The sequence below is a fragment of the Anaerobacillus sp. CMMVII genome (genome assembly GCF_025377685.1).
In the GTDB taxonomy this organism is placed as follows: Bacteria; Bacillota; Bacilli; order Bacillales; family Anaerobacillaceae; genus Anaerobacillus.
Genome location: NZ_JACEHK010000001.1, coordinates 689546 through 773720 on the forward strand (window position 1 = coordinate 689546; position 84175 = coordinate 773720).

Consider the following 84175-nt stretch of genomic DNA (forward strand, 5'->3'; position numbering starts at 1 on the left):
GAAAACATGATGGTCTTCCTTAACAAGGCTTTCGACTAACTTGGAACCAATTAATCCCGTTCCACCACATATCACGATATTCATGGAGCACCTCCAGTTATTAGATCCTTATATAAATCATTATGCAGAAAGACACTGGAAAAAGCCACTAACCTACACTTAGAAAGGAAGTGAATTATGCCTACGATCTCAAAGATTACGGTTCAAAAGAAAAATAAAGAGCGCTACAACATTTTCCTTGATGAGGAGTATGCCTTTAGTGTTGATGAAGCAATTTTAGTTACATATCATTTAAGAAAAGGGTTAGAAGTTACGAAAGAATTTCTAACAGAAATCATATCTGAAGATCATATTCGTAAAGGTTATCAATCCGCGATAAACTACTTATCATATCGAATTCGCTCTGTGAAAGAGGTTAAAGATTATTTATCGAAAAAGGAGTTAGAACCCGAGGTTATAACGAGGATCGTTGAGAAATTAACGAAAGAAAACTATTTAGACGACCAGGAGTTTGCGCGTGCTTACGTGCAATCAAGACTAAACCTTACTTTAAAGGGCCCAGAGCTAGTAAGACGTGAGCTAGTGGAAAAGGGAATTTCCGAAGCGGATATGATGTTAGGTATGCAATTGTATACGTATGATTTGCAGTTAGAAAAGGCAGTTCTATTTTTGCAAAAAAAGTACCCAGCGAAGTTAAGGATTTCTCGGAACGAACAAGATCGAAAACTGTATATGCTCTTGATCTCAAAGGGGTTTTCTCAGGAAGTGATCCAACAAGCCTTCAAGATTGTTCATGAAGAAGTAGAGGCTGACAACGATGAAGAGTGGGAAGCGCTACTATATCAAGGTGAAAAAGCTTATAAAAAATTTCACAAAGAGAGCGGCTGGGAACAAAAACAGAAAGTTAAACAATACTTATACCGAAAGGGCTTTTCGGTCGATTCGATTGACAAGTTTATTGAGTATTATGAAGAGGAAAGGGAAAAATGAGGGATAGTAATCTATTCCTCTAGTACAAGTATCATTTAAGACATTGTGATGTAAAGGAAGGAAACATTAAATGCTCACATCTTTAGTTGCGTTAACCCCCATTATCGCTGTATTACTTTTTTTAGTTGTTCTCAGAATGCCTGCTGTGAAGGCAATGCCAATTAGCCTTTTAGCAACGGCGCTGCTAGCTATTTTGTATTGGAAAGTACCCTTCGTCCAAGTCTTGGCGGCATCACTTGAAGGGATTGTCATCGGGGTATCTATACTATACATTGTTTTTGGGGCGATCCTACTCTTGAATACCTTAAAGCTAAGTGGAGCGATCGATACAATTCGTAACAGTTTTCTAGGGATTACTCCGGATCGGCGTGTTCAATTAATCATTATTGCTTGGCTATTTGGTGCTTTTATCGAAGGGGCGGCCGGATTTGGAACCCCAGCAGCGATTGCTGCACCACTCTTAGTTGCCTTAGGTTTTCCACCCTTAGCAGCAGTGGTCCTAGCCTTAATAGCGGATAGCAGTCCAGTTTCATTTGGGGCTGTAGGTACTCCAATCATTGTTGGGGTTAATCAGGGCCTGCAGGAAGGCTCGGTTATTGCGCCAGTTGTCCAGTCATACTTAGGCGATTTGGCGATGCTTGATTACATGAATGTTTTAGCGGCTCAAGTCATGACTGTTGATGTATTTGTGGGAACGTTTCTGCCACTGATCTTAGTACTGTTGTTAACGAAGTTTTTTGGAGAGCGTCGATCGTTTAGAGAAGGGCTTAAAGTTTGGAAATTTGCGATCTTTGCTGGTCTAGCATTTACTCTTCCAGCGTTACTTGTTGCTACATTTTTAGGGCCTGAATTTCCGTCAATTTTTGGTGGCTTAATTGGACTTATTCTGGTGGTTCCTGCTGCCAAAAAAGGTTTTCTATTACCTGATGAAAGCTGGGATTTTCCGAAAAAAGCTGATTGGCTACAAAGTTGGATGGGCCAAGAGTTTGCAAGCGAGGCAGGATACATTAAAGAAAAGGGTATGAAGAAAGAGCTTCCCCTTATTGTTGCATGGGTTCCTTATTTATTAGTAGGTATGTTCCTTGTCCTAACAAGACTTGAAGTGTTGCCATTTAAGCAATGGCTATTAAGTTTTACCATAGCATGGAATAACATTCTTGGAACGGATATTGGAACTTCATTGCAACCACTCTATCTTCCGGGGACAGTATTTGTCCTTGTCGTATTAATTACGTTTTTTGTCCATAAAATGCAAAGTTCACAATTGGCAAAATCCTTCAAAATGTCAGCTGAAGCAATCGTTGGTAGTGCAATTGCCTTATTTACAGCTGTTCCAATGGTGAGGATTTTTATCAACTCCGGATTAAATGATGCTAACCTGCAGAGTATGCCAATTGAGTTAGCCAATACTGCTTCTTCTTTAATGGGCGGGACATGGCCGTTAGTTGCTCCGCTAATTGGGGCCCTTGGATCATTTATTTCTGGTAGCGCGACGTTTAGTAATATGATGTTTTCATTGTTTCAATTTAGTGTCGCAGATCAAATTGGAGTTGACCCAACCATTGTATTAAGTATGCAAGTACTTGGAGCAAATGCAGGAAATATGATTTGTGTACTAAACGTAGTTGCTGCAGCTTCAGTTGTTGGCTTGTTAGGGAAAGAAGGAGTAATCATAAGAATGACACTTGGACCGATGTTGTATTATTCGCTTTTTTCAGGATTAATTGGTCTAATCTATGCTTATATTTTCTAAACCAAAATTGCGCACAGAACTGTGCGTTTTTTCGTTTTATTCAGCATAGAACGGTTAAATTAGATATAATAGATTAAATTGAATAAATGGAGGAGCAACTATGGAAAAACGTTATAGTCAATTTTCAGAGCACGAACTTCGGCAGGAAATTACGCACTTAAATGATAAAGCAAAGAAAGCTGAGCAAATGGGGATGGTTAACGAACTTGCTGTCTATGAACGAAAGATTGTCATGGCAAAATCGTATCTATTAAATCCAGACGACTTTCAGCCAGGAGAGTCATATGAACTTAATGATGGCGAAGGGACTATTTTCAAGATTTCTTATATGAATGGAATTTTTGCCTGGGGCCATCGTCAGGGCAATGAAAATAGGGAAGAAGAAGCATTTCCGATTGCTTTATTAGTAAATAAAATGAACTAAAAAAAGCTGCCCAAATGGACAACCTAAGAAGGTTACCGTTAGGCAGCATCTAACTTGTACCCTACGCTCTTTTGCGTGTTTGAACTTGAAGAACGTAGTTGTGAAGGCTAAGTTCAGTCTCACCATTTACTTGCGCATACGCATGTTTTGGATTTGCACGTGGAGATTGGAACGGATCTTGATAATTAGCACGGTGGTCTCTAGTGAATTTTTTCAAGATAAGCACCTCCTAGTTTTATCCAAACAAAAACTGGTTTCTTACTTAAATTATTTTCGCTTTTGATTAGAGTTCATCATTCGTTCCTGAGGATGATCACTAATTGTGCCATTAGCACGCTTAGAAGAATATTCTGCTTTTGCGCGTGGCTCGCCGTCGAAAGACATTCTGTTAGGAAACCCTTTTTCTTTGTTACGCATCGGTGAAAACCTCCTTATTAACGGTACAGATTTAGTATGAGTTTTAAATGGAGATTTATAAGAAGAAATAAATGTAATCAAAAGGAGAGCTAAATTTATGGAAGAAATATTTGAGCGTCTTACAAAAGTTTCGATGGAAAAAAATAACGAGCTAAATTATGATTTAGCTCGCAGTTGGATTGAAGCACTTTGGGAAGACTTTGAAGCTACAAGGGCAAAAGCAGGTAGAGATTACGAAGGACAAAAGGTAACAGAGATGTTCGTCACTCAGTTTATTCAAAATTATGGCGAAAGACTTCATGAATTCGCCTCAAGAAATGAAAAGTTTAAGCACTTACTTAAATAGTTTTGAGGTAGGAGTTTTGAGTTAAGAGTTGTGAATGAACCCCTTCGTAGCTTTACTCAATAACTCAAAACTCAACACTCAAAACTACAAATTATTCCGTTGCAAACTGAAGTTTCTTCCTTAGTGTTTCTTCACTGTAAATCCAGCCAGTGTATGAACTGAGGATATTTAAGTTATCATCTAGCTTAACGATTGCGACAAAGGGGTAATGCCCTTTACTGCGATAGCGAAGATCAACAAATCGAACCTCATGATGATCCTCCTCATACACAACTTCCCAACGATAAGATGGAGAAAAGGACAAAAATGCTGCTAAGTTATCATCCTTTAGTGCGGCATTAATGATTGGATCATTAGGGATTGGTTCAAAAGGATAGCTTTCAAAGTAATTCAAATGATCATCAATTGCCTGTGCAACATACATCATTTTCGGCGTTCGGATCACCACATGCCACCTTTTCCAATTGTACGATGGTGAGATAAAGACGTGTGATGCATCTGGATGTTCTTGTTTTGCTTTCTTATAGATTTGATTTCGAGCGTAAAAGCGCCACAAATAATAAAAGATCAGGATGCCATATAATCCTAAAAACGTATACCCTTGATGAGTACCTATTTGCCAAAGGATGATTGCAGCAATATGACTAAGGAAGATGAATGGATCCAGGATATAAATGACTCCTAAAGCAATCCATTTCTTTTTGATTGGATAGAGAGCTTGGGTTCCATAGGCATTAAAGATATCTACAAACACATGTAAAAATACAGCTAGAAATGTCCAGAGCCATAGATGCAAGATATTTACCCCAGGAAAAAATAGGACTAATGCAGTTGTAATAAGAATTGGCCAAAGAAGGACTGCGGGTATTGAATGAGTAATTCCACGATGATTTCGAATATATTTTGCATTATTCTTTAGTTTTAGTATTGTATCAAAATCGGGTGCTTGGGAGCCAATAAGGGCACCTAACATGACTGTTTGTGCCAGTAGTGGGTCATTTGCTACGACAGGGTCTAACGTTGCAATGGAACCTATCGCGATTCCCATAACAACGTGTGTACCAGTATCCAAAAGTATCAGCACCTCCATAACTATATTTTCGAAAGGAGTTTCATCCTTTCGCTTTTCTATTATATATATTAGTTTTACCCGAAATTATATAGATTAAAAAGGAGTTTTGCAATATGAATACATCTTCGTTGCAAATTTTTATCGAATATAAAGTAAAAGAGGCTAAAGTGGAAAAGTACGAAGAAATAATGAAGGAGATTCTCAATAAACTGCCAGAATTTAGTGCGGAAAGAATTGAATGGTTTGTCGCAGCGGATCAAGCATTTCTTTATGTAGAGATGTTTCAAGTGCCAACGTTAGCACACTATCATGCACTAAAAAAGTTACGAAAATCCTCAGACCACCCTATTTTTAGTCAATTAGAAGCTTATATTGAAGGTGGTTTAGAAAAACTAAACTGTTGGGCATTTAAAACACAACCGGTTGAAGATTAAAGGAGAATTCCATGCAACTAGAACAACAAGCATCAGTGAGACAATTCCAAGAAGATTTACTAACATGGTTTAAAGGAAATCAACGTGATTTGCCTTGGCGACTAGATCAAGACCCTTACAAGGTATGGGTTTCAGAAATTATGCTACAACAAACAAGGGTAGAAACAGTGATTCCCTTTTTTAACCGCTTTTTAGATAAATTCCCGACAATAGAAGCACTCGCTACAGCAGAAGAGGGTGAGGTTCTAAAGGCGTGGGAGGGATTAGGGTATTATTCCCGTGCAAGAAATCTCCAAGCAGCGGTTAGAGAAGTACATGAACAATATAATGGTGTTGTGCCTGACTCAAAGACGGAAATTTCCAAGCTCAAGGGTGTTGGGCCATATACTTCAGGTGCTATATTAAGTATTGCTTATGGAAAACCAGAACCTGCTGTTGATGGAAATGTTATGAGAGTTATTTCTAGAATTTTTGCGAGTTATGACGATATTAGCAAACAGAAGACAAGAGTAAAATTTGAAGGGATTATTTCAACATTAATTAGTGTTGATGATCCATCTTCGTTTAATCAAGGCCTCATGGAATTAGGCGCTTTAATTTGTACTCCGACGTCACCTTCATGTTCAATATGCCCGGTTCAAAAGCATTGCCTAGCATTCGAAGAACATATTCAACATGAGTTACCGGTAAAGGCTAAGAAAAAGAAGCCAAAAGAAAAGAAACTTGTTTGTGCTTTTATAAAAAATGTGGCTGGAGAAGTTCTCATTCATCAACGGGCATCACAAGGTTTACTAGCCAACTTGTGGGAATTTCCTAATGTCGAACTTACGAGTGATGCAAAAATGGAAGAACAGCTAGCAGAATTCTTACGTAATGACTTCGACCTTCAAACGACGATCGGTGAGCAAATATATCATGTTGAACATGTATTCTCTCACTTAAAATGGGATGTAACCATCTTTGAAGTGGAGCTATTAAGTCAGGGAATAACAAAAAATGAGCGAGCAGAGTGGGTATCTGCGAAAGAAATTCAATCATATCCGTTTCCAGTATCACATCAGAAAATAATGAAGCATTGCTTACAGTTATAGCTGAAAAGGGGAATAATAAAAAATGGATTTACAATTAAAAGGTAAAGTAGTCTTAGTAACAGGTGGATCAAAAGGAATTGGTAAGGCAATTGCCAAGGCTTTTAAAGAAGAGGGAGCCATAGTTGCAATCGCTGCTAGGTCGAAGGGTGACCTAGAAAAGGCTTTGTTTGACTATAGGTTAGATGCGAGCTACGAAGCAGATTTAACAACGAATGAAGGTCGCGAAGAAGTTTTTAATAGTGTTATCAACGATTTTGGTACGATTGATATTTTAGTTAACAATGTCGGTGGAAGTAACGGATCGACGACAATGGAAACGGAAATGTCTCTATTTGAAGAAGCCATGAACTTAAATTATTTCTCTGCTGTTCATTTTAGCAAGTTAGCAGTGCCAGTGATGCAGGATAACGGTGAAGGGGCGATTATCAATATCTCCTCTGTATTTGGAAGAGAATCAGGTGGAAAGCCAACCTACAATGGTGCAAAAGCCGCGATGATTTCTTTTACAAAGTCTTTAGCAGATGAGGTCAACAAAGACGGAATTAGAGTAAATGGAGTAGCCCCTGGTTCAATTCTTCATCCAACAGGCAATTGGCAACGGCGCCTCGAGGAAAATCCAGAAAAAATCAACGCCTTTGTCGAACAAGAAATTCCAGCAGGACGATTTGGAACCGTTGAAGAAATTGCGAATGTTGTGGTATTTTTAGCATCCGAAAAAGCCTCTTGGGTCGTAGGAGCCACCCTAAATGTAGATGGCGGTCAATCAAGGTCGAACTTCTAGTTAAGAGTGTTGAGTTTTGAGTTATTTCTGGAATTGACTTCGAAGCATTTTAGCATTCAACTCAAAACTCAAAACTCAAAACTTAAAAATATTTCGTTTCTCGAATGAAAATCGGTGAAATAATTCCTTTTTTGCTTTATAATTGATGTACAAACAAAGGGAGGTCGTTAGATTGATACAATTTGATGCTCTACATAATCCATATCCGTCTCAAAGAATGACTACATATGCTCAAAATGGAATGGTGGCTACATCCCAGCCTCTTGCTGCTCAAGCAGGCTTAGATATTTTAAAACAAGGTGGGAATGCCATTGATGCGGCAATTGCCACGGCAGCTTGTTTAACAGTTGTCGAACCAACGTCTAATGGTATTGGCGGTGACGCCTTTGCACTTGTCTGGACAAAGGGAAAATTGCATGGGTTAAATTCAAGTGGTCCATCCCCTCAAACTATTTCAATTGAAAAAGTAAAAGAAAGAGGTTATGAGGAAATCCCTAAATTCGGTTGGATTCCGGTTACAGTCCCTGGTGTACCGGCAGCTTGGGTTGAATTATCGGAAAAGTTTGGTAAACTTCCACTCGCTGAAGTGTTGAAGCCAGCAATTGACTATGCGGAAAAAGGCTATCCATTGTCACCAATCTTAAGCTATTATTGGAACCAAGCCTATCAAGGCTATAAGAGCAATTTACAAGGTGATGAATTTAACCATTGGTTTGAAACGTTTGCTCCAAATGGCGAAGCGCCTAAAGCAGGCGATATTTGGAAGTCAGAAGGCCACGCAAATACTTTGAGATTAATTGCAGAAACAAAAGGTGCAGCTTTTTATCAAGGGGAAATTGCTGATAAAATTGATGAGTTCTCAAAAAAATATAATGGCTTTTTAACAAAAGAGGATTTAGCGGCATTTAAACCAGAGTGGGTAGATCCAATTAACGTCTCTTATCGTGGATATGATGTTTGGGAGATTCCTCCGAATGGTCAAGGTTTAGTTGCGTTGCTTGCACTAAACATCGCTAAAGAATTTGAATTTACTGATCGCGATACGGCAACAACTTTCCACCGTCAAATCGAAGCAATGAAATTAGCTTTCAGCGATGGGTTGAAATATATTACAGAAGCAGACAAGATGAGTGTTGCTACTATTGATTTATTATCAGATGAGTATGCTGCCTCAAGACGCGAACTCATTACGGATAAAGCTTTAATGCCGACTGCTGGCGAACCGCCAAAGGGAGGAACTGTTTACTTAGCAACAGCCGATAATGAAGGCAATATGGTTTCCTTTATCCAAAGTAATTATATGGGCTTTGGCTCTGGACTAGTTGTTCCAGGCACAGGTATTGCTCTACAAAATCGTGGTCATAATTTTACATTAGATGAAACACATGATAACCGTCTTGAACCAGGAAAACGAACGTTGCATACGATTATCCCAGGTTTTTTAACTAAGGGGGATCAACCGGTAGGACCATTTGGTGTGATGGGTGGATTTATGCAGCCACAAGGTCATATGCAAGTTGTGATGAACGCGATTGATTTTAAGCTTAATCCACAAGCTGCTCTTGATGCACCACGCTGGCAATGGATGAAGGATAAAACAGTGTTACTTGAACATACAGTGCCTAATCATATAGCTCAAAGCTTAGCAAGAATGGGCCACAAAATTGAAGTTGCTCATAATTCAGGTGCCTTTGGTCGTGGACAAATTATTTGGCGTGATCCAAACACTGGAGTTCTTGCAGGGGGAACCGAATCAAGAACAGATGGTGCCATTGCTGCTTGGTAATTATAAAGACGATCTTTCACCCTCGAATACAAGGAGAAGAGGAGAAAAAATGAAGCAATATCAGCTTTTTATGGCATTTTTTCGAGTAGGAATGTTGGGTTACGGTGGTGGCCCAGCATCAATTCCTTTAGTTCACAAAGAAGTTGTAGAGAAATATAAGTGGATTGATGGAGATGAATTTGGTGATATTTTAGCGATCGGTAACGCCTTACCTGGACCGATCGCGACAAAAATGGCCGGTTATATCGGCTATCGCGTTGGTGGCTATTTAGGAATGGTAAATGCAATTGTAGCAAGTATCGTTCCAACCATTATTTTAATGATTGTTATTTTAACCTCTCTTTCTTCATTAAGGGAGCAAACATGGGTTCAAGGAATGACAAAAGCGGTAGTCCCAGTTGTAGGTGTAATGATGGCCGTGCTTACGTGGGATTTCTTTGCGAAATCAAAGCAGGGATTAGGTTGGGCTAAAAGTTCTATTTTACTGTTAGTCAGTGTTGTAATCATTGGTTTTTTAGGGTTGCATCCCGCATTTATTATTGGTGCATTGCTGCTGTTTGCATTAACCAGACCATCGAAAAAGAAGCAAGAAGGTGAACAGAGTTGATGATTTTTTGGGAGATTTTCTTGGCGTTCTTTATCCCTGGGATAATTGGGTACGGAGGTGGTCCAGCCTCTATTCCATTAATTGAGTACGAGGTTGTTCACCGTTATGGTTGGCTTACGGTTGCAGAATTTGGCGAGGTTTTAGCTTTAGGTAATGCGATGCCTGGTCCTATTGCAACGAAAATGGCAGGATATATAGGTTATGAACAAGGTGGTATCTTAGGAGCTGTTGTTGGAGTTTTCGCTACGGTTGCCCCTTCTTTAATCTTGATGATTGCGTTATTAAGTTTATTGATGAAATTTAAGGATTCACCAAAAGTTAAGGCAATGACAAGCTTAGTGCGTCCTACAATTGCAGTTTTATTAGGGTTAATGGCGTATCGCTTTTTTGATACCTCATACACGCAATTAGGGCTACTACAAACAGGTGCAATAGTTGCAATTTCCTATGTTCTCTTAGAACGATTAAAGGTTCATCCCGCTTATGTAATCGGTGGAGCGTTGCTCTATGGTGGAATTTTCTTAGGATAAAATAGAAATGTCAGTCTCTTATTTGGAAGACTGACATTTTTTTTTTTGGAAGAGTACGTTTAATGAATGCTCGCTATCACCAAAATGCTTTACCTAGGGATATTTTTCTATCATTCAGCTGGATCCATTTTCAACTTGGCCTAGGTTCGGAATGCTTTTCTATTAATCCCTTCCGAACTTAGCCTCGGTTTAGAATACTTAAAGTGATAACTATGCAAATCGATAATAAATAAGCAAAATGGTAGCTAAGACGAATATAAAGTTTAAAAAGATAAAAACGATTTGATCGATTTTTCGTGTATGCATTTGGACAGGTGGGTTATAAAAACTGGTATTTTCTATAATGAAAATAATCAGTATGATATGAACCATGAAATGCCCAATGACTTCTAGTAAACCAAACAACATCGTCGTTGAAATGAAGATAAGCGTTAAAACCAAAGCTAACAAACGGTTAAGGACGCCGACGACGAGAAGATACCCAACAACAAATTCAATAAAGGCGCTAAGTAGCACAAATGTCGCTGGATCGAAACCGAATGTAGGGACTGCATGATTTAAAATAATGTCAACACTCATTTCTTGATATACCCACTTCTCGACTGCTACCCAGCATAAGGAAAGCCCTGTTCCTAGATACAAAGCTGGCATTCCTAATCGTTCCCATTTCGTTTTTTGTAACAATAACGCAAAAGCAATGGCTAAATAAAAGGCATAATCAATAATGTGAAATAAGCCTATCTGGGATAGGGAATGAAAAAACAATACAAAGATGCCGATTGCCCCGATTTTTGTGGCTAAATGGTGAGGGATTAAAAGCATGACAACTACAAAGATCCCTACTGCTAAAGAAAACCCAGTAAGATGAATTTCAGGCGCCAAGATAGAATCCCAGAATAGTTGGAGAATAATTGCTATTGCAGTTCCGTATTTAAGGATTAAACCTGTATATGGCTCCAATCTAGCCAACTTTCGATCCACGGCTTTTACAAACTTTAACTGCATTAGATAGGGAATAATTTGTGGTAATACAGCAAGAAGTGCAGCAATAGCAATGGTTAGTAAAAAAAAGTCCCAAGTTAAAATACTCTCTATCGGTTCCCTTACTTGCTCGGCTTCTGTAAACCATTTAACGTGTAACCCTCTCATGATATTTCATTCCTTTCATAATTACCCTTCTAGAAAAGAGTATGTCCGAAAAGAGCCTTTTTAATTTAGAAAGGCAGTCACTTGGTGCAAGCGACTGCCTTTCTTTATAATTATTAAAGTGGTGTAATTACGATGCTGCCATTGTATTGACTAGCCTCAACTGCTTCATGTGCTTTAGCCGCTTCAGCAAACGGAAAAGTTTTACCAACGAGCGCCGTAAGTTTTTTTTCTGAGAATAGCCGGCTAATCTCATTTCCAGCTTCAATTTGATGTTGTTTTGGGACTGTAAATAATAATATGCCTAATAAAGATACATTCTTAAAGTTTAGCAAGCGCCATGGAAGTTCTGGTGTATTGTTTTTTGGTGAGCCAACAGCAATGATTCGACCGCCATTGGTAATCATTTGCAAGTCCTGCTCGATGTTATCACTTAAGGAAACATCAAGAATGACGTCAACACCTGCGCCTTTTGTCAGTTCTTTTACTTTCGCAGCGACGTTTTCTTCTTTATAGATAATGACTTCGTCTGCTCCAGCTGCTTTAGCAAGTGCAGCTTTTTCAGCGTTTCCAGCAGTGGCAATAGTATAGGCACCAATTGAGCGTGCTAACTGAATGGCAGCATGACCAACTGCTCCAGCGCCACCGTAGATGAGGACATTGTCCGACTTTTCCAATTTAGCTCTATGAAATAGGGCAAGGTGCGCTGTCATAAATGCCATTGCTAACGCTGCACCTTCAACATCAGACAAATGGTCTGCTAGTGGGAAAACTTGATCTTCATTTGCAGCAACAAATTGTGCTGCAGTTCCTTTTATACCTGAAGCCCACACTCGATCGCCGACCTTCCACTTAGTGACACTAGAACCTATTTCTACGATTGTTCCTCCAAGGTCAAAATGTGGAATTTGCGGGAATGATTCAACAGGACGTATTCCTGAGCGGAAATATGTATCAACTGGATTAATGCCACTCGCTCCAACCTCAATTAAAATTTGATGATCTTGAATAGTTGGTTTATCTAATTCAACAACCTTTAAAACATCAGGACTCCCTTGTTCGTTGTACACAACAGCTTTCATTTAAACGACTCCTCCTCATTTCATCTTATTACACAGTATACTATGTTATCTTAGTGAAAATCTCTAAAGAGATTATTATTTAGTATTAATTTCCTCAACGATTCGTACTGATTCGACTAGGAGATCAATAATTTGTGAAAAATCAGATAGGTGATCTTCATTAATTTTTCTATCAAAATACAACGAAATTTTTGAGAAGTAATCTGGTGCTTCGTTGTTTTTCCAGTCAAAATATAGTTGTAAATGAATACTAGGACGGTTTTCCCATAAAAACTCTAATCTTTGCTTAATCATAGCAGGTGTACTTGATATATTGTTAATTGGTCCTTGTATTATTAGCAGTAATTTACATCCGTGTTGCCCGGTTTTTCTAAGATTTCACCGTATAAATCAGCAGAATCAGCCTCTAACTTTATTGTAGCTGTGCATTGTTTGGCAGTACTTGTTACGCTTTGAAAAGTGATCGAAAAATGACGTGACATCGTGGCTAGATCAACAAAGTCTTCTCTATTTAAGATCGATATTTCTCCGCCTAGATCGAGGTCGTATATTTCGCCTTCAACAACGACTTTTAGATTGTCAAATATGGTAGGGTCAAACATCGGTTAAACTCCTTTATAGGTTTCTTTCTTCATTATAAAAAAGGTTAAGCGGAAAACCTAACCTTTTTTTACATTGCAATTTTATTATGAGTGATTGACCGAACGTTTGTCACGTTCGGTACCCCGACCTTACTCGTAATGAACTCTCGAACCATGCTCGTAGCTTGCTTCCTCATGGTTCATTCCGCCTCTAGACATAATTTCTTTCACAATCTCTCTGTGGATTGTAACTCCTTCTGAATTGAGATAAGGGGTTACTTGCTGGAGATTGTGGTGAAAATAAGCTAATTCTTGGCTTGTCCAGTCTTGCTTTGACATCATTGATAATTCAGTCATATCTCGGCCAACATACATGAGAGTGCCCTCCTAAGGTAAAGATGAGTTTAATCATCCCTGTTAGTCTTTGTAGTCTCATTGCGAAGTATTCGGTATAATGTTTACAATACATATTTTGTAGGAGGATTAGAATGGAAAGAAAAGTTGCTTTAGTTACGGGGAGTAGTCGAGGAATTGGCAAGGAAATAGCGCTTCGGTTAGCGGGGAAAGGCTATGATTTAGTTATTAATTATGCAAGAAATAAAAATGCAGCAATGGAAACCGCTAAAGAGCTAGAGGCATTAGGAAGTAAGGTATTAGTTGTTAAGGCTAATGTCGGTAAAAAGGAAAAAATACAGGAATTGTTTGCTCAAATTGATGAGCAATTCGGGCGATTAGATGTATTTGTTAATAATGCGGCATCAGGGGTTTTAAAACCACTAATGGAATTAGAGGAAACTCATTGGGATTGGACCATGGATATTAATAGTAAGGCTCTCTTATTTTGTGCCCAAGAAGCAGCCAAGCGCATGGAAAAAACAGGTGGAGGGAAAATTGTCTCTTTAAGCTCATTAGGTTCTATTCGTTATATTGAAAATTACACGCTTGTTGGTGTGTCAAAAGCGGCTCTAGAAGCATTGACTCGCTATTTAGCGGTTGACTTGGCTCCTAAGAATATTGTAGTCAATGCAGTTTCAGGTGGTGCTGTTGATACAGATGCCCTTAGCCATTTTCCAAATCGTGAAGAAATTTTAGAAAGTGCTGCAAAGCGGAATCCAGCTGGGAGAATTGTTACACCAGATGACTTAACAAACGCAGTGATGTTCTTATTATCTGAGGATGCTTCAATGATTTGTGGTCAAACCATTATTGTCGATGGTGGGATCTCTTTGTTAGTTTAACAGTAGATTTTATCCAACAAATATAAAAATTTTGTTCGGATAAAAACACCTCCCGTGGAGATATTAATTCTTGTGGAGGTGATACAAATGAAACAACAAAACCAAGCATCTAAAACAAATGCACAAAAGGTAAGACAACAAAACCAAGCATCTGCTCAAGGTTTTAATCAAGAATTTGCTAGCGAAACTGACGCTCAGGAAGTTCGTCAACAAAACCAAGCATCTGCTCAAAAGAAAAACCAACAACAATAATATAACGAAGAAGCACTCCTTTATTCGAAGGAGTGTTTTTTCGTTATATTAACGTATCTGTCTTCCATTAATCTACAAAAGTTCCTATCCTACAACAATACTAGTCAAAGGAAGTCTCCTTCAGGAAACGAACTTGTATATAACAGTATATATAAAGGGGGGAGCGCCTTGGAAAGCAATGATTTTGACAAGCTTGTCCAAATCCAAGCGGAATTAGTCGATCAGATTCTGACTGTTGAAAATGAGATTACCCAATATCAACGACTAGAAAGAGATATGATTACCAAAAGAGAGAGGGAGCTTTATAAAAGTATGTTAGGTTGTAAGGATGAGCAGGTAGAGACTGAATTCGCCATCCATTATATTCAAGTAAAGTTACAACAAAAAAAATCGTTACATGATCATCTAACGAAAGCTTTTCAACATCGCTCCCAAGAATTTATCAATTTAGACAGCAGCCCCTTACTTCAAGGAGTTAACGAGTAAGTGGGGCGGAGGTCACTTAAATCATCCTTTGATAATCAGAAGAATCACTCAAGTTTTTGCGGAAATTGACCGATTTTACCCGAAAATTATGATATTTTTTGCAACCATCCTAAAAAAGGGTGGTTGTTTCGTTTCAAATTAGCTTTTAAAGCTGTATAATAAAAGTGATAGTAAAAACAGTTGCTTAGTAAGGAAGTATAGGACAGTTTTCTAATATTCAACGAAGGGAGGAGATCATCGATGTTTTTTAACAAAAAGCCTAAAAAAGAGAAAGAGGAGGTAAAGATCATTCAAGTAACTATTGAACAGGTGAGACAAGCAGTTAATGAATATGCGGACGGACTAGCTAAAGGTATCTCGCTTCGTTCTATTGTATTAGATGATCACTCCATTGATTTTGATCAACTGAAAGGAATTTTGAAGGGATTACCTGATCGGCCTTTTTATATGTCAAAAGAAACCTTTGAAATATTTGAAACAGCTGAACTTCCTGAGCAGATTGACAATGTTCAAAAAGCGGTAGATCAATATATTCAAGAAAATGGTGAAGAGCCAATTATACCGGGAAATCCTTATAGGAGAATTAGCTATTATTTAATAGGGCATTATTTGTCTATTGAACCAACAGTGGAGTTGTACCTTGATAGGAACGATAAGATGGTTACTCACCGACGCCCAGAATAATCATGAAAGGAGCAGGGTATGAGTTTCCCAAAGACAGGAAGCAGCATTCAAGTACAAAGCTATAAGCATAACGGTACGATACATCGAATTTGGGAAGAGACCATTGTGTTAAAAGGAACATCAAACGTTGTAATTGGTGGGAATGATCGCATCCTAGTTAAGGAAGCCGATGGCAGACATTGGCGAACGCGAGAACCAGCAATATGTTATTTTGATTCTGAAAAGTGGTTTAATACAATTGGGATGATTCGTTCAGATGGTATCTATTATTATTGTAACCTTGGGACACCTTTTACATGGGATAAGGAAGCGTTAAAATATATCGATTATGACTTAGATATAAAGGTGTTTCCAGATATGACATATGTTATTTTAGATGAAGATGAATATGAAGAGCACAGTAAGTTGATGAAATATCCACCTGAGTTAGACGATATTATTAAGGCGAGCATGACAGAGTTAATCAGTTGGATTACGCAGCGCAAGGGACCTTTTGATCCTCATTTTGTGGAAATGTGGTACGAAAGATTTCTACAGCATCGGGATTAAAGTGAAAATTTATAGAGTGTATTTACTTAACCTCGACTATCTATGTCGAGGTTAAGTAAATTAAGGACAGACTTTGGGATTTACGTATTGACTTGAACCATCAACTTAATACGTAAATTCCAAATTATCTTGGGAGATGATCATTTTTGGGGAGTATTAAACGGTATTTACGTTTTGTTAGACCATATACAAAAGAAATCGTTGGGACAGTTTTAATCGGGATGGTTAAATTCGGGATCCCACTATTCATGCCCTTAATTCTAAAGTATGTTATTGACGATATTATAGAGGGAAGCCAAGTAACGAACGCTGAAAAAATTTCAGAGTTAGTTTGGCTTATGGGAATTGTCCTGCTTGTTTTTCTTATTCTTCGACCTCCAGTTGAGTATTATCGCCAATACTTTGCACAGTGGACAAGTAGTAAAATTTTATACGACATTCGTGATCAGTTATTTACACATATTCAAAAATTAAGCCTTAAATTTTATTCGAATCGGAAATCCGGGGAAATTATCTCAAGAGTCATCCATGATGTTGAACAAACGAAAAACTTTATTATCACTGGTTTAATGAACGTTTGGTTGGATATGTTTACGATCGTTATTGCAATTACGATTATGTTTACGATGAATGCGGAGTTAACAATTGTTGCAATTCTTTTACTGCCCCTTTATGGTTTTTCAATCAAATATTTTTATAGCCGTTTACGATCCCTAACAAAGGTAAGATCCCAATCATTAGCAGAGGTACAAGGTCATCTGCACGAGAGATTACAAGGAATGACAGTCATTCGTAGTTTTGCGTTAGAGGACTATGAACAAAATCAGTTTGATAAACGAAACTCGAATTTTCTAGCAAAAGCAATTGATCATACAAAATGGAATGCGAAAACATTTGCAGTTGTGAATACAATTACCGATATTGCTCCTATATTAGTGATTGGATATGCTGGCTTTCTTGTCATTAACGGCGATTTAACAAAAGGATCAATGGTCGCATTCGTCATGTATATGGAAAGACTTTATAATCCTTTAAGACGTTTGGTCAATTCGTCAACAACATTGACACAGGCAGTTGCATCGATGGACCGTGTCTTTGAATTTATGGATGAAAAATATGATATTGTTGACTCTAAAGATGCGAAAGAACTAAAGAACGTGAAAGGTAATATTACCTTTGATAATGTGAGCTTTGCCTATGATGAAGATAAACAACCTGTATTAAATAAGATTAACTTATCAATACGCCAAGGAGAAACGATTGCTTTTGTAGGCATGAGTGGAGGCGGTAAAAGTACATTAGTTAGTTTACTGCCGAGATTTTATGATGTTACCGATGGAAGAATTCTACTTGATGGAGAAGATATTAGGAAGTTTAAAGTACGTTCATTGAGAGACCAAATTGGAATGGTTTTACAAGATAACATTATCTTTAGTGACTCAATCAAGTTTAATATACTAATGGGAAACCCTAATGCATCTGATGAAGAAGTGATTGCTGCTGCAAGAGCCGCTGACGCTCATGATTTTATCATGGGGTTACCAGAAGGATATGACACGGAGATTGGTGAGAGAGGTGTAAAGCTTTCAGGTGGTCAGAAGCAGCGTATAGCCATTGCTCGTGTTTTCTTAAAAAGTCCCAAGCTTTTAATTTTTGATGAGGCTACATCGTCTTTAGATACCGAAAGCGAACATTGGATTCAAGTAGCCCTAGAGCGCCTAGCAAAAAATCGAACAACATTTATCGTTGCCCACCGCCTATCTACAGTGACAAACGCTGACCGTATTGTTGTCTTAGAAAATGGTACAATCGTTGAAATCGGCACACATGAGGAACTTATCAATAAAAAGGGTTCTTACTGGAGGTTGTTTGAGGTACAGCAGTGATTAATTTAATGTAGAATGTGTGGGAAATTTAATTATTCACCAAAAATGAGGTCCTTATTGGGCCTCATTTTTGGTGAATAAGATCATCTTAAAATAAAGCTTAAATTTTCAGCGTGCCGGTTAGAAGAGGAAATGTAGTCTGAAGGGTAGGTTCCTTCTTCTAAGCCTAATCCGTTCCGAACGTGCCCTTCCAAAAAGTCAAGTTCCGCAAGCCCACCCCTCATTCCGGTACAACCACAATCCAAAATACACAAAACTCTGCACTAAAAAAGCTACGGCAAAATCCCGTAGCTTTTCTTATGCTTCTCTTTCCTTTATATTCACTTTGTTCTCTTTTTTATGGTACTTGAAAAAGCTATCAACCAATTTGTCCAAGTATTCCAATTGGTCGCTGTATTCAACAATTTGGGCAATGACAGGGAAGAGGTGAAGCCATTCATCAGAGTCAATTTCCTTCTTTTTATAGAAATGGACGAATAACTCTGTTAACTTCTGTTTTCCAAGACAAACTTCTTGAATACTTTCTTCAGTTGTATGGCCTTTTACTTTCCCTACATATTTCAATAGGATACGTTCATGATAATTTGTTAGGTAATCAAGACGTTCTTTAATTAGTTCCTGAAGTTCTTCAGGCATGTGATGCAATTCGTTTTCACGCCGATTCAATGATTTTAGGATCACTAATGCCTTATTAGAGGTTGCGAGCATTTGACGAAAGAGAACGACCTTTCTTGCCTTAGCGTATTGGCGCTTTTTAAAATAGTTTCGTTCTTCCTTGTATAGAAGGAACAAATTATTAATTTTCACCATTGATTCTTTTAGTCTAGATAAATCTTTCTTTAACATCTTTTGCTTTGCATCGTTTCGTGTTAATAGTCTAATCCATTTAATGATATTCTCTGTACTGTCATTTATTTTATGGTACAACTGAGTTTCATGCTTAGGTGGAATAAACAATAAATTAACGATAAACGCTGAAAATACACCAACCATAATTAGGAAAAAACGGGTAGATGCAAAAGCGATAAAATCATCTGTTGGGGTTTCCATGATGATAATAACTGTGACTACTGCTAATGGAATAATTGTTTCCATTTTTAATTGAATGTTGATAGCAATAACAATAATCACGACGACCCCGACGACAAAAGGATGGTGGCCAAAGGTTAAGACGAAAACGATTGCTAAAATGGCACTAATAATATTGGCTTGAATTTGTTCTAAAATTGTTTGAAAGCTCTTTTGAATAGATGGCTGGATGGCAAATGTCGCTGCTAAGGCTGCGAACATTGGCGGTTGTAAACCCAACGCAAGTGCTACATAAAGAGAGAGGGTAATGGATAATCCGGTTTTAAAAATCCGGGCTCCAAGCTTCATAACGTCAATAATTCCTTTCGTAGATGAATTTCTATTAGTTAGATAGAGGCTAATTCAATGAATATGACAAGCTTATTTCTTTTATACTTATAATTTGACCTGAATTTGACTCATTGAAACGTAATATACCCTTTTTTATAGAAACAATCAAGATACAAAAAACCTGAAAGTGTAATTGGTTTCGCTTTCATTCGCTAAGTTCACTATTTTTTTAAGAATAGCAGTTTTCGCAAAGTTTGTTGCTTTCGTAAAAATCCCAAAAGCCGGATTTTTACACCAAATACTAAGGTTTCACTACTTATTTAGTGAGTAGTGCTCTTTTCTTACTAAATTTATAAGGTGATATTTCCAGCTAAGCGATTTTTCCAATTATTTTAGGTTAAAAAGCAACAAGTTTTTTTGTGCGACGAGTAACCGCAGGAGCAATGTTTTAGAAAAGAGCCTTAAGAATTGAAAAAAATCAGGTAATCCACTGAGGAAAACCTGATCTATGTTCATAGATAAGAAAAAAAGTATATGCGTTTTTAGTAGTTGATGTCTAGCTCCAGCGCCCAGCCCCTCGAGGTCAAATAACCTTCGAGAATAAAAGTGAAAGTGCACACTTTTTTCTCGAAGAACATTTGCTTGTCGCTGCTCCTGCGGTTACTCGTCGCAAACAAACCATCTGCTCCTGCGGTTACTCGTCGCAAAGCAGAGAGGTAACCCGAGGAAGTTCCTTGGCTACCCAGGGCGATTGCGCTTTGTTCTTTATTCAGTTGAAACTGAAGGATCTGCTTGTTCTTTGGTTGGAATTACTTGAAGGAAATGGTCTTCAGGATCGGCGAGAAGCATGGCGATTAGCTCGGCTTCCTCTGTTTGCCCATTTTCTTTAAGGACATCTCTGTACTGGGTTAAAAGCTCTGTTAAATCATCAATGCCTTTATTTGATAGTTGTTGAATTGATACATTTGCTCCCTTAGCAATTCGTTTTTGCAAGGTAGTTTTTGTTAAGCCTACTTCTGGTTGGTGACGTAGGTAGACAACTCCACCAGTCATCCCTGCACAAATCCAAGGTCCTGGATCACCTAGAACAACCCCACGGCCATTTGTCATATATTCAAAAGCAAAGCCTTTGATGTTCGCGTGTGTACCCATGTTCGCAAAGTAATCAGTTCGTAGCGGTTTCATCACGCGACCACCGATGATAAGATCTGCACCTGAGAGTCGAATGCCTGCTCGGGCATCTGCATTTCCTTGAATGATGAAGAGACCTTTTTGAGCACCATAAGCAGCTCCTTTACCGACTGAACCGTTATAATACCTGCCATCAGAACCTTCTGATTTTAAGATCGCAAACGATCCACCAAAGCTTGTTTTTCCTACGCCATCTTGGGCGCCACCGTGGACATTAATGGCAACTCCAGTACTATTGTAGGCACCAAGTCCATTTCCAGGGATGGAGCCGTCCCTAAAGTTTAGTGTTACTTCTGGCAGATTTTTATAGGAGCCATCAAGCTTTCCGCGAACGCGGTGACACGAAACCCGACTTCCAAGTACACGTTGTTCTGCTGTCACTCTAGTAAACTCTCTAGAGTGTAAAAGTTCTTCGACATTGTTATCTAAGTACTCAGCTCCTACAGCAACCGCTAAACGTCCTTCTTCAATTTGCTTTTGAGCCTCATATTGAGAAATGTCAGTAACAGCTAGCGTTTCTAACATGCTAGATAAATTCATAAGTTCTTTGCCGCGAGTTTGTTCAAGTAAATCGGAACGTCCAACAAGATCTTGAGTTCTTTTCGCTCCAAGGGCAGCTGTTAGAACTTGCAATTCCTTACCAAAGGCAGTAAATAAGTTGGTTAAGCCTTGCACGGCTAGATCAAATTGACGTGGGACGAAACGACGTAGTCCATGCTCTTTGGCCTGTGCCTCAGTCTCAATTTGCGTAGCAATACCAACATGACAAGTGTCTAGATGACAACCGCGGCAAGTTGTACAACCAACAGCAATCATCGCAAGTGTACCAAAACCAACGCGGTTTGCTCCTAATAAGATAACCTTCATAACGTCAAGCGCACTGCGCATGCCGCCGTCAGCCCATAGTTCAACAGAATTTCGTAACCCAGCCTCAATCAGAGCGTTGTGAGCAGCTTTGACACCAATTTCAATTGGTAAGCCAACGTGTTGAAGAGCATGAACACGAGCAGCCCCCGTTCCACCATCAAAACCACTTAATGTAATGTAATCAGCTCCGGCTTTCGCAATCCCGACGGCAATCGTTCCGATGTTTGGAACAATTGGTACTTTTACAGCAACCTTAGCCTGATCATTGGCCGTTTTGAATTCAGTAATAATTTGTGCTAAATCTTCAATTGAATAGATATCATGATTGTTCGATGGCGAGATTAAATCTGAACCAGTTGTCGCATTACGAGCAGCAGCTACTTTAGCGGTTACTTTTGAGCCTGGTAAGTGTCCACCTTCACCTGGTTTCGCCCCTTGACCAATCTTCAATTCTATTAAATTAGTAGAATTTAATAGTTCTACATTCACCCCAAAACGACCGGAGGCAACTTGTTGACCTCTTGTGTTCGGGTATTTTCCTAACATATCTTTAATTTCTCCACCTTCACCATTAAACGAAATCATATTTAAGCGTTCAGCCGCTTCAGCATAGGCTCTAAAAGCAATTTCATTTTGTGAACCAAAGGACATTGATGAAATCATAAACGGAAGACTATGTGTTTTAACGCCAATATCGACTTCTTCAGGGTTCAATGGTTTTTCAGAACGGATTAAGTCTGTTAAGTGGCGAATTGAAATTGGATTTTTTAACTCTTGTTCTTCTAATTTATTTTTATAGTCTTCGTATGAAGCAGCCCCACTTGAAAGATCACCGATCGACTTCCAAATCCGTGGGAAAAAGTGAAATAGTTTCCCTGGTTTCGCGTTTTCTTTATTAAAATCATCAAAGCGAGCCAGACTATCAGCCTTCATTGCCTCAAAGTTATAAGTTACTTCAGTTGAACCTAGGAAATTGACGATGTTTAAGACATCAGAGACTTCCTTATTTAAACCAATTGCCGAAAATAAACGACCATAGCCACGAAGTTCATGGATCCCAAGAGTAGAGATAACCTTTTCTAGACCTTTATTTAAAGCTGTAAAGAGCTTAACAGCTGATGCATCACTTTGTTCTACGACTGTCGCAAACATCAGGTAAGGGTTCACAACATCTGCGCCTAACCCAAACAATACAGCGATATCGTGGAGAGATCGAATGCTCCCGGAGCGAACGACAAGTGAACAGCAACGACGCAATTGTTGCTCTGTTAAACCTTGATCTATGGCTGAGACTGCTAAGTGAGGGTCTAACCATAATTGGTCACCATTATGAGCTTTTTCATCATCAAGTACTAGGAGGGCAGCTCCATTTTCAATTGCAGAGGTAGCCTCATTGACAAGGCGAGCTAGTGCATCATGGATTGTCTCCTCTTTTGAGAAAGAAAGGGCTAGGTAATAGGTTTGCCCTTGTTCTTAAAGGCCTCGAGAACTTGTTCATAAGAAGGGTGTTGCTCTTCAGTTGCTAATAATTCACCAGGTGAACCTTCAACGAGTAGTGGCGAAGCAAGTTCAACGACATGAAAATCAGTATTATGAAAAGGTGATGGACGCTTTCCAACAACCACTCTCGTTGAGAAATGTTCCATTTCACGATCACGGTCAATTGCTGGGTTCGTTACAACTGCAACACTTTCTTTAATAAAGTCGGCTAGATTTTTTCGACCTTGATCAAGGGCAGCTAACGGAGCATCATGCCCTAATGAGCGAATTGGCTCTACACCTTTTTCGGCCATTTGCTCAACCATTTGAATATGTTCGCGATCCCATCCAAAAGCAGCGTAATAATTGTTTGATACTTTCACTTTCATTTTGTGTGGGGTCTTAACTTTTTCTACGGTTGTTGTCAGACGGGTACGACTTCCCGCAACATTTAAACGTTTCTTCATGCGCTCATAAACTTCTTCTTGGACTTCGTCATGATAGAAGACCTGAATAGTATCGTCCGCTTTCCATTTCAAGCCTACTTTTTCACCAGGAGCAAGAGGTTTTGGTTCTGAAACAAACTCGCTTGACGAAAGGATTCCTTGTTCAGATGAAAAATAATAAGAACTTTCATTCTCAATCATCCAAAGAGGACGTAAGCCTAATGAGTCAAGGGAGAATGCTGCTTCATCACCGAAGCGAGAGATGATCCCAGCAGGACCTTGAGCGAAATGCCCCCAAGCTTCACGAATGTAACTATATAAATCTTGTAAATGTTCAGGAAACGCTTTAATTTCATTAATAATTGGTGGAAACATAATTTCAAGAGCTTCAAATAAAGAGTAGTTTTGCTTAGAAATGAAAAAATCAAGGGTACGACTTAAATCTTGTGAGTCACTTGCGCCATCGACAAGAGGAACACCAAGCATTGCTGCTTCATCACGAAGCCTTGCAATCGTATTTATTTCACCATTATGGCCAATGACACTAAAGGGTTGAACACGGAAAAAGTTAGATAAAGTATTGGTTGAGTAGCGGTTATGACCTAAAGTCATTGTCGAAGCTACTAAAGGATTAGCTAAATCTTGATAAAATTTAGGAAGGATATCTCCAGCACCTAGTACTTTATATACGGCATGGTACTGACTAAGGGATGCGACATGAACATTTACGTTTTTCTCAATCTCAATAACCAAATCAAATAGATTACTAGAAAGATTTGCAATCGGCTCCGTGGGAATTAGTGCGACCTGCCAAAAGCACGGCTCTTCACGACGTCCCATAGGACCTAATGCATCTGAGTTTGTCACCTGGTCGGATTCATAGAGGATCTCAAAGTTAGCTTCTGAAAAATGACCTTGAATCGTTTCTTTTGCTTTTTCAACGTCTATATCCTTTTTAATAAAGAAATGACCAACAACGAAACTCGAGTTATCAACTAGTTCCGCCTTATCTTGGAGTTTCTCTTTCCAAAGGGCACGCGGAATATCAATGTGGATCCCCACACCATCACCTTCATCATTAATAAACCCAGCACGGTGGTTCATTTTTACCAGGGCATCAATACAGTCATCGATATTCTTTTTCGTCGGGATACGTTTCTTTTCAATGGCGGAAACAATTCCACAGCTATCATGTTCTTCGTTTTTAAAACCTGTAAAGTTTTCAGGACTCCATTTCATTTTCATCTCTTTGGTCAGAACTACTGACCTTCACCTCCCAGTAAAAAATATACATCCTTGCTGTTTCTAAGTTAATGAATAACATAATTCATTATTTTCATTTGCAACTACGATAAAATTCACTAAATCGTAGATAAAATTGGTAATCAATGCTTTTTCGGCATTAATTTCATCACAATTGATCGAAAAAACGTCATAATTATAAAACAAGTATACAACGAGTTATCGAATAAATCAAATAATTCATTCATCTTATTGGATATAGTATTCAACGATTTGATGTAAAATCATGTCAGAAGAACGCAATAAATGCAAGCGTTTTCAATTGTTTACTAAAACAACCCCGAAGAATATTAATTCTTCAGGGTTGGTATTTTTGTATAATTATTCACTTTTTAAAGCTTTAAATGCATTTTCTACAGCCTTTAATGTATAGGTAATATCTTCTTCCGTATGTTCTGTAGTTAAGAACCATGCTTCGTATTTTGAAGGAGCGAGATTTATCCCTTCATTAATGATGTGTTTGAAGAACTTCGCAAACATTTTCCCATCGGTTTGTTCGGCCATTTCATAATTAGTAATTTTCTCCGTAGTAAAATAGATCGTTAAGGCACCCTTTAAGCGATTAATCGTAATAGGAACTTGATATGTTTTAGCTAGTGCGGCAATTCCGACTTCTAATTTTCACCTAACTGATCTAATTTCTCATAAACCCCAGGCTTTTGCAGAACTTCAAGACATGCAATTCCTGCGCTAATTGACGCTGGGTTACCAGCCATTGTTCCTGCTTGGTAAGCAGGCCCTAAAGGTGCTACTTGTTCCATAATTTCTTTTTTTCCACCGTAAGCTCCAATTGGTAGGCCACCACCAATGATCTTTCCGAGTGCGGTGATGTCTGGCTCAACTCCTAATAAGTTTTGAGCTCCACCGTACATGAAACGAAACGCAGTGATCACTTCATCATAAATGACAAGAGCTCCAGCTTTATGGGTAAGTTCATTTACCTGCTCTAAAAAGCCTGGATGTGGTTCAACGATTCCGAAGTTACCGACAATTGGTTCAACTAAGACGGCGGCGATTTCATTGCCCCACTTTTGAAGTGCTTGGTCATAGGCTTCAATGTCGTTAAAAGGCACCGTAATGACTTCCTTAGCAATACTTTTGGGAACACCAGCAGAATCTGGGGTTCCAAGAGTTGAAGGTCCTGAACCAGCGGCTACTAATACGAGGTCAGAATGGCCATGGTAACAGCCAGCAAATTTGATAATCTTATCACGACCAGTATAAGCTCGGGCAACTCGGATGGTTGTCATGACAGCTTCAGTTCCTGAATTTACAAAGCGTACCTTTTCCATAGAAGGTATTGCTTCTTTTAACATTTTTGCAAACGTAATCTCAAGACTAGTAGGAGTCCCGTATAAAACACCGTTTTCAGCAGCTGTGGTAATTGCCTCTGTAATATGTGGGTGAGCATGTCCAGTAATAATTGGCCCATAAGCAGCTAAATAGTCAATATACTTATTGCCATCCACGTCCCAAAAGTAAGCACCTTTCGCTTTTTCCATAAAAATTGGCGTACCGCCGCCAATTCCTTTATACGAACGAGAGGGACTATTTACACCCCCAACAATATGTAATTGCGCTTCCTTATATAATAGATCCGATTGTGTCCGTTCCATTTCAAATATCCTCCCTAACTTTACAAAAGATAAGTGTATTGTAGCACTTTTGAGTGTAGAGTGTAGAGTTTAAAGTGTAGAGTTATTGAAAGAAAGTGCTTCGAAGCGCTCCCCTCACAAACTCTCGACTCTACACTCTACACTCTAAACTAGCTTCAAAGCTAATCTACCCCGCCAATCATAAACTCATGGATCAACTGCTTTTTCTCCTCTAATTCATGGTCTGGGATGATTTCGTACCAAAGGCCATCGAGGTGCTGGCCTTCACCGGTGATCGACAAAGTTTTAATGTTTTCAGAAGAAAAATCGGAGTAGTGTCGACCATACGTGATAATTTGTTGCAAAGACAAGGTTGTGTCAACGGTTTTAAATAGTGATCTAAGTAAGGAAAAAGACTCTTTAAAGGAGCGAGTCTTTAATAGTTCATTTGTTAATTTTGTTAATAGTTGTCGCTGGCGCTCGGTTCTTTTATAGTCGCTATCATGATTTCCGTCTAAACTTTTTCGAAAGCGTACATAGAAAAGAGCCTCTTTGCCTGATAGGGTCTGTAACCCTTCTTCAATCACAAATTCGTTATGGGCCATGCGGCGGTCTACATCTATTTCAATTCCACCAATTAAATCAATCATCTTCTCGAAATTTGCATAGTCGATAGAAGCAGTTTCATTGATTTCAAAGTTGAGCCAATTTGAAACGGTTTGTCTCGTTAACTCTGGTCCGCCTAATTGAAAGGAACGATTTAATTTGTGGCTACCGTGTCCCGGAATATCGATATAGGTGTCTCTAGGGATCGACATTAGCATCAATTCCTTCGTGGTCGGTTGAACTAAAGCAAGCATAATTGAATCGGAACGACCGTACGTTTCATCTTTTGCTCGATCGACGCCAAATAGAAGAATGGAAAGTGGCTTAGGTGTCTTTTTTATTGTAAAAGGCTTTGTTTCACTTCTAGTTGAAGTGTTAGTACCTTCTTTTTCGTATGCTTGAATTTTTTCAGTTGGTTCAAGATGTTTGGAGTCTTGTTTTGTGAAATCAACCGTATGAAGAGCCGAATAACCGGCCAAAAATCCAACAAATAAAATGGTAAAAATGATAACCTTTCTAATTGTGAACACCTCTCTGAAAGCATAATTAGTAGTTAGCTTTCCCACAATTAATCGTGTTACACTTGCTGGAAAAGATCGTTAGAGGTAAACTATATAGGCTGAAATTATGAGAGGGAATGATCAGAAATGAATGTAATCGAGGTTCAAAATTTACGAAAAGAATTTAAATCGTATTCTAGTCGCTCTGGTTTATCAGGGGCGTTTCGTGATTTACTAACGAGAAATTATAAAGTGCTTGCAGCGGTTGATGATATTTCCCTAACGATCAAGCAAGGTGAAATGGTCGGCTACATTGGTGAAAATGGCGCTGGAAAGTCTACAACGATTAAAATGTTAACGGGAATCCTTACGCCAACTGCTGGATCAGTTATTGTCAATGGAATGGACCCACATAGGCAGCGTGAAGAATTTGTGCGGACGATTGGGGTTGTATTTGGTCAACGTTCTCAGCTCTGGTGGGATATTGCTGTTCAAGAATCGTTTCGTTTATTAAAAAAAGTGTACCGTGTTTCTGATGAAGATTATAAAAATCACATGGGGCACGTAATCGAAACGTTAGATATCGGTCCATTGTTAGACAAGCCAGTTCGGAAGCTGTCATTAGGTCAACGGATGCGTTGTGAATTAGCTGCCGCTTTAATACATAATCCGCCATTGTTATTTTTGGATGAACCGACAATTGGATTAGACGTGTTAGTTAAGTTAAAAATCAGGAAATTTCTTAAGGAAATAAACGAAACATATAAAACGACGATTTTGCTGACGACTCATGATCTAACAGATATCGAGGCGCTTTGCGAACGAGTTGTGTTATTAGATGAAGGAAAAATTGTCTATGATGGAAGGCTTGATCAACTACAGGCGAATGCTGTAGAAGGGAAGCAAGTTGAATTTCAATTTTTGTCAGAGGTAGCGGACCTTCCTAGAGATATTCGTGTTCATTGGGAACAAAAAGATGCTACCACTTGGCTTGCTAAAGTTGATGGAAATGAAAGAGCTGTGTCAGAATTAATTAGTGCAGTCGTCCAAAGAAACTTAATAAAAAACGTAAGAATTAATGAAATTTCAACAGAAGAAATTATTCGAAAAATATATGAAGAAGGAATGGCTACTTCATGAGTCAATACTTTGAGATGATCCGCGTGCGCTTTTTAATGATGCTGGCGTATCGGACGAATTATTATAGTGGAATTTTAATCTATAGTATTAATATTGCAGCATATTATTTTTTATGGACGGCTATCTACGGTGGAAAAGAAGATATTCAAGGGTTGTCTGTCATTCAAATGACAACGTATATCGCCGTTGCCTGGATGGCGAGAGCGTTTTATTTTAATAATATTGATCGAGAAATCGCCAATGAAATTAAAGATGGGAAAGTTGCCATCGAAATGATTCGTCCCTATAACTACCTAGGCATGAAGACAATGCAAGGTCTTGGTGAAGGTGTATTCCGGTTGTTGTTTTTTTCGATACCGGGCATGGTGATTGTGATGTTTTTATTTCCGATCAGCTTTTCGGCGAATATCGCAACTTGGGGTTTCTTTTTTATCTCATTAGTATTTAGTTTTATCATCAATACACAGATAAACTTGCTAACTGGCATTATGACATTTTTCTTATTTAATAATTCAGGGTTAATTAGGGCGAAAAGAGTGGTTATTGATCTTTTTTCAGGATTATTGCTACCAATCTCTTTTTATCCTTTATGGGCCCAGTCAATTATGACGTACTTACCATTTCAAGCGATTAGTTATATCCCGAGTATGATTTTTACAGAGGGGTTTGTTGGAAGTGCCATTTATACGGCGGTTGCTTTACAAGCATTTTGGGCATTGATCTTGTTAATACCGATCCAATTATTATGGATATTGGCAAGAAAACAATTAATCGTACAGGGGGGCTAAGGATGTTTTATATTTCAATTTTCTTTCAGTACGCCTCGCAGTATTTGAAAACAAGGCTTGCCTACCGTGCAGATACGGTAGTAGAAATATTTTCAGATTTATTGTTTCAAGCGGTAAACCTGGTGTTTATCTTAGTAGTTTTTGGGCACACCACATTACTAAGTGGTTGGAGCCGTGAAGAAATTATTTTTATCTATGGTTTCTTCCTCGTGCCGTACGCGTTATTTTCTGCTTTCTTTAATATCTGGGATTTTAATGATCGTTATATTGTTAAAGGAGAGATGGATCGTGTTTTAACTCGTCCGATCCATAGTCTTTTTCAGATTATTATGGAACGGATGGAACTTGAATCGCTTTTTGGTGTAATTACTGGTTTAGCGATCATGTATTATGCTGGGATCAATTTAGGAATTACGTTAGCTTGGTATGATCTGTTTATTTTTATTGCGATGGTTATCGGTGGGGCTTTTATTTATGCGGGGATTTTCATCTCGCTTGCAAGCATCGGATTTTGGTCAGATAGTAGAACAGATATTATGCCGATGATGTACAATATCGGAAACTACGGACGCTATCCAGTGGATATCTATCATCGTGTAATTCGGTATATTTTAACATGGATTTTACCATTCGCCTTTGTAGGGGTTTATCCTGCAGCTTATTTCCTGAATAGGGAAGAGTGGTATTCGTATGCTTTTTTAACACCGGTCATGGGCGTCGTCTTCTTATCAATCGCCGTGATCCTCTGGAATACAGGTGTAAAAAAATATCGTGGCGCTGGTAACTAACCTTTGCATGTCCTAAAAAGAGCTACTTCTTCATACAATTTGGAGAGGTGGTTTTTTTATGGGTGATATACTACTTTTTCTAGTGATGATTGTCGCTGTAGTTGGGATTATCATGAGTGTGTTACTTTTATTAAAAAGTAGGCCAATTTTTCATGGGAAGCAACTTTCCATTCGTAACTTTTTTATCTTGTTGCTAGTTTATGTGACAGTTGCAGTAGGGTTTGGATGTATTTACATTTCGCTAGAATTACTGAATGTGAAAGTTTTGACTGAAGGGAATTATGAGGTTGGTGGTTCCTTTTTTCATCTCCTTGAGGATGCGATGTATTTTAGTTCGGTAACGATTTTATCGGTAGGGTATGGAGATATTACGCCTTTAGGAATCGGCCGCTGGATTGCTATGCTTGAGGCATTTTTTGGTTATTTGCTACCAACGGCTTTTGTAGTTTCTACTGTTTTTCATTTTAAGGAGAAAGTAAAGGCAAACTAGTTGTACAAATGGATAAGATTGGTTACCCTTAGTAAGTGTAGAGTTTAAAGTGTATAGTGTAGAGTTGCTACGGGCAACGCTTCGTAGCAATTCATTACTTAACTGATGGAGGGGTAATTGATGACGGTAGAGGTTGGGCAGTTGGCGCCAGATTTTTCATGTGAGGCAAGCAATGGTAAAGAGGTTAAGCTTTCTGATTTTCGAGGGAAGAACGTGGTCTTATATTTCTATCCGAAAGATATGACACCTGGGTGTACGACCCAAGCGTGTGATTTTCGTGATCAGCATAAAAACTTTGAAGAGGTGAACGCGGTTGTTTTGGGAGTTAGTCCGGATCCGTTAGACCGCCACGATAAGTTTATTGAAAAACACGGTCTTCCATTTTTGTTGCTGGCGGATATTGATCATCAGTTAGCTGAGGCGTACGACGTTTGGAAACTAAAGAAAAACTTCGGAAAAGAATATATGGGAATCGAGCGTTCAACGTTCATCATTGATGCTGAAGGAACGATTGTGAAAGAATGGCGTAAAGTGAAGGTTAAAGACCATGTTATCGAGGCGTTAGAGTTCATTAAAGAAAATCTTTAATAAGAGTGAATTTCATAATTACTTTAATCAAGCTATATCAAACTATATGTAGTTGCGAATGGTTTTACGCAACTACATATAGAACTTAATAGCCAAAATAATGAATTATGATATTCATTAAAATATTTTTTTTATCAAGACGTCTGTCTATACGCTTTCGATAATTAGGAATATAGATACATTATGAAAGATGTTTTACTACCTACTCAAACAATTTTTGCGAGAATGAACTTATTCTCGCCTTTTTTTTATCTAAGGGGGGATTATCCATGAAGATCGTTTCATCAGCAAAGCTAAAAACATTCATAAAGGAACGTTTAATCAGAAATTTTCCAGAACAAGAATTTTATTTTTTAAAGATATTCATGAATCGATGTCTGAGTTAGTAAATGCAGACGTTTTAATTACATATGGAGAAGATTTGAATGATGAAATAATAAATAAATCAACAAATTTAAAATGGATTATGGTCATTTCGGCTGGATTAGATCGTATGCCATTTCCATCAATCAAGGAAAAAGGGATTTTGGTGACGAATGCGAAAGGCATTCACAAAATTCCAATGGCTGAGTATACAATGGCAATGATCCTTCAAGTGGCAAGGCAAGCAAAACTACTAATTAAAAATGAAGAAAAGCATCTATGGGATCGAACAGTTTCAATGACTGAACTACATGGTAAAACTCTTGGTGTTCTCGGTGCGGGGGCGATAGGTACTCAAATAGCAAAGTATGCCCAAGTCTTTCAGATGAAAACGATCGGTTTAAACCGTAGTGGGAAAAGGGTTGAAATGTTTGATGAGATGGTGACAATGAAAACGATCAACGACCTATTAGAAAAAAGTGATTTTATTGTTTCAGTCTTACCAAGTACTCCTGAAACTGATGGATTACTAAATAAAGCGATATTTGATCAAATGAAGGAAAATGTGATTTTCATTAATATTGGTAGAGGTAAAAATGTAAATGAGCAAGATTTAATTGCGGCATTAAACTCTGGGAAAATTGCCCATGCGGTATTGGATGTCTTTGAGTACGAACCTCTACCAAAGGATCATCCGTTTTGGGATATGGAAAACGTTACGGTGACCCCACACTTATCTGGGATATCAGCTCAATATCAACCTAGAGCGATGGAGATTTTTGAAAAAAACCTAGAGTTGTTTCTAAAAGGTAGTAACGAATATATAAATCAAGTCGATCTAGAAAAAGGATATTAAATGGAAAAATACAGTTATATGGATTTTTCATTATGATGGTGTTGTTAACATTGACAGTAAATGTTAGTATATACTATACTATTTATAAACATTATAAAGTGAGAATCTATATTTAAGGAGAGGTGTTGTTATATGACCCATCGTCTGCAAGAAGCACTTGACTCTTTAAAAAGTACGAAAGTTCGTATGACACCTCAACGTCATGCCATATTAGAGTATTTGATTAATTCTTTTACTCACCCTACAGCGGATGAAATCTATAAAGCGCTGGAAGGGAAGTTCCCTAATATGAGTGTAGCTACTGTGTACAACAACTTACGTGTTTTTAAAGATGTTGGTCTAGTCAGAGAATTGACGTACGGTGATTCATCAAGTAGGTTCGACAGTGTTACAACTGATCACTATCATGTAATCTGTGAAAATTGTGAAAAAATTGTAGATTTTCATTATCCAGGGTTGGATGAAGTAGAAACATTAGCTGAACATGTGACGGGCTTTAAGGTTAGTAATCATCGCATGGAGATTTACGGTACTTGTACAGAATGTTCGAAAAAAGAACAACATTAATAAGAAAAGCGCAAGCGGCCTGTTAAACCCCGACTAGCAAATGTTCTTCCAACCAAAAGTGGCTTTTTCACTTTTGTTTGGAAGGTTATTTGACCTCGAGGGGTTGGGCGATTGCGCTAGACATCAAGTACAAAAACAGTTTACTTTCCTATATAAAAAAGAAGTGCCTCATTTAGTTGAGAGCACTTCTTTTTTATACTATTTTTCACGATTGTATTTTAAATTGAATTCTTTTCCTTCGAGGTTCTTATCAAGAGTAAGTGGTTCGTCACAGTACATGCAAGCATCAACTCGACCAAGCATTTTTGTTGATTTTCCACAACTAGGGCAAACAACTTGTACTGTTTTTGTGGATATCATGCCGACCCAAAAATAGATGATTGTACTAATGATGATAGAAAGGAACCCTAGGACCATAAAGATAGTCATTAATAAAGGAGAGGTTTGAAAGAAAATGCCTCCATACATAATGATAATCCCAATAAAGACAAGGGAAAGTGCAATCGTTCGAAATTTATTTATTTTGCTACTGTATTTAAATGCCACACCTATGACCTCCGATAAACATGTGTTTTATACATTTATAAAGTATAGCACAAACAATTGTGATACTGGAAATGATAAATAGTTGAGTTAATAGAAATCTTCAAATCACAATTTTACACGAATTTTATTTGTGTGGTTAGAGGGTTTGAGTTGAATTTTGTCGAACAATTAATTTGTAAGAAAGGTTGCTAAGGAGGAATATTTGTGGAGCAAATAATGAAAGTCTTAACAGAACGAGAACTAATAGATGAACATACACTAGGTATGTTAGTAGTCGATAAAGAGTTTCACAATGATAGTAACCTAGAGCTTGATATTTTGTTGATTAAAATTACAAGTCAGGTAGAAGTGCAGGAGAAGTTAATGCACTTTACAATAGGGAATAAATCAGTTGAGTTCCAAGTTGTTAATGAACCCCAAATCTCTCTAAGTTTAATAAATGGGCAAAACCGTCGTCTCGTAGATTGGATAATGAACGGCACAATTCTCGAGGAGTCGGATTGTTTTATAACCGAACTTAGAAGAAGCATTGAAGAATTTCCAATCTGTAATAGGAAATACAAAATTGCAGTTGAATTTTCTAAGCTAATAAATAGATACTCCCAAGGAAAGCAATTATTTAATAATGGTCATTATTTAGATGCATTTAATTCGATTCTTCACTCCCTGCATCATTTAGCTAGAATTTCAGTGATTGAACATGGAATTTATCCAGAAGTTACTGTATGGCAACAAGTAAAACAATTAGAACCGGAGATTTATAAACTATATGAAGAAATGGTTACCGGTGAGGAAAGTATAAAGAAAAGAATAGAATTGATTCTACTGGCCAATAATTTTGCGATCACATCAAAAACAAAATTAGGTGCTAGCCATTTAATAGAAGTAATGAAGGGGAAAAATGAAGCTTGGAGTATTGATGGTTTATTAAATCATCATGAATTAAAGGAATATGGCGCCGATTTAGTGGGTCTAATAGAATATTTAGTTCAAAAGGGAATTGTAGATATAGTTAAGGTAGAAACAGGTGTTGAAGATGTTTACTTGCGTTATTACTTTGTAAAATAACTTTTTAGTCGAAAGGGATTGACTTTGTTGATGAAAGTGATATAATAAATTTTGTCGCTAAAAACGACGTCGCCCTTTCAAAGTTCATATCTCGAAAAAACATTTTCCGCGTTATTGACTTTGAAATCGATAAATGTTATATTAATAAAGTCGCTGATTTAAGTGACTGACAAACAAGTATTAAAAACTTGTTGACGGGTTGAAATTATATTGATATAATAAAAACCTGTCGCTGAAACGACATATCGTTCTTTGAAAACTGAACACACAGCCAAGCGAATTAAAGAGATAGTAAATATCTCGTCAATGTAATAAATTTTTTGAGCTATATCAAACACTTTTATGGAGAGTTTGATCCTGGCTCAGGACGAACGCTGGCGGCGTGCCTAATACATGCAAGTCGAGCGGACAATTGAGAGCTTGCTCTCAATTGTTAGCGGCGGACGGGTGAGTAACACGTGGGCAACCTGCCCTGTAGACTGGGATAACTTCGGGAAACCGAAGCTAATACCGGATAATCTTTTGAGTCACATGGCTCGAAAGTAAAAGTTGGGTTTACCTAACACTACAGGATGGGCCCGCGGCGCATTAGCTAGTTGGTAAGGTAATGGCTTACCAAGGCGACGATGCGTAGCCGACCTGAGAGGGTGATCGGCCACACTGGGACTGAGACACGGCCCAGACTCCTACGGGAGGCAGCAGTAGGGAATCTTCCGCAATGGACGAAAGTCTGACGGAGCAACGCCGCGTGAACGATGAAGGCCTTCGGGTCGTAAAGTTCTGTTGTTAGGGAAGAACAAGTACCGTTCAAATAGGGCGGTACCTTGACGGTACCTAACCAGAAAGCCACGGCTAACTACGTGCCAGCAGCCGCGGTAATACGTAGGTGGCAAGCGTTGTCCGGAATTATTGGGCGTAAAGCGCGCGCAGGCGGTCTCTTAAGTCTGATGTGAAAGCCCACGGCTCAACCGTGGAGGGTCATTGGAAACTGGGAAACTTGAGTGCAGAAGAGGAGAGTGGAATTCCATGTGTAGCGGTGAAATGCGTAGATATATGGAGGAACACCAGTGGCGAAGGCGACTCTCTGGTCTGTAACTGACGCTGAGGCGCGAAAGCGTGGGGAGCAAACAGGATTAGATACCCTGGTAGTCCACGCCGTAAACGATGAGTGCTAGGTGTTAGGGGTTTCGATGCCCTTAGTGCCGAAGTTAACACATTAAGCACTCCGCCTGGGGAGTACGACCGCAAGGTTGAAACTCAAAGGAATTGACGGGGGCCCGCACAAGCAGTGGAGCATGTGGTTTAATTCGAAGCAACGCGAAGAACCTTACCAGGTCTTGACATCCTTTGACAACCCTAGAGATAGGGCTTTCCCCTTCGGGGGACAAAGTGACAGGTGGTGCATGGTTGTCGTCAGCTCGTGTCGTGAGATGTTGGGTTAAGTCCCGCAACGAGCGCAACCCTTGATCTTAGTTGCCAGCATTCAGTTGGGCACTCTAAGGTGACTGCCGGTGACAAACCGGAGGAAGGTGGGGATGACGTCAAATCATCATGCCCCTTATGACCTGGGCTACACACGTGCTACAATGGATGGTACAAAGGGCAGCAAAACCGCGAGGTTGAGCCAATCCCATAAAGCCATTCTCAGTTCGGATTGTAGGCTGCAACTCGCCTACATGAAGCCGGAATTGCTAGTAATCGCGGATCAGCATGCCGCGGTGAATACGTTCCCGGGCCTTGTACACACCGCCCGTCACACCACGAGAGTTTGTAACACCCGAAGTCGGTGGGGTAACCTTTATGGAGCCAGCCGCCTAAGGTGGGACAGATGATTGGGGTGAAGTCGTAACAAGGTAGCCGTATCGGAAGGTGCGGCTGGATCACCTCCTTTCTATGGAGTTAAAACTCTAGTCGATGCTTTTCTTAGGAAAAGTACGCTGACGCTGTGTTTCAGTTTTGAGAGAATGATCTCTCAACTAAATAGTTTAGAGTGTATAGTTTAAAGTTTTGAGTTGTGAAAGCAATTCGTAATGAAGCTTTAAATAAGTTACTACTTTAAACCGGAGGCAATTTAGAAGCAAGAAGTTCGAGGAAGCGAACGAGACAATCACCGGAGTGTACATAGACGTACATGAGGATGATTGACGAGTGAAGCTGACGAAGAAATTCGCCGCTTATCAATTGCCGACTTGTTCCTTGAAAACTAGATAACAACTAACACATTTAAGTTTTACCGGAAAGTTTGTAAAAACTTTATGAGTAAACTTGAGTAGTCAAGAATTCAATTCGACGTAAAATCCTTTTAACAGGTAATTTTTCGAAAGAAGCAAGAAGATCGAGGAGCCGATTGAGTCAATCGCCGGAGTGTACATAAACCGTACATGAGGATGATTGAGGAATGAAGGCGACGAAGATATTCGCCGCTTATTGCGAAAAATTTAGGTTAAGTTAGAAAGGGCGCACGGTGGATGCCTTGGCACTAGGAGCCGAAGAAGGACGTGACGAACAACGATATGCCTCGGGGAGCTGTAAGTAAGCTTTGATCCGGGGATTTCCGAATGGGGGAACCCACCATCCGTAATGGGATGGTACCCATAGCTGAATACATAGGCTATGAGGAGGCAGACCTGGGGAACTGAAACATCTAAGTACCCAGAGGAAGAGAAAGAAATTATCGATTTCCTGAGTAGCGGCGAGCGAAACGGAAACAGCCCAAACCAAGGGGCTTGCCCCTTGGGGTTGTAGGACACTCTACACGGAGTTACAAAGAAACGAAGTAGACGAAGCGATCTGGAAAGGTCCGCGAAACAAGGTAACAGCCCTGTAATCGAAACTTCGTTTCCTCCAGAGTGTATCCTGAGTACGGCGGGACACGTGAAACCCCGTCGGAATCCGGGAGGACCATCTCCCAAGGCTAAATACTTCCTAGTGACCGATAGTGAACCAGTACCGTGAGGGAAAGGTGAAAAGCACCCCGGGAGGGGAGTGAAAGAGATCCTGAAACCGTGTGCCTACAAGTAGTTGGAGCCCATTTACGGGTGACAGCGTGCCTTTTGTAGAATGAACCGGCGAGTTACGATTACGTGCAAGGTTAAGCTGAAGAGGCGGAGCCGCAGCGAAAGCGAGTCTGAATAGGGCGAATGAGTACGTGGTCGTAGACCCGAAACCGTGTGATCTACCCATGTCCAGGGTGAAGTTCAGGTAACACTGAATGGAGGCCCGAACCCACGCACGTTGAAAAGTGCGGGGATGAGGTGTGGGTAGGGGTGAAATGCCAATCGAACTCGGAGATAGCTGGTTCTCCCCGAAATAGCTTTAGGGCTAGCCTCGAGGGAAGAGTATTGGAGGTAGAGCACTGATTGGACTAGGGGTCCCCACAGGATTACCGAATTCAGTCAAACTCCGAATGCCAAATACTTATCCTCGGGAGTCAGACTGCGAGTGCTAAGATCCGTAGTCAAGAGGGAAACAGCCCAGACCATCAGCTAAGGTCCCAAAGTATACGTTAAGTGGAGAAGGATGTGGAGTTGCCCAGACAACCAGGATGTTGGCTTAGAAGCAGCCACCATTTAAAGAGTGCGTAATAGCTCACTGGTCGAGTGACTCTGCGCCGAAAATGTACCGGGGCTAAACGTATCACCGAAGCTATGGATTGCGCACCTGGTGCGCAGTGGTAGGGGAGCGTTCTAAGTGCAGCGAAGTCAGACCGGAAGGACTGGTGGAGCGCTTAGAAGTGAGAATGCCGGTATGAGTAGCGAAAAGAGGGGTGAGAATCCCCTCCGTCGAAAGCCCAAGGTTTCCTGAGGAAGGCTCGTCCGCTCAGGGTAAGTCGGGACCTAAGCCGAGGCTGAAAAGCGTAGGCGATGGACAACAGGTTGAAATTCCTGTACCACCTCCTCACCGTTTGAGCAATGGGGGGACGCAGAAAGGTAGGGTAAGCGCACTGATGGATATGTGCGTCCAAGCAGTTAGGCTGAGAAGTAGGCAAATCCGCTTCTCGCGAAGGCTGAGCTGTGATGGCGAGCGAAATTTAAGTAGCGAAGTTCCTGATCCTACACTGCCAAGAAAAGCCTCTAGCGAGGTGAGAGGTGCCCGTACCGCAAACCGACACAGGTAGGCGAGAAGAGAATTCTAAGACGCTCGGGAGAACTCTCGTTAAGGAACTCGGCAAAATGACCCCGTAACTTCGGGAGAAGGGGTGCTCTGATAGGGTGTTAAAGCCCGAGAGAGCCGCAGTGAATAGATCCAAGCGACTGTTTAGCAAAAACACAGGTCTCTGCGAAGCCGCAAGGCGAAGTATAGGGGCTGACACCTGCCCGGTGCTGGAAGGTTAAGAGGAGGGGTTATCCGTAAGGAGAAGCTCTGAATTGAAGCCCCAGTAAACGGCGGCCGTAACTATAACGGTCCTAAGGTAGCGAAATTCCTTGTCGGGTAAGTTCCGACCCGCACGAATGGTGTAACGATTTGGATACTGTCTCAACGAGAGACCCGGTGAAATTATATTACCTGTGAAGATGCAGGTTACCCGCGACAGGACGGAAAGACCCCATGGAGCTTTACTGTAGCTTGATATTGGATTTTGGTACAATTTGTACAGGATAGGTAGGAGCCTGAGAACCCGGAGCGCCAGCTTCGGTGGAGGCGTCGGTGGGATACTACCCTGATTGTATTGAAATTCTAACCTAGGACCGTGATCCGGTTCGGGGACAGTGTCAGGTGGGCAGTTTGACTGGGGCGGTCGCCTCCTAAACAGTAACGGAGGCGCCCAAAGGTTCCCTCAGAATGGTTGGAAATCATTCGTAGAGTGCAAAGGCAAAAGGGAGCTTGACTGCGAGACCTACAAGTCGAGCAGGGACGAAAGTCGGGCTTAGTGATCCGGTGGTTCCGCATGGAAGGGCCATCGCTCAACGGATAAAAGCTACCCTGGGGATAACAGGCTTATCTCCCCCAAGAGTCCACATCGACGGGGAGGTTTGGCACCTCGATGTCGGCTCATCGCATCCTGGGGCTGAAGTAGGTCCCAAGGGTTGGGCTGTTCGCCCATTAAAGCGGTACGCGAGCTGGGTTCAGAACGTCGTGAGACAGTTCGGTCCCTATCCGTCGCGGGCGTAGGAAATTTGAGAGGAGCTGTCCTTAGTACGAGAGGACCGGGATGGACACACCGCTGGTGTACCAGTTGTTCCGCCAGGAGCATAGCTGGGTAGCTACGTGTGGAAGGGATAAGTGCTGAAAGCATCTAAGCATGAAGCCCCCCTCGAGATGAGATTTCCCTTGGAGTTAATCCAGTAAGACCCCTTAAAGATGATGAGGTTGATAGGTCTCGGGTGGAAGCACGGTGACGTGTGGAGCTGAGAGATACTAATCGGTCGAGGACTTATCCTAAAAATAAGAATTGAATTTTACTCAAGTCTTAAATGTGTGTTATCTAGTTTTGAAGGAATGAACTTTCTTCATATAATCTAGTAGCGATAGCGAAGAGGTCACACTCGTTCCCATGCCGAACACGACCGTTAAGCTCTTCAGCGCCGATGGTAGTTGGGGGTTTCCCCCTGTGAGAGTAGGACGTTGCTAGATTATACCTTATTTATTTTAAATAGTTAGTTATTCTTATTCCTGCGTCTGCGTCTTCTAGAATTGCTCTGAAGTAAGCTTCCTCGACGCAAAGCAGCGTGAAGTATACTCATCGAAGTATCACATGATGTGATTGAGGTCAGTCGCTTCCCTGTGAGAGTAGGACGTTGCTAGGTTATTATAATATTTTTCCACAGTAGCTCAGTGGTAGAGCAATCGGCTGTTAACCGATCGGTCGTAGGTTCGAGTCCTACCTGTGGAGCCATTTACGGAGAGCTGTCCGAGTGGCCGAAGGAGCACGATTGGAAATCGTGTAGGCGGCGTAAAACCGTCTCGAGGGTTCAAATCCCTCGCTCTCCGCCATAGCTCACTTTATCTGGCCCGTTGGTCAAGCGGTTAAGACACCGCCCTTTCACGGCGGTAACACGGGTTCGAATCCCGTACGGGTCACCATTTTACTTTTAAAACAATCAATACTTCGGAGGATTAGCTCAGCTGGGAGAGCACCTGCCTTACAAGCAGGGGGTCGGCGGTTCGAACCCGTCATCCTCCACCATTATATTATCGCGGGATGGAGCAGTCTGGCAGCTCGTCGGGCTCATAACCCGAAGGTCGGAGGTTCAAATCCTCCTCCCGCAACCAATCAACTTCTTGAATATGCACCTCTGCAAGATTTGCGACGAGCAAACGAAGTGGCGCAGGAGCGCAGTACCAGGTAATTTTAATAAATGATTACTTAATTCAAGATATTTCATATGGACCCGTGGTGTAGCGGTTAACATGCCTGCCTGTCACGCAGGAGATCGCCGGTTCGATCCCGGTCGGGTCCGCCATTTTTTTTGGCTCGGTAGCTCAGTCGGTAGAGCAGAGGACTGAAAATCCTCGTGTCGGCGGTTCGATTCCGTCCCGAGCCACCATTTTTTTGCCGGCCTAGCTCAATTGGTAGAGCAACTGACTTGTAATCAGTAGGTTGGGGGTTCAAGTCCTCTGGCCGGCACCAGTTTTTACTTGAAGATGAAATAATGAATTTCAATTCACGTATTGACGAATATAAGAATAATATGTAATATTAGTCTTATCTAATATGGAGGGGTAGCGAAGTGGCTAAACGCGGCGGACTGTAAATCCGCTCCTTTGGGTTCGGCGGTTCGAATCCGTCCCCCTCCACCATTGAAACATCTAGGGGCATAGTTTAACGGTAGAACAGAGGTCTCCAAAACCTCCAGTGTGGGTTCGATTCCTACTGCCCCTGCCATATTATAGTATTTTGGCGGTCGTGGCGAAGTGGTGAACGCACCGGATTGTGGCTCCGGCATTCGAGGGTTCGATTCCCTTCGATCGCCCCATTTAAAATAAAGTTGATGGGCTATAGCCAAGCGGTAAGGCAACGGACTTTGACTCCGTCATTCTCTGGTTCGAATCCAGATAGCCCAGCCATTTTTTCTTGCGGAAGTAGTTCAGTGGTAGAACACCACCTTGCCAAGGTGGGGGTCGCGAGTTCGAACCTCGTCTTCCGCTCCAACTTCATATCGAGGCGGCATAGCCAAGTGGTAAGGCACGGGTCTGCAAAACCCTTATCCCCCGGTTCGAATCCGGGTGCCGCCTCCAAGTTCTCATGTAAGTCTTTTTAGTTTTGCCGGGGTGGTGGAATTGGCAGACACACAGGACTTAAAATCCTGCGGTAGGTGACTATCGTGCCGGTTCAAGTCCGGCCCTCGGTACCAAACCAGCTACATTGAATCTGCTTCACTGCAGGTTTGCGACGAGCAAACGGAGTGGCGCAGGAGCACATTTCAATTAGTTTGCACTAACTTTTTTTATAGCTTTAACACACTTCACTGTGTGTTTTTTATTGCAACATGCCGGTGTGGCGGAATTGGCAGACGCGCACGACTCAAAATCGTGTTCCTCACGGAGTACCAGTTCGACCCTGGTCACCGGTACCATTACATTAGTTTAATTTAAATAAAGCTTACAGACTCAGAACTGTTGTTAAATCAACGTTTCTGAGTCTTTTTTGTGAAAATGAAAACCCTAGGCTCGGCCTAGGGTTCCAAAAAGCTTCCAGCGAGGTATTAAAAAAACTCCACCGTGGTGCTAAAATATATTTGGTTCGCCAACCAATATATCAAGCAAACGGGGGAGTTTTATGTCAAAAGACATTAACAGTTTAGCACATACAAAATGGAATTGTAAGTATCACATTGTATTTGCACCAAAGTATAGAAGACAAGTAATATACGGAAAATTAAAGAAAGATATAGGAGAAATATTAAGAACATTATGCGAAAGAAAAGGAGTTGAAATAATCGAAGCAACCGCATGTAAGGATCATGTACATATGCTAGTAAGTATTCCACCCAAAATAAGTGTGTCCTCATTTGTTGGGTATTTAAAAGGAAAAAGTAGTTTGATGATCTTTGATAGGCACGCAAATTTGAAGTATAGATATGGAAATCGGAAATTTTGGTGTACTGGCTTTTATGTAGATACGGTAGGAAGAAATAAGAAAGTCATTTAAGAATACATTAAAAATCAAATACAAGATGATATAGTCGCAGAACAGTTAAGTTTATTAGAGTACGTTGATCCATTTACAGGAGAAGAAGTGAACAAAGGAAAGAAGAGGATAAAATAGGCCTTTGAGGTCTGGCCAGTAGAAGTAGTACAAATGGCGAACCGTTCAGTAGCCCTTTAGGGCCTGGTCAGTAACAAAGGCTTTCAGCCGCAGAACAAACCACCCGTTGTCACGGGTGGTTTTGATTTGAGAGTAGGATAGAAACGACATGAAATGAATGCCTTATAATAAATGTTGGGGTTAACATGATATACTGAATGGTTTTTAATTAAAGGGTGCCCTATAGCGTCATAATTGACAGACTTTGGGACACCTTTTTAATTTTGATTAGAATTAATTGATTTGCCGTCTTATATACACCCTAGCAATCTGGAACGTCCTACATAGCATAATAATGCAGAGAGCATCTGCAAGTCCCTATAGGAAAGGGGGGGAAGAGATATGTCTTACGCTCAACATGGTAGAACAGATTTCACGTTAATCCTAGTGTTGTTTATCCTATTAGTGATTATTGGCGCAGCTTGGTACTACTAGGGATAAGAAGAATAGCTCGTAAGAAAGGCGTTAAAACTGACAAGGTTTTAACGCCTTTCTTTGACAGAAACGACAAGACAGCTGGCGTAATTTTTGCTAGAAAGAAATGGCTAGCTCATGTTGCATTAATCTTATATTAAAGACTTTCGGTGTTTATTCTAGGGTATCCTGGTTTCATTTCTGCAGCTGCACTAGCGTTATCATTATGTCGATTGTCTTCGTTTTGATCTAATTGAGTGTAATGTTCTATGTCTTTAGAAGTTTCCTTTTTGTTAGCCATCGTATCACCTCCTACCGATACTATGTCCAATTTTTACCTTTAACATAAAAGTTCGTTTTAGTGTTACGCAGCTTTTTTTACTTCGTAAATCGACAAAATATATACTTAGAATTATCTAAGTAAACGATGTATTTTGGGAAAAAAGGGGTCAGACCCCTTTTTTTCGTGGCATTTAATTGAATAACAATTTCATAATAAACTGGATATTTATGTTAATATGTATATAGATTGTGTAAGATTTTCCTTAAGTTAATATTCATAAATTAAACCTATACACTAAAAGGATTTTATAGGGAAGCGGTAGAACCATGCATAAGAGGGAGAGGGGGATAACATGGAAAAATCATTTCACATGCTGCCGTTTTTAGGTGCTTGTTTTATTTATCTCATATTTTTGTTTTTTTATTTGTTTGGCTTTCTCACTGGTTCTACCTTAGTATTCTTATTGCTTTTGCTATCGCTATTTAACGTGGTGTTTATTTTTATTTCAATGAAAATCCGATCTTTACGTCGTGCGTTTATCCTATCTGCTTATTCCAGCCTATTGCTATTTCTCTATGAGCTTCCAACATTTATTTTAGATGAAAAAGAGTCTATTGTTGTTTTCTATCAACCGTCAGAAGAAATTGTGGCGAGTTCAGGTATCCATGTCTTGGGGATTGGAAGTGTTGAGTTAGAAAAGGGAAGCAAGATTCAATTTTTTGATGAATCGGATTTGTATGAGGTCATAGTCGCAACCAACTATCTTCGCTATCGAAGTAAAAACAGTGAGGTTTTTGAATTTTTACGATTGAGGGTAAATCCACTAGAGGATATGAGAAGTAGTGTGAGACTTTACTTGAGAGATAAAACCACAGAAGTCGATGCATTTTTAAACAAAGAGGATATTAATGGAAGCAGTGCAGGCTTAGCGTTGGTGCTTTCTTCCATTGCAGAAGAGCCAGAATGGAATAACAAACTATCTATTGGAGTAACAGGTGCGATTAACAAGAACGGTAAAGTGAAAAAAGTAGGGCTCATCAAAGAAAAAATCCAATCTGCTACTCGAGACGGTCATACTCATGTCATTGTTCCTTACGGGAACCTAAAAGAAGCTTTGAAAGCAAAAGAAGATCTAAACTTACCAATAGAGGTTCTAGGTGTAAAAAGTGTTGAGGAAGCATTAGAGATCATAAATATATTGAATACAAACCAAACTAGAATCTTAACTTCCATTCAATAAACAAAATTTGCTGGGCGAAGTCCGCCACTCCAAATACAGTGTAGTTCGCTACCGATGAAGTCTTACATTGTATAGAAAGGAACGAGAGAATAAGCCGTTGCTGCCGTTGTGGTGCTAACGGGCAAGGCCAGTTCAAAGTGTGTTTACAAAATTTCTACCCGTCATTAAACAGGTTTTAGCTAGAAGTATTTTGTTAAAATTAGGGGGACTTCTTATGAGCAGAAAATTACTTGGAATGTTCATTTTGGCAACTGTTTTAGTTCTAATAGTAGGAGGATGTGCATCCTCTAATAAAATTCCGGTATTAAAAGGCGGCTATCAAAGTGAAAATATAAATGGATATTTTGTTCAAATCTCATTTCAACCAGATAATAATAGTTTTATTAAATACATTAATAACAGAGAAGTAGATAGAGGAACCTACGAAAAATTAGCAAATGGTGTATATAAGATTAATGGGGATATGCGAGGATTTGAGATTACATTAAGTGAAGATAATTCCTTTGATATTATCGTAAAAAAACTTAATGATGGTAAACCAATTACTATTAAAAATGTTGATAAAACTCCCGTATACTTTTTAACAGAATATGATGATTTAGAGGAATATAAATCTTTATTAGAAGAATAGGTACAAAGGTATGAAGAGGAATTGGAACATATCCCTGCTAACGATAAGCTTTACTGGAACATTAGCAGTAAAGCTTTTTTGAGGTATTGAGCAGTTTACTTGAACAAGCGTGTGATTTAATTAGTAACGAAAAACGAAACTTTAAAAACAATTTGAACGTATCAGATATAAAAGGAGTGGATTATATGTTTCGAATTTTATTTATTTTTACACTAATTTTAACAGTAGGTTGTCAGGCAAATAATGATAGTTCTTCAAGCACTCCAGCAGAAGCATTAGAACGACTAAATTTGAATGAAGGTTATGCTGAAGTAAAGGAAATTTATGAAACAATAGAAATTGACGAAGGTAGAGTTATTAGTGTCTATAAAGGAATGATGAATAACATAGAGGATATATTCGTGGCAAATATTGAAAAAATGGATGGGAAATGGTTAGTAACCGATGCTACAAATATTGGTATGCCTACTGCTGATAAACTTAACCAAAGTTCAGGGACTGAAAAATTCGAAGCAGGGTACACGGATGAAAAGTCAAAATTAAACGAGGAAATTAAAATAATTCAATTGAGTGATAGTAACTATAAGATTTGGATTGAAGTGAATTAATATCTTTATTTAGATCCTTATATTTCCGACTCCTGAGCAGATAAGTAGAAGAAGAGGAAGTTAATATTTTTACTAACAAAGCAGAAAGTTGATATAAAGGTTGGAATTAATAGTAAGGAATTGGCTGGTGAATAACTTTATTAAGAATAAGTTCGCTATGGGTAGGAGATTAATTGCGAGATTTTCACCACGATACAATAAAAGCACTTAAATGATCGAAGAGGAGAGTGAAAAAATGGTCAGGATGTCAGATCTTTCAGAAGAAGAGCTGCTAGTTAAGGAAGATGATTGGTGGGAAAGGGAGGATGAAACGAACCTCAATTGGGTGATTGAAGGAGAAGATATATTTAAAAATCTTTCAAGGATCAACCCAAGAGAAGTCCGTTATAAAGAAACTCTGGCTTATTTACTGATGATCCAGGGAGAGGATCTAAAGCTTCGTCAACATTCTTACAAGAAGGCGACCATGAGATTTAAGCAACTGGTAAAAATCGACCCTGAAAATGCAAGAGCGTATTATCGTTTAGGTTTTCTGTATTTTTATCAGGAAGAATGGGCGAAGTCAGTCGATTCTTTTCAGCAGTCTCTCCGTTGTTATCCTAGACAAAACCGCAATCAACTCGAGAAGGAACAACAGGTCAAAGCCCATTACTACATATTAAAAGCGACACAAATTATCTCAAAAGAGTTCCTTAAAAAAGTAGAACGAATTCCCGCTAAAGACTTGAAGTTATTTGGGGAAATCCATTACTTATTAAAAGAGCTGAAAGCAACCGAGCAACAAGAAGAAAAGACGTATCAAATGATTGTCAATGGAACTGAATACAGTGAAATTAGTGAACGGGAATACGAGGAACTTTCTGATCCCTTTAAAAATAAAAAGTACTTTATTTTAAATCAGCGAAGTATGAATGATGTGACGCTGTCCTTAAATGGTCAGGAAATATCGATTCCAGCGACACAAGTACCTTTACTTGAGTTTTTAATGCGACATCCTGAAGGTGTTCGTCATGATGAAATCATTGAGAGAAGATACCGACAATCGAGAGATCCTCATGCTGCGTTAAGGCGAGGTATTAAAAGGTTAAGAGATAGGTTAGAACGATTGCAGCCGCTTGAAGACTTAATTAAAACGATTGACGGCGGATACCGCTGGAACTCTTTATATGAGTTTCGCATGTTTAAACATACTAGAGATGTAAGTACTGATTTGCTTCTGGATTAATCCAGGGGCTTTTTTTGTTGTGACCGGGGTGTCACAGCTCTTCCTGTAAACTTTAGGTATCGGATAACGAGAAGATGGTGTTGATGCTAAAAGTGAAATTAGTAAATGTTTCTCGGCAACTACGGGAGTCGATCATGATGTGACATCCGTGTCACGGCGACTTCAGTATACTCTAGTAAGAAAGAGATAAGGAGAATGATAAGAATGGAAAATAGAAACCACGTATTCGTTTACGGAACTTTACGACAACATGAAGCAAATCATCGATTACTTAAAGAAGTGAGGTGCGTAAGTCGGCAATGTTGGACCAATGGAATTCTCTATGACACAGGCTACGGATATCCGGCAATGGTTCCGAGTCCACGTGAAAGAGTTTATGGTGAACTGTATGAAGTGACTGACGAACAGCTTAAGCGACTGGATGAATTAGAAGGATATCAAGGAGTTAGGAAAGACAATCACTATGACCGGATCATGCAGGTCGTCTACTCAGATTTCGCGACAAGCGAAGCGTATGTCTATGTATATTCCCCTCCACATAGGAGTGAATTCAACGAAATTAGGTTTGGGGATTGGAAGGTTTATCGGTATTTAGAGCAGGATGAACTACTCTACTTCGCCTACGGGTCATGTATGGATGATGAAAGGTTTCAGGATGCAGGCGTGAAACAGCAGTTTGAGAGGGTCATAGGATGTGGAGTTGCTGAAAACTATTCTCTCGCCTATACCAGAAAATCTCATGATGGCGGTAGAGCAGACCTCATTGAATCAATCGAGCATGTGGAAGGAAAGGTCTATCAGATTACGAGCGAAACGTTACCGTACTTGTTCCGAAGAGAAGGTGTCACGGCAAACATTTATCGTCCTGCTTTTTTAGATGTAACGATTAACCATAAATCCTACAGGAATGTATTGACGTTTTTAGTTGTTGATAAAGAGGAAGAAGTGGCCCCGCCATCGCACTATGCAGCAGAAATTTTACGAGGCGCCAAAGGGTTTGTAAGTGACTGCTACTATCAAAAATTGTCCAATGATTTGAATGTAAAATTTAAAACAAAACATGACTAGGAGGGGTTTGAATGGGTACATTTACAGCACAACTACTTGTTGGTTCAGCACATCCATATGAAGGAGGGATTTATGGCATTACTCACACCCTTCAATTATCGGAAAACGGAAGGCCGGCATGGATCTTAAACTCAACAAATGATGCAAAGAAAGCCAAGATCATGTGGATACCGACTCTCGAACATATGCTAGAGGATGCACTGTTAATGATTGGGTTGTACGTGTGGAAGGATGAAGCATTGTGCAAGATGAAAGAACGATATTTTACGAACCAACAGAAAAACTATATCCAGCTTTACGATGATATCGACCCCAAGTATTTAGAGGAAATGCGTGCTCGTTGCCGTGACATCTCAAGCACATCAAAAATCATGATTTCGGTATTTGAAGGCTCGACGATCGAAACGCAACTACCTGTGATTCGTGCCTACGATTATGATTTTGAAGTTTGTCTATCAGTCTTTCAGAAGGCCTATAACGTCTGGAGTGGAGAGCGCGAGGAACGTGGTCTGTTAAAGCCATCATGAGAAATGATGGCCTCCTTCTCAGTTTTTTTCATAGTGGTTTGAATAACAAAAAGGGAGATGATACGAATGAAAACGTGGAATCGATTATTAATTCGTCATGGGTGGATGTTGGCAGAAGAGGAAAGAAACATCTTTGACTGTAAAAATGAAACTGAATTGAACCTGCAATTTTTATGGGATTGTCTGGAGAAGGCGCATATCCCGTTTACGATCAAAGATGAAAAGTTAATCCTTCTTGAGGAAATAGACAGCGAAGATAGCTGGATCGAAGCTCTTCAATTTCCAAGTCGGGGAAGGGGAGAAGGCTTATGGTTTCGACCTGGTCAAGATGCGCCAAAGGTTCGTGAACTCGACTTATATATTAGTGGAGTTGTGCGCCAGTTAAATCGCCTCGGGTTTTATACAATGGGCTCATGTGACGGACATGGCAGAAGAGCGGCACATGTGTTGCTTACGAAAGACTGTAACATCGAAATGCTACAAGAACTATTGCTCGCAGGTGGCATGGAACGTGTTCACATCATCGAACGTCGCAATCATGTCCAATTACAGTTACGTTGTAGTGAACATGAACTACTTGAGGTAGCGGAAAAATGGAGCCAGGTAGAAGAAAGCTGGCTAGGAGCAGGTGTTGAATCTATCAAAGAAGAATTATTCTATCGCCAACTTGAACAATTGCTAATGATACCTGGAGCGAGTGGAAATGAAGGAAGAGTAAGAGAATATGTGATTGATAGACTTTCTCCTTACATGGACCATCTGACTGTCGACAACAAAGGAAATGTTTTAGCAGAAAAAACATATCGAAATGGCCACGGCCCAACGATTTTGCTAAATGCTCACCTTGACACGGTGTATGAACTAGAAGAAGGAAGAAAAATTATCAAGAATGGAACGGTCTGGTCGAGCAGTAAAGGAATTTTGGGTGCCGATGACCGCGCGGGGGTTGCGGTTGTACTTCACTTGGTGGAACATCTTTATCATTCCGATTTTAGCGGGAAAGTGAAGGTTATTTTTACAGTTGAAGAGGAATGTGGTTTAGTCGGTGCGAGCACGGTAGACGACTATTTCCTTTGGGGAACTGATGGTGCGATTGTTGTAGACCGCCGTGGCAATGGCGATATTGTAACATCTTGCGGAAGCTTCCTCCCGTTTTGCCATCAAGACTATGGTACTTTTTTTGAAAAGGTGGCAGAAGAAGAAGGACTAAGTGGTTGGGCGACAACAATGGGTGGAAGCAGTGATACGAGAATTTGGGCAGGCCATGGCATTCAAAGCGTAAACCTATCAGCCGGTTATTGGAATGAACATACCGATGAAGAAATGCTGGATGTCGCAGCATGCTATCAGACAGCCAAACTGTTAAAAGCAGTTTTCAAAAGAGGCAATGAATTAAAAACGATCATTAGAAAAATAAAAAGGCAACAACCCGCTGTTAGGAACGGTAGAAAAGCTCAATAAGAAATGAGGGGTGCATCCGCACTCCTTTATTTTTTTAATGGGTGTTGTACACAATCTTTGTGTGGCTCAATTTTCATGTGATCTAAACAGAGTGTATAATTAATATACAAAATTTAAAATTGAATACTGGATTTGTTTGGAGGGATTATTTTGCCAGAAGAAAAAAGTTTAAGGGTCTGTGAAAAAGGACATAAGTACTATAAAAGTAGTGAGTGTCCAAGTTGCCCTACTTGTGATAAAGAGAATGAGCCTAAAAGCGGGTTCCTTTCTAAACTCAGTTCACCTGCAAGAAATGCATTGATTCACGAAGGGATTGACACTCTGCAAGAACTATCGAAGTATACTGAAAAAGAAATATTAAAAATTCATGGGATTGGACCTGCTTCCTTACCTACGATGAGAACTTCATTAGAAGAAGAAGGATTATCCTTTAAAGAAAAATAGTCACTGGATTATAGGATCTTCTGTACCATAAATTTTATTTTAGGAGGTAACAACATGGAAGCTTTTGCTGAATTTTTGGCGGGGATTAATGACCCGTTCCAACGAGAACGAACGGAAGAAGTATTTACTTGGATAATAAATAAGTATCCAAATTTAAACACCGAAATTAAATGGAAACAACCGATGTTTACGGATCATGGTACATTTATTATTGGTTTTAGTGTATCTAAAAAGCATTTAGCTGTCGCCCCTGAAAGTGTAACAATTACTCATGTAGAGGATGATATTGTGAAGGCTGGATATGACTACACAAAAGAGCTTATACGTATCCCTTGGAATGGTTCAGTTGATTACTCACTACTTGAGAAAATGATTGAGTTTAATATTTGGGACAAGGCAAATTGTTCTACCTTTTGGCGGAAATAGAAAAAAATGCTGGATCCTGGCGCGCACTAAGAAAACCATATTTACAGTGTTAGTGTTATTTGGTGAGGTAAGGACTTTTATAACTTGTAAAAGGAGTGTTTTCATTATGGTTGGAGTAGAAATTGATATGGTCGTGAAAGATAGCTTAAAAGCATTGGAATTATACGAAACTATATTTGAAATTGAGCGTGTCGAGGTTTCAAACTTTCCTCTTGGTGAAAATGAGGTAGTTTTTACCCTGTTCGGTGTACAGTTTCATCTATTAGATGAAAACCCAGAATTTCATTTAATAGCACCAAAACCTGATGACCCTAAGACTAATTGGGTTAATGTTACGGTCCCAGACATTAAAAAGACCTATGCAAAGGCGATGGAGTTAGGTTGTACAGAGGTGCAACCGGTGACTGAGATTTCTGACTACGGTGTCTCAAACGCCATATTTACGGACCCCTTTGGTTATATATGGATGTTGCACCAAGTACATAAAGAGGTTAGTCATGAAGAGCGTCTACAGCTTTGGGAGGAAAAAAGGAAGAATTAACAATAGAAGCGTGGGTAGAAGCGTGGGGACGGTTCTATTGCTTCCAAATCAGTTACAAATCATGAAATGGAAGACCCGTCCCCATGCCTCAAATTAAGGAAGAATGTTTCCGGCAGAACGATAGATGCTATACCATTCTTCACGGGTGAGGCGGACATCGCTTGCTTTTATACAGTCTATTAATCGGGCTTCATTCATCGTTCCGATGACAGGCTGCATGTTCGCAGGGTGGCGCAGTAGCCAAGCAATAGCAATTGTTGTATTGGATACTCCATATTTTGCAGCAACCTCATCAATTTTTTTGTTCAATTCCGGGAACTTTTCGTTTCCGAGGAATACACCTTCAAAAAAGCCATACTGGAACGGTGACCAAGGCTGGATGGTAATATCCTTTAACCTACAGTAATCAAGCACACTGCCATCGCGATTTACTGCAGCTTCATTTTCCATATTGACATTGATTCCACTGGAGATCATCGTTGTGTTTGTAATACTTAATTGAAGCTGGTTAGCAACGATCGGTTGTTTCATGTATTTGCTTAAAAGCTCCATCTGCATCGGATTTTGATTGGAAACTCCGAAATGTCTTACTTTACCTGAGCTTTCGAGAATATCGAAGGCTTCTGCAACCTCTTCAGGTTCCATTAGTGCGTCCGGACGATGAAGAAGGAATACATCCAAATAATCTGTTTTCAGACGCTTTAGGATTTTGTCAACGGAGTTTAAAATATGTTCCTTGGAAAAATCGAACGTGCCTACATCTGGTCGAATACCGCATTTAGACTGGAGAATTAACTTTTCCCGGACATCATCATTCATGTGAACAGCGTCAGCAAATATTTCCTCACATTCACCTGCACCATAAAGATCAGCGTGATCAAAAAAGTTTGCACCATTCTCTAATGCAGTCTGTACAAAACTTTCGGCCTCTTTTTTATCGAGCGAATTAATACGCATACAACCTACTGCAACAACAGGTACTTCTAATTCACTAGCTCCAAGCTTAATTGTTCTCATCCTTGTTGTCTCCTTTAGAAAAATAGTTGGTCTTTTTACTATGTAAATAATGGGCTAAAACTAATGCAATTATACCAATATTTAGAGTGGATGTCTTTCTTTCAAGGTGCCTGACCCCACTAGTTTAAAGCGTTAATGTATTGGGGGTCAGACCCACTAGCATTGCATGACTTGAAAAACCTCTCAAATTTTCAAATATTAGTATTTACAGACATAAAAAAAACTCCTATTGTAGAAGATGAGTCCTTGTTTCGTTCCCTAAAACAAAACAAGTCTACTACAAAGGAGTTCCTAATGAATAATAAAAGTATAGGACGGGAAATGCTCATTTGTCAATGCTTATCACTACTGCCAACTGAGGATTTTGATTGCCCCTTGATAGATTACGGAAACTATAAGCTTTCTACAAAATCTTTATTGAGAATTTTCGTATCAGCACAGTTAGATAAATGGAGTTCATATGCCCATATGGAAGAAAAGTTAAGAGCTTACCCAAAATTGTGTAAGGAATTAGATATTAAGGATATTAGCGGATCTCAGCTAAGCCGACGTATTAATGATCTGCCGACAGAATGGGTTCAAAAAATATTCGCCAAAGTGGTTCAAAAAATTAAACAATTAACTGACACATGCAAAGGGCTACCAAGTGGTATTGGGAAATTGAGCATTGTTGATTCAACTGAAATCAAGTTACCTGAACGTTTATGCGATTGGGCATAAATATCGAAAGATTATAACGCAGTCAAAATGCACACTAGGCTATCTGTTGTTTCTCCAAACGTGGCTTTTCCAGACAAAATCCTGCCTTCGACAGGTACAGTAAGTGACTCTGAAAGTTCTGATGCGCTAATTGAAGAAAATGATACCACCTATGTAATGGATCGAGCTTATCCATCAAAAAAGAACTTAATGGACTGGCAGAAAAGAGAGATTTCCTTTGTCGTTCGTATAAAAAAGAATCTTAGATTATATACATTACAGGAATTTAAGCCAACTCATCCGTCTGTCATTCATGATGCAAAAGTTTTATATGGTTTATCTGAAATACCGATAAGGTATATTGAATTTTTAGATGAGAAAGGTAGGTCTTATAGGATTTTAACAACAAGATTTGATCTAACAGACCTACAAGTAATGGAAATTTACCGTAATCGTTGGATTATCGAATTATTCTTTAAGTGGATTAAACAGCATCTGAAACTAACAAAAATCTGGAGTACGAAACCACAAGGTATTTGGAATCAGATGTTTCTTGCTCTAATCGCATTTGGATTATCTCTAATTATAAAGCTTCAGTCTGGATCAACAAAAACGCCATGGGAATTCTTTCGCCTTTTACAAACCTTCCTTTTTCACACAGTCAGTTCTTTTTATAAAGAGCTGCATCGAAAAAAGAAAAGAAAGTCAAAAGGAAGACAAAAAGTACCTATTCCATTACCGAAGGTTATGCCCAGCTTTGGAACAGTCGCCATGGTTAAAGAAAAAATAAAGAATTAATATTATATGTAAAAAAAAGGGAACGAGGTCAATTTAATACCCCATTCTCCTTTTTTCATTTCGTCCTAAAAACATATTGTTAAAATTTATCATTTATTCAATTAATATACTATCATGCAACGCTAGTGGGTCAGACCCCCAATAGTTTAAAGCGTTAGTGTACTGGGGGTCAGACCCCTTAAATAGACCCCTTAAATAAGACTTAAATAATAGTAGGGGGATATTATTGGGAATTCTGAATAATTCACCGTGCATTTTGTCAATAAATATATCAGTAATATAAATATTAAAAGGGAAGTGAAAAAGGTGATTAATGTATTAGGTCAAGTTATGTTATATGTTAATAATCAGGATGAAGCCGTACAGTTTTGGACTGAAAAATTAGGGTTTAGTGTAATTGCAGAGGAAGATATTGGGGGAGGAATGAGATGGATTGAAATTGCTCCTACAAAGGTTACAGAAACAAGTATTATTCTACATAACAAGGAATTTGTTGCGAAAATGTCACCTGAATTACATCTGGGTACACCTTCTTTAATGTTTTTTTCAGAAAATCTTGATCAATTATATAGTGAACTTTCAAACAAAAAGATTTCTGTTGGAGACATTGTAGAGATGCCTCAAGGCAGAATATTTAATTTTCCAGATAATGAAAACAATTATTTTGCAGTAATGGAAAAAAAGTGAATATCTAATTATTTTTGAGAGCGATGCTCGAATATGGGTATCACCTTTTGCTTGGAAGATAAGAAATACTTTGACAACAGAAAAAATATTAATTCACGATCTATGACGAAAATCATGAATCAAGAAACTTCGGAAAATAAACAATTAAAGAACCCTGGAGCGCTAATCGCTCTAAGGTTTCTACAAAATATGACAAAACCCGGGAAGTGACAGGCACCGAATCAATAGGAAGGCGGTCAGAATATAGAAACTCTGGTGACCTTAGTCACAAGGCGCTGCCGGTATTTTCTATATAATATAGGAAAAACAAAGGTGGGTGAAAATATTGGAGAATAACTTTAATTCGCTATATACCGAAATCGGTGGTCAAGAAACAATTGATAAGCTTGTAGATGCTTTTTATCCGCGTGTTTATGCTGATGACGAGTTAAGGCCACTATTTAAGGGAGACATTGATGAGATCAAAAGAAAGCAGCGGATGTTTTTACCGCAATTTTTAGGAGGTCCTGCGCTCTACAGTCAGGAATTTGGACCACCTGCTATGAGAGAACGTCATTTGCCTTTTGAAGTAACACCGAAAAGAGCTCAGTGCTGGTTGAATTGTATGAAAGAGGCATTTAAAGAAGTTGGTCTGTATAATACTCCAGCTGGTACGGCTTTCTACGCCCGTTTAACACAGGTTGCTCAAATAATGGTCAATAGTCCGGATACAAGGAAATCATTCCCTGAAAAATAGCTACCACACATTTATAACTTGAGTAAAATTCAATCGTATAGTTTTGGGTTATGAGTGTTGAGTTTTGAGTTGTGTGAGTAACTCGAAGCAGTAAAATAAATTTGTGATTCCTAACTCCAATAAGTATTAAGTTCCTTGCAAATAGCAAGGAACTTTTTCCGATTCTTCCGAAAGCAAGATCCTAACCTTATTGAAACGAGGAGAGTCCGTTATTGGCAAGCTTCGTGATTAAGATAGCCATCTCTTTCGGTGATTCTTTTAATCCGTTCTTCAACCACTCTTGAACGACATGTATACTACCGTTCGTGGTATATAAGCTTAAGTATTCGGGATTGTAGGGGATCGTATTACTTTCAACTGATAAGTATTTTAATAGATGCGTTTGGGCTAACATCATTACTTTTTTCTGAAACGTTGGATCACCATGTTCACCGAACAGGGTTTGAGAGCTTTCGCGATTTTCCGAAAAATACTCTAACAACTTTTCTATCATCTCAAGCGTCTCTTCGTTTTTTGTGTAGTTATAAGAAGAGAGGGTATGGTTCATATCTTCGATAAGTTCATCCTCAATTTGGTAAAGAAAATCATATAAATCAGTGTAATGAGAATAAAAAGTAGAACGATTGATATCAGCACTTTCGCATACTTCTTTGATTGTAATTCTAGTAAATGGTTTTTCTTGCATTAGCTTAATTAAGCTTTCTTTCAATACTTGTCGAGTATATTTTTTACGTCTATCTAATTTTGAACTCATCAACATTTTTCTCCTTATTGTTACTTAGACAACAAATTAACCGATGGTGTTGTTTAAGTGGCATATGATAATCAACTGTCTGTTGAATAGTAAACATAGTGTTATTATAATTAGTGATTAGTTACTATTCAAGGAGTGGTTTTGATGACAGATATTGCTTCACAAATTATTAAATACAAAAAAACAATTGTTATTGTTTTTATGATAATTACAGTGATCAGTGCCATTGCACAATTTTTTGTTTCGGTTAACTACAATATGAGCGATTATATGCCGGAACAAACCCCATCGACACTAGCGGTCAAGATCATGGAAGACGAGTTCAATCGTCCTCTTCCTAACGCCGATGTCATGATAACTGATGTGTCAGTGCAAGAAGCACTTCTTTACAAAAAGTTACTAGAAGAAATAGATGGTGTGTCAGATGTAGTCTGGCTCGACCAAGTGGTTGATTTAAAAATACCATTACAAATGTTAGAAAAAAATTTAGTAGAGTCTTACTACAAAGAAAACAAAGCATTGTTCTCTTTGCATATACGTGAAGGCGATGAAGTAGCGATTACGGATGCCATTTATGAGCTGATTGGTGAGGGAAATGCAATAGCTGGAGTAGCTGTCGATACTGCAGTTTCTCAGAAAATGGCAGGTAGTGAAGCGTTGAATGCAGCTTTACTGTTAGTTCCGATCATCATTATCATTCTTGTTCTATCGACAACTTCGTGGATCGAACCGGTGTTTTTCCTAACGGCTATTGGTGTGTCGGTCCTGATAAATTTAGGCACGAATATCTTTATTGGCGAAATTTCCTTTGTTACTCAATCCGTTAGTCCAATTTTACAACTAGCTGTTTCCTTAGACTATGCGGTCTTTCTTCTCCATAGTTTTTCCGATTATCGAAAACAAACGGAAAACCCTGAAGAGGCGATGCGGCTCGCCATTAGAAAATCCTTCCCGGCGATAACAGCGAGTGCTGCGACTACGTTCTTTGGTTTTATGGCACTAACGTTCATGCAGTTTGAAATCGGAGCAGATTTAGGTATAAACCTTGTTAAAGGTATCGTCTTGAGTTTTATAAGTGTCATGGTGTTTTTACCAGCTTTAACGGTTTGGTTTTATAAGTGGATCGATAAAACAGAACATCGACCATTGTTACCTAGTGTCAAGTCGATAGGTAAGGGAGTTATGAAGGTACGAGTATTAAGCTTGCTTGTCGTTTTTCTGATCGTTGTACCCACTTACTTAGCGCAAAAAGAAACAACATTTATCTACGGGATTGGTGAACAGCCAGAAACAACCCGTTTAGGAGGCGATATGGCTGCCATTGATGAGGTTTTTGGAAAATCAACTCCAATTGTGCTGCTAGTTCCAAAAGGCGATGTGGCAAGAGAAGTAAATCTTGAACAAGAATTAGAAAAAGTTGATTATGTAACAAGTATTATTTCCTATAATCAAGCTGTCGGTTCTGCCATTCCACCAGAATACTTGAGCGCAACTATAACGGAACAGTTCCATTCAGAGAATTACAGTCAAATTATCCTCTATACAGAGACTGCTTCAGAAGGAGATGCTGCATTCGGTGTCGTAGAAACGGTCCTAGAGATAGCCGAATCCTATTATGGTGATGAAGTGTGGGCACTTGGGGAAAGTGTAGCTTTGTACGATATGAAAACAACCATACTAAAGGATAATACCATGGTGAATGCCTTAACGATCATTATGATTGCCATCGTTCTAATGTTCACTTTCAAATCGATTTCATTACCTGTTATTTTGTTACTGACAATACAAGCATCTGTATGGATCAATCTTTCTGTTCCATATTTTACAGATACTCCTTTAGTTTTTATCGGCTATTTGGTTGTGGGTACGGTTCAGCTTGCAGCAACGGTAGATTATGCAATCCTCTTTACAGAGAATTATTTGGAAAATCGAAAAGAGATGTCTGCGAAACAATCTATTGTGAACACGTTAAATGAAAAGACGTTTTCAATCTCGATATCTGCTGCCATTTTGTCGAGTGTCGGCTTTATCTTATGGATGACCTCTAGTAATCCAATCGTTTCATTGATCGGTTTACTTCTTGGTAGAGGGGCTTTGCTAGCATTCCTAATGGTTCTCTTTTTCCTACCAGCCGCACTGCTTCTTTTCGACAAGATTATTGGTAAAACAACGTTAAAAGCAAGATTTTTCAAGGAGGGCAATTCTTAATGAAAAAGAGTATAACGTTAGTGTTTCTGGCTATGCTTCTTGTATTTCCTTATCCTATCGGTAAGGCGGATCGAAATGTGGGAAGTAACCAATCCACTGTAGAAGCCAATTCAGTGGGGGAAGTAGCTTCAAAGGATGAGGTTGTCTACGGTACCTTAAGTGCTACTGGTGACCTGAACGAAATATATGTTGTTAACATGTTGGATGTTACGAAGCCTGGTGTAGTCATTGACCATGGGGATTATTCAAGCGTAACAAATTTAACAAACCTCTTAGAAATGGAGCAAGTAGCTGGTACGGTACAATTCCAAGCTTCTCCAGGATGGTTTTTCTATCAAGGAAATATGGAATTGGCGGAATTACCATGGGATGTGAACATTTCATACATGCTCGATGGGAAAGAAATTTCTCCAGAGGATTTGCCTGGGAAAGAGGGACACTTACACATTACAATTAAGACATCAAAAAATGAAAATGTGGACCCTTTGTTTTATGAAAATTATACGATGCAAATATCCCTGACGTTGGATACAGATATCATCAGTAACATCCAAGCACCTGATGCGACAATGGTAAACGTGGGGAAAAAGCGCCAGGTAAACTATACGTTAATGCCTGAAGCTGAAGGTGATATAAGTCTTCTTGCCGATGTAGTCGACTTTGAGATGGAGGGGATTGATTTTTTCGCGATCCCATTGTCGATGGCCTTTGATGACCTTGAAATCGACACTTCAGAAATGCGAACATTAAGTGATGCTATTGGAGAACTTAATTCCGGTGTTTCTGATTTAAAAACAGGTGTTTCTGAATTGAATGATGGTGTTCAAAGGTTAAATACAGGTTCTATTGAATATAAATCAGGAATGATGGAACTTAAAGATTCGTCCTCAAAAATAACTAACGCTTCAGGAACAATTGGAGAAGCTCTTACCGTTATTTCTCGTGAGCTTAGTGGTTCTTCAGAGATGGATTTAAGCGGATTGGCTCAGTTACCTGAGGGGTTGACATTAATAGCTGGTGGCCTTGGAGAAGTAGCAAATGGATTAACCCTTTTAAACGAAAACTTTACTATGGCTTATTCTGCTTTGGATGACTCAATGAAGAACATCCCAGCTCCAGCTGTAACAGAAGAAGAAATTCAGGAATTATATGTGAGTGGAGCCAACCATAAAACGATCGATTATTTATTGGAAGTCTATGCTGCTGCTCAAACTGCCAAAGGAACCTATGATCAAGTGAAAGAAGCCTTTACGGCTGTTGAGACTGCTTTAGCAGGAGCGAGTGGAGCTGTTTATGATATAAGCAATCAATTAACTTATATTGCAGGAGAGCTTTCGGGGGCGTTTGAAGCAATGGAAGGTCTGGACGCATTGAATGAATTACAGGAAGGAATTGCTTTGCTTGCTGGCAATTATGCGGAGTTTCATTCAGGTCTAGTTTCCTATACAGAGGGGGTCTCAATGCTTGCAGACGCGTATAATGAGATCGATTCAGGATTTAACAAAGTTGCAAAAGGCACCTCTGAATTAGTAAGTGGTGTAGGTGAGCTTCAGGCTGGAACAAAAGAATTAGCTGATGCTACAAATGATCTCCCTGATAAGATGCAAGAAGAGATTGATGCGATCATGGACGAATTCGACAAATCTGATTTTGAGGCGATCTCGTTTGTATCACCGAAAAATACAAATGTTAACCTTGTTCAATTTATTCTCAAAACGGAAGCAATTGAGCTAGTAGACGATGCAACGGTAGCTGAAGAGGAAGAAGAAAAACCAGGCTTTTGGCAGCGTTTGTTGGATTTGTTTTTCTAGACTAGCTAAGCGTTGCCTTCCAGTTTTTAAAATAGTGGTTTACTTCAAAAGTGCAAAACCATAAATCTCATAGTTAAATTCAAAGTAAAAGGCTTAGAGAAAATTTATTCTCTAAGCCTTTTAATTAAGCTCTAATGTTAAAGGGTCTATGTTAATTATTGCTTTTATTTGCTGTAATAAATCCAGTCCAATAATACCATCTAAATCAAAACCGTAATTCATAGCTCCAACTTCTAACGAGAAATCTTTATTTCTGCTTGTCCAATTTTAATTAAATCTACTTGTTTAGAAAATACAAATTCAGAGCCACCAATACCACTAATACGATAAATCATATCGTTTTCTTCGGCAATTACTCCTACCGTTTCAGCTAAATCTGTCGATATAATAGTACTCCCTGAACCCGTGTCAATTAAAACACGTTTAAGCCATAATGGCTTTCCTCTATACATTAATTCCATATCTACGAGTAACAGCCCATCTTCAATAATCAATTTCTTCATTACCGCCTCACACCTACCCAATTTTTCTCAATGATATTGGGGCTCTTACGATTAGTATGAAGTACATATAATTCACGGTTAGGATTTTTACGATGAAGTTCTTGATAAACTTTCATCGCATCGGGCGAGTTAGAAAACTTTTTCAAAGGTGTAACTTCTTCTAAAATACGTTCACTATTTTCATTTGTATATGCCTGAACAGCCTCAATCAATATCCATTGTTCTGGAAATGCTTGGCGGATTTCCTCCCATTTCATTTAAGACACCTCCTAGATATTTTAAATTTATTTTATCATGTAACTAATGTTTATTTATAGTATTGTTGCAATGAACTATTTCAACAAAGATGGCTATAGTCGAACAAGGAAACAAGCGTATTAGATTATTGGAGTGTTACTTTAATAATTTCTTTCGGAATTTAAGTACACTGTATATTAAATAAATAAGCAGCCCTAAGACTAATAAAACTCTAATTAAATAATTTTCGGAAATGGAACTTACCAGAACGATCGTAAATAGAAAAATACCAATAACCGATGCGAATCTAGTATAACCAATTGCAAGTTTAGAAAACTCAGGTTCTTCTTTATACCTCCACCTCTGCCCCAATAACATGCTTTCCTCTGGGTAAAAATAGATCCATATTAATAGACCATAAATTGGTATAAAAAAAATAATCATTAATATATATTCAGCCAAATTATTCTCCTCCTATTTATCTGCTAGAGTTAATTTAAATAAACAGTTATTAGTTTCATATACGTATTGATTATTAAAGGGTTCCGAATTTTCACCTTTTACAACTATCCTAACCATTCTTATTGATGTAATGCCGCTCGTTACTTTCTAAGTCCAACCTTTCTCAAGCTTTGTTTTATTGGTTAATCAACTGTAAACTCCACTGTTAAATAATGCTTATCATAGTTACCTGTATTTCTAAAATCAAGTATATCTTTCACCATACGGTATTCACCTTTATCCAGACTTCCATAGAGCCATTCCCAATCAACTGCCCATTCCCTAACATCTGAAGAAGCCAATTCATAGCCGATATCATTAAAGCCGTAGTTACCATCTAGGGCAACAGGGACTTGATACCATTGTCCCTTGATTCTCTTTTCCAACTGGAAATGTTCACCATAGATGCAATGCTTGTCTGAGTTATTCTCTAATGTTACGGTCAATCCAGTAGAAGAGACCGTTCCTTCCTTTACAATCATAGTTACTCCATTAATGTTGTTGACAGATTCATATATTGTAGGTTCCCAGTCAATTACTTCAGCAGATTGGTCTGAATCAACTTTACTTACGGTATTTTTTGTTCCTTCAGCTGAATTGCTATTACTTCCACATCCTGATAAAAGTGATAAACTTATTGCCATACAGAATAGCAAACATAAATATCTTTTCATGTAATCATCCCTTTAAGTTTAATGTTTATTCGCCTAATAATGGTTTACATTAAAACATCATTCGTAATCGTATCTAACATAAGAACAATTGCACCTTTATCTTCAAAATATTAGAGGCTTGCTTACAGCATCTCTCCTTATTCATTCAACTTTTCAACGACAATGACTTCCTGTTTCCCATCCCATTCCAAGGTAACCTCTGTTTTATTGTTTAAATTAATGCAGCCAGATCCATCACAATCGAATTTTATAACTCCACTTTCAGGCAGCACCTGATTTCCTCCAGCTGACCAATTAGATTTAAGTTTAATTTCGTAGTGTATATCTGTTCCAACTAATCCTTCTATGTCATCTCCGATATACTGAAGATCCGCAGTAAAATTATAGTTCTTTACCTTTAGGATTACACCCCACTGTTCACTTTCCCCTAGATAAATTAAAGTAGGTGAATTACATGAGGTTAAAAGAAAATTTATTAGTAATAATATTGAATAAGCCCTTTTCATGAAATTATCCCCTATCATTGAGTTTTCGTAATTACCTTATAGAAGCAAATCCCCGATCACCACAACGGGAGGAACAAATTACTAGGTTATTGCTCTCTTTAATTCAACATGATAGATATGAAAATATTAATCTATAAATTTAGGACAGAGATTCCGCTATTTTTAAAAAATTCGTCTTTATCAAACTTTTGCGGACACCAGTTCCCTTATTTGCCCCAAAACATTGAAAATTCACTACTAAATGACCAAATAACGGATCCTCTGTCCGCAAAATCTGAAATTCATGTCATTTTTGGAAAATAACGGATCTGGTGTCCTCTTTGCTTTATTAAACTCTTTCGTTCGTTACTTAAGCACACCTTTTCACAATCTCGTTATTATCTCTATTATATATTTTAACAGAAATATCCAAATTTCTCTCCTTACAAAATCACAAAGTAGAAATATTTATTTCCATTTGTGATGTGATTTACCTATATTATGTCACTTACTTCTGATTTATCGGATGCAAAGATTGGCTTGTTTTGTTCATCTGAAATTAAGCGTTATTTATAAATATTGTTAAGTTTTCAAACGTTAACTTGTAAAGCCTTACATCATTTCTTATAATTTGGTGGATGACCAATTATTTAGTAAGGAGCCTACTTTTATAATGAATCTGGATAAAATGACGAATATCAGAAATGCAATTACAACCAAATATGCGGAGATTTCACAATCTGCTCTCGGAAAGTTTAAATATCAAACAGGTAAAGCTGGGGCTATTTCATTGGGGTACGATCCAAATCTTCTTCAAAATATCCCAGAGGAAACGTTAAATTCTTTTTGTGGAGTTGGAAATCCTTTTTCACTAGGAACAATATACGCCGGTGATGCTGTATTAGATATTGGCAGTGGTGCTGGAGTGGATCTTCACGTGGCATGTTCCCTCGTTGGGGAAGAGGGTCTGGTTTTTGGTATTGATATTACCCCTGAAATGGTAAGTAAAGCAAATGCTAGTTTAGAAAAAGTTGAACTAAATTCTAAGGTTGTTTTAGGAAGTTCAGAAGCAATTCCCTTTCCGGATGAAACCTTTGATGTCGTTTTTTCTAACGGAGTTCTAAACCTTTCTCCAGTAAAAGAGCAAAGCTTTAAGGAAATATATCGAGTACTTAAGCCTGGGGGAAGGCTACAGTTTGCAGATATTGTTTTGAAAGATAGCTTGCCAACTGAGATCACTGGAAATGTGGAGGCTTGGTCTAACTGAATTGGAGGAGCGATCCCAGTTGGGGATCTTGTTACATTATTAAACGAAAGTGGCTTTATAGCAGGTGAGTTTGTTACTGAGACAGGTATTAGTACTTCTAAATACACACATGGAGCATTATTTCGGGCAAGAAAAAAAACTTAGAAATCAGGGGGCTTTCGGAGAACGAGTGCCCTTTTTTATTTTACTGTAAGACAACGAAACTTGAGTCTGAGATCGACGTCTTAATATATAGAGGTGAATATCATGAGAAACTATTATTATGTTGGCATCGTAATGTTTTGCTTGTGGGTAAGTTATTGTGTCTATGGTTATATGACCTTTCAAGAAATGGAGATCTTATTGCTTTTATACGGTGGTGGAGCAGGGATTATATTTTTTCCGTTTTACTTTTTGGTGATTTTTTTATGGAAGCGGTCACGAATAGGGCTCATTTCGTTGATACTCTCGTGCTCTATTATTATTCTAGCAATTATTGCTTTCTTGTTAATAAACTAATACGGTTGTTTGTGAACGTCCATAGCTACCCCTTAAAAGACTCATAAATTAGTCAAATTTTAGGTGGGAAACTAGGTTTACTAAGTGCACTAAACAAGGTAGTGTTAAAAGAAAATGAGTCTTTAATACTGAGAGGCAATAAAAGATGAGAAATAAAATAGTAGAGCTTACTAATTTAGTAGAAATTGATACCCTACAAAAGATTCAAGATTCTTTTTCAGAATCGACTGGATTTGCAGTAATCACGGTAGATGATCGTGGAAAGCCTATCACGAAACATAGTGGTTGCTCTAAATACTGCTCGATTATTCGCTATCGGGATGAGACAAAGGACTTATGTGAAAAGTGTGATTCAAAAGCCGGCTTACAAGCTTCACTGACAGGAGAACCATTGATCTATATGTGCCATTCTGGTTTTATTGATTTTGCTGCACCAATCATTGTAAATGGACAGTATTTAGGTTCAATTATGGGAGGGCAAGTAGTAAGTGCAGACACGCGAATCGAAGCAAACTATATTATTGAGGAAAAATTAGATATTGAAGACGATGTGGAACTTATAGAAGCCTATCTCCAAATTCCAATTGTTCCTTTTAAAAAAATTGAGGCAGCTGCCCACTTAATGTTTACGATTGCAAATAAGATTGCCCAAAACGGCTATGTTAATTTCATTCAAAAAGAGTTGCACGAGCAATCCATTCAATTAATTCAGTCTAGGCTATCGGAGGCGAATTTAGAAACTGCCTTAAAAGCAGCTGAGCAAAAAACTCTGCAATCACAGATTAACCGTCAGTTTTTAATTCAGACGTTAAATATTATTGGGAATTTATCCTATCTTGAAAAAGCGCCAACAACGGAAGAAGCAACATTTACATTAATCGAGGTAGTGAAATACTTAGTTACAAATATCAGCAAAGATGTGTCGATAGAAGAAGAAGTAAACTATATAACGAATTACTTATCCTTACAAAAAAATCGATTAGGTGAGAGGTTCACTTATGAAATTCTCGTTGCTGAAAACACGAAAGAAATCATGATTCCATCAATGATGATCCAGCCAATTGTTGAAAACGCAATCGTTCATGGGATTGAAACAAAACCTGGTGAATGTAGCATTAAAGTTTTTGTTCAGATTAAAGAAGATTATCTTGAAATTATTGTTGAGGATAATGGGATTGGAATGAACGAACAGATGATTGAAAGAATTTTGCAATCGAATGATGAAATAAAGGTTGAAAAGTTAAATTTGAAGGTGTTAAAACAGCGGTTAATTGAAAGATACTCAAACCAAGCCCATTTACAAATGAAAAGTAAAGAAAGTATTGGCACAGTTGTTACTATTGCGTTACCTCTTTTTCCAAAAAGGTAACGACTGTCAAAAAGGGAGAGTTTTTCAATGCTAAAAGTCCTAATTGCTGACTTAGAACCTATTCAACGGAAAAGTATAAAAATGCTTCTTCAGGTAAAATACGGTCAACAAGTAATTGTATTAGAAACGGACGATGGTCACGAGGCTGTTAAATATGCAAAAAACAACAAAATAGATTTAATCATCCTAGATCACCGCTTAATCGGTTTAGATGGCCTAGCGTGTACGAAGAAAATTTTAAATGAAAAACCCACGCAAAAAATGATTATTTATACGATGTCTGAAGAACGACATCTCCAAGAATTATATCAGATATTAGGGGTCAGACATTACTTTGTGAAACCATTAAGACCGACCCAATTAATTGAAAAGATTAGTAAGGTAGTCTCTCAACTACCAGAAAAACCGAAAAATAAAGTGAATGTGAAAATTGAGGCAATTATTACGTTTATTGATAGTCATCTTAACGAAGATTTAACCTTAACCTACGTGGCTGACCAAATGAACCTTAGCTCCTATTATTTAAGTAAACTATTTAAAAAAGAGTTAGGTGTTAATTTTGTTAAGTATGTCACCGAGAGGAAAATGGAAAAAGCAAAAGAACTATTAAAAAATATCGACATCCCAATTGTGAACATTGCATTTGAAATCGGCTATCCTGAACCAAGCTATTTCACTAAGGTGTTTAAAAAGGTTGAGAATATGACTCCAAGTCAGTACCGCAATCAACAAATGAGATGGCAGTAAATTTGAGCCAACCAAAAAAAGTAGTGATTCCATTGTGGGAGCCACTACTTTTTCTGTTTCTCTTAAAGCAACGTTATCATCCTACGATCCTTGGGTTCGCCTCTCCCCCGTGTTGCATAACAAAATATTCACAAACATCGTTCATTATTGCCTTCATTTCATTTTCATTTAGCTCGAGGTGGAAATATATTATTTGAACTGCTTGTTTAGTAGCTAATGTAACCATCGTACGTTTTGAGTCGACGATTGGGCTACCAAAAGGACCAATCGTATCAGACGATAGCAATTTTCCTCTCATATTTGTTTGACGATTATTTATCGCCTCATAACGATCATTCTCGTTACCAACACGTAATTCAATTGGCCCAGAAAGCTTGTCTAGACCGTAAATACCAATGGGTAATCCGTATTTCAACGAAAATAGATTATTCACGTCAGCGGCTGAATGAATACTAGGTACCTGATCTCCCTTTAAAACTCTACGAATTAGTGCTTCAGAGGAGGGTCTATATTTCGATGGATCTATCCCAATTGCTTTAAATAGCTGACGAGCTTCTTTAATTCCAGGGATTTCAGTTAGTTGCTGCGATTGAAGTATAGAATATATTTCCTTCAGTTGCATCTGTATTTCACTTGAAGAATGCTGTACATTTATATTAGAATAAGAAATTACCCCGGCTTTAAAAGTTGGGACTAATTTCATTAGTTCTTCATGAATAGTGAGTAACATTGGATACCTCCGTTGGATTTCTCTTATGTGGAGTAAGACTTTTTTGCTTTGATACCAACATATTACCATATAATTCCTTGATAAAAAATAAAAGGGGGGATAACAGTGACAAATGCCCAATTGAAATCTGAAATTATTGCATATAGTAAAAGTATCGGGATAGACAAAATTGGCTTTACGACTGCTGACCCCTTCGTAGAGCTAAAGAAAGGCTTGTAACCCAACAAAATTTAGGCTATCAATCTGGTTTTGAGGAAGCAGATATCGATAAACGAACTGACCCAAAATTATTACTTCCTGAGGCGAAATCGATCATTGCGATTGCCCTTGCATATCCTTCAAAAATGAAAAATGCTCCCAAAAGTACGAAACTTGATCCTAGAGGTTTGTTTGTCGTGCATCTTGGGGAGAAGACTATCATACAATACTAAAAAATAAGCTAGCTTTATTAGAAGCATTTATCCTAGAAAAAACTCCGACGGCTAAAGTTGTATCAATGGTTGATACAGGAGAACTTAGTGATCGAGCGGTAGCAGAACGAGCCGGAATTGGCTGGAGTGGAAAAAATTGTTCAATTATTACTGAAGAATTTGGATCATACGTATATTTAGGAGAAATGATCACTACGATTGCATTTCCTGCGGATCATCCTATTACCGAACAGTGTGGAACATGTACAAAATGCATTGATGCATGTCCAACTGGAGCCATTGTTCAAGGGGGTCAACTTGATTCCAATAAATGCATTGCCTTTTTAACACAAACAAAAACGTTTTTAGCAGATGAATTTCGTGAAAAACTAGGTAATCGCATCTATGGCTGTGATACGTGTCAGCAGGTATGCCCTGAAAATAAGGGAAGGGACTTTCACTTGCATGAAGAAATGGAGCCAGATCCTGAAGTTGTAAAGCCCTTATTAAAGGACCTTTTATTCATAAGTAATCGAGAGTTCAAAGGAAAATACGGCGCTCTTTCTGGAGCGTGGCGAGGTAAGAAACCATTACAAAGGAATGCAATCATCGGAATTGCTCATTATAAAGACACTACAGCTATTAACGAGCTAGTAAAATTATTAATTGATGATCCTAGACCTGTAATAAGAGGAACGGCCGCATGGACTATTGGAAAATTAGCCACCGATCAATCGGTACCCATATTAAAAGCGGCGAAAGAGAGAGAAAAAGACGCGGATGTGGTAGCTGAGATTGAAAAAGGGCTAAATATGCTCAAAAATCAGAAAATTTGACTATGGAAAACAACTACAGAGTCAAGTACTATTAAGACAAGAGGATTGAAAGAGGGGATAGTATGGAAAAAAGATCTGCCATTTTCTATAATGAAATGGATAGCCCACTTGGTCCGTTAACTATAGTTTGTAGTGATCTAGGAGTTTGTTTAATTGAATTTGGAACGATAGATGAGACACTAGCAACTATTAAAGTTTGGATGAAAAAGCATTTTATTAAAAATGAATTAGCTTTTAACCCTGAGGCAGTCCAACCAGTAATTACTCAATTACAGCAGTATTTTGCAGGGGAAAGAGTAGAGTTTGACGTTCCAATCGATTTAATCGGAACTAAATTTCAATGTGTAGTATGGGAAGCATTGAAAGGGATTAACTACGGCGAAACCAAAAGCTATAAACAAATTGCTAAAGAAATTGGTGCACCAAAAGCTGTTCGTGCCATTGGCGGAGCCAATAACAAAAACCCTATTCCCATTATTATTCCGTGTCATCGAGTGATCGGAAGTAATGGAGCCCTCGTTGGCTATGGCGGTGGAGTTGACAAGAAAGAAATATTGTTGGAAATTGAAGGTTCCATTAAAAAAATATCATAACTATGCCAAGTGCATAGTTTTTTTCTTTTCATGGCTAGTGTTTCGTTTGTGATAATACATCATTTTATCGTATCTCCCTTCATACATTTTATAAGCATCTATTTAGAGGAGGAGTTATATGAGCTGGGTAACAAACTTAAAAGAACACATCCAAAAAATAAACAATTCGTTTGTTTCAAATCATCGTGAATGCTTTCTCCGTGATGATGAAGAGAGCTGTTTAGTAAGGAAAATAGATCATTTACATCAGAGGGACGGAAAAATTGTTAAATCGATTGTTGATGGGACTGTTTTACGTACCCAAAAAATTGATGGATTAAGGCAGGTTGACTACGTAGTTCATTTCCAACATCTTATTAAACAACAAGATAAATTTCATATTGAAGAAAAAATAGAGGAGCGACGGGCAATCTTTTCGGGAGAAGAGTTGCTTGATGACTATTGTCCGTTAAGTGAGAAAAAAAACCAAAACGAAGAAAACGCTTTGTTCGATAGAGAGACATCTGAATTTGATGAGAGTAGATTTCAATATTCTAGATTAGAAGCTGTTCGCTATGCGGAACGTTGGTGGAATGATTATAATCCAAACTACAAGAAATTTGATGATAATTGTACTAACTTTATTTCACAATGTTTACATGCGGGAGGAGCACCAATGGTAGGTTATCCTAATAGAAGTAAAGGCTGGTGGTTCAGGAATAGAAACTGGAGTTTAAGCTGGTCGGTTGCCCATTCATTACGTTGGCATTTAAGTGGAGCAAAAACAGGATTAAGGGCAAAAGAAATGTCAAGCCCAAAGGAATTAATGAAAGGGGATGTCATTTGTTATGACTTTAATGGTGATGGGAGATGGCAACATAACACAATTGTTGTAGCCAAAGATGCTAATAATGAACCATTAGTAAATGCACAGACATCAAATAGCCGGATGAGGTATTGGGCATATCAAGATTCAACAGCTTATACCCCCAACATAAAGTATAAATTTTTCCACATCATTGACGGTTAGGAGAGTCTCATGAATGAAAAACTTGGCGATCGCCAATTTTTTCTATTCACCTCTTTTTTCACCCCATTTGGTAATGCTATAATATAGCTTAGTCGAAATGACGTTAAAAAATAGAGGTGAAAAAATGGGTTTACATATTGTGTTATATCAACCGGAAATTCCGGCAAATACAGGGAATATAGCTCGAACTTGTGCGGGGACAAATACTTCTCTTCACTTAATTCGTCCACTAGGCTTTTCTACAGATGATAAAATGTTAAAAAGAGCAGGCTGTGACTACTGGCCAAGCGTAAAGATTAGCTATTATGATTCTATGAACGAGCTGTTTGAAAAGTTTCCAAATGGAAATTTTTATTATATTGAAACAGTAGGTCAGAAGAACTATACAGATTTCGATTATAGTGAATTAGAAGAGGATCATTTTTTTGTATTTGGTCGTGAAACAACTGGACTTCCGAACGATTTGTTAGATCAGAATCTTGACCGTTGCTTACGTATTCCACAAACAGATAAGATTAGATCATTAAATCTCTCTAACACGGCAGCGATTTTAGTTTATGAAGCGTTACGCCAGCAAAACTTTCCGACACTAAAATAAGAAAATCTATAATGGAAACAACAAAGGAGCTGACATGTCAGCTCCTTTGTATGTAATGTTTAGTTGCGTTTTGGTTTTTCATTATATCCGGCAGTGAAAATAGCGGCTAAAAATGCCACAACAACCCCTAAAATTAGAAATGTTGTCATAATTGAAGCCTCCCTTAAAAAGAAATGATGTCCTAGTATTATTATTTCATTATAAGTGATAAATCAAACAATGTGAATGGAAATGTTTCAACTATTTTCACTGTTTCTGTGCAATATACATTATATCCCATAGTGAAGCATCAAAAGAAAATGATGAGGTTTGATGAAATGATTTTTTTCAGGCCAGAACAATACACTATAATAAACATGATAAAAGAAAAAACACTTCTTTCTCGCAACAAACTCTTATCTCCAACATATATTATCTCACTACTAGGCAGTTGCTTAGTAATCTCCAGATGAAAAAATCAATAGTTGGTCTTTTTTTTCCTAGGAAACGTTTGCAGAATGAATGAACAAAATAGTTTGTGCATAGTATTAATCAAGCATGCATTTTAAGCATCTAGAATTGGGAGGAGGATATGATGAGTATCTTAGATAGACTGAAAGAGTTTCGAGAAGAAGAGAAACGTTTGTTATGGGAAGGAACGTTCGCTGAATATCTAGAAATTTTGAAAAAGACCCCTGAAGTAGCTCAAACTGCCCATTCGCGTGTTTATAATATGGTTAAAGATGCAGGTGTTGAAGAGGTAGACGGAAAAAAACGATATAAGTTTTTTAGTGACCAAATTTATGGTCTTGAAGAATCTGTTGAACGATTAGTGGAGGAGTATTTTCATTCAGCTGCCAAAGATTGGACGTAAGAAAGAGGATCCTATTATTAATGGGACCAGTTAGTGGTGGTAAATCAACCATTGTATCAATGTTGAAGCGGGGCTTAGAACAATATTCTCGCACAGATTCTGGGGCGATTTATGCAATTAAAGGCTGTCCAATGCATGAAGATCCACTACATTTAATTCCACACCATTTACGTGAGGAGTTTTTCAAAGAGTATGGAATTAAAATCGAAGGGAATTTATCTCCGCTTAATGTAATGCGCTTAGATAAGGAATATGATGGGTGTATAGAAGATGTTGTCGTGGAACGTATTTTACTTTCAGAAGACAAAAGGGTAGGGATTGGTACATTTAGTCCATCAGATCCTAAGTCTCAAGATATTGCAGATTTAACTGGTAGTATTGACTTCTCAACGATTGCTGAATATGGTTCTGAATCTGATCCTCGAGCCTATCGCTTTGACGGGGAACTAAATAAAGCAAATCGCGGGTTAATGGAATTCCAGGAAATGTTAAAGTGTGATGAGAAATTCTTATGGCATTTATTATCATTAACCCAAGAAGGAAACTTTAAAGCCGGTAGATTTGCACTTATTTCTGCAGATGAGATGATTGTCGCTCATACAAATGAAGCTGAGTATAAGTCGTTTATTTCAAATAAGAAAAATGAAGCCCTTCACTCAAGGATTATCGTTATGCCAATTCCGTATAACCTTAGAGTTTCTGAGGAAGAAAAGATCTATCGTAAAATGATTAAAGATAGTGATATTGCGGATGTTCATATTGCTCCACATGCTTTAAAGGTAGCAGCAATTTTCACGATATTAACCAGGTTAAAAGAATCAAAGAAACAAGGTGTTGACATTCTTAAGAAGATGAAGCTTTATGATGGGGAAGTCGTCGAAGGCTTTAATACTCAAGATGTTGAAGAAATGAAAAAGGAATATCAAGACGAGGGTATGACAGGAATCGACCCACGTTATGTCATAAATCGTATTTCCTCGGCAATAATTCGTAAAGAACTGACATCAATCAATGCACTAGATGTGTTACGTTCCATTAAAGAAGGTCTTGATCAACATGCATCTATTTCCAAGGAAGACCGAGAGCGCTATATTAACTTTATTTCGGTAGCCAGAAAAGAATATGATGAAATTGCCAAGAAAGAAGTTCAAAAAGCATTTGTCTATTCGTATGAAGAGTCAGCGAAAACATTAATGGATAATTATTTAGATAACGTTGAGGCGTATTGCAATAAGAATAAGCTGCGTGATCAATTAACTGGTGAAGAACTTAATCCAGATGAAAAATTAATGCGTTCGATTGAAGAGCAAATTGGTATTTCAGAAAATGCAAAAAAGGCGTTCAGAGAGGAAATTCTTATTCGAATTTCTGCTTATGCTCGCAAAGGTAAGAGATTTGATTACAACTCACATGAACGATTAAGAGAAGCAATCCAGAAGAAACTCTTTGCTGATCTTAAAGACATCGTAAAGATTACAACATCGGCAACGACACCTGATGAAAATCAGCTTAAAAAGGTAAATGAGGTTATAGCCAGACTCATCGATGAGCACGGCTACAATTCTACTTCTGCTAATGAGTTGCTTCGTTATGTTGGTAGTTTATTAAATCGATAAACATATTTAACCGGGAAATGATAAGGATTTATAAAGTGCAAGGCGTGAGCCGTGCACTTTTTTTTAAGATAAGAAAGTAGAACCGTTTTTAGTTTTTGACTAGCGCAAGCAGCCCAGCCCAGCCCCTCGAGATCAAATAACCTTGCTCATTAAATGCTGCCTCTGTGGTCCAGTAGGTCCTCGAGGCAAATCTGCATGTAGTAACTCTAGAAGTAACACACGTTGTGAACGAGGTCAGTAGCTTTTGTCGGTTACCAAAAGAAAAAGCACACTTCGCTTTTTCCCAGGACGCTTGCGCTTTTCTTATGTATGATTTTGTTTCTTTTGGGGAAAGGATAAAAGGTTGTAAAAATGGAAGAGAGTAGGAAGGATCATGAAATGGTTTGTCAGCTTTATTTGTTTTTTATTAATAGTAGCTGGTGTTCTATCTGAAACTAGCTATGCCGAAGGAAAACAAAATTTAAAAGTAGCTTTTGTCCGGGATAATGATCTATGGATTAAAGATGGGAAATCTGGTGTTGAAAAGAGAATTACCAAAGAGCAATTTGTTCGTAATCCAGTGTGGTCTTATGATGGGAATTGGGTCGCGTATACAGAGGGGGAGGATGAAAAAGAACTCTGGGTTTATCATGTACCGACAAATGAAATGAAACAAGTAGTTGAATCAATGCAACAATTTCAGTGGTCACCAAATGACATAAAGATAGCGTTTCTAGCTAATGGCGTTTTAAATGTAACAGATATATCGGCAATGGATCAGACAAAATTTGAAAATGTCGCCTTGGGTGTTGGAAGTTTTTCATGGAATCCTAACGGAAAGGAATTTCTCGTTTCATCCGTGGCAAATCTCCTACCAACAGGTTGGACAACCGTTGATTTATTTACAGTTGCCCTTGATGCCAAGCTCGATCCAAATAAAATGAAGCATTTGTATTCACTTCCTAAACAATCAAATGAGTTTTTTGCTGTATTGACAAGTCGTTTTAAATGGTCGAGTGATGGTAAGTGGATTGCTTTTTTAGGAATCCCGACTGCGTCAATCTCGATGGACATGAATACACTTTGCGTTCTTTCTGCAGACGGTAAGGTCTTTCAACAATTGGGAGAGATGTTATTCTTTGATGATTGGTTTAAGTGGGCACCACTTTCGAACCGAATTGCCTTTATAGAAGGGGAAGGAAGATTTACCGTAAAAAATAAGCATTTGATGGTTAATGAATTTCCAGTTCATCAAGGTTTTTCTTTTACGCCAGAAGGATTTGTTGAAAAAGGTTTTACTTGGATCGACGGTGTTCAAATTGTTGTTTCTAGAGCAAAGGAATCAGACTGGTCAAATGATCCAAGTGAAAGGCCAAAACCGAGTTTATACCATATTAACACGTTAACAAAACAACAGACAGAAATCACGAAATCGGTGGAAGGTGAGGGAGATTATATGCCAATCTACTTATCTAATACAAAAAAGATTTCCTGGGTACATGTAGATGAAAATAAGGCAGCAACGATCTATATGAGTAATCTGGATGGCCAAGAAAAGGAAGTACTTGTTGAAAATATTGGAGACGGTAACCTATACGAAGATTCCTATGGCTGGAGTAAAATGATAAATTATTTTGATTAATTTTCAGTTAATTTACTAAGTTGTCCTCTAAAATAGACTATAATGAAGTAGAAAAGGGAGGGGAACTCACTCATGTTTAGTAAAATATTATTAGCCGCAGATGGTTCACAACATTCTATTAGGGCAGCGGAAAAAGCTGTAGCAATAGCGAAAGTCAACCAGAATAGCTTTATACATATTGTTTACGTTATTGATGGTTCCACATCAAAGGCTGATGTTTTAAGTCACTTTGATTCAGGGACTATAAACAAAAGAGAAAAGAAAAACTTAAGCCAATTGAAGATATGCTAGTAAAAGCAGAGATCACCCACGAATTTCATCTAATTCACGGTGAACCTGGACCGGCAATTGTAAAGTATGCTAATGAGGAACAATTCGATTTAGTCATTATCGGAAGCCGTGGACTTAATACTTTACAAGAAATGGTCTTAGGTAGTGTAAGTCATAAAGTAGCCAAAAGAGTTCTGGCCCCTGTCATGATCGTTAAGTAATCATCACTAAGGAAAACTGTCCGTAAGTATGAGTACAGCAAGTCGTGATGTTTCAAAGTCTAAGAGTAGAGTTTGAAATATCGCAATTGTTGAGACTGAGCTTAGGACAGTTTTTTTGTCTATACTTTTAGATAGCAATTAGGTAGTTAAATAGAGAGACGGTTTCTAAGATACAAATATCTATTTGTGAACTTTTTTTGAACATTTTTAGAAAATTTAGTCATCTTTTGTTCGTAAATCGTTTAAAATAATAAAAAGTGGAAAAAATGAGCATATTGATTGTTAGATCGAAAATAAGGTGATAAATTCAGATTATAATAATTATAAAGTAGGAGGTGACCCATATGGACTTAGAAAGTCGAGTTACTAACAGTGAAAGAAAGCAAAAGATTAAAAAGGAAATAATAAGCTGGGCCCAAACACTTGTCGTAGTTCTAGTCCTAGTCGTAGCGATCCGCGCGTTCCTGTTTACAAATTATATTGTTTATGGGTCTTCTATGATGCCGACAATACAAGACCGTGAAAGAGTCATTATTAATAAGATCGGTTATGATGTGGGATCACCAGAGAGGTTTGACATGATCGTTTTCCACGCTACTGAAACAACAGATTATATCAAGAGAATTATTGGTTTACCTGGTGATACAATTGAGTTTAGGGAAGATAACCTCTATATTAATGGTGAACTGATGGAAGAAACTTATCTAAATGAAATGAAAGAAGAATATAAAACCCGATCTTACACTGATGATTTTAACTTAGAGTGGTTAACAGGTGAAAAACAAGTCCCGGAAGGTCACATCTTCGTATTAGGAGATAATCGGCGCAATAGTATAGATAGTCGCCATATCGGTTTTATTTCGATGGACCAGATCGTTGGAAAAGCCGACATTGCCTATTGGCCAATCAAAGATTTTCGTAAATTAAAATAAGACCCACAATTTCATTGTGTGGTCTTTTTTTGTCTTTGTAAAATAGCATGTCCTAATTTTCTAATTTTTCGCTATCTTTCATTTCCTTTTAATAGGATGCATGTCCATACATAAAATTGAATAAATGTGAGAATTTTTGTCAACTCTATTTCTGAATTGCATAGGATAGAGTAAATAATATTTATCTTCTCAGCTTTGTTAGAAAGTCACACAGGATATATTCGTCGAATTATTTATATGCTAGTTAATTGAAAAAAGTGATTAAAACGAAAAAAAATTTTTTAAAACCTTACTATTGAACTGACGTTTTAGAAAAATTTAATTGATTCTAAGTTTTTCTAAATAACCAAGTCAAATGTGAAGAACAAACCATTAAGAGGAGGGGATTACGGATGAAAGGCAGTAATGACAAAAATTATGTTGTCTCTCAAGAAAATTGGTCCCTCCACCGCAAGGGCTATCAGGATCAGCAGAGACATCAAGAAAAAGTTCAAGATGCAATCAAGAGCAATTTACCAGACCTTGTGAGTGAGGAAAATATTATCATGTCCAACGGCCGTGACGTCATTAAGATCCCGATTAGATCTCTAGATGAATATAAAATTAAATATAATTATGATAAAAACAAGCACGTTGGTCAGGGTAACGGCGAAAGTGAAGTTGGTGATGTCGTTGCAAGAGATGGCAATGCTGAGCAACAAGGTCCTGGAAAAGGCCAAGGCGCAGGTGATAAGGCAGGAGAAGACTATTATGAAGCAGAAGTATCCATTATGGAGCTTGAAAACATGCTCTTTAAAGAGTTAGAGCTTCCTAACCTCCAGCAAAAAGAACAAGATAACATTGTTGTTGAAGATATCGAATTTAATGATATTCGCAAAAAAGGCTTAATGGGCAATGTTGACAAAAAGCGTACAATCCTAACAGCTTTGAAACGAAATGCAATCGATGGAAAGCCTAGAATTGCACCAATTTCTAATGATGATTTACGATTTAAGACATGGAATGAAATCATCAAACCAGAGTCAAAAGCAGTCGTCTTAGCGATGATGGATACCTCAGGTTCAATGGGGAAGTGGGAAAAGTATATGGCCCGTTCGTTCTTCTTTTGGATGACGCGCTTCTTGAGAACGAAATATGAAACAGTAGACATTGAATTCATCGCCCATCACACAGAAGCAAAAGTTGTTACTGAAGAGGACTTCTTCTCTAAAGGAGAAAGTGGAGGAACGATTTGTTCGAGTGCATATAGAAAGGCATTAGAGCTAGTAAATGCAAAATATGAACCATCTCGCTACAATATATATCCATTCCATTTTTCCGATGGTGACAATTTAACCTCTGATAACGCCCGTTGTCTAAAGTTAGTTAACGAGCTCATGGAAGTATCCAGCATGTTTGGGTATGGAGAGGTGAACCAATACAACCGCCATAGTACACTCATGAACGCCTACAAAAACATCTCAGACGAACGCTTCCGTCATTATATTTTAAAAGAGAAAAGTGACGTGTATCGAGCGTTGAAGAGTTTCTTTAAGAAGGAAGAGGTAAAGGTATAAAAAGGGAAATCCTTACTACTGGTAGAGATGCTGGTGGTAAGGATTTTGTTTGAAATTAATTTCCTATTTAATGGACTATCCTACTAGACTGTGGACCATTAAATGGAATAATAAAGATGAAGTACTGCAATCACTACTTTTGAGATTTTTTAATTCAATAAAAAAGTTATGATATTTTAAAACTATTTATAAATAGATAGTTATATTATCAGTAACGGTAATATTAGTTAGCTGGAAAAAAGAAAGGGTAACTGATATTGTAAATTAAATAGTAATCTCCTAATTATTATATATAGACAATTTTACGGGTACATCCCGCTAACTATACCAACCGCCATAGTACACTGTCCCCCCGACCCTCCCCCTCACCTTTTTTTACATTATTTAGTGAATTTACATAATATTGTCACTTCACTATCAAATGTGGATACTGAAAATTTAGTTAACTAGCTTTATAATAAAGGTGAGAAAAAATTTTAGTGACACTTGTGAAAAGGTTCACAAAATACAAAAAGGGAGGCTTTAACATGTATTACCAAAACTTATTCCAAGAAAGTAGAATAGGCAATCTAACACTTAAAAATAGAGTTGTGATGCCACCTATGGGAACGAATCTAGCTGGTTCAGAAGGAGAAGTCACTGATCATCTAATTGCCTATTATGAAGAAAGGGCAAAGGGGGGAACAGGGTTAATTATTGTTGAATTTTCCTGTATTGAATATGAATACGGAAAAGGTCTTGTTCGGCAATTAAGGTTAGACGATGATCGTTTCATCCCAGGTATACAACGTTTAGCCAATGCGATCAAAAAATATGGGTCCAAGGTTTTTGTTCAAATTCACCATGCAGGCAGACAGTCAAACTCCTCGTTAATAAATGGTAAACAGATCGTTGCTCCTAGTAACGTTGCCTGTACAGCAGTAGGTCAAGAACCTCGTGAATTAACGACAGTAGAAGTAAAAGAGTTAGTAAATAAATTTGTTCAAACTGCCGTAAGGTGTAAGCAGGCTGGTATCGATGGTGTTGAAATTCACGGTGCCCATGGATATTTAGTTAACCAGTTCTTAAGCCCTGAGGCAAATTTACGTACGGACGAATACGGGGGAAGCTTTGAGAATCGAATGAGATTTCTAGAGGAAATCATAGGTGGTATTAAGGAAAATTGCGGTGAGGATTACCCTGTTTCCGTTCGCCTCAGCGTGGATGAATTCATAAATGGCGGCATAGACTTAAAGTTAGGTAAAGCTATTTGTCGATACGTAGAAAAACTAGGAGCAGATGGACTACATATTAGTTGTGGAACCTATGACTCTATGGATAAAATTATAGAATCGCCGTTATTTGAACAAGGCTGGAGAGTCTATCTAGCAGAGGAAGTTAAAAAAGAAGTAAATATTCCAGTGATCACTGTAGGATCCATCCGTGAACCACAATTTGTAGAAAATATTTTATCGGGTGGAAGAGCAGACTTTGTGGCTATCGGAAGGGGATTGATTGCTGATCCTGAGTGGGTAAACAAAACAATGGAAGGAAGAGAAGATGAGATTAGAAAATGTATTAGTTGTCTCCATTGTATACATTCAGTTTTTGGTAATTCACATGTTAAGTGTTCCATCAATGCTAAAGCAGGTCGAGAACTAGAGTTTAAGGACATGCAGCGCCTAGCTTCTGACATAAGTCGCAATGTTGTTGTCGTTGGTGGTGGCCCAGGTGGAATGGAAGCAGCTCGAGTTTTATCAATTAAAGGATATGGTGTAACTTTATTGGAAAAGGAAAATAAGCTTGGTGGTCAATTGCACCTTGTGACGGACCCACAATATAGAAAGAAAATGACATGGCACATTAATTACCTCAGTAATGAAATGAAACGTTTAAATATCGATGTCCGTATGAATACAGAGGCTACGGTTGAAGCTGTTACCGCTTTAAATCCTTATGCAGTTTTATTAGCAACAGGAGGAAGACCAAAGCTTCCACAAGTAGAGGGTAATGATTTAAGTCATGTATATACTTATGAAGATGTGAAATTACAGGAAAAAGTATTTACAAATAATAAAGTTATCGTCGTAGGCAGCGGTATGATTTGTCATGGAACTACTCGTCGCCTTGCAGAAGCTGGTAATGATGTTACATTAGTTGAAATTCCAACAAAAGCAAGTAAAAGAATCGGACCTGATACTAGATTAAGATTGTTTGACAAACTTAAACAAGTAAATGTGGACATTATTACTGACCACAAATTGGCAAAAATACTTCCAGGCAGTATTATTGTGGAAGACAAAAATTCCGGGAAACAATCAGAAATTCAATCAGAGTATGTCCTTATTGCTATGGGTGTAGAGGCGTATAATCCATTAGAGGAAACATTAAGGGAAAAGATGAGAAATGTATTTGTATTAGGAGACGCAGCAGGCTATGCTTCCCTTGGTGATGCCACCCGAGGCGCATTTGAAAAGGCATATTTGCTTGAATCCATTGTTACACATAGCAGGGAAGAAGAGAGAATGGAAACATTTTGATTTATAAAAAGAAAAAATAATGATTGATGAAAATTTATTTTATTAAAACATAACATAAGGTCTATTTTTTCTATAAAAAGGATAATAGAAATATGCCCAAGATTATGGTAGGAAAAGACGTATGGCCATAAAAGAATTAAAAGCAACGTGTATCGCGAGTTGAAAAGCTTCTTTAAGAAGGAAGAGCAGACGTTGGTTTAACATTAATTTAAAAGAACTTACTACTAGTGAAATGCTGGTAGTAAGTTCTTTTTATTTTGTAATAAATCATTACATTAATTTTACCGGCTATCAAACCGACAGTTTTGTGCACAAATTTTATACATATGACAGTAGAGCAGTTCTTATTACCAAATTTCTATTACCTTAGATGCTACCTCTCTTTCACTTAATGTGCAACATACCTCTTGTTATGGAAAAAATACTTTTTTATATTTGGAATAATAAATCTATCAATGCCGTAGTAATACCTCCCTTTTCCAATAAGTAACAGAAACATTGCTACTACTAAAAAATTTAAATCTGGGCTAAATAATCCAACCCCAGCCATCATAAAGTTAATATTCATGAAGGCACCAGCAAGTAATGCCGGAATTGTCGCTAAGCCTATAATTAATCCTAGGCCAACAAGAAATTCTCCCCAAGGGATAAGGATGTTAAATAACTCTGAATTTGGTAATGCGAATCCTTTGAGGAATTCGGCATACCAACCTTGAACGATAGGATGTTCTCCTCCTGCATTTGCAATTGCGCCTTGTAAAAATCCACTCACGTCAAATCCAGATCGAATTTTATAATAACCTGCTTCGATCCATTGAAGTCCTAACCAAATTCGTAATATAGTCCAAATAATAGCCATTTTTGTTCCATTTATGTGTATTCTCATAATCAGTTTCTCCTTTTAGTTGTAAAATTTCATTAATATGCTACTGCTTTTAATGAAAGCTGTGTAGTATTTCACATATTTTCTGCACTTATCTACTTATCTCTTAATCATCTCCTCCGTAAGCTACCTCATAATTTACTTCGCATGATATTCTATCTCCTTTAATTTTTATAAGCTTATTTTAACGACCAAAATCTTCTATTCCCTTGATTTAGGTCAATTTCAGGAAAAAAACATAACAAAGTATAAAAAAATAGCGAGAGTTTAAGATTAAACAGAGCTTAATGAAGCCAGTGCTATGCAATAAAAATAAATGGGATCATTTGAACAAAATCTCTCCGCTCCATAAAAAAAGAAAGTCTTCCGAGAATTTTATAAGTAGCCTTAAGCTACTTTTCTTTATGCGGCCCCCTCGTTCAAAAGCTTTTAGCCTCATTATCTACTAATGGGCTACTAACTTACCTAAAAAGAACTACTTTTACTGTATATTTTAAACAGAGCCAATTTGAGATAATATCTTTAATTTCCTTGACCCATATCAAGGAAATTAGTAAATATGTGCATTAAAATATGAATAGTAAAACACTAAGAAAGATGATCACTTTCAATAATTGTTTTGCTAGATACAAATAATTAATCATTATAAAGGAGACCAAAATATGAAAAAGCTTGGATTACTTTTATTAACGGGTGCAATATCGCTAAGCCTAGCAGCTTGCGGTGGAACAACTGAGGTAGCAAAATCACCAGCAGAAAATGTTAGTGAAGAAACAGAAACTAAACAAGAGGAAGAAACTGTTGATGTAACAACTAACTCCGATGTAGAAGAGTTTACTATTACTGCAACTAACTGGGACTTTGCATCAGATAAAGAGTTAACTGTAAAAAAAGGCACAGTAGTCAAACTTAATTTAGTTAATGAGGAAGGATTCCATACAATTAGTAATGACGATTTAGGAATTGACCTGAGCCCTGACGCGCCTACTGAATTTACAGCAGACACAACGGGTGAATTTGAGCTACTTTGTTCAATAATGTGTGGTGCCATGGATGTTCATAATGCAATGAAAATTACATTAACAGTAGTTGATTAATAATTTTGATCTTTAGGTGTCAGACACCACAAATGGACATTTTTATTCGAAAGTCCATTTGATGAAGACAAAAATATTGCTATCAAAAAGATGAGCTAAATGTCCACCAGAAACGGACATTTAGCTCATTTTGTGCATTTATGGTGTCTGACACCGCTTTTCTTGACACCGCTTTTCTTATAATTAGTGATTATTTGGGTTTTTTAGTTGAGATTTACTACCACGTTTGGAGTTGTATTTCGTTCCCTTATTATTATCGCCACTAGCTATCTCCTGACCAAACTCTGTGTCTAACTTTCCACCTCTACTGGGTGAGCTTTGGTTTTTACTACCTTGATTATTACGCTTTGTCATTCTATACCCCTCCTATTTTTAACCTGCATGATTATCATTCCAAGATCTCCTCGTTTTCATTACAAAACTGAAATGCTAAACATTTCAAGTTAGGAAGGTAATCTAATGTTGTAGTTACCTTAAACATAGAAAAACATATAACGTATAACTTTCTTTGAAATCCTGATAATAAAAAAAGAAGGGGTGATAACAATGGCAAAACGGAATGGTAAAACTGACGCAGAGCAAAAGAATAAGCGTTCAGGGAAAACTGATTCTGAGTTCTCTAAAGAACTTGGCAGTGCTGCGGCTAATCGCGCTCATAAAGAGAAAGCCAAAAAAGAAAAAGCATCGAAAAACCAAGGAGAATGGAAAGGGATGCATTAAAAAGTAGTAAGTAAGCTTTAATTACAGGTAGCAAAATAAAGATTAGTAAGCCTTAAGACACTAACAACAAAAAAATAGCGGCCAGTTGGTGAATACAAAAACCCTTACTGCAATACTTGCAATAAGGGTTTTGTGAAGTTTAATTAGTTGCGAATTAGATAATCAAAGGCACCTAATGCTGCGTTTGCACCTGAACCCATTGAAATAATGATTTGCTTATATGGGCTATCTGTACAATCACCTGCAGCAAATAATCCTGGTAGTGTTGTAGCACCATGCTTATCAACAACGATTTCACCAAAGCGAGTACGTTCAATCGTTTCGCCTAACCAATCAGTGTTTGGAACAAGACCGATTTGAACAAACACGCCTTGTAATTCGATATGTTTCACTTCTTCAGTATCACGATCAATGTAGGAAATACCGTTTACTTTGTCTGTACCGGTAATTTCCTTTGTTTGAACGTTCTTTAGAACTGTCACATTAGGTAGGCTATAAAGACGTTTTTGTAGAACAGCATCCGCTTTTAGCTCTGGCATAAACTCAAGTACTGTTACGTGGTTTACGATACCAGCAAGATCAATCGCTGCTTCAACACCTGAGTTACCACCACCGATAACTGCAACGTCTTTTCCTTCAAACAATGGACCATCACAATGAGGACAATAGGCGACACCTTTGTTTTTGAACTCTTGTTCACCTGGTACGCCTACATTGCGCCAACGAGCACCTGTTGAAATGATGACACTTTTACTCTTAAGAACAGCACCATTTTCAAGTTCAAGTTCGAAAAGGTCTTTCTTTTCAATTCGTTTCGCACGCTGTAAGTTCATTACCTCAATGCCATACTCTTTCACATGTTCTTCAAGACTAGCAACTAGCTTAGGTCCTTCGGTATGCTTCACGCTATAAAGTTCTCAATACTCATAG

General features: G+C 38.4%; 77 protein-coding genes, 16 tRNA genes, 3 rRNA genes and 7 pseudogenes (1 of these 103 only partly in view). 77 read left to right on the forward strand and 26 right to left on the reverse strand.

What is annotated here, in order from left to right; all coding sequences use genetic code 11:
• A protein-coding gene (locus H1D32_RS03750; RefSeq protein WP_261176812.1) for a TIGR01777 family oxidoreductase crosses the window boundary here: on the reverse strand, nt 1-84 show its 5' end (the start). 819 nt of this gene lie to the left of the window's left edge; only the first 84 of its 903 coding nucleotides appear in the window; its start codon is at nt 82-84; its stop codon lies beyond the left edge, outside the window.
• A gap of 93 nt (nt 85-177) precedes the next feature.
• On the opposite strand from H1D32_RS03750, the gene recX reads away from it, so the two are divergent.
• The 3 genes from recX to H1D32_RS03765 all read left to right on the forward strand — a co-directional run bounded on the left by recX (nt 178) and on the right by H1D32_RS03765 (nt 3167).
• Nucleotides 178-990 carry a recombination regulator RecX gene (recX, locus tag H1D32_RS03755; protein ID WP_261176813.1) on the forward strand — a complete coding sequence of 271 codons (813 nt, stop codon included), beginning with the start codon at nt 178-180 and terminating at the stop codon, nt 988-990.
• 70 nt (nt 991-1060) lie between these two features.
• Complete coding sequence (locus H1D32_RS03760) at nt 1061-2743, forward strand: L-lactate permease (protein ID WP_261176814.1); 1683 nt, start codon at nt 1061-1063, stop codon at nt 2741-2743.
• A 100-nt stretch (nt 2744-2843) separates the two neighbouring features.
• Nucleotides 2844-3167 carry a YfhH family protein gene (locus H1D32_RS03765; RefSeq protein ID WP_261176815.1) on the forward strand — a complete coding sequence of 108 codons (324 nt, stop codon included), beginning with the start codon at nt 2844-2846 and terminating at the stop codon, nt 3165-3167.
• A 61-nt stretch (nt 3168-3228) separates the two neighbouring features.
• Here the strand turns inward: H1D32_RS03765 and H1D32_RS03770 are convergent, their stop codons facing one another.
• Entirely contained in the window at nt 3229-3384 is a 156-nt protein-coding gene (locus H1D32_RS03770) for a YpzG family protein (protein WP_396126132.1), read from the reverse strand.
• Nucleotides 3385-3434: 50 nt separating this feature from the next.
• Nucleotides 3435-3584 (reverse strand): small, acid-soluble spore protein K, encoded by a 150-nt coding sequence (gene sspK / locus H1D32_RS03775; RefSeq protein WP_261176816.1) that lies wholly within the window; start codon nt 3582-3584, stop codon nt 3435-3437.
• A 97-nt stretch (nt 3585-3681) separates the two neighbouring features.
• Here sspK and H1D32_RS03780 point away from each other — a divergent pair, with 97 nt between their 5' ends.
• Nucleotides 3682-3930, forward strand: a complete 249-nt coding sequence (locus tag H1D32_RS03780; RefSeq protein WP_261176817.1) for a YfhJ family protein — start codon at nt 3682-3684, stop codon at nt 3928-3930.
• A 91-nt stretch (nt 3931-4021) separates the two neighbouring features.
• Here the strand turns inward: H1D32_RS03780 and H1D32_RS03785 are convergent, their stop codons facing one another.
• On the reverse strand, nt 4022-5002 hold the full coding sequence (locus H1D32_RS03785; RefSeq protein WP_261176818.1) for a metal-dependent hydrolase: 981 nt from the start codon (nt 5000-5002) through the stop codon (nt 4022-4024).
• Nucleotides 5003-5115: 113 nt separating this feature from the next.
• Between H1D32_RS03785 and H1D32_RS03790 the strand changes: the two genes are divergently transcribed.
• From H1D32_RS03790 to H1D32_RS03815, 6 genes are all read left to right on the forward strand, one after another.
• On the forward strand, nt 5116-5436 hold the full coding sequence (locus H1D32_RS03790) for a hypothetical protein (RefSeq protein ID WP_261176819.1): 321 nt from the start codon (nt 5116-5118) through the stop codon (nt 5434-5436).
• A gap of 11 nt (nt 5437-5447) precedes the next feature.
• Nucleotides 5448-6527: an A/G-specific adenine glycosylase gene (gene mutY / locus H1D32_RS03795; protein WP_261176820.1), complete on the forward strand. Its 1080-nt coding sequence runs from the start codon at nt 5448-5450 to the stop codon at nt 6525-6527.
• Between the two features lie 22 nt (nt 6528-6549).
• Complete coding sequence (locus H1D32_RS03800; protein WP_261176821.1) at nt 6550-7308, forward strand: SDR family NAD(P)-dependent oxidoreductase; 759 nt, start codon at nt 6550-6552, stop codon at nt 7306-7308.
• A 145-nt stretch (nt 7309-7453) separates the two neighbouring features.
• Nucleotides 7454-9094 (forward strand): gamma-glutamyltransferase family protein, encoded by a 1641-nt coding sequence (locus H1D32_RS03805; protein ID WP_261176822.1) that lies wholly within the window; start codon nt 7454-7456, stop codon nt 9092-9094.
• A 49-nt stretch (nt 9095-9143) separates the two neighbouring features.
• A complete protein-coding gene (locus H1D32_RS03810; RefSeq protein ID WP_261176823.1) occupies nt 9144-9701 on the forward strand; it encodes a chromate transporter in 558 nt (185 codons plus the stop codon).
• The gene (locus H1D32_RS03815) at nt 9701-10231 is read left to right on the forward strand and encodes a chromate transporter (protein ID WP_261176925.1); all 531 of its coding nucleotides are present in this window, start codon (nt 9701-9703) and stop codon (nt 10229-10231) included. The genes H1D32_RS03810 and H1D32_RS03815 overlap by 1 nt, the downstream gene beginning before the upstream one ends.
• Nucleotides 10232-10441: 210 nt before the next feature.
• On the opposite strand, the gene H1D32_RS03820 is transcribed toward H1D32_RS03815, so the two are convergent.
• From H1D32_RS03820 to H1D32_RS03840, 5 genes are all read right to left on the reverse strand, one after another.
• Complete coding sequence (locus tag H1D32_RS03820) at nt 10442-11380, reverse strand: DoxX family membrane protein (protein ID WP_261176824.1); 939 nt, start codon at nt 11378-11380, stop codon at nt 10442-10444.
• Nucleotides 11381-11493: 113 nt separating this feature from the next.
• On the reverse strand, nt 11494-12459 hold the full coding sequence (locus tag H1D32_RS03825) for an NADPH:quinone reductase (protein ID WP_261176825.1): 966 nt from the start codon (nt 12457-12459) through the stop codon (nt 11494-11496).
• Between the two features lie 75 nt (nt 12460-12534).
• Entirely contained in the window at nt 12535-12753 is a 219-nt protein-coding gene (locus H1D32_RS03830; RefSeq protein ID WP_261176826.1) for a hypothetical protein, read from the reverse strand.
• A gap of 41 nt (nt 12754-12794) precedes the next feature.
• Entirely contained in the window at nt 12795-13061 is a 267-nt protein-coding gene (locus H1D32_RS03835) for a hypothetical protein (RefSeq protein WP_261176827.1), read from the reverse strand.
• Nucleotides 13062-13190: 129 nt separating this feature from the next.
• Entirely contained in the window at nt 13191-13415 is a 225-nt protein-coding gene (locus tag H1D32_RS03840) for a hypothetical protein (RefSeq protein WP_261176828.1), read from the reverse strand.
• 113 nt (nt 13416-13528) lie between these two features.
• On the opposite strand from H1D32_RS03840, the gene fabL reads away from it, so the two are divergent.
• The 6 genes from fabL (at nt 13529) to H1D32_RS03870 (ending at nt 18135) form a co-directional block, all read left to right on the forward strand.
• Nucleotides 13529-14278: an enoyl-[acyl-carrier-protein] reductase FabL gene (gene fabL, locus H1D32_RS03845; protein WP_261176829.1), complete on the forward strand. Its 750-nt coding sequence runs from the start codon at nt 13529-13531 to the stop codon at nt 14276-14278.
• An 87-nt stretch (nt 14279-14365) separates the two neighbouring features.
• Entirely contained in the window at nt 14366-14530 is a 165-nt protein-coding gene (locus H1D32_RS03850) for a gamma-type small acid-soluble spore protein (protein WP_261176830.1), read from the forward strand.
• 168 nt (nt 14531-14698) lie between these two features.
• On the forward strand, nt 14699-15016 hold the full coding sequence (locus tag H1D32_RS03855; RefSeq protein ID WP_261176831.1) for a hypothetical protein: 318 nt from the start codon (nt 14699-14701) through the stop codon (nt 15014-15016).
• Between the two features lie 240 nt (nt 15017-15256).
• Nucleotides 15257-15700 carry a DUF3939 domain-containing protein gene (locus H1D32_RS03860; RefSeq protein ID WP_261176832.1) on the forward strand — a complete coding sequence of 148 codons (444 nt, stop codon included), beginning with the start codon at nt 15257-15259 and terminating at the stop codon, nt 15698-15700.
• 18 nt (nt 15701-15718) lie between these two features.
• Entirely contained in the window at nt 15719-16249 is a 531-nt protein-coding gene (ntdP, locus tag H1D32_RS03865) for a nucleoside tri-diphosphate phosphatase (RefSeq protein WP_261176834.1), read from the forward strand.
• 146 nt (nt 16250-16395) lie between these two features.
• Nucleotides 16396-18135 (forward strand): ABC transporter ATP-binding protein, encoded by a 1740-nt coding sequence (locus tag H1D32_RS03870; RefSeq protein ID WP_261176835.1) that lies wholly within the window; start codon nt 16396-16398, stop codon nt 18133-18135.
• A 297-nt stretch (nt 18136-18432) separates the two neighbouring features.
• On the opposite strand, the gene H1D32_RS03875 is transcribed toward H1D32_RS03870, so the two are convergent.
• The 4 genes and pseudogenes from H1D32_RS03875 to H1D32_RS03890 all read right to left on the reverse strand — a co-directional run bounded on the left by H1D32_RS03875 (nt 18433) and on the right by H1D32_RS03890 (nt 27510).
• Nucleotides 18433-19512, reverse strand: a complete 1080-nt coding sequence (locus tag H1D32_RS03875) for an FUSC family protein (protein WP_261176836.1) — start codon at nt 19510-19512, stop codon at nt 18433-18435.
• 747 nt (nt 19513-20259) lie between these two features.
• Nucleotides 20260-24722: pseudogene (locus H1D32_RS03880) on the reverse strand (glutamate synthase-related protein).
• A gap of 378 nt (nt 24723-25100) precedes the next feature.
• Nucleotides 25101-26395 (reverse strand): annotated as a pseudogene (locus H1D32_RS03885) (glutamate-1-semialdehyde 2,1-aminomutase).
• Between the two features lie 161 nt (nt 26396-26556).
• The gene (locus tag H1D32_RS03890; protein WP_261176837.1) at nt 26557-27510 is read right to left on the reverse strand and encodes an LCP family protein; all 954 of its coding nucleotides are present in this window, start codon (nt 27508-27510) and stop codon (nt 26557-26559) included.
• A 117-nt stretch (nt 27511-27627) separates the two neighbouring features.
• Here H1D32_RS03890 and H1D32_RS03895 point away from each other — a divergent pair, with 117 nt between their 5' ends.
• From H1D32_RS03895 to perR, 7 genes are all read left to right on the forward strand, one after another.
• On the forward strand, nt 27628-28620 hold the full coding sequence (locus H1D32_RS03895; RefSeq protein WP_261176838.1) for an ABC transporter ATP-binding protein: 993 nt from the start codon (nt 27628-27630) through the stop codon (nt 28618-28620).
• A complete protein-coding gene (locus H1D32_RS03900; RefSeq protein WP_261176839.1) occupies nt 28617-29408 on the forward strand; it encodes an ABC transporter permease in 792 nt (263 codons plus the stop codon). Before H1D32_RS03895 ends, H1D32_RS03900 begins: the two co-directional genes overlap by 4 nt.
• A 2-nt stretch (nt 29409-29410) precedes the next feature.
• The gene (locus H1D32_RS03905; RefSeq protein ID WP_261176841.1) at nt 29411-30196 is read left to right on the forward strand and encodes an ABC transporter permease; all 786 of its coding nucleotides are present in this window, start codon (nt 29411-29413) and stop codon (nt 30194-30196) included.
• Nucleotides 30197-30254: 58 nt separating this feature from the next.
• A complete protein-coding gene (locus H1D32_RS03910; protein ID WP_261176842.1) occupies nt 30255-30686 on the forward strand; it encodes a potassium channel family protein in 432 nt (143 codons plus the stop codon).
• A 120-nt stretch (nt 30687-30806) separates the two neighbouring features.
• Nucleotides 30807-31274 (forward strand): thioredoxin-dependent thiol peroxidase, encoded by a 468-nt coding sequence (gene bcp / locus H1D32_RS03915; protein ID WP_261176843.1) that lies wholly within the window; start codon nt 30807-30809, stop codon nt 31272-31274.
• 373 nt (nt 31275-31647) lie between these two features.
• Nucleotides 31648-32493 carry a D-2-hydroxyacid dehydrogenase gene (locus tag H1D32_RS03920; protein ID WP_314733334.1) on the forward strand — a complete coding sequence of 282 codons (846 nt, stop codon included), beginning with the start codon at nt 31648-31650 and terminating at the stop codon, nt 32491-32493.
• 132 nt (nt 32494-32625) lie between these two features.
• Nucleotides 32626-33060, forward strand: a complete 435-nt coding sequence (perR, locus tag H1D32_RS03925) for a peroxide-responsive transcriptional repressor PerR (protein WP_261176844.1) — start codon at nt 32626-32628, stop codon at nt 33058-33060.
• Nucleotides 33061-33258: 198 nt separating this feature from the next.
• Here perR and H1D32_RS03930 read toward each other — a convergent pair whose 3' ends face one another.
• Nucleotides 33259-33606 carry a YgzB family protein gene (locus H1D32_RS03930; RefSeq protein WP_261176845.1) on the reverse strand — a complete coding sequence of 116 codons (348 nt, stop codon included), beginning with the start codon at nt 33604-33606 and terminating at the stop codon, nt 33259-33261.
• 204 nt (nt 33607-33810) lie between these two features.
• Here H1D32_RS03930 and H1D32_RS03935 point away from each other — a divergent pair, with 204 nt between their 5' ends.
• The 22 genes and pseudogenes from H1D32_RS03935 to H1D32_RS04040 all read left to right on the forward strand — a co-directional run bounded on the left by H1D32_RS03935 (nt 33811) and on the right by H1D32_RS04040 (nt 43357).
• Nucleotides 33811-34674, forward strand: a complete 864-nt coding sequence (locus H1D32_RS03935) for a nucleotidyltransferase-like protein (protein ID WP_261176846.1) — start codon at nt 33811-33813, stop codon at nt 34672-34674.
• A 339-nt stretch (nt 34675-35013) separates the two neighbouring features.
• A 16S ribosomal RNA gene (locus H1D32_RS03940) occupies nt 35014-36565 on the forward strand.
• Nucleotides 36566-37115: 550 nt separating this feature from the next.
• Nucleotides 37116-40056, forward strand: a 23S ribosomal RNA gene (locus tag H1D32_RS03945).
• 76 nt (nt 40057-40132) lie between these two features.
• A 5S ribosomal RNA gene (gene rrf / locus H1D32_RS03950) occupies nt 40133-40248 on the forward strand.
• Together the 16S, 23S and 5S rRNA genes with 16 tRNA genes alongside form the textbook arrangement of a ribosomal RNA operon.
• Nucleotides 40249-40435: 187 nt before the next feature.
• A tRNA-Asn gene (locus H1D32_RS03955) sits at nt 40436-40510 on the forward strand.
• A 5-nt stretch (nt 40511-40515) separates the two neighbouring features.
• Nucleotides 40516-40608, forward strand: a tRNA-Ser gene (locus H1D32_RS03960).
• 15 nt (nt 40609-40623) lie between these two features.
• Nucleotides 40624-40698, forward strand: a tRNA-Glu gene (locus H1D32_RS03965).
• 27 nt (nt 40699-40725) lie between these two features.
• A tRNA-Val gene (locus tag H1D32_RS03970) sits at nt 40726-40801 on the forward strand.
• A gap of 9 nt (nt 40802-40810) precedes the next feature.
• Nucleotides 40811-40887, forward strand: a tRNA-Met gene (locus H1D32_RS03975).
• A gap of 115 nt (nt 40888-41002) precedes the next feature.
• Nucleotides 41003-41078, forward strand: a tRNA-Asp gene (locus tag H1D32_RS03980).
• Nucleotides 41079-41086: 8 nt separating this feature from the next.
• Nucleotides 41087-41162: transfer RNA gene (locus H1D32_RS03985), tRNA-Phe, on the forward strand.
• A 7-nt stretch (nt 41163-41169) separates the two neighbouring features.
• Nucleotides 41170-41245: transfer RNA gene (locus tag H1D32_RS03990), tRNA-Thr, on the forward strand.
• An 86-nt stretch (nt 41246-41331) separates the two neighbouring features.
• Nucleotides 41332-41415 (forward strand) — tRNA-Tyr (locus tag H1D32_RS03995).
• 11 nt (nt 41416-41426) lie between these two features.
• Nucleotides 41427-41500: transfer RNA gene (locus tag H1D32_RS04000), tRNA-Trp, on the forward strand.
• A gap of 15 nt (nt 41501-41515) precedes the next feature.
• Nucleotides 41516-41591 (forward strand) — tRNA-His (locus H1D32_RS04005).
• A gap of 16 nt (nt 41592-41607) precedes the next feature.
• Nucleotides 41608-41682: transfer RNA gene (locus H1D32_RS04010), tRNA-Gln, on the forward strand.
• A 9-nt stretch (nt 41683-41691) separates the two neighbouring features.
• A tRNA-Gly gene (locus tag H1D32_RS04015) sits at nt 41692-41766 on the forward strand.
• Nucleotides 41767-41778: 12 nt separating this feature from the next.
• Nucleotides 41779-41853: transfer RNA gene (locus H1D32_RS04020), tRNA-Cys, on the forward strand.
• A 27-nt stretch (nt 41854-41880) separates the two neighbouring features.
• Nucleotides 41881-41969 (forward strand) — tRNA-Leu (locus tag H1D32_RS04025).
• A 137-nt stretch (nt 41970-42106) separates the two neighbouring features.
• A tRNA-Leu gene (locus tag H1D32_RS04030) sits at nt 42107-42191 on the forward strand.
• 203 nt (nt 42192-42394) lie between these two features.
• A pseudogene (gene tnpA / locus H1D32_RS04035) lies at nt 42395-42883 on the forward strand (IS200/IS605 family transposase).
• Between the two features lie 381 nt (nt 42884-43264).
• The gene (locus H1D32_RS04040; protein WP_261176847.1) at nt 43265-43357 is read left to right on the forward strand and encodes a YjcZ family sporulation protein; all 93 of its coding nucleotides are present in this window, start codon (nt 43265-43267) and stop codon (nt 43355-43357) included.
• Between the two features lie 136 nt (nt 43358-43493).
• Here H1D32_RS04040 and H1D32_RS04045 read toward each other — a convergent pair whose 3' ends face one another.
• A complete protein-coding gene (locus H1D32_RS04045; protein WP_261176848.1) occupies nt 43494-43637 on the reverse strand; it encodes a hypothetical protein in 144 nt (47 codons plus the stop codon).
• Nucleotides 43638-43971: 334 nt separating this feature from the next.
• Between H1D32_RS04045 and H1D32_RS04050 the strand changes: the two genes are divergently transcribed.
• From H1D32_RS04050 to H1D32_RS04095, 10 genes are all read left to right on the forward strand, one after another.
• Nucleotides 43972-44859: a S16 family serine protease gene (locus H1D32_RS04050; protein ID WP_261176849.1), complete on the forward strand. Its 888-nt coding sequence runs from the start codon at nt 43972-43974 to the stop codon at nt 44857-44859.
• A 214-nt stretch (nt 44860-45073) separates the two neighbouring features.
• Nucleotides 45074-45490 (forward strand): hypothetical protein, encoded by a 417-nt coding sequence (locus H1D32_RS04055; protein ID WP_261176850.1) that lies wholly within the window; start codon nt 45074-45076, stop codon nt 45488-45490.
• 185 nt (nt 45491-45675) lie between these two features.
• Nucleotides 45676-46098: a hypothetical protein gene (locus tag H1D32_RS04060; RefSeq protein ID WP_261176851.1), complete on the forward strand. Its 423-nt coding sequence runs from the start codon at nt 45676-45678 to the stop codon at nt 46096-46098.
• A gap of 235 nt (nt 46099-46333) precedes the next feature.
• Nucleotides 46334-47323, forward strand: coding sequence for a winged helix-turn-helix domain-containing protein (locus H1D32_RS04065; protein ID WP_261176852.1), 990 nt, complete (start codon nt 46334-46336; stop codon nt 47321-47323).
• Nucleotides 47324-47527: 204 nt separating this feature from the next.
• A complete protein-coding gene (locus H1D32_RS04070) occupies nt 47528-48391 on the forward strand; it encodes a gamma-glutamylcyclotransferase family protein (protein ID WP_261176854.1) in 864 nt (287 codons plus the stop codon).
• An 11-nt stretch (nt 48392-48402) separates the two neighbouring features.
• Nucleotides 48403-48918 carry a hypothetical protein gene (locus tag H1D32_RS04075; RefSeq protein WP_261176855.1) on the forward strand — a complete coding sequence of 172 codons (516 nt, stop codon included), beginning with the start codon at nt 48403-48405 and terminating at the stop codon, nt 48916-48918.
• A gap of 66 nt (nt 48919-48984) precedes the next feature.
• A complete protein-coding gene (locus tag H1D32_RS04080; protein ID WP_261176857.1) occupies nt 48985-50379 on the forward strand; it encodes a M20/M25/M40 family metallo-hydrolase in 1395 nt (464 codons plus the stop codon).
• Nucleotides 50380-50529: 150 nt separating this feature from the next.
• Complete coding sequence (locus H1D32_RS04085) at nt 50530-50823, forward strand: RNA polymerase alpha subunit C-terminal domain-containing protein (protein WP_261176858.1); 294 nt, start codon at nt 50530-50532, stop codon at nt 50821-50823.
• Nucleotides 50824-50877: 54 nt separating this feature from the next.
• Complete coding sequence (locus H1D32_RS04090; RefSeq protein ID WP_261176859.1) at nt 50878-51249, forward strand: iron chaperone; 372 nt, start codon at nt 50878-50880, stop codon at nt 51247-51249.
• A 106-nt stretch (nt 51250-51355) separates the two neighbouring features.
• A complete protein-coding gene (locus tag H1D32_RS04095; protein WP_261176860.1) occupies nt 51356-51790 on the forward strand; it encodes a VOC family protein in 435 nt (144 codons plus the stop codon).
• A gap of 93 nt (nt 51791-51883) precedes the next feature.
• Here the strand turns inward: H1D32_RS04095 and H1D32_RS04100 are convergent, their stop codons facing one another.
• Nucleotides 51884-52807 (reverse strand): aldo/keto reductase, encoded by a 924-nt coding sequence (locus H1D32_RS04100; RefSeq protein WP_261176861.1) that lies wholly within the window; start codon nt 52805-52807, stop codon nt 51884-51886.
• Nucleotides 52808-53101: 294 nt separating this feature from the next.
• Between H1D32_RS04100 and H1D32_RS04105 the strand changes: the two genes are divergently transcribed.
• The 4 genes from H1D32_RS04105 (at nt 53102) to H1D32_RS04120 (ending at nt 55727) form a co-directional block, all read left to right on the forward strand.
• The gene (locus H1D32_RS04105) at nt 53102-53527 is read left to right on the forward strand and encodes a hypothetical protein (protein ID WP_261176862.1); all 426 of its coding nucleotides are present in this window, start codon (nt 53102-53104) and stop codon (nt 53525-53527) included.
• Nucleotides 53528-54304: an IS4 family transposase gene (locus H1D32_RS04110; protein WP_261176926.1), complete on the forward strand. Its 777-nt coding sequence runs from the start codon at nt 53528-53530 to the stop codon at nt 54302-54304.
• A 306-nt stretch (nt 54305-54610) separates the two neighbouring features.
• Nucleotides 54611-54991 carry a VOC family protein gene (locus H1D32_RS04115; RefSeq protein WP_261176863.1) on the forward strand — a complete coding sequence of 127 codons (381 nt, stop codon included), beginning with the start codon at nt 54611-54613 and terminating at the stop codon, nt 54989-54991.
• Between the two features lie 325 nt (nt 54992-55316).
• The gene (locus H1D32_RS04120; protein ID WP_261176864.1) at nt 55317-55727 is read left to right on the forward strand and encodes a globin domain-containing protein; all 411 of its coding nucleotides are present in this window, start codon (nt 55317-55319) and stop codon (nt 55725-55727) included.
• Nucleotides 55728-55914: 187 nt separating this feature from the next.
• Here the strand turns inward: H1D32_RS04120 and H1D32_RS04125 are convergent, their stop codons facing one another.
• On the reverse strand, nt 55915-56481 hold the full coding sequence (locus tag H1D32_RS04125; protein WP_261176865.1) for a TetR/AcrR family transcriptional regulator: 567 nt from the start codon (nt 56479-56481) through the stop codon (nt 55915-55917).
• Between the two features lie 144 nt (nt 56482-56625).
• On the opposite strand from H1D32_RS04125, the gene H1D32_RS04130 reads away from it, so the two are divergent.
• Complete coding sequence (locus H1D32_RS04130; RefSeq protein WP_261176866.1) at nt 56626-58689, forward strand: efflux RND transporter permease subunit; 2064 nt, start codon at nt 56626-56628, stop codon at nt 58687-58689.
• Nucleotides 58689-60500 carry a YhgE/Pip domain-containing protein gene (locus H1D32_RS04135; RefSeq protein WP_261176867.1) on the forward strand — a complete coding sequence of 604 codons (1812 nt, stop codon included), beginning with the start codon at nt 58689-58691 and terminating at the stop codon, nt 60498-60500. The genes H1D32_RS04130 and H1D32_RS04135 overlap by 1 nt, the downstream gene beginning before the upstream one ends.
• Before the next feature lie 233 nt (nt 60501-60733).
• Here the strand turns inward: H1D32_RS04135 and H1D32_RS04140 are convergent, their stop codons facing one another.
• The 5 genes from H1D32_RS04140 to H1D32_RS04160 form a co-directional block, all read right to left on the reverse strand.
• Nucleotides 60734-61003 carry an aspartyl protease family protein gene (locus tag H1D32_RS04140; protein WP_261176869.1) on the reverse strand — a complete coding sequence of 90 codons (270 nt, stop codon included), beginning with the start codon at nt 61001-61003 and terminating at the stop codon, nt 60734-60736.
• Nucleotides 61003-61260 (reverse strand): hypothetical protein, encoded by a 258-nt coding sequence (locus H1D32_RS04145; protein ID WP_261176870.1) that lies wholly within the window; start codon nt 61258-61260, stop codon nt 61003-61005. Before H1D32_RS04145 ends, H1D32_RS04140 begins: the two co-directional genes overlap by 1 nt.
• Before the next feature lie 136 nt (nt 61261-61396).
• On the reverse strand, nt 61397-61702 hold the full coding sequence (locus H1D32_RS04150; protein WP_261176871.1) for a DUF6199 family natural product biosynthesis protein: 306 nt from the start codon (nt 61700-61702) through the stop codon (nt 61397-61399).
• Between the two features lie 182 nt (nt 61703-61884).
• Nucleotides 61885-62397, reverse strand: coding sequence for an immunoglobulin-like domain-containing protein (locus H1D32_RS04155; RefSeq protein ID WP_261176872.1), 513 nt, complete (start codon nt 62395-62397; stop codon nt 61885-61887).
• Nucleotides 62398-62552: 155 nt separating this feature from the next.
• Complete coding sequence (locus tag H1D32_RS04160) at nt 62553-62921, reverse strand: hypothetical protein (RefSeq protein ID WP_261176873.1); 369 nt, start codon at nt 62919-62921, stop codon at nt 62553-62555.
• A 652-nt stretch (nt 62922-63573) separates the two neighbouring features.
• Here H1D32_RS04160 and H1D32_RS04165 point away from each other — a divergent pair.
• The 3 genes from H1D32_RS04165 to H1D32_RS04175 all read left to right on the forward strand — a co-directional run bounded on the left by H1D32_RS04165 (nt 63574) and on the right by H1D32_RS04175 (nt 66781).
• Nucleotides 63574-64311, forward strand: coding sequence for a methyltransferase domain-containing protein (locus tag H1D32_RS04165; RefSeq protein ID WP_272483576.1), 738 nt, complete (start codon nt 63574-63576; stop codon nt 64309-64311).
• A gap of 499 nt (nt 64312-64810) precedes the next feature.
• Nucleotides 64811-66034: a PocR ligand-binding domain-containing protein gene (locus H1D32_RS04170; RefSeq protein WP_261176875.1), complete on the forward strand. Its 1224-nt coding sequence runs from the start codon at nt 64811-64813 to the stop codon at nt 66032-66034.
• 27 nt (nt 66035-66061) lie between these two features.
• Nucleotides 66062-66781 carry a helix-turn-helix domain-containing protein gene (locus H1D32_RS04175; protein WP_261176876.1) on the forward strand — a complete coding sequence of 240 codons (720 nt, stop codon included), beginning with the start codon at nt 66062-66064 and terminating at the stop codon, nt 66779-66781.
• Between the two features lie 76 nt (nt 66782-66857).
• On the opposite strand, the gene H1D32_RS04180 is transcribed toward H1D32_RS04175, so the two are convergent.
• Nucleotides 66858-67511 carry a B3/B4 domain-containing protein gene (locus H1D32_RS04180; protein ID WP_261176877.1) on the reverse strand — a complete coding sequence of 218 codons (654 nt, stop codon included), beginning with the start codon at nt 67509-67511 and terminating at the stop codon, nt 66858-66860.
• 105 nt (nt 67512-67616) lie between these two features.
• On the opposite strand from H1D32_RS04180, the pseudogene queG reads away from it, so the two are divergent.
• The 11 genes and pseudogenes from queG (at nt 67617) to H1D32_RS04235 (ending at nt 80545) form a co-directional block, all read left to right on the forward strand.
• A pseudogene (queG, locus tag H1D32_RS04185) lies at nt 67617-68757 on the forward strand (tRNA epoxyqueuosine(34) reductase QueG).
• Between the two features lie 62 nt (nt 68758-68819).
• Nucleotides 68820-69350, forward strand: a complete 531-nt coding sequence (locus H1D32_RS04190) for a methylated-DNA--[protein]-cysteine S-methyltransferase (protein WP_261176878.1) — start codon at nt 68820-68822, stop codon at nt 69348-69350.
• Nucleotides 69351-69468: 118 nt separating this feature from the next.
• Nucleotides 69469-70359 carry an amidase domain-containing protein gene (locus H1D32_RS04195; RefSeq protein WP_261176879.1) on the forward strand — a complete coding sequence of 297 codons (891 nt, stop codon included), beginning with the start codon at nt 69469-69471 and terminating at the stop codon, nt 70357-70359.
• A 124-nt stretch (nt 70360-70483) separates the two neighbouring features.
• Nucleotides 70484-70957, forward strand: a complete 474-nt coding sequence (gene trmL / locus H1D32_RS04200; RefSeq protein ID WP_261176880.1) for a tRNA (uridine(34)/cytosine(34)/5-carboxymethylaminomethyluridine(34)-2'-O)-methyltransferase TrmL — start codon at nt 70484-70486, stop codon at nt 70955-70957.
• A 574-nt stretch (nt 70958-71531) separates the two neighbouring features.
• Nucleotides 71532-72577, forward strand: a pseudogene (locus H1D32_RS04205) (protein prkA); the annotation flags it as partial.
• Nucleotides 72578-72661: 84 nt separating this feature from the next.
• The gene (locus H1D32_RS04210; RefSeq protein ID WP_261176927.1) at nt 72662-73426 is read left to right on the forward strand and encodes a hypothetical protein; all 765 of its coding nucleotides are present in this window, start codon (nt 72662-72664) and stop codon (nt 73424-73426) included.
• Between the two features lie 373 nt (nt 73427-73799).
• On the forward strand, nt 73800-75047 hold the full coding sequence (locus H1D32_RS04215; RefSeq protein WP_261176881.1) for a TolB-like translocation protein: 1248 nt from the start codon (nt 73800-73802) through the stop codon (nt 75045-75047).
• A 72-nt stretch (nt 75048-75119) separates the two neighbouring features.
• Nucleotides 75120-75538: pseudogene (locus H1D32_RS04220) on the forward strand (universal stress protein).
• A gap of 344 nt (nt 75539-75882) precedes the next feature.
• A complete protein-coding gene (gene lepB / locus H1D32_RS04225) occupies nt 75883-76470 on the forward strand; it encodes a signal peptidase I (RefSeq protein ID WP_261176882.1) in 588 nt (195 codons plus the stop codon).
• A gap of 392 nt (nt 76471-76862) precedes the next feature.
• On the forward strand, nt 76863-78026 hold the full coding sequence (gene yhbH / locus H1D32_RS04230; protein WP_261176883.1) for a sporulation protein YhbH: 1164 nt from the start codon (nt 76863-76865) through the stop codon (nt 78024-78026).
• 527 nt (nt 78027-78553) lie between these two features.
• Nucleotides 78554-80545, forward strand: coding sequence for an oxidoreductase (locus tag H1D32_RS04235; protein ID WP_261176884.1), 1992 nt, complete (start codon nt 78554-78556; stop codon nt 80543-80545).
• A gap of 388 nt (nt 80546-80933) precedes the next feature.
• On the opposite strand, the gene H1D32_RS04240 is transcribed toward H1D32_RS04235, so the two are convergent.
• Entirely contained in the window at nt 80934-81431 is a 498-nt protein-coding gene (locus tag H1D32_RS04240; RefSeq protein ID WP_261176885.1) for a DoxX family protein, read from the reverse strand.
• A 659-nt stretch (nt 81432-82090) separates the two neighbouring features.
• On the opposite strand from H1D32_RS04240, the gene H1D32_RS04245 reads away from it, so the two are divergent.
• Nucleotides 82091-82525: a cytochrome c oxidase subunit II gene (locus H1D32_RS04245; protein ID WP_261176886.1), complete on the forward strand. Its 435-nt coding sequence runs from the start codon at nt 82091-82093 to the stop codon at nt 82523-82525.
• Between the two features lie 183 nt (nt 82526-82708).
• Here H1D32_RS04245 and H1D32_RS04250 read toward each other — a convergent pair whose 3' ends face one another.
• Entirely contained in the window at nt 82709-82879 is a 171-nt protein-coding gene (locus H1D32_RS04250) for a hypothetical protein (protein ID WP_261176887.1), read from the reverse strand.
• A 192-nt stretch (nt 82880-83071) separates the two neighbouring features.
• On the opposite strand from H1D32_RS04250, the gene H1D32_RS04255 reads away from it, so the two are divergent.
• Entirely contained in the window at nt 83072-83245 is a 174-nt protein-coding gene (locus tag H1D32_RS04255; RefSeq protein ID WP_169824294.1) for a hypothetical protein, read from the forward strand.
• 143 nt (nt 83246-83388) lie between these two features.
• Here H1D32_RS04255 and H1D32_RS04260 read toward each other — a convergent pair.
• Nucleotides 83389-84175: pseudogene (locus tag H1D32_RS04260) on the reverse strand (FAD-dependent oxidoreductase); the annotation flags it as partial.

Coding starts and splice junctions, on each gene's coding strand:
- H1D32_RS04135 (WP_261176867.1), top strand. CDS start 58,689: ATGAAAAAGAGTATAACGTTAGTGTTTCTGGCTATGCTTCTTGTATTT.
- H1D32_RS04100 (WP_261176861.1), bottom strand. CDS start 52,807: ATGAGAACAATTAAGCTTGGAGCTAGTGAATTAGAAGTACCTGTTGTT.
- H1D32_RS04045 (WP_261176848.1), bottom strand. CDS start 43,637: ATGGCTAACAAAAAGGAAACTTCTAAAGACATAGAACATTACACTCAA.
- H1D32_RS03790 (WP_261176819.1), top strand. CDS start 5,116: ATGAATACATCTTCGTTGCAAATTTTTATCGAATATAAAGTAAAAGAG.
- H1D32_RS04240 (WP_261176885.1), bottom strand. CDS start 81,431: ATGAGAATACACATAAATGGAACAAAAATGGCTATTATTTGGACTATA.
- H1D32_RS04190 (WP_261176878.1), top strand. CDS start 68,820: ATGGAAAAAAGATCTGCCATTTTCTATAATGAAATGGATAGCCCACTT.
- yhbH (WP_261176883.1), top strand. CDS start 76,863: ATGAAAGGCAGTAATGACAAAAATTATGTTGTCTCTCAAGAAAATTGG.
- H1D32_RS04245 (WP_261176886.1), top strand. CDS start 82,091: ATGAAAAAGCTTGGATTACTTTTATTAACGGGTGCAATATCGCTAAGC.
- sspK (WP_261176816.1), bottom strand. CDS start 3,584: ATGCGTAACAAAGAAAAAGGGTTTCCTAACAGAATGTCTTTCGACGGC.
- ntdP (WP_261176834.1), top strand. CDS start 15,719: ATGAGTTTCCCAAAGACAGGAAGCAGCATTCAAGTACAAAGCTATAAG.
- H1D32_RS03900 (WP_261176839.1), top strand. CDS start 28,617: ATGAGTCAATACTTTGAGATGATCCGCGTGCGCTTTTTAATGATGCTG.
- H1D32_RS04175 (WP_261176876.1), top strand. CDS start 66,062: ATGCTAAAAGTCCTAATTGCTGACTTAGAACCTATTCAACGGAAAAGT.
- H1D32_RS03800 (WP_261176821.1), top strand. CDS start 6,550: ATGGATTTACAATTAAAAGGTAAAGTAGTCTTAGTAACAGGTGGATCA.
- H1D32_RS04255 (WP_169824294.1), top strand. CDS start 83,072: ATGGCAAAACGGAATGGTAAAACTGACGCAGAGCAAAAGAATAAGCGT.
- H1D32_RS04130 (WP_261176866.1), top strand. CDS start 56,626: ATGACAGATATTGCTTCACAAATTATTAAATACAAAAAAACAATTGTT.
- H1D32_RS03910 (WP_261176842.1), top strand. CDS start 30,255: ATGGGTGATATACTACTTTTTCTAGTGATGATTGTCGCTGTAGTTGGG.
- H1D32_RS04145 (WP_261176870.1), bottom strand. CDS start 61,260: ATGAAATGGGAGGAAATCCGCCAAGCATTTCCAGAACAATGGATATTG.
- H1D32_RS04055 (WP_261176850.1), top strand. CDS start 45,074: ATGAGCAGAAAATTACTTGGAATGTTCATTTTGGCAACTGTTTTAGTT.
- H1D32_RS04250 (WP_261176887.1), bottom strand. CDS start 82,879: ATGACAAAGCGTAATAATCAAGGTAGTAAAAACCAAAGCTCACCCAGT.
- H1D32_RS03875 (WP_261176836.1), bottom strand. CDS start 19,512: ATGAAGCTTGGAGCCCGGATTTTTAAAACCGGATTATCCATTACCCTC.
- H1D32_RS04140 (WP_261176869.1), bottom strand. CDS start 61,003: ATGAAGAAATTGATTATTGAAGATGGGCTGTTACTCGTAGATATGGAA.
- H1D32_RS03805 (WP_261176822.1), top strand. CDS start 7,454: ATGTACAAACAAAGGGAGGTCGTTAGATTGATACAATTTGATGCTCTA.
- H1D32_RS03840 (WP_261176828.1), bottom strand. CDS start 13,415: ATGTATGTTGGCCGAGATATGACTGAATTATCAATGATGTCAAAGCAA.
- H1D32_RS03895 (WP_261176838.1), top strand. CDS start 27,628: ATGAATGTAATCGAGGTTCAAAATTTACGAAAAGAATTTAAATCGTAT.
- H1D32_RS04090 (WP_261176859.1), top strand. CDS start 50,878: ATGGAAGCTTTTGCTGAATTTTTGGCGGGGATTAATGACCCGTTCCAA.
- H1D32_RS03905 (WP_261176841.1), top strand. CDS start 29,411: ATGTTTTATATTTCAATTTTCTTTCAGTACGCCTCGCAGTATTTGAAA.
- H1D32_RS04210 (WP_261176927.1), top strand. CDS start 72,662: ATGAAGCTTTATGATGGGGAAGTCGTCGAAGGCTTTAATACTCAAGAT.
- H1D32_RS04075 (WP_261176855.1), top strand. CDS start 48,403: ATGGGTACATTTACAGCACAACTACTTGTTGGTTCAGCACATCCATAT.
- H1D32_RS04065 (WP_261176852.1), top strand. CDS start 46,334: ATGGTCAGGATGTCAGATCTTTCAGAAGAAGAGCTGCTAGTTAAGGAA.
- mutY (WP_261176820.1), top strand. CDS start 5,448: ATGCAACTAGAACAACAAGCATCAGTGAGACAATTCCAAGAAGATTTA.
- H1D32_RS04235 (WP_261176884.1), top strand. CDS start 78,554: ATGTATTACCAAAACTTATTCCAAGAAAGTAGAATAGGCAATCTAACA.
- H1D32_RS03780 (WP_261176817.1), top strand. CDS start 3,682: ATGGAAGAAATATTTGAGCGTCTTACAAAAGTTTCGATGGAAAAAAAT.
- H1D32_RS04170 (WP_261176875.1), top strand. CDS start 64,811: ATGAGAAATAAAATAGTAGAGCTTACTAATTTAGTAGAAATTGATACC.
- H1D32_RS04060 (WP_261176851.1), top strand. CDS start 45,676: ATGTTTCGAATTTTATTTATTTTTACACTAATTTTAACAGTAGGTTGT.
- recX (WP_261176813.1), top strand. CDS start 178: ATGCCTACGATCTCAAAGATTACGGTTCAAAAGAAAAATAAAGAGCGC.
- H1D32_RS03820 (WP_261176824.1), bottom strand. CDS start 11,380: ATGAGAGGGTTACACGTTAAATGGTTTACAGAAGCCGAGCAAGTAAGG.
- H1D32_RS04195 (WP_261176879.1), top strand. CDS start 69,469: ATGAGCTGGGTAACAAACTTAAAAGAACACATCCAAAAAATAAACAAT.
- H1D32_RS03830 (WP_261176826.1), bottom strand. CDS start 12,753: ATGATTAAGCAAAGATTAGAGTTTTTATGGGAAAACCGTCCTAGTATT.
- H1D32_RS03815 (WP_261176925.1), top strand. CDS start 9,701: ATGATTTTTTGGGAGATTTTCTTGGCGTTCTTTATCCCTGGGATAATT.
- H1D32_RS04070 (WP_261176854.1), top strand. CDS start 47,528: ATGGAAAATAGAAACCACGTATTCGTTTACGGAACTTTACGACAACAT.
- perR (WP_261176844.1), top strand. CDS start 32,626: ATGACCCATCGTCTGCAAGAAGCACTTGACTCTTTAAAAAGTACGAAA.
- H1D32_RS03860 (WP_261176832.1), top strand. CDS start 15,257: ATGTTTTTTAACAAAAAGCCTAAAAAAGAGAAAGAGGAGGTAAAGATC.
- H1D32_RS04215 (WP_261176881.1), top strand. CDS start 73,800: ATGAAATGGTTTGTCAGCTTTATTTGTTTTTTATTAATAGTAGCTGGT.
- H1D32_RS04180 (WP_261176877.1), bottom strand. CDS start 67,511: ATGTTACTCACTATTCATGAAGAACTAATGAAATTAGTCCCAACTTTT.
- H1D32_RS03825 (WP_261176825.1), bottom strand. CDS start 12,459: ATGAAAGCTGTTGTGTACAACGAACAAGGGAGTCCTGATGTTTTAAAG.
- H1D32_RS03835 (WP_261176827.1), bottom strand. CDS start 13,061: ATGTTTGACCCTACCATATTTGACAATCTAAAAGTCGTTGTTGAAGGC.
- H1D32_RS03765 (WP_261176815.1), top strand. CDS start 2,844: ATGGAAAAACGTTATAGTCAATTTTCAGAGCACGAACTTCGGCAGGAA.
- H1D32_RS04040 (WP_261176847.1), top strand. CDS start 43,265: ATGTCTTACGCTCAACATGGTAGAACAGATTTCACGTTAATCCTAGTG.
- H1D32_RS03920 (WP_314733334.1), top strand. CDS start 31,648: ATGTCTGAGTTAGTAAATGCAGACGTTTTAATTACATATGGAGAAGAT.
- trmL (WP_261176880.1), top strand. CDS start 70,484: ATGGGTTTACATATTGTGTTATATCAACCGGAAATTCCGGCAAATACA.
- lepB (WP_261176882.1), top strand. CDS start 75,883: ATGGACTTAGAAAGTCGAGTTACTAACAGTGAAAGAAAGCAAAAGATT.
- H1D32_RS03760 (WP_261176814.1), top strand. CDS start 1,061: ATGCTCACATCTTTAGTTGCGTTAACCCCCATTATCGCTGTATTACTT.
- H1D32_RS04050 (WP_261176849.1), top strand. CDS start 43,972: ATGGAAAAATCATTTCACATGCTGCCGTTTTTAGGTGCTTGTTTTATT.
- H1D32_RS04105 (WP_261176862.1), top strand. CDS start 53,102: ATGAATAATAAAAGTATAGGACGGGAAATGCTCATTTGTCAATGCTTA.
- bcp (WP_261176843.1), top strand. CDS start 30,807: ATGACGGTAGAGGTTGGGCAGTTGGCGCCAGATTTTTCATGTGAGGCA.
- H1D32_RS04160 (WP_261176873.1), bottom strand. CDS start 62,921: ATGAAAAGGGCTTATTCAATATTATTACTAATAAATTTTCTTTTAACC.
- fabL (WP_261176829.1), top strand. CDS start 13,529: ATGGAAAGAAAAGTTGCTTTAGTTACGGGGAGTAGTCGAGGAATTGGC.
- H1D32_RS04125 (WP_261176865.1), bottom strand. CDS start 56,481: ATGAGTTCAAAATTAGATAGACGTAAAAAATATACTCGACAAGTATTG.
- H1D32_RS04080 (WP_261176857.1), top strand. CDS start 48,985: ATGAAAACGTGGAATCGATTATTAATTCGTCATGGGTGGATGTTGGCA.
- H1D32_RS03810 (WP_261176823.1), top strand. CDS start 9,144: ATGAAGCAATATCAGCTTTTTATGGCATTTTTTCGAGTAGGAATGTTG.
- H1D32_RS03850 (WP_261176830.1), top strand. CDS start 14,366: ATGAAACAACAAAACCAAGCATCTAAAACAAATGCACAAAAGGTAAGA.
- H1D32_RS04095 (WP_261176860.1), top strand. CDS start 51,356: ATGGTTGGAGTAGAAATTGATATGGTCGTGAAAGATAGCTTAAAAGCA.